The following is a 114,473-nucleotide window of genomic DNA, read 5'->3' as shown; positions in this document are numbered from 1 at the left end:
TATCATTAAGAAACAGAAACAAAGGCGATTAGAAAAACTCGCCTTTGAATTAAATAGGGAACTTGTACCTGCTTAAATTATTATGTCATGGGTAGCTTGTCGAAGGACGCGCACAGAGGCCCTACCCACCATGCTTCGACAAGCTACCCATGACCCAAGTTTTCTTATCTCTCTTCAAAAAAATCAAAAATAATTTGCGTATTAAAAACACATATTTATATTTGCGTATAATTAACGCAAAATAGGAATGAAAACAGGAGTAATTATAGCACGCTTTCAAACGCCATACCTGCATGAGGGTCACAGGGAATTGATAGCACAGGTTAAGCAAAACCATGCCAAACTGATTATACTACTGGGCGTTAGCCCTATAAAAGGCAGCCGCAAAAACCCGTACGACTATTACACGCGTGAAAAAATGATCAAAAAGGATTATCCCGAAATTGTAGTACTGCCGATCAGCGATAACCCGAGCGATAAAATATGGTCGGATAACCTGGACAACCTGCTGAAAAGTGTTTTCAATGCCGAGCAGTTTTGTCTGTACGGCAGCCGCGACAGCTTCATTCCCTACTATAGCGGTAAATTTGAAACCATCGAACTGCCCGAACACGGTGATTATAACGCAACCGAATTGCGCAAACAATATGCCGATAAAGTTTTCGACTCAAATGATTTCCGTGCGGGGATCCTGTATGCTTACTATAACCAATATCCAAAGGTGTACCCTACCGTGGATATAGCCCTCTTCAGAAATAACCGCAGCGAGATCCTGTTAGGCAAAAAAGCCATCAACAATAAATGGCGCTTTGTGGGTGGTTTTTCTGACCCTGAAGATGCCTGTTACGAAGATGCTGCCAAACGCGAGCTTGCCGAAGAATGCGGCGAAATGCAAACCACCGCCATGCAGTACGAAACATCGGCCAAAATAAACGACTGGCGCTACCGCAGCGAGGTTGATAAGATCATTACCCTGCTGTTTAGCTGCGATTTTATTGAAGGAGAACCAAAAGCCCAGGATGATATTGCCGACTTGGCCTGGTTTAAACTTACCGACCTGCCATTGATGATAAAAGATGGCTCCATAAGCGAAGAACACATTGAATTGTTTAATTTCATCACCGGCAAATACCTTAAAAATTAAAGCCATGAAAAAGGAAAATCTGATCCTCTTAGCCGACGCATATAAATACGCCCACCATAAATTTTACTACCCCGGCACCACCAATATTTATAGTTACCTGGAAAGCCGCGGGGGCATGTTCAACGAAACCGTTTTTTTCGGTCTGCAATATTTTTTGAAGGAATACCTGCAGGGCCCGGCCTTTAACCAGGTTGACCTGGATGAAGCCGACGAATTTCTGAAACAGGTTTTTGGCCGCGATGATGTGTTTGATTGCAGCAAGTTTCAGTACATACTCGATAAATACAACGGTCACCTGCCGGTGCGCATCAAAGCGGTTGCCGAAGGCAGCAGCATACCCACCGGCAACGTGCTCATGACCATCGAAAATACCGACCCTGAATGTTACTGGCTCACCAACTTCCTCGAAACCCTGTTGATGCAGGTTTGGTACCCCTGTACTGTAGCTACGCTTAGCCACGAGGTTAAAAAAGTAGTTACCCAATACTACGAGGAAACCGCCACACCCGAAGCCTTCGGCGGGATTGGTTTTGTGCTGAATGACTTCGGTTTCCGCGGGGTGAGCAGCGTGGAAAGTGCCAAAATTGGTGGCGCGGCCCACCTGCTCAGCTTTGCAGGCAGCGATAACCTGGCTGGATCAGGCATGGCTATTAAATATTACCATGCAGAGAAGGTATATGGCCTCAGCATCCCGGCTACGGAGCACAGCATTTGTACCCTGCTTGGGCAGCAAGGCGAACTGGAAGTGTTTAAGCATGTGCTGCGCAGCTTTCCCACTGGCGTCATTGCCTGTGTAAGCGATAGCTATAATATTTTCCGTGCCTGCAGCGAGTACTGGGGCGAGAACCTGAAACAGGAGATCCTGAAACGCGACGGCACCCTGGTGATCCGCCCGGACAGCGGCGACCCGGTCGTGACCTTACTGGAGATCTTTAACATCCTGTTCGATAAGTTCGGCTTTACCACCAATGCCAAAGGCTATAAAGTACTGCCTCCGCAGGTTAGGGTGATCCAGGGCGATGGGGTTAATTATACCGAGATCGGCGTGATTTACAAAGCCCTGAAAGAAAACGGTATCAGCGCCGAAAACCTGGTGCTGGGCATGGGCGGTGCATTACTGCAAAAAGTCGACCGTGATACCCAAAAGTTCGCCCTGAAATGCAGCAGCGCTGTTATTGACGGTAAAGAGGTAGATGTTGAGAAAAGTCCGGCCGAAATGGACGCCCGTGGCAACATCACCACCAGCTTTAAAAAGAGCAAAGGCGGAAGGCTTAAACTGGTTAAAACTGCCGAAGGTTACAAAACCATTCAGCAGGATGAGCAACCCGAACTGGCCGACCAGCTGCAAACCGTTTTCGAGAACGGCCATATCATGAAAGATTTTACCTTTGAGCAGGTGATCGATACCTTACAGAACCAATAAATCACATTCACAAAAAAGCTTTATGCTTTAGGCCTTCTGCTTTAAGCTCTTATATAATGAAGAAACTACTTTTTGCCATAACCGGATATGAATACCTTGCCGAAAAAGTGCTTGCCCTTGGCCATTGCGAACGCGGCGAAATTGAAGTAAGCCACTTTACCGATGGCGAGCGCTACCAGCGTATCCTATCCAATGTGGAAGGTCGCGAAGTGCTGCTGATTGGTGGTACCGTGAACGACAGCGCCACACTTGAATTATATGACCTTGCTTCGTCGCTGGTGAGTTATGGTGCCGATTCGCTTACGCTGGTGATCCCCTACTTTGGTTACAGCACCATGGAGCGTGCCGTTAAACCCGGCGAAATTGTGACCGCCAAAACCCGCGCCCGCCTGCTTTCGGCCATACCCAAATCAAACCGGGGCAATAAGGTGATGCTGTTCGATCTGCATAGCGAAGGTATCCAGTACTACTTTGAGCAGGACCTGTATCCCGTACACGTGTATTGCAAAGATATTGTGATTGAAGCGGCCACCCAATATGGAGGCGACAATTTTGTAATGGCCAGCACGGATGCCGGCCGCGCCAAATGGGTTGAATCATTAGCTAATGATATGGGTGTAAATGCCGCCTTCATCCTCAAACGCCGCCTCAAAGGCGACCATACCGAAGTAAACGCCATCAACGCCAATGTAGCCGGAAAAACAGTAATTATCTATGACGACATGATCCGCTCTGGCGGCAGCATCGTAAACGCCGCGCTAACTTACAAAAATGCCGGTGCCGGAGACATTTATGTAATCACCACGCACGGTTTATTTGTGAACGATGGCATTGGTAAGTTAAAAGCCTGCGGGGCTATTAAAAAACTGATTTGTACCGATACGCATGTAAACTGTAAGGATTTGGAGGGGGATGATTTTGTAGAGATTAGGACTGTGGCGGGGTTGATTTGTGGGTGAGGTGGATATTCCGAGAAAAATTAATCATATTAACATTTTTTAGTCAGAAATTTCAATAGTATATTTAATTAGTCAAACCTAAATCTTAATTTATGAAGACAATAAGTTCACATACATTTAAACATACCTTACGGGATATTCATAAAAACACAGAAAATCGTAAATTTTGCTTCATACTGGGAGCTGGAACAAGTCGCAAAAGTGGAATTCCAACAGGTGGTGAATTAGCTATTAAATGGTTTTCAGAGATTAAAGAACGGCTCAATGCTGAAGAACTAAAATCCTGGAGAAAGGAGCAAAAAATCACCGAAACAGACTTAGCATCTTCATATGGAAGCATTTATAGAAAACGTTTTGAAAATGATAAGACCTCTGGTTATGAATTTTTAGTGCAAACAATGAAAAGCGCTACGCCAAGTTTTGGCCATATTGTCATGGCTCAAATATTAACTCGCACTCCAGGTCATTGTGTTCTTACAACTAATTTTGATAGCCTGGTTGAATCATCAGTATATCAATTTACTAACAAGAGTCCCTTAGTTTGTGGCCATGAATCATTAAGTGGTTATGCTCGCCCTTCTCAAACGCATCCGCTTATAATAAAAATACATCGAGATCTTTTGCTTGCGCCTAAAAATGACCCTGATGAAATTAATCAACTCGATGCAGGATGGAAGCAACCACTTGATCATATTTTTAGCACTCATATTCCGATAGTGATTGGCTATGGAGGCAATGACGGTAGTTTAATGAGTTATTTTGAAAATATGAATAAACCAAGCAACTTCTTTTGGTGTTTTCGAAATGAAAGTGACATAACTCCCAGAATAAACAAGTTAATAACAAAACATGAAGGGAGCTTTGTTAAGGTTACAGGTTTTGATGAATTAATGTATGAACTGCTTTGGGTATTTGATGAAATAAAACCGGTTAAGGATGAACTCAATGAAATAACAAATCAGCGGATTCAAATAGCAACCGGACAATTAAATGAACTAACACCGTCCAAAACAAAAGAAAAGGGGGAAGAATTTGTAGCTATACATGAAATCAAAGAATTATCTGCATTAGAATACAGTACTCTTGCTGAAAATGAATCTAATTTTGAAAAGCGTAAGAAAATCTATTTACAGGCCTTGGAAAAATACCCAACAACAAATTGGCTCTGGTGGAAGTTTACTTATTTTTTGCAATTCGAGAAAGAAGATTATTCAAATCTTGAAGAATACTATGAGAAAGCATTAAAACTAAACAACGATGGAGATTTTATCGGAAATTATGCCCTATTTCTTAGTGATATAAAAAAAGATTATAAAAATGCAGAGAAACAGTATTTGAAAGCCATCTCAATGGGGTCAAATAGCGAGTACCTGTATGTTAATTACGCGAATTTTTTATTTGAAATAAAAAAAGAAAATGAAGAAGCTGAAAAAATCTATTTAAAAGTTATTAATTCCAATCCCGAAAACGCTTACTCTTACTTTAAATATGCTTTATTTTTAAAGGAATCTAAGAAAGATTCAGTCAATGCCGAGAAATATTACTTGAAAGCCTTGGCGCTTGATCCTGAGTATTGCGACGCCAATATCAATTATGCACAAATATTGTTGGAAAAAGGTGAATTTGAAGAAGCTGATAAATATATATCAAAGGCACTTAGTCATAGCAACATCGCTACAAAAGATGCCTTAATTGAATCATGGTTTTATCGGTACGCCCACTATCCTAAATTTCTATTGGAAGCAGAAACTAAAATCGAAGAGCTACTTTCTAAAAATGCTCGAAGTATTGATTGGAATTTCGAAGAAAACATAAGCGTAGCAATAAAGAATGGGCATCCCAATCCGGAAAAGTTAAAAGAATTCGCCAAGCGAATTTCATCCCAATAATTTACCCCCCGCTGCCGCAAGCGTCCTCGCTTGTGGCCCGCGTTAGGTCTACAATCCCCTCTGCCGCAAGCGTCTTCCCCTTCGCTGGTGCACGCGTGCCGCGTGTTCCTCTCGCCTGATTACGAATGTCTAATTAGGTGAAGTTACAAATTCGTCAAGTACCATTTCAAAACAAAACGGACAAAGTACACGTGACACGCGGCATGGGTGCACCCGCAAAGGGATATATAAGTTTTACTAAATCGCTTTTAAACAGCTTATCAGAAGTTACAAATTACTTTAATACTTTATGCTGGTGCGCGCGTGTCGCGCGTTCTCAACACTAACTGTCTTATAGTTCATGGGTTTAATTTTGTTGGGAAATAATACTATCAACTACAAGCCTTATTAGTTATATTTGGTAAACACTTATAAATCATGCCTAATCCTGACCTTACCAACATCGAAGCTCTGTTAAAAGAAGAATACTTCCATCTTCAAAATACAATAGAATCTTTTGACAGTAAAAGTATAACCATAAAAGCCTGGAGTGTATCAGGCAGCCTTGTAATTATGGGGGCCGGGTTTACCGGTAAAGGCAGCATAGCATTATTTCTAATTGCGTCGGTAGCCTCGTTACTATTTTGGTATATTGAGGGGATTTGGAAAACATTTCAGCAATCTTTTTATGATCGTGTATATACAATTGAAGACCATTTTAACGCCGAAGTAAAAAAAGCAGTACAACCGCTGCAATTGACTCATTTTTGGAGCAAACAATGGCATGGGAGATATAAAAATAGCATTTTCAAGATCCTTTTTTGGCCTCACGTTATGTTGCCGCATGTATTTGTGTTTATAGGAGGTATAGTGCTTTTTATCCTTTCTTTTTTCAACATTATAAATGTCCATCCTCCACAGGCGTTCTCGATTACAGCCCATATTTAAGTAAAAAAATGATCGGCAAGTAGCACACTATCGAATGCTATTGAGGGGATGTAATCATGTCCCCAACAAGTCGAAGTTTAGCAGTTGCATAACTCCAACCAAGGCAAAGAAAACATTGTTAGTTTACCACTTCTTAAACGACAGGAACTTGCCCTCCATAATCACCTTAACGCGGTCGCCGGCAGGGTTTTCAACCTTGCTGATATCCATGGTGAAATCAATGGCGCTCATGATGCCGTCGCCAAACTGTTCGTTGATGATGGCTTTAAGGGTTGTGCCGTAAACCAACAGCAATTCATAAAAACGGTATTGGGTAGGATCTTTAGGCGGCATTTCATCTAAGGAACCTCTATCGGGGACCTCCTGCAGGGAAGTTACAAGTTCTGCATCCAGATCAAGCAGTTCGCCGATCTTTTCGGCTTCGTGTTTTTCCATTACAGCCTGCCCGTGCAACGCAAGGGTTGTCCAAACTAAGCTTCTGCTGATGGCATTGGCCAATTCCTCCCCACTGGTCGAAGTTTAGCGATAGCGTAACTGCGTCCTAAAATGATTTAAGCTTTCAGCTTAACTTTATGACAGTTGTATCGTTTATTGCTATTTAAGCCACGCAAGCAAAATACTTGCATAGTTTTAGGTCTAAGTTACGCTACCGCTAAACCAGAATAAGATAAATATTTATTGGTAGATCTTTATCAATTTTTGATAGTCAAGCGTGTCAATTTTTCCATCGCTTCTGACCACATGAACTACATAATCACCTGAATCCTTTGCAAGAGAATCACCCTTTTGCACACGAAACTGCCAATGTTCATATAGAGGATACCTGAATCCATCAGTCAAGATCAAATAAATTGCATTATGATTTTGTCTATCAAAACAGATCGAATCTATTCTTCCATGAAAAGACATCTTTTGTGCTTCATTTAATATGCGTTCTGCAGGAGAAGGCGTTTTACGCATTTGCCAAATAACAAAAGGAGTAAAGATTAAAAAACAAACAAAAAATATACGTATAACAATCCTTGTGGGATCAGATTTTTTATACTCTTTCATCATCACATAATTTTAATTATAAAGATCCCCTCTGCCGCAAGCGTCTTCCCCTTCGCTGGTGCACGCGTGCCGCGTGTTCCTCTCAACTGATTACGAATGTCTAATTAGGTGAAGTTACAAATTCGTCAAATACCATTTCAAAACAAAACGGACAAGGTACACGCGACACGTGTGCACCAGCAAAGGGATATATAAGTTTTACTGAATCGCTTTTAAACAGCTTATCAGAAGCTACAAATTACTTTAATACCCGGAATATATTTGAAACCGGCATCCTGTGCATATACCTGTTGATTTATAGCTTGGGGAGTTACCCTGAATGACAGATTATTATCAACTGAATAAGAATGCAGGAACTTCGCATCAATGTACGCATCAATTGCCTGGATGCCCCAAACTGCCAGAAAACCCATTATACTCAAATCCCTGTTTCTTCTCGAATTTTCCCGAATATCGCTTAACCGGGCATCCGAAACCTGATAATCCCTGAAAAGAATATATTGTTTGTAATAGGGGGCGCCGGGGCTTGGCGGATCACCCTGACGATATCGCGATATGGTGAGATACTCATTGTATTGGTGCTGGTTATAGATTATTGCCGAGGCCAGGAGGCCCAGGCCGCCATAAATCAACGGTACTTTCCACCATCTGTGGTTATAAATCTGTCCATAACCAGGAATCATTAAGGAACGCATAACTGCCTTATGCGGAATATGGGAACTATCCGGATGATATAGTTTCTCTCGTGACTGATCAATTTTGGGTGCAAAAGAAGCAGATAGGGATCGAACAGGCGAATGTTTTTTTGATGTATCGGTTATGCTGGTTTCTATCCTATCTAAAGTTTGAGCGTTGATGATAGATGATAAAAAGCTCATCAAGAAAAGAATTAGCAAAAATTTTAGCATGGATGATTTGTGACTTGAAATAAGGTTCAGATTTGTAACTAAGCTTATTAACGATTTAATTATAACTTATGATATTACTTTTTATTATTTCTTTTAAAATGGTAAAAAGCATCTGAAACATGCCTGTCGCAGTGGTTGGTCAAACTCCCCTTGGCTGGTGCTCATGTGTCGCACATTCTCAACACTAACTGTCTTATAATTCATGGTGTTTACACACACAATTTCTACCTTTATAAATACCATGCTAATCCACAAAGAAGTCAAAGATCGCGAACTCTACGTATACATGAATGGCAAACTCATCTACAAAAGATGGCTTGATACAGGGGCATCAAAAGTATTTGATGTTATGGCTTATGATAAAAATACGCTTGTAAGTATCAAGGATCTGCAGCAGCAGCGGGAAAAACTCGAACTGATAGCAGTTAGTGCCCTATTAAAATTAAAAGCAACAGCAGATGGAGGAAGGCGAACAGGAATATTAAGCGGGTACAGGCCCGATCATGTTTTTGAATACCCCGAAAACGATGGCAGACTTGAAGCATTCATGGGTGATATTACCTGGTATGATGGGCTTGCCATTGAGCCGGGGGAAGAAAAAGTAGTAACTGTTAGATTTTTGTTCTGTCCGCAAATAGAACAATATCTAAGCATTGGCCGGAAATGGCAAATACACGAGGGCCCGGTTTGCATTGGAGAAGCTGAAATAATCGATTTTATTTGAAGCCTCCTAAAATGTGTTAAGCTTTCAGGCACTTGCCTTATAAAAATGCCTGATACTCGTGCGATCAACCTTTTGTTCAGCGTGCCACAATTCATAATTATTTTGAAGATTTACCCAAAATTGCGATGTATTGCCGAATGCCTCAGATAGTTTGATAGCAAGTTCCGGGCTGATCCCCGTATGGCCATTAACTATAGCCGATAGGTTGGCACGAGCCATACCCAGGCCTTTCGCTACTTCAGTAATGGTCAGTTCCTGTTCATCAATAAACATTTCTTTTAAAATGAAGCCCGGATGATTGGGCGGTAATTTGCGTTTCAACATAATATTTTCCTTTTTAATGATAGTCGATATAATCAACATCATGAATATTTCCATCCTCAAACCGGAAGATGATACGGTAATTTGCTGTCACTTTGATCGACCAAAACTCTTTCAGGTTTCCACTTAGTTTATGGATTCCTGATCCTAATTGTTTAATATCATCTTCAGATGATATAGCATCCAATGCGTCAAGGATACGTGATATTTTAGCCAGCTGATTGACCGGCAATTTCGCTCCGTTTCCTTCTGTATAATATAATAACAATCCCCTTAGATAGATGCTTTAAATCATATACAAATATGATGCGTTATATAACACATGACAATTTTATTTACCCGTGCTACCGCACCATTGCAAGGCTTAAATAATCTACATCAGCAACACTTTCCAGGCATCCATTACCCGGCCGTTATCTAACAATTGTTTGGCTTTTAAATGCAGGTGCAGGGTGCGGGTGTCACTGGTGGCAGCATCCGCCAGTTCTTTCATTTCATCGGTTTGGCTAAAAACGCTTACCTCTTCATGGGATGGCAGCGTTTCAACAAGCCCCAATAGCCCCAGATCATTCCCGGTTAATACTTTGGAGTATTTAACCTCTATTGGAAAAGCATCTACACCGATACCTATGCCGGCGCTGCCTGTTGGTTTGGAAATTTTAAATAAATTATTGCCGGTTACCCTGCAATACCAATCGCCGCCTAAACGGGCCACCAGATCTATTTTATGCGGGTCTATTTTATCATTAGCATCCAAAATAGCTTCGCTGATATGGATCCGTTTCACCTCGGCAATAACCAAATTACCCGCGCCCCCGTTTTTTCCTAACGATATCACATCATTCACTGCACATTCCAATTGAACGGTCGACTCCGCTACCCTCGGTGGCTTTACCGTATCCGAAGCCAGTTCAGTAAAGCCCGCTTTCGCAAATTCGTTTACTCCTTTTTTGTAATCCATACTGGTTAAATAGGTCTGTTGCACCATATCGTAGCTCACAATATTGATCACACATTCAGGCACTTCCAAAACGTTTTCGAGTGTGTGCTTAGTGGTATTATCCCGCGCCCTGCTTGTGGGCGAAAAAACACATATTGGCGGGTTGATACTAAAAACATTAAAAAAACTAAACGGACTTAAGTTAACCTCGCCGCTTTTGTTGATAGTGGATACAAAGCATATTGGCCGGGGTGCAATGGCATGGTGCAGATAAACCTGCATTTCGGCCGATGTTAACGATGCTGCATCAATAGTTCTTAACTTCATTCAAGTTTTATTTAAAGCTTAATCAGCCAACCAGCTATTTCCTTTAATCCGGTACCAACCCTTTACGAGAAGCCAGGCGCCCCGGTTTACTTAACACCGGCCTGGCCATCCGGCGAACGCCTCCATCTGAAATAAGCATCCAACACTTTAAGCGACGCAAGGTCCGGAACAGGGCCGGTATGCGCCGTTTGGGAAAAGTACATTACTACCGGACGGGCGGGGCTGTAAACCGGCCATTCGGGCTTTCCGGCACCATTGGGGTCGCCATACTTTGCAAAGTTTGTCCAGTAAGTACTCATTGCATCCGAAATATCCAGGTCTGCTTTAGCCTGCGCACCTGATGCATTAAGCAGGCCGAATACATAAGCCACTTCCTGCGCATGCGGTGATCCATAACCCGCCTGCGAGGAACCTGCCGGATACTCGGGGTGTTGATCAAAATAATAATAAAAAACCTTGGATTTGCCCCTCTTCGCCTGTAATGTAGCCCAGCTCCAGGTATGCCAGCCAAACGCTGCATCACGTGTTAAGTCGCGCGCGGTTTTTGCTACCGTACCGGTGCCGGGCGGATAAGCCTTAATAAGTTCATCGGCGAATTTTCCATAACGGTTTTTTACTGCGGCGATATAGTCATTCGTAGTTTTGGGCGGCGAAAAACTGGCGCCTTCATCAGAGTTGTAACCAACCAATATTGGTATGTCGTTATACTTACCGGATTCGTAGAGCTTATACTGATCATCGGGAATCACCCAGCCATCAACAATGGGCCATGCAAGCCCGCGTACGGCAGGGAGCTTATCTGCGTCAACTTTTCGCAAACTGTCAATTGAGGGATACCCGGCACCTTTAGCATATGCTTCGCCGGCAGCCTCGGCATCATGCAGCTTTTTCATATTTTCGCCCGGAAAGGTTGTGGTACGCGTTGGACCGAATGAGCCCCCGCTTTCGGAAATGGCCCCGCGAAACAGTCCTTTAGCCAGTGGGCTTGCACATAACATACTAATCGCGATGCCTCCTGCCGATTCGCCAAAAATAGTAACCTTGCCAGGATCGCCCCCAAAGGCCGCGATATTTTGTTTAATCCATTTAAGTGCTGCTATCATGTCAAGAAGGCCGTAGTTACCGGATACTCGTTTGGGGCTTTCAGCACTTAATTCAGGATGCGCCAAAAATCCAAGCTGGCCCACGCGATAGGCGATGCTTACCAGCACCACATTTTTTTTTGCCAGATTGGCGCCGTTATAAGCCCATTCGGCAGTGCCGCCGGCATTGAAAGCACCGCCGTAAATCCATACAAGGACCGGAATTTTGCTATCGGGCGATTTAGCAGGTGTCCAAACGTTCAGGTACAAGCAATCTTCACTTTTTCCCGACACAGGATTACCCCCCTGCATGGGTTCCGGGGCAAATTTGTCGGCCAGGCGCACACCATCCCATTTCGCGGCGGGCTGCGGAGGGCACCAGCGCAATTTGCCAGTCGGAGGAGCGGCAAATGGAATGCCTTTATAAACTGTGAGGTTGTTTTCAAAGGTACCCTGCAGCAGCCCTTCATTTACCTTAACAGGAGCCGGCTGTGCATTGGCAGCTACCACAGTAAGCACTGAAGCAAGCATAAAAATTAAACGTCTCATAAAATTGCGATTGGTTGTTCAAAACTACCATTAAACCGCTAAATCGCAACCGTTAAAACAAGTATTTTACCGTGCTGGTGCGCGTTTCGCGGATATCTCTAAAACTAATATCAGATAAAGCACATGCGGCACATGAGCACGGCAATAAAAGTGGCTCAAGCCTCGGGGCCGACGAAGCGAAGCTTCGTCATATACACAGATAAGCGCAAAGCTAATCTTCCCGAATTTAAGCAATGGTGGCAGTACTTTGTCACCATCAAGACTCCGTCAACCAGCCTCATCTAAAAAACATCAAAAAACGGATAAAAATATGCTAAAAAATCAGCCCCTGTTTGGATTAAGAGTGAAACACTAAACAAATACTCCAAAAAGTTTTAAATAATGATTATCAATAATTTAACTATGTTCCACATAAAAACACAAACCACTGATTATCAACGAATAACATTCTTAACCTGTTCCGTTATTTTACACTTAAAAAATGGAACACATGGATTTTAAAAAAAAGAAGCACCGGCCTTTTTTCATTTTTTTTTCGGGAATCAAAAAATTGAGACAGCCCATTTGTTACAATGGTTTCTGGCCATAAATGCGCTTGCGCATTATTTGAGAAACGAAAACGGGGCAGCAACCTGCACCAGGCGCTGCCCCGTTTTTGTATAAGCAAACCATTTAATACCGACGATTAATCTGCCCGGCTCTGCCCGCTCCCGAATATCATCCTTAGTGCCTGGTCGCGTGTTAAAAAGGCTACCGCCCAGTTATACAAAGTTTTAATTTTATTATTATAATTCACTAACGACATCAGGTGGATAAATAGCCATACAAATAAAGCCGCAATACCACTAAGGTGTACCTTGTGCTTAAACAGGTCGACCACGGCATTATGCCGGCCAACAATGGCCATATCTCCCCTGTCGAAATATTTAAATGGTTTTATGGCTTTGCCTTTTGCCATAGCTATAAAGCTCTTGGCGGTATTGCGTCCCATTTGTATAGCAACCTGTGCCAGTTGCGGGTGCCCTTTTGGATAAACCGGGTCGGTTATTTGCACGCTGATATCGCCTATGGCGTATATATCTTCAAGATCTTTAACCCGGTTATATTCATCAGTGATCATGCGGCGGCCTATGCCTAAACTACTTGCAGGGATCCCCTCAAAAGTATTGGCAATGATACCGGCAGCCCAAATCAGGGTTTTGGCTTCAAGCGTTTCACCATCGGCAAAGGTTATCACACCATTATTAAAATCGTTTACATGGGCATTTAATTTAACTTCAACACCTAACTCAATCAGTGCCTGGCGGGTTTCCTTGTGAGTTTTATCACTCATGGGGGCAAGCAAATCAGGACCGCCATCAACTATGTAAATTTTACCTTTTGCATTCATTAGCTCGGGGTAATCCTTTTTCAGGATATAGTTTTTCATCTCGGCAAGCATACCAGCTACTTCAACACCAGTTGGACCGCCCCCGGCAACTACTATGATTAAAAGCTTTTGACGCTCTATCGGATCGGTAGTAATGGCTGCCTTTTCCATTGTTTTAATAAGGCTGTTACGCATTCGGAGCGCGTCGTCAATTTCTTTAAGGGAAATGGCATTTTGTTTGATACTCTCAATCCCGTAAAAATTTGTACTTGCACCAGCCGCGAAAACGAGGTAGTCATAAGATAGCTCGCCATTGCTTAAATAAACAATCTTTGCCGCAGGATCAACCTTAACCACGCCTGCCATACGGAAGCTCAATCTTTTATCCCTGAAAAGCTTACGGAACGGATAGCTAATACTTGATGGTTCGAGAAAACTGGTTGCCACCTGGTAAAGCAGCGGCGTAAAATAATTGTAGTTATTTTTATCAACCAGGGTAACATCATAATACTTGTTTTTATATAGCTGCTGTGCAATGTTGAGTCCGGCAAAACCACCGCCAACAATTACTATCTTTTTTTGCTGCTTTGGGGTGTTATACTTGTCATGATACTTAATATTTTATAGGCAGGTAAAGCAGGATCAGGGTCCGATATGAAAATATTCCGGCTTCATTTGCCTCGTTTTTCTACCATAAATTTACTAAAGTTTATGGCAACCGGCCTCATCTTAGTGTAATTATTACACACCTAAAAATCCATTCGGTTTGGCTGCTTTACCTCGCCTATGCAATACAAAATTGCGCAGTAATACCTGATTAAAAATGGCTGAAGCTCTGATGTTTTGGTCTATTTTACGGTTCGGGACAATTAATGATTCCGGTATGACAAATTGCAATCAAAACTGTTAACTCGGGAGGTATTGAAAAATTATCAGAAGTATATAATAAAAAAGAACAGATACCCGACGGCTACTTAACCAGGTATTGAAGATTAGAAATATGAATAGGCGCGGGTTTATATTTTAATGAATAACCCTGGCGTGCTGATAACACCGCTTTAATTTCAGACATAATCGATAAAGCTATCTCTTCGGCCCCCTCTGCGCCTATATCCAAGCCTACCGGGCCATAGATGTTGTTCATTTGTGCTTCGCTGATAGATATGCCTGCATGTTCAACTTCTGCCAGCATACGTTCCAGTTTCTTTTTAGGGCCGAGGATGCCGATATAAGGCAACGATGTAGGTAATAGTTCTTTAAGTAGCGCTATCTCATAGTTATAATTGTGGGTCATCATAACAATAGCCGTACGATCATTGATCTTTATATGTGATAACACCTCAGCCGGTTTGGCAGTTACAACATTTTGAGCAACCGGGAAGCGCTGCTTAATGGCATAATTAGGCCGGCCATCTATCACGGTAATATTCCAGCCCAAAACCGCAGCTATTCGTGTTAAAGAAATTGCGTCGTTACCTGCCCCCACAATCACGAGCGAAATCACAGGTTTAATATGTTCTACAAAAGCAGTATATTCAGTATCAGCCTGGTAAAACCGTATTTCTGATCGCTGTTCTTCCAGTACCCTTTCAGCATCACTTACCAAAGTAACCTGGTATTGCAGGTGCCCGGAATGGCTTATCGCAAGTTTATCTTCGGTAAGGCAAAGGCAAGTGCCAGGCTGTGAGGCTTTTCTGTCTTTAATAGAAAACACGGTTGCAAGTACGGCATGTTGACCATTGCTGACGATATTTTTCAACAGACTAATTGGGTTATTGATATCGCCGGTTATGGGTTCAATAAGGATATGGATAATGCCGTTGCAGCCTAATCCTACGCCCAATTTGGCATCGTCATCGTCGGTAGTATCATAGGTTACCAGTAAAGGTTGTTGCTGCAGGATCACCAGTCGGGCTTTGCGCAGGGCATCGCCTTCCAAACACCCGCCGCTGATGGCGCCGGTAAGCTGCCCGTCCTCAGTAATCAGCATGCGTGCACCGGCCCGGCGATAGGCAGAACCTTCCACCAATACAACAGTAGCCAGGGCAGTTTTTTTACCCAGCGCATGTGCCTCATCATAGGCGGCAACAATATCAATGATCTCTTTCATCAGCAGCTTTACAGCTATATCAGTTTGTCGGGTGTTATAGGCAGTTCCCTTACCCTTCTACCCGTAGCATTATAAATGGCGTTTGCCAAAGCGGGAGCTACCCCTATCAACGAAATTTCGCCAATACCTTTGGTGCCTACCGGATTTAAAACCGGATCGGGCTTATCAATAAATATAGCTTCTATCTGTTGGATATCTGCGTTTACCGGCACGTGGTAATCGGCAAAGTTACCGTTAATGTAGCACCCGTAGCGATCATCAAAAACAGCTTCTTCGGTCATGGCCATGCCAACGCCGCCAACCGCACCGCCAATCATCTGGCTGCTGGCGGTTTTGTGGTTAACTATTTTTCCGGCATCAACACAGGCTACAATCTTTTTGATCTTTACCTGCCCTGTAAGCGGGTGTACATGCACTTTGGCAAAATGTGCCGAAAACGAGTACATGGAATATTTTTGCGCTTCGGGATTGCCTTTTGATTCTTGTGTAAGCTCAACCGACGGCATATTGTTTTGCTTTAACACGGCAACGTAATCAATAGGCTCCATACTATCGGCAGGTTTGCCGGCCATGGTGTACAGCTTCTGTTTCAAAGCCACACACACATCATGCACAGCCGAACCAACAGATGATACCGTTGCCGACCCACCCTGCGTTGGCGCATTAGGAAAAGCCGAATTGCCCAGCTCAAACGTGATCTTATCCGCAGGGATTCCCAAAGTATCAGCAGCTATCAACACCATTGATGTGCCGGTGCCCGGGCCGATATCGCTCGTGGCACTCTGAATGTTCACACTGCCATCGGCCATTAACTTTATTTTGGCCTGTGCATTACCACGATATGCGCCAAACGCACCGCAGCCTATTCCATAGCCCACCAGCCAGTCGCCCTCTTTATTGGCGCCGGGTTGGGCTTTACGATCGGCCCAGCCTATGGCCTCGGCCCCTTTCTGGTAACATTCCTTTAGGTATTTGCTCGACCATGGCCTGTTCCGTTCAGGATCGGTATCGGTATAGTTTCTTAGTCTTAACTCTATGGGATCGAGATTAAGCTTGTAAGATAACTCATCCAGCGCCGATTCAAGTGCGAAAGAACCTGTAGCCTCCCCCGGACCGCGCATAGGCGCAGGTACGCCTACATTTAAAGGCACTACCTTGTAAAGCGTATTTACATTAGGGCTGTTGTATAAAAACTGCGATACATTTACCGCCCCTTCAGTAAATTCTTCATAAACGGCTGTTTGTGAATGTGATTCATGGCTAATACCAATCAGCTTACCATCGGCAGTTGCACCCAGTCCTATTTTTTGGACGGTTAAAGGGCGATAGCCTACCTGCGTAAACATCTGTTCGCGGGTAAGTGTAAGTTTAACCGGACGTTTTACCAGTTTGGCTGCCTGTGCGGCTGCAATTTCATGCGGCCAGGTACGTAACGAAGAGCCGAAAGCTCCACCAACAAACCTCGAATTGATCTGCACATTATCGGGGTTAAGCCCGAACGCCGCAGCAATGGATCGCTGGGAACCTTTTACCCCCTGCGATTTGGTATACAGAGTAACCTTATCATCCCCATCCCAAAAAGCGGTGGTGACGTGCAACTCCATAGGGTTATGTACTTCGGTAGGAAGCAGATATTCCTCCTCAACCATTACCGGGGCATTTTTATAGGCATTTGCCTCACCGCGCACATAATCTTTATAATTACCTTTTTGCGGGGTTACCCCTTTATCTATGTTTTTATGAAAATCAGTTTCAAAAGGCTCCGTATTGTAAGTTGCTTTAACCAGGCTTGCCGCATAGGTAGCACGTTCAAAGGTATCAGCAACTACCAGCGCGATGGGTTGCGCGTTAAAGTAGATCTTATTATCATTAAATAACTTAAGCCCGCGTACCGGCCTTTCGGCTCCGGCCTGATAACCCGGTACTTTTGGCGCATTAAATGGCGTAATGACAGCAAGCACCCCCGGCGCACGCTCGGCAGCCCTGGTATCAAGTGCAGTTACCGTACCAGAAGCAATGGTTGCCGATACCAGCACCCCATAGGTGAGGTTGGGAACTTTATATTCACCGCTGTATTTAGCTCCGCCGGTTACTTTTAACCGGCCATCTACACGGCTTAAGGAATCGCCAATTGCGTCTTTTTTCATGAAGATCAGTATTAAATCTATTAGCTAAATAGTTGTTAATTTATGATGCAAGGCCGGTGGCCAATTTTAAGGATTGTACAATAGCATTAGGTGCAAGCTTTAACTTAAACTTGTTGTACTCATAAGCTTTAGCTCCCTGCATGGCAATTTGCGCTGCATGCTTAAAATTATCTTCATTAACAGCTTTACCTTTTAAAAATGTTTCGGCAGTGGATAAACGCCATGGCTTATGTGCTACCCCACCCATTGCCAACCTTGCGCCTGTAATGGTATTATTTTCGATATGCAAGGCAGCAGCCACCGAAACCAGGGCAAAGGCATATGATGTACGGTCGCGGATTTTTAAATAGTAAACGTGTTTGTTATAAGCAGATGATGCTGTGGGCAGATCAACTGAAGTGATCAGCTCACCTTTTTGCAGGGTATTATCAAGTTCGGGATGGTCGCCTGGCAAGCGGTGAAAATCACCAATCTGAATGGCTCTCGGGCCTTTTACACCCGTTACGTGGATGGTGGCATCCAATGCGGCCAGCGCCACATTCATATCACTGGGGTTAACGGCAATACATTTATCGCTGGCGCCAAAAAGGGCATGCATGCGATTAATCCCCTCCAACGCTCCACAACCGCTTCCGGGTGTACGTTTATTGCAAGGCATGGCAGTATCAAAAAAATAAGGACAGCGGGTGCGCTGCATAAGATTGCCCCCAACGGTAGCCATATTGCGCAGCTGCGGCGAAGCACCGGCATTGATAGCCAGCGCCAGCAACGGGTATTGCGCCTTTATATAAGCGTGCTCAGCAACCTCACTATTGGAGGCTAAAGCGCCGATGTGCATACCTGTGGCCGTTTTTTCTATCTTTTTAAGCGGGAGGCGGTTAATATCAATCAACTTATCCGGTACTACCAATCCCATCTTCATCATATCAACCAAATTGGTTCCGCCTGCCAAAAAGTAACCGTTTGGTTCTTTTGCCAATGATTTAACGGCGACAGCCGTTTCGGCTGGTCGTGTGTATTGAAACTGGTTCATACCATACCTCCTTTAACTTCCTGAATAGCCTTAACAATATTGGGATAAGCGCCGCAACGGCAAATATTACCGCTCATAAACTCCCTGATCTCTGTTTCGGAACCGGCATGGCCTTCTTTAAGCAAAGCCACAGCCGACATGATCTGTCCCGATGTGCAATATCCGCATTGAAAACCATCATGCTTAATAAAAGCCTCCTGCATAGGGTGCAGCTCTTCCTCTTTGGCAAGGCCTTCAATAGTGGTTATCTTTTTACCATCATTTGTTAATGCAAGACTTAGGCATGAGTTAACGCGTACGCTATTTACATGCACCGTACAAGCGCCGCACTGGCCGCGGTCGCAACCCTTTTTGGTACCCGTAAGGTCGAGGTATTCGCGCAGCACTTCCAGCAAGGTCACACGCGGTTCAACCATCAATTCATGTTTTACACCGTTCACCTCCAGGTGCAGGGCTTGCTTTTCAAAAACGCCGGCAAGTTTCTCATCCCATTGGTTTTCGGCCGCTTTAACTACAGTACCCGGTGTTAAGGCAATGGCCGTTAACAGCGATGTTTGCTTAAGAAAATCACGGCGCGTTCCGTTTGAATTGTCTTCGCCGTCGGTTGGAGTGCAGGGCTTTGTTGTAGACATAGGTACAGCGATTTATAATTACACCAAGATAGCACTTTTAATATCAATAACTCCGTAACAAATTTGTTTTGAACAATGAAAAATCCAATTATTCAATCGCTGCGCTTTTAATATTTCTTCTAACAAAAGTTTAGGGCTAACTTTAAGCAAATACTTCACAATGAAAATGATCCCACTTTTTAAATGCCGGGACTTACACCAGGCCGTTGGTTTTTACACTAACGTGCTTGATTTCAGGCTCAAATACCCAGAAGCCACCGCTGACGACGGCGTTATTGACCTAATAAGCGAATTTGGAGAGCTGCAGTTAACAGTATATGAAAGCGACCACTTATTTGGTTCGGTGGTAAATGTTTGGGTTAATGATATGGATAGCCGGTTTACATATTACCTATCCCGCGGGTTGGATACCTCAGTTAAAAAAGAATCACCCGTTCACCAGGGACCAACCGACCAAACCTGGGGAACGCGCGAGTTTTATGTTACGGATACTGACGGCAATACTTTACGGTTTTGCCAGCGGCAACGGTAGATATTTATTGAATTACCCTAATCCCGGCTGGGGCATTAATCACCGATTTCACTTTCCCATCAGCCTGCTTAACATGTTTAATTTTCACAATACCATATGGCGTTGGATAAGTACCTTCGACAAAGCTCAGATCGCCCAAATGGGGTTCAATCTTAATTACCTTACAACCCGGCGCTATTACCTTTACACCCAATACATACTCGGTTAACCACGGTGTTGGCCCTGATGCCCAGCCATGCGAAAGGCTATGCCTGAAACCTTTATAACAATAAGCGCCATAATCACCATGGATATCTTTTTTACCATCGGGCACCAACTCATCTATCCGCGAAGCGTTGGGCAGCCAGTCGATATTAAAATCTTCCCAAAAAGTAGTAGCGCCAAGGTTCAGCATCGGTCCCCAAAAGTTACGGATAGCGTCAATGCCACCCTGGTAGTCGCCGGCTTTGGCTTTGGTCAACAGCATATAATAACCAAAAAACGTTGAGTAATTGTGTACTCCATCTTTAGAAAGAATATCGTTTGCTTTTTCGGCAGGGAGTAAACCCGATAAGCCCAATAAGGCTGCTGCCTGTTTTGAACCGCTGGCATCCGGCACATTATTTTTTAGTTTAGCAACCGCGGCTTCGCATTTTTTGGCGGTGGCCGGATCTTTCAATATTTTGCAGAGCTCGGCACCGGCATTCAGGGTCATCACCAGCATGGCCTGTAAGCCGGCATGAATAGCAGGTTTATTTTCGCTCGATGGCCAGTCTAAAAACCGACCGGCACCGTCCAGCTTTTCGCTGCCGTTTGCATCAACCTGTACAGCGTACTGATCCAGCAACTTTACCAGGTAAGCTTTCTGCTGCTGCAGATATTTCAAATTACCGGTATGCATATACCAATCGCGTTGGATCAGGATCCACCACATGGAATAGGATACCATCCCGTTCATGTAGCCCGGCAAAGGGGTAGTGTTCCGTGCCAGATCAAGGCTCTTTGACACCACCGGATTATCGCCAAATACAGCGGCAATGGTTGATGTTTCGGGATGCATATCACCTACCCAAACCAGCCTATCGCGCTTGATTCCGTCCCAAAGATAATCCTGCATGTTAAGATGGACGGTGTACGCACCGGTAAGCCAGATTTTGTTAAGCAACGTATCACTGCATTTAAATGAGCCGAGGTAAGGGATATCGCGGTAAACAAAAATGGCCCTTGCTTCTTTCAGCTTAAGTTGACTGTTATCATCCACCAAATCTATCCGGACAAAGCGAAAACCGGTGTTACCGATTTCCAGCTTACCCAACCATGGCAGGGATATGATCATATCGCGCATGGCGTGGTCGTTCGTAGCGCCTTTTATGGTGTCGATATTTGACATAGCTTCGCTTGCCGATTCGCCAAAACGAATACGCACCCTCACTGGCTTGCCACTTTTTGATTGATCGGTTACCAATTGCAAACCGCCATGGAGTTCCCTACCAAAATCAAGCAGTAAACCAGGTTTGCCTTTTTCATTACTTTGGAGAATGCACAAGTCATTACCTGAAAGATCGGCCTGTCCATCACCTTGCTTCAGCAGTTTTTCGGCATTGATAATATTGGTAGCCGCATTGGGCGATTTCCAAAGAATGCGGACGGGTGAAAGATATTTCCTCACCGTTTCTGTCGATTGTGCTTCGGCAGATTGCTTAGCATCAAAAACCGGAGGAAGCTTTTGGGCCTGACAGATAAAACAGATGATGGTTAATGTGAGTATGCCGATGATTTTCTTCATGTGAAAATATCTTTTTGTCTGTTTTTAAAATTCGGTTCTTGAGAGGGGGCACAATGAAAAGTGCTGTAGCAAAGGTCTGTTTCGTTTACTTTATTAGTTGCTTGGTTAAGCATCCTCTTTTTCATCGATTCAAGATCTTTACCCCCCTTGTAGATTTACCGGAGACCCAGTACCAAATTATACGGATTTATGGTGAAAGCCAGTAAGTTTATAATTTAAACAATACTAACGCTTTCATCATGATCTGGCATCCTGCACTATCTTTTTTAAAAATATATGATGTCATCGGTGGCATTTAACGCTCTCCGCCGGAGGTCTTACTTCAGGAACAAGTAAAAAATGCACCGAAGGTGTAAAAGATTTGCATGGCAATAGGATTATCATCAACAACTAACTTACCATGAGCAGGCTGAATAATATTGCAGAGATAATTATTTTACTTTTCGCTCATGATCTTCCGTTTGCATCCGGAAGATCATTTGAGCCGAAAAGTGTTATTTAAACGGGGATTTTATCTGAAATGCGACCTCAGCATCCAGGCCATGCCTTCGTGTGTTTCCATCAGGCCGGTAATAAAATCGCTGGTACCTGCATCACTGTACTTGCTAACAAAAGGATCGATATTACCGCGGATAAACTCGATGATGCTTTCATGGTCTTCAAGCAATTCTTTCAAAAAACCAAGGCTATCATTTTTATGATCAAGTTTTTCGGTTAAATGGGTAAGTTGTAATAATTGGGTTAAAGTAGCCGGTGCGTAGTGGCCAATTTTACGGATGCGTTCGGCAACGCTGTCCATTATTTCATCAAGCTCATTGTATTGCTGTTCAAAAAATACATGCATAGAGTGAAAATCAGGACCTTCAATGTTCCAATGTGCATTACGGGTTTTGGTGTACAGTACAAATTCGTCGGCTAATAATTTGGCTAACTGATCTGAAACGGCCTGGCGGTCTGCTTCATTAATTCCGATGTTTGTTTTCATGATATATGTAATTTGTGATTGCTATTTCTTATTATAACTTATTCATATTGGAGCGAATGATTACACATGCTGAACTGTGTTTTTACTGGGCCAATATAACGTAAATGCGGTTACCCCAAAGTAAAAAATAAACGGTGCATGATGATCATGGTATGTGTATGACAAATCCCAACCAATAGATGACAGTACAAGCGTGATAAACACCATCGCCCCGCAGATTATGACTTTCATGATATGTAGTTTTTTTGGAAGTGTCATCATACAATTTAATCAGTAACACATTTACAACTGCATCAAATTAGTAAAGCGGGCAACAACAATCATCAGTGCTCTTTTCAGGTAGAGATCTGTCAGGACAGGATCATTTCAATATGGTCGATACCATCTTCATCATAAATTTCACCATCAATTTTAAAGCCCGACTGTTCATAAAACTTGATAGCGTAGTACTGTGCCCCTATCCGGATAGGCACATCTCCATAGATCTTTTTAGTTTGATCGATAGCGGCCTGGGTTAGTATTTTACCTACACCTGTACCGCGTACTTTTTTGCTGCTAACTATACGCCCAATTGATGCTTCGGCATATGATTTACCCGCGGGTACAATACGGGCATAAGCCACCAGGTCCTGATCATCATCAAACAATAACAGATGGTGGCAAGCGTAGTCTTTATCATCGGTGTCTAAAAACACACAATTTTGTTCAACTACAAATACCTCGCTCCTGAGCTTTAGTAATTGGTACAGTTCGGTAACGGTTAAATCATTAAAAGCTTTGCAAATTTGAGTGTAGTTCATGGTGTTCGATTTTTCTCTCGCAAAGCGCAAAGTCTTTTTGCCGATTTGCTTGTGTGGCTAAAGTAAATATTTCTGAGAAAAGCAGAAAGCATCGCCAGTTACTTAAAAAAAGTCATACCGAACTTGTTTTGGGAATGCGCAGAACAAGCCATCTGTTAAACATCCATCAACTTAGCATGTGGGCGCCTAAATAAAAGTGATGCCCAGTTGCTATGTAAATTATCACTTGTAATAAAGAGGCATTACCTTGTCCCGTGGAAATCACATTTTTTTCAACAATCCCTTATTCCAACCTGGTAAAAAATTATTTTCGCAGCCTGATAAATTAATCATTCTATTACCCAACATGTCTGCATCTCATTCCCTGTCGCCGGTACAGGCCGATCTTGTACGAATTGTTTCAAAATATGTATTGCTTGAAGAAAGCCGGAGAAATTTAAAAGGCCGCTGCCCATTTCATAAAGACCAGGCTACATCATTGATGGTATCGCCTGAAAAAAATATATTTCAATGCTTTGGCTGCGGTAAAGGCGGCGGCCCTGTTGAATTTGTAATGGCCATTGAACACAAAACCCGCGAAGAGGCAATTCAAATGATTGCGGGAAGTAATTAAGTTTTACAAAAGCGGATCAGGCTTACCCGATTTGCTTTTTTCGTACTAAAGCTTTTTCTTTAAAATCAAAAACAAAGCCGGTGATAAAGTTTATTTGTGCTACGAACTAACCGACCAATAGCCTGTTTGATATTTTTTTAGAGCTTTTATTTACAATTCTATTATTACCTTAACCAATAAATGCGTGAAGACAGTTTTTTGGTTAGCTCTTGGCAACGAAATGTACAATAAACCAATGAAAACGACTCTTTTGTTTCCTTTAACCATTTTACTGCTATTCTCCTGCTCCGGGCAATCTCATAAACGATCTAATATAGATGAATTTTACACAGCAAAAGGAGAATGGGATTCAGCCAGGTTACCATTCATTAAACCTTATGAAGCAATAATTGTAACTAAAGAATCAGGATGGGGAATGAACCTGGAAGGCATAGATGGGGATACAGGCTTTTCTCACATTAAAAAAGCAAATGTTATAGATGGAGTAATTCTGGTTTATTACACTAATTCAATTCTTCATGGAAATTATGTTAAAGAAGGGTGGTATGTTGTGGTTCCAGCAAAGAAAATAGAGCGGGGCTTTTCAACCCATAAGAAATATCTAAAATATTTAGAAAGCATTCACATTTCAGCAGAACCAATTCTTTATGATATTGAATCTATTGCTGATTACTACGAATATCATGATATCATAGATTGGAAAAAGATTCATTAATTTCTACGCCGTTGTTAGTGTTCGGAAGAAGAGATTTGGGTTGGAGATACTGGTTAAAAAGTCATGTAAAGAAAAGGCGAGACAATCTCGTAGCTGTACAAATTGGACATGCATTGGCTATGGGATTGCCACGCTATACTCACAACGAGTTTTTGTATCGTAAAACGGCAAACATCAATACAGCTTTTTAACCGCCTTCATCCATTCCCGGGCAATGAGCTCATGCCCGGCGGGCATGGGATGAACACCATCCCAGATCCAATGTTCAGCTTTGGCCTTTTGTAAAGCTTTATTAAAAACTTCCTGCAAAGGCACAAAAATGGCGTTAAATTTTGACGCAAGTGATTTAACTATAACCTGTCGCTTTTGAACTTCAGTTGTCCATAGCTCCGGGTTCTTGCCTACCATACCAACGGGTAAAATAAAAGGCTCTAACATAATCAGCTTAACATTGGGTAACGCAGCTTTAGTTTGTGTTAATAGCCTATCATAAGCATTACTGAAATCTTCGGCGGTTGCTTTATCGCCCTGCATTATTGCCCTATGCACATCGTTAATGCCTATCAATACGCTTAGTATATCTGGCTTAATATCCAATGTATCTTTTTGCCAGCGGGCAGCGAGGTCATTTACGGTGTTACCGCTTATTCCCCGGTTAAAAAACTGGTAATCACGGCCGGGATAATCAAAATTAATCCGGGCAGTTATCAAATAAGCATAGCCCTGACCGTAAACATGGTTCCAGTCTTTATCATAACTGCGGCCGCCGTCGGTTATCGAATCGCCCTGGAAAAGAAAAGTTTTTCCAATGTCATCATCTGGCAAATAATCATCATTCTTTGCTGATGCTGACACCAATCCCGGTGCTGCCATTGCTGATGCGCCCGCCAGCGATGCTTTCTTTAAAAAATCTCTCCTACTGTTGCTCATATGCTCCTTACTAATTGATATGATTTGCCTTTTTTTGTATTGATCACCAACTCATACCCCTCTTTTACTTTAATAGGAGTAGCACTTAAACCTTTAACTGTCAGTTTAGATTTAGATATAATATGGCAGGTGCCGCCTGTTTTTGATAACACTTGGGCGGTCACAACCTTGCCCGCTGCCCATTTCATGTCAACTACAAATGCGCCTCTTGCTACCAAACCTTTAATTTCACCATTGGCCCAGGCATCGGGCAATGCAGGTAGCAGGTGTACATTACCATCCTGGCTTTGCAGCAGCATTTCGGCCAAACCAGAGGTGCCACCAAAATTTCCATCAATCTGGAACGGAGGGTGGGCATCAAACATATTGGGATAGAGGCCCCCACCCTCGCTGTAGTTGTATCCACTTTCGCCGGTTAAGCGCAGCAGATCGCGGTAAAGTTTGTAGGCATGGTTGCCATCTCTCAACCGGGCCCAAAGGTTTACTTTCCAGGCCAGGCTCCATCCGGTACTTTCATCGCCGCGTAACTCTAACGAACGTTTTGCCGCCGCTGCCAGCTCCAGGTTTGCAGCTACAGAAATTTCATTAGCCGGATAAACGGAATATAAATGCGACACGTGACGGTGATGCGGATCTGGCGATTCCTGGTCTTTGTACCACTCCTGCAACTGGCCTTTGCTGCCAATCTGATATGGGATCAGTTTAGCTTTTTTGGCGATAAGTGAATCCCTGAAAGTGGCATCAACGCCCAGTACTTTGGTTGCAGCTATCAGGTTATCAAACAGATCACGAATGATGCCCATATCCATTGTAGTAGAAACAGAAACATCCGATACCTTACCATCTGCATAAATAAAATCATTCTCGGGCGACATCGACGGTGCAGTTACCAAATGTCCCTGACCATCGGGTACCAGCCAATCAAAAGTAAATTCGGCCGCGCCTTTCATTAAAGGGTAAGCTGTATTTTTCAAAAACGCTTTATCGCCGGTATATAAATAGTGCTCCCAAAGGTGACGGGTTAGCCAGTCGCCACCCATTGCCCAGTTTGCCCATTTAGGATCGCCATGACCAAGGTCGCCTACGGGGTTAGCCAACGCCCAGATATCTGTATTATGGTGGGTTACCCAGCCTTTAGCATGGTAGAAATCTTTAGCAACACCAGCGCCCGTTTCCGATAATCCTTTGATCAACTCGAATAAAGGCTGGTGCATTTCAGACAGGTTACAGTCCTCGGCCATCCAATAGTTCATTTGCACGTTGATGTTGCTGGTATAGTTTGAGCTCCATGGTGCACGTAATTCTTTATTCCAGATGCCCTGAAGGTTAGCAGGAACGCCCGGTGTTCTTGAGCTGCTTATTAACAGATAACGGCCGTATTGAAAATATAAAGCTTCAATACCTGGGTCAGCACCCTGATTTTTGTTGTAAAGTGCAAGCCTTTCATCGGTCGGCAATCCGGCATGACTGCCTTTATTATCATTAAGCTTGAGGTTTACCCTGTTAAAAAAACGGTGATAGTCGGCAAGGTGGGCGGTAAGTAACTGTGCGTAAGGCTTGGCAGCAGCTTTATCAAGATTTTTGGCCGCAACCTTTTCGTCGCCATCAGGGCACTGATTATAGGCTTTAAAACTGGTAGCTGCGGTAACATACAATGTTAAACTTGATGCCCCTTTTACAGTGATCCCGCTTGTATCAGCAGTTATTTTACCATCACTGCTTACTGCCTTTGCCAGCACCTCGTACCGCATGCCCCTACACTTATCATCATCGGCATAAACTATTGGATTTTTTGAATCAACATAACTGGGCTCAACATGTGCCGGAGCTTTGCCGCTTAGCTGTAATACATTTTTACTCAGCACCTCTTTTTGGAAATGAAGCTGGCTACTTGTATTTATTTTAAGATTTAACTGTTTAGCCTTATCGGCCGTAAACCGGATAACAATTACCTTATCAGGTGCCGAAGCAAAAATTTCGCGCTTATAGTTTACGCCGCCAACAGTATATTTTGTTGTGGCAACGGCGTTACCGATATTCAGATCGCGGTAATAGCTGGTGCTGTTACCACCGTTATATGATTGGTTGATATGCAGATTGGCCATGGGCAGAAAGCTTTCGGAGTATAATCCCTGCATCTTTTGCGTTAGCTCATGCGCCTTTTGATATTCCCCTTTAAACAACGCTTCCCTTACCTGGGCCAGGTATTGAAATGCCCCTGGATTTACATTTTGCTTCACCGGCCCGCCCGACCATAATGTTGATTCATTGAGTTGCAGCAATTCATCATCAACACCACCAAAAATCATGGCTCCTAACCTGCCGTTGCCGATAGGTAAAGCTTCTGTCCACGCTTTTGCGGGTTTTTTATACCATAAAGTATTGTTCTGCGCGTTTGCGTTGGGCGCAATTAATTGCATGCATAGCGGTAAAACTACAAACAGGAGTGTTGTTTTCAGGCCTTGGTTCATAAAATTGGTTAAAATTGTTTTTACAAGTATAACAATGCAACAGCCATAAAAAATAATGCTTATTGGCATTTTAATATACAAAAACGGGTTACGGCATACAAAAAAACCCGCCTTGCGGGCGGGTCTTCCTTAGTAAGTAGTCAGTCAATCAGTTATAGTGTATTATCTTCTTTCGTTATAAACCTGGAACTCGGCTATTGATACCTGGTGTTCGGCTTTATCTATCGAGATCCGAACCTTGCCGGCCCATACCCTGTCAAAACGGTGAACTTTAATCTTGTTAGCGTTTTCGCCCTCAAACAAGGGTTTCCAGCTTCCGTTCAGGTAATATTCCAGTCGGTAATGTGAAATATTAGGTTTTTCTTCAGCAATAACAATGGTGTTCAGTGCCTGGTCTTTCTTAAAATCTATCTCGTACCATGGATTTTTAACTGTTGGGTTTGACACCCATGAGCTATGAAAATCATCATCGTTAGCAAAATCCATAATAGCCGAATCATCGCTCCAGCTTGCGCTTGCCGGCTGATTTTTTGCAATGTTTGACGAAATAATCGGCGCATCCAACGTAGAAAGCTTAGCTACCGGGCCTTCGTTTTTCCAAAGCTTACCGATCTCTTTAAGTGCGGCAAGGGCGTTATCGTCAAATAAACCATCGCGGTTTGGTGCTACGTTCAGGATAAAATTACAGTCGACATTGTTCAATGGTTTCAGGATATCGTTAACCAGTTTAGCAGGCTGCTTAACCGGTGTTGTTGGGTGGCTTGTTTCCCAAAACCAGTTGGCCTGCAACGGTAAACAGGCAATAGCCGGCATCCGGTTATCTTTGGTAGATACACGCTGACCTGCACCCATTTCATAAGTTTTGATATCGGTATAATACATGCCCTCGGCGGGGTATTTGGCTCCGTTAAGGTCCATTACGAGGCAGTTTGGCTGTAATGATTTTACCAGTGTGTAGATCTCTTCAAACGGAACATCATCATACGAGATCCTGGACCATGGGGCATCCCATCCGTCAATGATCAATGCAGAAACCTCGCCGTATTTGGTCATCAGTTCTGTGATCTGTGCTTTTACCATTTCAATATGCTTTGGCGTGATCATGTTTGGCCTTAACCTGTGATGGGTATCCAGAATAGAATAATACAGGAACACTTTTAAACCGTTAGCCCTGAACGCATCGGCATATTCTTTAACCACATCCTTTTTCAGCGGACTGTTCATTACGTTATAATCGGTTGTTTTGGTATCCCAGATACAAAAACCGCTGTGATGTTTGGTAGTGATACAACCGTAAGTCATGTTGGCCGATTTTGCCGCCTTTGCCCATTGATCGCAATTGAGTTTTTTTGGATTGAAGATGGTTGGCAATGCTTCCGGATCGGCCCAGTCCTGATCCATATAGGTTGGGATGTTAAAGTGGATAAACATGCCAAAACGCAGGTCGACAAATTCCTGCTGAAGCTGGGCAAGCGGTTTTACAGGCTGCTGCGCTGTTTGTGCTTTTAGTGAGAGTGAAGCCGCACAAAAGGCTGCTAAGCATATAGCTCTTAATTTAAACATGATTGGGTTGTTGGTTAAATTGATAAAACGTTTTAACAATCGCAATATCACATTTAAATTTAATGTTTAGATTATCGAAAATTGACATTACATTCAGCTTATTTGGCGTGGCGAGGATAAAAACATATGCCGCCGCTCGGCTCCAGCCGAGTGGCAACTATTTTGCGGCCTCTGGCCGCCGTGTTTAAACTTACGTTTGTTTGCAACGAGCGCTTAAAATGATTTGGCGATTGTATCGCCCGGTTGCGTTACAAACGCAAGACCATATTAAGCACTCATTATAAATGAGCGCAGGAGTGAGCAAGAAATAAACGCTTGTATTATTTGCGGCGGCCGGAGGCCGCGTGATAGTTGCCACTCGGCTGGAGCCGAGCGGCGGCAGGTTGTTTCACTAAAACAAATCCGGATAATCCGTAATCACACCATCAACACCTAAACTTTTGAGTTGTTCTATTTCCTTTTTGGTATTTACAGTCCATGGTAGTACTTTAATCTTTGCATCATGGCATTTCTTTACCAGGTTGGCATCAACCAGTTTATAGTCCGGGCTGTAGATGAATGGGGTAAAGCCCAAATCGGCCATATTATCTTCAAACGTTTTTTTGTTTTCGATAAGATAGGAAGTACGTACATCAGGATATTTTTTGTGGATGATCTGTAGCGTACGTTTATCAAACGACTGGATCACCACGTAGGGCAGTATTTTCTTTTCGATCAGGACGGCCATTAATTTTTCCACAAACTCATCAGGACCAGGGTTATAAATACCGTCGCCGGCCGGGGAGCATTTAGTTTCGATGTTGTAGAATGCCGATTTTTTATGATTAACCTTAATATAATCCTGCACCGAATCAATCAATTCGGATAACAGGGGCATATAGGTTTTTAACTTCTGCTGGCGCGGAAATTTGCTGTAGGGTTTTGAGCCTACATCATACTTTTTCAGGTCCTCATATTTCATTTTATAGAGGATCAGGTTTTTCGCATCTTCCTTGCTGATCTCCTTACCATCAGGAGTAAGCGAAAACAGCGGGTTGACATATTCGTCATGCGATAAAACCACCTGCCCATCAGCCGTAATGTGCGTATCCATCTCCAGCGTGGTAACAACACCAAGATCGATGGCGTTTTTCATAGCAGGAATGGTATTTTCGGGCCTCAGTCCCCTGCCGCCGCGATGCGCTTCGGCACTGAATGAGGGGAAATCTGCATTTTTTAATTCCATGTTTTTAACAACAGTAAAGCCTGATAACAAGATAAGGCTTATTCCGCCAACAATGTTTATTTTATTTCGCATCTAATTCGCTTGAATATTTATTCCCAAATCGATCTGTAGCTTCAACCCTAACCTTTTTAACCGACGGCTCAAAATACGCCACAAACAAATGCCCTGTCTCATGAGGCTCAACAAAATGGCGGCCTGCCGGCAACTGATCACCTTTATACAAACTTACCGATAAGGGATCATATCCCTGCTCTTTTGATAAAACTCCCATTGGTTTGTCGTCTAAATAATACACAACTCTCCACTGCGGATCATAATTCCAAACGTTGGCAATGAGGCGCATCTGGTTGGTCAGTTTTTCGGCATAAACACTGATCTGATTTTCGGCCGGTAAACCTGTGGATTTATAGTACCATTTTAATTCGGTGCCGTTTACTGAGTACACGCCATAACCGCGCGGGGTACCATCAACGCAGATTGGCCCTGTCCACCAGCCGCCGCATACGGTGCCGTGGTTATGCTCAAAGATGCCATTGGTGATATTGTTGTCATGGTAATGCGTATGGCCCGACATGATATGTACATTGGTAAAGCCTTCCAGCACTTTATAAAAATCCTGATTGTTTTTCACCTGGTTATAAACCGGGATATGCAGGTTGATGATCAGCAATTGATCTTTCTTAACGTATTGCAGATCTTTCGCCAGCCAGTTTAGCTGATCTTCCGTGATATAGCCATCGTACTCGCGTTCAACGCCCAGGTACCGAACGTTATCCAATACTGCATAATGTGCTTTACCACGGTTAAAGGAATAATAAGTTGGCCCATAGATCTGCTTAAAAGTAACATCCGAGGTTTCATCCCCTCCCATGCGGTAATCCATGTCGTGATTACCTATCGCCTGGAAAAACGGGATGCCCATTTGAGCAACAGCTTCATTATAGGCCGGGAAAAGCTCATGGTTATCCCAAACAATATCACCTACGCAAATGCCATGCACCAACGCGTTTTTCCCCAATGATTTTATGGTAGCAATAGTGTCGGGAACCGAGGTATCCATCATTTGTTTCACATCCTTTTTGTTTTTCACCTGCGGATCGGCCCAGATAATGAAATGGTGATTATAATCATCAACTTTTAACGGCTCCAGCTTAAAATCAAAATGCGAACTGCCGCCTATGTTTTCGTAATGTTTGGCTACGTTATAGTCTGTTTTAAACTCGTACCCCGATGGCGTGCTCATGAAAATGCTTTTGGCTTTTTCATTGGGAGTAAGCTCGTAATAGCCTTTATCATCGGTAATCACTACCGAAAAACCGTCGGATATTACTGCTCCTTTAATTCCTTTTTTGCCTGCGGTAACACGACCTTTAACGATATCCCCTTTTAATATTTGAGTAAGTGCATTGGCACGCAGCGAGATGAACGCGCCGCCGGTTATAAGGCCTACGCCCTGTAAAAATGATCTTCTGTTCATTTGATGATATTTTGACCTCACCTAAATCCTCTCCAAAGGAGAGGACTTTAACAGATGAAATTGTAAAGCCCCTCTCTTTTGGAGAGGGGTTGGGGTGAGGTTTTAGTTCTGAACCGTTGTAACGCCTGTAGCTGTTTCAATGGTGCTGATTGGCGACGTCAATGTTAACGGAATGCTGGTCACTGTCCTGCCGGTTACCCACCTGCCGGTAAGTGCATCGTAAACGCCACCCAACTGGCTAAATAGGCCATCAGTTGGCAAGGTGAGCTTTGAGGTATTGGTACCACCGCCATAAAAGCCCTGGCCTGTACGGGTTACCGGGTTAATGGTACTATAGTAATCAGTATTGGTAATACGGTAACCAATTTCCGGCGGGCCAGCAGAGTACACGGTACCACCGCCACCATACATGATCACGTCCAGAGGGACACTTGAAGCCGTAACAGTTGTGCCGCTGAATACCGCTATACCCGCAACGTTACCACTGTTAGCTAACAGGTTAGTAGTTACGTTACCAAAATCAGCACCCGGTATTTCGGCATACATCGTGCTGTTGATCCAGTTTGATGAACTGATATCGGTTGAGCCTTTGCCCCAGATATTTTTGTTACCACCTACATAAAAGAACTGGCCTTTTTTAACTGTGCCCGATGTAAGGTTAAACTTGTAAGTTTTTGCCAAACCTTGCGCCCAGCCATTGGCAGGTGCCGGGTTGGTACCCGCGTTATTACAGGTTACCACGGCATAATTTGTTACCGAAAAATCGATATCCTTAGTTGCCTTGAACTGAATATATTCATAATTACCATCGCTGCCCGAAGGATTTGTAAGGTATCCGGTTATAATAATCGGCGATGGCTTGGTTGCCGCAAGTGTAAACACATCATCAATAGTACGCGGCCAAAGCTGCAACCTGGTATCCGTACCAGATGTTACCGCAAACGGGATACCTGTAAAATTAGCGCTGAACGGCAATTCGGTACTTGCGAAAGCAGCGTTTGCCTCTGTATGCATGGTTATTTTGCCAAAACCATCATTAAGTGTTTTATCACCCGCGTAGGTTTCGCCCTGCTGCGGCTCCGGATCAGTAACCGCTTTGGCTATAGTAACCAGCGTGCCTTCATAAACGTCCGGCGAAGCCAGTAAAGTAGCTGACGGAACAGATTGTACTTTGATAGGTCTGTTATCGGCAACTTTACTTACTGATGTTTCAGTAAGACCTTTAACACGCATACTGCCATTTACTTTGGTAAGTGTAGCGCCATCAACTTGCACTATTACCGAATCGCCCGGAACATAATTTGTAGCTGCGCTGCCTATTTCAAGAGAAATACCTCGTACAGCATTGCGGCGGTTATTTTGTACCACCAATACGCCGGCCGGACTGTTACCTGCCGCCGCATTTGATATTACTACACCCACTATTTCCTTAGCCCCACCCATGTTGTTGCTGTTCAGCACAACATCCGAGCCTTTGTAAATAGCGCGAAGGTCAACAACTGCTATGATGGGGCTTAATGTACCTTCGGCATAGTTATTCTTTTTACATGAACTTATACCGGCGGCCATTGCAAGCACCAGTAATAAATATACTTTTTTCATTTTATGGATCTCTTAGTTTAAAACCGGGTTATTATTGTTTTTGCCACCACACCTGTGTGCTTATCTCATCGGCACCCTGTGCAGCTACCGCAGCCTTGTAACTATCAGGATTGGCCGATTGTACATAAACCGGGTATTGCAGCCTGGCCGGCATAATACCGTTGTTCTTTAAACCATTACCTTTCGGCAATACCGGGTGGCCGGTACGGCGATATTCAAACCATTGCTCAAAATCAGTGTAAAACATGGAGTAGTATTTCTGAACATGGATCATCTCCATTTTTTCATCAAGCGGAGCAGCATTATCCCACGTAATATCAGCGCCTGCTAAATAGGTATCAATAGGTACTGTATATGTCGGGATCCAGAAAGTGATGCCAGCCTGAACACCGTTTTTATAATAAGTAGCAGCATCGCCGGCTATCCAGCCCTTGGCAGCGGCTTCGGCAAGGATAAATTGCAACTCCGAATAGTTCATGATGTTACCCATCAACGGATCGTTCATTAAGGTAGTTGTTGATGTGGTAGATTGGAAATATGATTTGATACCAACATTTTCACCTGGGGCATAACCACTTGGAATCCCCTGTATGCCACCCTGGTAACTTGATATCGACCAGCGGTTGTTAACCAGCCTCGGATCGGCCCATTTAGCCAGGTTGTTTACAAAAAACTCGCAAATACCGGGTTGCCGCCAGTCCTGTTCGCGTACTCCCCCAATAAATGGAGATGTCAAGGCACCGGAGCCTGTCCACCGCAAAACTGCCGAATCATCATTGCTGCCCATAATGGGGTAAGCATCCGGATTGGTATCAACAATTTGTTTGATCTTGGCGATCACATCAGCCGAAACATCAGCCTTACCAGATACCCTTAACAACAGCCTTAAATAAAGCGAGTTACCAAACTTGCGCCATTTTAAAGCATTGCCGTTAAATACCGGATCACTGCCGGCAACTACGTTTGCTGAAGCATTAAGCAGGGTATCTGCTGCTTCCAGGTTTTTAAAAATATCCAGGTAAATATCTTTCTGCTTATCAAACTTAGGCGTAAAATTTCCGTCCTTTCCTTTATTTGAATCAAAGTAAGGTACATCGCCATAAGTATCAGTAAGTAATGAATACAACCATGACTGGCATATCAACGAGATCCCCATATAAGTTTTGTTGTAGGTAACCTCCTTGCTGGCAATAGTATAAATATCTTTAAAGTTAGTTAACTGGGTATACCATGCATTCCAGGTGACATCAGCCCAGGTACGTTTAATGTCATACCTGAACACCCTACCCTCCGAGTCGCCTGCATCAACTGTAACCTGCATCAGCTCGTTATTAAAATTACGGGCACGAAGCATATTAGTACCCAATGTATTCACCAATGCCGGGGCCAGCAATTGCTGCGGCAAGGCATTAGGCGTACCGTTGGGATCGGTATTAAGTGCAATAAAATCCTTTTTACATGACGACATTATGCTAACGAACAACATCATCATTGATATAAGTATATATCCGTTCCTTTTCATATTGTTAATTATTAAATGCCAATAACTATGTTAAAACCAAATGTGCGGGTTGATGGAAACTGCGCCACTTCAAATCCCTGCACAATGTCGGTACCCGAAAGCGTACCAAATTCAGGATCGAAGATTGGCCATTTAGTCCAGATGTATAGGTCACGACCATATACACCTACCGTAGCACGCGTTAATCCAAGGCGTTTAACTAAACGAGGGCTCAATGAATAATCAAACCTTGCTTCGCGGAATTTCAGGAAGTTGGTTGAAAACGTATTACCTTCGGCATTATCAATACCATAGTGTGAGCGGTAGTAACCGTCAACATCTGTTGCAATAACATCGTTCGGTCTGTAACTGCCGTCCGGGTTTTGGATAACGCCTTTGCCTATGATACCGTTGTACCTGCCCGGTAAGGTAAGTGTTGTTTTACCCTGCTCGGCCAGTTTATAGTTTGACAGCGAGTATGATACACCGCCAACCTGGGCATCAAATAACAGGTGCAGGTTAAATTGCTTGTACCTGAAATCGTGCCCCATACTTGCTTTCCATTTAGGGATAGTATTGCCCAAATAAACCAGGTTATCAGCTAATTTGGCAAAACCTGTTGAAGCATCATAAACGATCTGCCCATCAGGCGAGCGCAAATAACCGCGACCGTACATATCGCCCATACTGCCGCCTACACGGGCAACAATCTGGCCACCGCCGGTAGGGCCATTCCGCAACACAACCGCGCTATCGGCAAGCTGTTCAATGGTGTTTTTATTGGCGCTGAAGGTTGCAGTAACATTCCAGCTAAACACGTTGGCTTTGCGTATAGGCGTTCCGTTCAATGTAATTTCGATGCCTTTGTTGTTTACCTTACCTACGTTGATAACTGCCTGGCTGTAGCCGGATGATTGATCTACAGTACGGCTAAGGATCTGGTTTTTAGTGTTACCCGTATATAAAGCTATATCAAAACCTAAGCGATTGCTGAACATCCTGGTTTCGGCACCAACTTCAAGCGTTGTGGTACGCAAAGGTTTCAAATCGGGGTTGGATAGCGTACGCGGATTTTGTAAACCGCCTGCATAAGTACTACCTGCCGATACATAGTTAAATGAAGTTTGATAAGGATTTGTTGTACCGCTACCAACACCTGCAAGCGATGCCCTCACTTTTGCATAGTCAATAAATTTAGGCAACTTGAATGCTTCAGATGGCAAAAAGCTCAGGCTTGCCGATGGATAGAAGAAACCAACCTGATCGGTACGGTTCGCAGTAGCCAGCGTGCTGATCCAGTCCTGGCGGGCTGTTAAATCTACATACAAGTAATCTTTAAAAGATGTAGACAACAAGCCATAAAAGCTATTGATAGCATATTTTGACTTGTATGGCAACGTAACCAGCGGACCAGCATTGTTAGCCATCGAATACACGCCCGGATATACCAGCGAGTCGGCACGTACCTCATCGCGGTTATAATTGTTGCGGAGCATGCTACCACCTGCCGTAGCGGTGATGTTAACATCGTGTGTTATTTTCTTGTTGTATTTCAACAGGAAATCGGCACCCTGCTCTTCCGAATAGATGTTTTGTGTACGGTACGAGCCTTTCGGGTATTTACTTCCGGCATCATATGGACGCTGCTGTGCGCGCTGCTCATAGCCCATGTCTAAAGTAGCACGAACCTGTACGCTAAACTCTTTTGTGACATTATAAAGTGCCTCTACGTTTCCTGTAACCGAGTTACGGTTTGACTTGTTGATAAACTCATTTGATACTGCGTAGGGGTTTTCAGGGAACGAACTGAAAGGATAAAATATGGCTTTACCATCCTGTCCGTTTTTCCAGTAGTTCTTCAACCAGTTTAAATTGGCGTTGGGCTGCCAGAAAATAAACCAGTACATCAGTGACTGGTTACCATAGCCCGCCCCCGGTAAGTTATCACTGTTTCTGTTGTTGTAGTTTACTTTTGCGTTGATGGTCAACTTATCATTGATCTTTGAATTTACCGATAAAGCGACGCTGTTACGGGTATATCCTGTGTTAGGTGTTATCCAGTGATTGGTAACGTTGGTTGCCGAGAAACGGGCGGTTGTTTTATCGCTGCCGCCGTCAACACTTACCGAGTTGGTGAAAGTTTGGCCAACATCAAAAAAATCACGGATCTGGTTTTTGTATGGCACCCATGGCGTACGTGTTGTGCTTTGTTTTTGAGTAACCGGGTCAAGCTGATAAAATAATTGCCCATCAAATTTAGGGCCGTAAGCCGAACTTGTCGAGCTGGTACTTGCACCATCAGGACCGGCACCGTACGAATAATAACGAGAACCCGCCGTACCTTGTCCGTATTCATATTGCAGATCGGGCCAGCGGTTTACACTTTCAAGACTTGCATTTGAATTAAAGGTGATACCCAAACCACTATGCTTTTTACCCGATTTTGTGGTAATGATAATAGCACCATTAGCACCACGCTGGCCGTAAAGTGCTGCAGCACCCGGGCCTTTCAATACCGTTACAGTTTCAATATCTTCAGGGTTGATATCGTTCAGGTTGCTGCCATAGTCGGCTGGCATATTGTCGCTGCTGGTACCATAGGCCGATTCGCCGGAGTTGCTTGTGCGCCTGCCGCTGCCCTGGTTAATTACCACGCCGTCAACCACTATCAGGGCCTCGTTATCACCAGTAAGGTTGTTTTCGCCGCGGAGGATAATTTTGTTTGATCCCGCAGGGCCGCTGTTTGAACGGATGAGGTTTAAACCCGCTACTTTACCTGATAACGCATCAGTCCAGTTACCAGAAAGGGCACTCGTTAACTGATCACCTTTAATAACCGGTGCCGAATAACCCAAACTTTTATCTTCCCTTTTTATACCAAGTGCCGTTACCACAACCTCGTTAAGTTTATTATCGGACGGGCTAAGCGTGATATTTAAAACAGTGTTTGCATTTGAGCTAACACTTACATTCTGAATCCTTTTTGTTTCGTACGAGATAAAGCTTGCCTCAACCGTGTAAGTACCCGGCACAATATTTAATGTATATGAACCATCAACGCCACTGATAGCAGTGGCCCCTGTTCCCGGAACTTTCACTGTAGCACCTGGAAGTGGTTCTGATTTTTCATCAACCACTTTCCCTTTAATGCTACCCCTATCCTGTGTTTTTGCAATGATGAGGATATTACGTTCGCCTGCTGCTCTGTAAGTGCAGGTAGTTCCTTTTAAAAGCAGGTCAAGTGTTTCGCCTAAAGAGCGTTCTGCTTTTGTTACGTGTACTTTGCGTTTATCATCCAGCAAGCTGTTATTATAGCTGATAGAGATATCGCTTGATTTTTCAATTTGCTGAAAGGCATCCTTGAGCATGGTACCCTCGACACCAAACGTGATCCTTTTGTTTATTACTGTTTGAGCCTTAGCGTTTATGCCGCCAAAAGGCCATTGTAAAAAGAGCAGCATGGTTAATAACCATAACTTTTTCATATATTTACTTTAATTTATACTTGTCTAACCGTGAGTTTAAATTGTCAAAATTCTGAAGCCTGGGGTTGTTACCAGCAACGTCCAGGCTTTTTCCAATAGCCGGGTAAATACTATTTCATTATACTTCCTCCTTTTTGATTATTGTTTGAAATAAATAGCTGATCGCCTTTTTGCGTATAGCCTAATCCGGATAGTGCGCTAAGGGTTTCCATGGCATCTGTCAATGTCATCCCTCTTAATTTGGCTGTAAGCCTTACATTGCCCAAATCCTGTTCTGTAAACCGGATCTTAACGCCGTAATGATGCTCAAGCGAGGCGGCTATTTCACTGTAAGTTGTATTGTAGAAAACAAATTCGTTATTGATCCATGAACTTACTGATGATGCATCAGTGTTGTTAAAAGTGTAGATACCATTTTGGGTATTGATGCTGATCTCTTCGTTCTTTACCAGGTATTTAATCATTTGAGGTTTTCCCTGCACATTGGCCATTACCCCTACTTTACCGCTTTGCACGGTTACAGCTACTTTATGATCGGCCAGGTAGGCTTTAATATTAAATGAAGTACCCAATACCACTGTTGTGATATCGCCGCTTTTAACTACAAAAGGCTTAGCCTGATGGACCACATCAAAAAAAGCTTCGCCATTAAGCGTTACATCACGTTTTTCGCGGCTAAAGTTTTTGGCGTATCTGAGTTTGCTACCACCACCCAGATAAACTGTCGAGCTATCTGGCAGTATTATTTTTGAATGCTTGCCATCGGCATTGCTGATTTCTTCATAAACCAAAGCTTGTGATTGTTTAAAGTATCGGTATCCAAACCAACCTGTAGTACAAATAAGCAGGCAGGCAGCAGCATAAGTTATCCAGTTGAATTTAAGATTGCGTTTAATTACAGGTGTTTGAGGTTGGGTTATATGCGCATTGATTTTTGCCCAGGTGCTTTCGGCATTTTCCGGCTGTTTAAAATGAACTTTGGATGCTTCCAGGATCTGGATGGTTTCACTGAACTGGGCGAGATTTTCGGGGCTTTCCTCAATCCATTCCTGCAACTGTGTTAAGCCATCATCACTGATGGTTTTCTCAAAATATTCAACTATTAAGCGATAACTATTATCTTCCATTAAATCTGTCTCTGCAATAAAGACTGATTTTGCGTAGCCGATACGTAGCGAAAAAAGTTAAGTTTATATTAAGAAATCATTAACCCTCGGAAGTGAAATTATGCTGCCCTTTTAACAGCTGGCGGAGTTTTTTTATAGACTGGTAAAGGGTGGTTTCAACCGTACGAACGGAAATACCCAAAACCCGGGCTATTTCGTTTTTGTCGAGATTATCGATACGGCTCATGAGCAGTACCTGCCTTTGGCTGGCAGGCAAAGTATCAATAAGGTTTAGTATTTTATTGTACGATTCGCGGCCAGAAAGAATTTTAAATGGATTATCCCTATCTTTTAACATATGGCTCTGAAGGTCGATATCTTCGATAGAATGTACCGGGTCTTTCTTTTTTTGGATATGATTTAAAGAGAGATTTTTGGCAGCAACAAACAGGTAACTTTTTACATTAAGGATGGCCGTATCGCGGTTGTCCCATAGTTTAATGAAAAGATTGGCGGTGATCTCTTCGGCAACGGTATAATCTTTAGTGTACACCGTGCACAGCTGACATAAGGTTTTGTAGTAACGGTTAAAAAGAGTTTCAAGGGCAACGGGGTTGCTTTGCTGGATAAGCCCCATCAACGCTTCATCAGTAAGTGCAGGATACATGCCAAAGAGTTGTTTTGGCTCAAATGTAAGACTGCTATGTTAGCATAATGTTAAGAGAGAACAAAACATCAGAAATGGCTTTTAATATAATATAAAGCATCATTGTGAGGAACGAAACAATCCCAAACTATACAGCGCGGATCTGCTCATCGGGGATTGCTTCGTTCCTCGCAATGGCGAGCGGGATATAGCAGTTTTATTTAACCGTTTTTAAACAGCTTCCAAGAGGCTTTGGGGTAAGCAAAGGAGCTCGAACCCACGCCCCCAAGAACTACAACCCTTACAACTTTCGATACAAAGAAAGGTTCAAATGTTTTGGTTGAGGAAAAGAAGGCGGCCCGTCAGAATTCCAGCAATGGATTGAAAGCAAAAGTAACTGAACTTGTAAGGCAGTCCCGTTCAATTTTGTCATACACCCGGTTCCAGTTCATTTTTAGCTTAGCGCGCCCATTTGTATTCAATGTCCTTTATACCCAAGCAACAGGCCTTTATAAAGCTGCAATTCTCTTTTTATAGCCGCCTGCTGTTTAGCGGTAACCTTTACCACCTGGTAATACTTATCGCCCGAATATCTCAGGCTTACCTTTTTCGCGCCGGCAATTTTAACCAGCATCGGAATATTCTCATCCGGAACGCTCATATCGCACCATTCCCAGATCGAACCATCCCCGCTGTCCCTTTTAAATTCCGGGGTCAACGTGGAGTTCTCCCCGTCTGCGTTGATGATCATTTCGTTGATAAATAACCAATCATTGGAGACATACTGCGTAGCAAAGCGAAGCGTCGGGCCTGAGCTATCGTTCATAATATAAATATAAAAACCATTGATATTGACGTACCGTGGCGAACTTTGATCAGCTATTTCTATATTGCCTGTAAACTTATCCGCTTTCCTGTATGCCTTCCGGTAAAGTTTTTTAAATGTCTGGGAGTCGATTTGGATGCCACTCAATGCATCCAGGATAGGTTTATAGGGGTTTTCGTCTTTCTTCGGACTTTCGGCAACGGTGGTATCATTCCTGGTCGTATCCGTTACTAAAGAATCAGCATACTTCACATCCCCCGGAGCATTATTATTGGCTATAAGCGCGCCTCCTATGATCACCATGCCCACTACCAACAGGGCAACGAAATAACCACCGTTATTGTTTTGAGGTTCGGCCTGGCTTACCGGAATGTCCTGCCTCCGGGCAGGGGCTGTTATTTCCTGTTCAGCGGACGGCGTAAGATAATCACTGCCGCAGTAGGGACATTTTAATTTCTTTGCTGCATCCTGCACCAACGGAGCGCCACAATTCGTACACTTGGATAAGTTTTCAGGTTCCATAAATAATTTACGAGACCAATGTAATAATTCAGGCTGAAATTCCGCTTGTACAGGCAGTATTTTACAAAATCAGCGCATGCAAAAAATCTGCATCTTCAGTGCAATAACCTCTCAAAGCGATATACTATTTTCATGTTAGGATAATGCTAAGAGAAGACAAAACAACAGAAATGGCTTTAAGCGTCATTGAGAGGAACGAAGCAATCCCAAACTATACAGAGCGGATCTGCCAGCCGGGGATTGCGTCGCTCCCCGCAATGACGCCTTTTTTTGTTCTCGGACAGCTTGTGTCTCCTCAGGGTCTCTCGTAGAGGCCCTGAGGGGACGTTAACTGGCATAAGGTTTTGTAGTAACGATTAAAAAGAGTTTCAAGGGCAACGGGGTTGCTTTGCTGGATAAGCCCCATCAACGCTTCATCAGTAAGTGCAGGATACATGCCAAAGAGTTGTTTTGGCTCAAATGTAAGGCTGCTATGTTAGCATAATGTTAACAGACGACAAAACCTTTATTACCGAAAAACCTGACAATGGCTATTAAGCTATTCTATGATCAGGTTTTTTGATTGAGATGTAAGTTTTCTATAAGGATTTTCAAAAAAAAGTTTCACATAATCAGTCCCATCTACACTAAAACCCGGAGCATGCCCCCTGTTATGAATGATCAATAATTGGCTATTAGGCATATACCGTTTTATCAACCTGTTATAAAACGGCCTGCAATCGGGGTCGACGTCACCTGCCGAAATTAATGCCGGTACTGTAGAATAAACAGGCTGCTTTGCTATAGCAGGTTCAGCCTTCACCTTCCAACAATTGCATATGACATGATTTACATCATTAAACGGATACCCGGCCAACCACGGTAGTACTAAATGTTGTTGTGCTTCCAATGTAGGATCATCGTATGAAATTTGTTCTGAGCAATAAACAGAATACCGCATACCCAGTGATACACTTAAGTTGCCCGCGAAATAGCCATCAAATACCTCCTGTATATATTTATCATGACGGCCTTCAATTAAATCGATTGCTACTGCAGGTATAGTACTAACCTGCCGGGAGTTCATCCGGCCTATTATCGCATCGAGCAGTTCGTTTTTTGAATAAGTGAGGTTGGCAGTTTTATCACTCCCTTTTTCCTGATAAGCTATAGTAAACTTTCTTCCGGTGATAGAGCTGAAGTATTGATGGAATTTCATTCTTAAATCTTTATATTTTGTGTCAGAGGAATCTGTTTCGCAATTATGAAATACCTGCTCAAGCGCTTCATTGATATTAAACAAAGCGTGTTCCTCAAAATTAACATAACCCGGCAGTGGTGAATTTAAAAGCAAAGCACGAACGCCTTCAGGGTGATTCCGCACCATGGTAAGCATCAGACCGCCGCTATAGGATATGCCAACCAGGTTAAGCGAATCAACATTTAAGGCTAATCTTAAATCATTTATATCTTCAGCACTTTCAATGGTGTTAAAGGCCGATAAATCGACGCCTTGTTTTGCAAACCGGTTCCGGCAATCAGTAACGGCCTGAGATACGAGGCTATCTTTATTTTTCCCTTCCCTGTAACTGCATTTAATGGCTGCTGCTACTTCCGTACAATCAAGGCATGGTTGCGCCCGCTTTGTTCCGCGTTGATCAAAAGCAATAAAGCCACCGTAGGCCAACCAGCGGGAGTCATAACCTATGCTATCGATGTTACGTGTAGTGCTATAACCCGGTCCCCCTGTAGTGTAAAGTGAGATGTTTTTGCGTGCATCCTGATCCGGCCTGCGTACAAATAAAAACGGGATCTTCACTTTGCGCCCTGCCGGTTTACTTCTATTTTCCGGTACAACAAGGTAACCTGTTTTTAAAACAAGCCTTGGGTCTGCCTTAACCAACCCAGGGTAAGGCTCTAATACCGGTTTGTATTTCTGGCTATAAGCTTTTTGATTAAAAATCGTAGCGCAAAGTAAGATGATAAGGATTTTTTTCATGACCGTTGTTTAACTTACAAAGAAAGGGATTGGCATTACCCACAAAAAGTAAAAAACGGACAAATTAAAATTGATGCTTCGTTATCCTTTGGCCGGTAAGGTTTATGACGTCCTTATGAAAATGGCTCAAATCATAATATCCATAATCTATCGGAACAAAGTTTTCTCTGTTATTTACAAATGCTGTTAATGCATTTCTGCCCCGCACAATTGAGAAATAATTTTTAGGCGGAGTGCCAATCACCCTGTTGAAATACCGATTGATAGTTTTAGAAGTAATAAACAGCCTCTCAGCAACTTTTGATGTATTCAACTGCATGCCAGTAGCCTGATATTCGCCAATGCTATCGTTAACAATTTTAACATAATGATCCTGGCTTACCTGTTTAATGAGCTTTTCTAACAAATATGATTCAACAATGATCACACGCTCTTCAAAGCTTATTGGCTGTTTTACTTTTTGAAGCAATTCCCAGCACAAAATTTGATTAAGGTTAATGAGCTTATCAATAACCGGAACTTGATTTAAACTTAAAACGGCTTCTAAACCGCCCGGATTAAATTTAACCGTGAATATATTATCGGCAGGTAGTTTATGCCTGGTAACATCCTCATTTCTCAATATTAAAACATCCTGCTGCTTCCCTACATAATACCTCGTATTCTTCAAATCAATATAATAAGGCGAACCAAGGTTGATATAAAAAGTAGGTGTCCAACTGGGGAACATTTTCACCGTTGAAAATTCATTTTTTACGTACTGTGCAGATAAATCTAAAACTGATTGTGAATAAAATTCGATATAGTTAGCCAACTCTTCGCAAGGTGCGCTAACCTGTATATTTTACGGATATTCTGAAATATCTCAACCATACCTATTGAGGTTAACTATATCTGTAAAAATAATTTTTTTAATTAAGATACAACGTATACAGCAAGGTGAAAGCCAGGCATATGCTATCCATAAAAAACAAAAATGGCCGTCACAAAGGCGCCTGCTGCAGCACGCTCTTTATGACAACCAGTTTAATAATAGCAATATTCGTATCTATGGCAAAAAGAACACCTCTTTCAAAGGCACACTCACTGGCGAATGATCGGCATTAGTATCCATGATATCGGCCATGTATAACCACCATTTTTTCATAATAGGGCTATCAGGCAAATGATCAAGGGCTTCCTGATCTTCAACTTCCATCACACCAAAAAGCCAATGCGTATCCTCATCTAAAAAAATAGAATAATTACTGATCCCCACATCTTTAAGCAAACTGCTCAATTCGGGCCAAATGGCATCATGCCGCGCCTTGTATTCGGCGGTTTGCCCTTCATGAAGCTTCATTTTAAACGCTACTCTTGCCATTGTAAATAGTATTAATATATGTCTGTTATCAAAAGAGCTTAAAGCAAAACGCCTAAAGCCCAAAGCCTCTTTTTTTGCCAATACGTGTAAAATAAGCTTTGAGCCTTTAGCTTTTGGCTTTAAGCTTATTTAAGGTTTTACTACGTCCAATATCGGTTTATCAATTCCGGATAACTGATCTTGCTCAGGTTTTAACAGCTCAAGCACCTCAACATCATTATATCCTTTTTTCAACCACTCAACCGGCAGGTATAAGGTTTGCTGCGGACCAATGCCCCAGTACCGGCCAAGGTTGTGGCCATTTACCCATACCACACCTTTTCCCCAGTTGCTCATATCAAGGTAAGTGTCACCCACTTTATCCAGCGTAAATCCACCTTTCCTTATAACCGGCGATTCTCCATTTTGCTTCGCAGCAGAGAATTTCACGGTGCTTAGATCATGAAACGGCAGCGAATACATTTTCCAATGCTGCACTTCTGTTCCGTTTAAAAGCACCTGTTGAGTGATCCCTTTTTTATTTTGCAAAAGATACTTACCAAAGTTGATGCGGCCAAGGTTTTCCACCAAAATATCAAGCGTTACTTTACCTGCCGGAAGTTTTAAATACAGGCTGTCCTGGTTAAGCCTGCGATCAAGCGTGCCCACTTTTTCACCATTGATCATGATCACTGCATAATCTCTCAGTTCTTTAAGTTTAAGCTGCCCGCCTTTGCTTCCGCTTAAAACTGTGCGGTATAACACAAAACCATAGTCCTGGTGCAGGTCTTCAAAAGTGAGCGGGGTAATATTTTCTTTAGCCGCCGGTAAGGTATTTAATAAACTTACCGATTGCGTTAGCTTAACAGCAGGAATAGTAATTACCGGCTTAGCTGCCGGTACGTCGGGCAATTGCATACCGGCAGGCAAATGCTTCCGGATCACTTGCCTGAACTGCATAAATTTCGGGGTAGCATTACCCGCCTCATCTAAGGGTGCATCATAATCATAGCTGCTCGTTTGCGGTTCATAAGGCGAGGTATCTTTAAAATTTGCGCCATTCATAAACGCACGGGTAGTACCACCATGAAACATGTACATGTTGATAGAGATACCCGCTGCCAGTACAGAATCAAGCCTACCGGCATAGCGTTCGGCAGGGATAGTGTGATGGGCAGTTCCCCACCAATCAAACCAGGCCGGATACCACTCGGCAATATAATACGGGCCCTTACCATCGTGATTTTCATTAATGATCTTTTTAACCTTTGCAGGATTATCAAGGCCGTTAACAGCAGGAAGTAATCCCGGCAAATGACCAGCTACCAAATCGGGGGCAGGATCGCAGGTGTATAGCAATCCGTCAAAACCGGCTTCTTTAAATAGTTTTTGGTTAATGCCCAAATACTCTTTATCGCTGCCGTACGATCCGTACTCATTTTCAATTTGTACCATCAGGATATTGCCACCATGATTTATCTGCAGCGGAGCTAATTGCTTGCCCACCTCTTTGATGTAGCTCTCATACTCCTTAAGATATTGAGCCTCTTTACTGCGTACTTCAAGACCTTTTTCATTCTGTAGCCAGTAAGGATATCCTCCAAACTCCCACTCGGCACAAACGTAAGGGCTTGGACGAAGGATCACCCACAGGCCTTCCTGCTGTGCTATACGTACAAACTCGGCCACATCGTTATTACCGGTAAAATCAAACTTGCCTTTTTGTGGCTCGTGAAGATTCCAGAACACATAAGTACCAATGGTATTTAAGCCCATTGCCTTCGCCATTTTAATGCGGGCGCGCCAGGCTTCGCGCGGTACTCGGGGATAATGCATTTCGCCTGAAATCATCTGGAAAGGTTTCCCATCCAGCAGGAAAGCTTCATCGCCCAGGGCAAACGTATGTTTGGGAGTTTGGCAAAAGCCTGCTATGCTGATGCCTAAAAATAATGTTAAAAAGGATATTGTAATTTTTTTCATCGTGATGCGCTATCGTTTCAGCGCTTCCGCGCTTTTTTGTTTGTAATAGTTTTGAAGAATATAAAACGCTTTCTTTTTGTTGCCTTTATCATCATAAATCCCCTTGCGGTTCCAGCCTTCCTGGTACAGCGGATTATTCCGTTTCGGCGACCGGAAATCGGCCATTACCCATGGTGACAGGCCGACGAAATTTGCAGGCATCCGCTTAAACATGGCTACCTGCTCTTTAAAATACCATTCCTGGTATTCTTCGCCGAAGCGGGTCAATGAGTCGGCATGAAAACCGGTTTTAGCTTCGGCCCCGGTTTCGCTGATAAATAAAGGTTTATTGTATGGCGTGCTCCAGTTTGTAGTACGGCATTTATCGGGCATGCCGCCATACCAGCCAAGGTATTCGTTAAAGGCAACAAGGTCAACAAACTCTCCCAACGGATCGTCTACTACATTCAAATCCTTACCCGAGCCATAGTTTACCTCCAGCGCAGCTGAAACCAAACGCGTATCATCCAACTGTTTAGCCTTGATAATGAGGTTATGCATAAAATCAGTACGGGTTGGGCTTACCGGCGTTTCGTTCCCAACCGACCAGATTATGATACTGGCACGGTTATGGTCGCGGGTAATCATTTCATTAAGCTGTGCTTTTGCCTTTTCAAGTACTGCTGCGTTGCCAAAGTCAATCGTCCAGTAAACCGGGATCTCCGACCAAACCATAATACCCAGCGAGTCGGCCAGGCGGGTTATCTTTTCATCATGGGGATAATGTGCCAGCCTTACCATATTGCAGCCCAGTTCATGCGCCTGATTTAACAATTGTTCCGCATCCTGCTGGCTGTAAGCCCTCCGTACATCCTGTGGTATTTCGCCATGGATACAGATCCCCCGTAAAAATACGGGCTTGCCGTTTAACAACAACTGCGGGCCATGAGCTTCAATCGTACGAAACCCGATCTTATCTTCTGTTTTATCAGCTCCGGTGCTGATAATAACTTTATACAGCTTAGGTATTTCCGGCGACCATAGCTGCACCTTTGGCAATTTAAAGCTCACCTGTGTAAGTACGCCTGTGGCAACAAACTGCTTACTAAACTTAAGTTCGGGTATTTGCACGGTGATATTTTGACCAGTTGGCGGAGTATCGCTCAATTTAACCCATCCGCTTACCTCCGGTTGTTTAGCGGGGACTGCACCATTAACAGGCTTTTTAAGCTGGATCACAAAATCGCGGATGTAAGTAGACGGTACTTCAACCAGTTTTACATCGCGGGTTATACCACCGTAGTTCCACCAGTCGGTATTAAGGGTAGGCACTTCATCGGCGTAGCGTTTATTATCAACCTTAACCACCAACAGGTTATCCTTTTCCTTAAGCAGCCCTGCAGGAATTTCAAAATTAAACGGCGTAAAGCCACCTTTGTGCATGCCCAGCTTTTTACCGTTCAGGTATACATCGGCCCTATAATTTACCGCACCAAAATAAAGGTACTGCCTGCCGCCATTGGCCGGTTTAACGTAGTCGAACGATTTTTTATACCAGATAGTTCCTTCGTAATAAGTAAACTCCGGCTTTTGATGGTTCCAGTCGCCGGGTACATCAATGCTATATTTATCGATATAGCCGTGCTCCTTTTTCTCAGTTTTATTAGCCGGGATGCCGCTGTTCCAATAGGCATCGCCATTTTTTTCGTTGATCTCCTTATACCGATAATCATAAAACCCGGTTTCGTACGGATCAACAATGTATTGCCATTTGCCGTTCAGATCAAGTGCTTTACGGCTTTGAATATTGGTAATGAGACTGTCCTGAGCAGTCGCCGTAACGGCAATGAACAGCAGACAGCACAAGCTTATAAAATTTCGCATATTATTTCTTAAATACGTCAAGGTTCCAATTATCTACCCAGTTTATTTCGATGTCATCACCTTTAAAGCTGATGGGCAGCCAGAGGTAACGGCCGTCAATGGCGTCTTTTGGAGCCCATTTATCGGCTATAAATATGAAGGCATCTTTTTTACCGGCAATAGGCAATACATGAGTACTTTGGCCACCATAAGTAATTTGACTATCCGGTCCCTGGCAGGGGTTGCCGTGGTAGGTCCATGGCCCCCAGATTGATTTTGCACTGAACCAACGGGCGGCGTTGGGTGCCCAACCTGTACAGCCCGAGCCTATCATGTAATAAATTCCGTTACGTTTAAATAATGCAGGAGCTTCAGTTTGGTGGCCTATATAGATACGGATAAACTTACCTGTATGCCCTGTATAATCGGGAGTTAGTTCGGCCAGGTCAAGGGTGTAGTTTTCTTCGGATGAAAAAACGTGGTAAGCCTTGCCATCGTCATCAACAAAAACGGTCATGTCGCGGGCCATCTGACCGCCGGGCAAATCGCGGCAAAAAAACTTATCGGTTTCGTGAGCCGGATTAATACAGTTTATTTTATCACCTTCGTGTGTAAGTGCCGGATAAAACGGCATCTGCCCCGGGTTGGGGCGATAGCTTTTAATAAACTTGTAGGGGCCGGTCACCTTATCGCTTACAGCAACCCCGGCGCGGGCAGCGCTGTAGCCTTTGCCTAATAGTTCCAGGTGAAACCACATTACATATTTCTTTGTCTTTTTGTTATAAACAACTTTGGGCCTTTCCAGGATGCAGCCTTTTGCTATATCATTTGTAGTATCGGGCGAAACGCTCAGAGAAATCCCCTCATCCTTCCAGTTGTATAAATCTTTTGACGAATAGCAATGAACCCCAACCATTGCCCGGTTGCCTGCATCGCCGGCAATTTTGTGTTCGCCAAACCAATAATAAACCCCATTATTATACAGAATGCCTCCCCCGTGGGCATTAATGTGCACCCCTTTATCATCTGGCCAGATTGCGCCCGGACTAAAACTGGTTAATTTGGTTTGCGCACGACCGAGGATACTTAGCAGCAAAAAGGCCGGCAATAAAAAACGATAGTATTTCATATAAAGATGTTGTATTATTTTCTGATATCGAGTGCATGATCTGCAGGTGCATCCTGGCCGCTCCAAATTTTAACAGCCGTCCATGGTTCGTCCGCATCGGCCCAAAACGGATCGGTTTCGGGTAAGCCTAAGGGTACAAAAACGGTAGCGCAGAAATACAGGCTGCCTGTTGTAATATAAAAATCGGCCAGGCCGGGCTGCTTGCCATATAAACCCATATTAAGCCAGCCATCGGCAGTAAAAGTTTGCGGTGCGCCAAGCGTTTTTTTGATCATAGCTGTTAGCGCGCATCTTACCTGTGCCGGTTTCAGGCTTGCAGGCAGTTGTTTTTTGTAGGCGATATTTGCCAGATGATGAAATGCGCCGCCGCGATAAACTATCGACCGTCCGATAGCCGGAAAGCTTCCATCAGCATTAATAAGGCGCTCAAGCACTTCGGCATAACGTTGGCCAACAGCCAGCTCACGCTGCTCCTCACGTAAATAAGTTTTCTTTTTAGCATTAACCTCTTCCAATATGGTGCTCAGATTGGGATGGATCACGATGCTATTATAATAATCGAGATGAAAACTCATTCCGTCCGAATACATACCATCGCCAACGTACCAGTGTTCGGTAAATTCGCGGATGCCAAATTCAACCCTTACCGGATCATAGCCCAAATCATATTTGCAAAAAAATGCCTCTATCATCCCCGAAAACAAAATCCAGTTGGAGTAAACAGGAACCGTTGCACGGGTAGTTTTCATTACTGCAACCACCTGCTTTTTGGTAGTTTCGTCAAGGTGCTCCCATAACCATGGGCTCCGTACCAACGCAAAAGCTACAAACGAAGCATCAACCAAGGGCTGGCCGCCATTCCACTGCAGGTAATCTTTAGCTTGTGGATTAACCGCGTTTGCAATAGCCTTTAAAGACCAGGCTCTGTATTGTTCGCGAAGTTTTACTTCAGCAGGATTACCTCCTTCCAGTTGTATCCAGGGCGCTATGCCGCACAGCGTGCGGCCAAATGCTTCCAGATAGCCCACTTTGGCACGGCTTTCCTTATTATCTACCCTGTCAGACAATTCCATCGGCATTTTTTCTTTAAGCTGATCGGTTGCAAGGTTGCTGATCACAGGCCGGGCTACCTTATCCATGTAGCTTAACCACAATTTCCTGTCGGACACCTGGGCGATATTCTTTTTGTTTTGGGCGGATACCAAAAACGGGGCACTTATCAATATGAAGTAAAATATGAGTTTTTTCATCCGGGCTATTTATTTTGTTTTATTATGCTCTTATTTAAGTTCTGAGTTGAAAGTCTTAAGTCGAAAGTTCTAAGTCTTGAGTCGTATTTTCCTTAAGACTTAGAACTTTCGACTTGAGACTTCTGACTTAAAACTTAAGACTTACAACTTCAAGGCTTCCATTCCAATACCTGTACTTTTGTAGGCGGTATACTGGCCTTACCTTCACCATCAACCTGCGTTACCTGTTGTATAAACAGGTTAAGGATCTTTTTATCTTTCCATAGCTCGGTATCATAAGTCGGTTCCCATTCCCCTACAGGTGCGGTTGCTAAATCGCTAACCTGCCAGTTTGAAGTTTTCAGGTCGGCATTCATCGCTACCGAAACTTTATCACCGCGTTCGGCATCCCTGAAAATTAGTGCTGCTGATTGTTTCCCGCCATTACTCCAGGCAATGATCTGCGGGCGCGAAATCGGAATCCGTTTGGTTCCTGTCCCGCCAAGACTAAATGCTGTTTTCCTGAAACCAAGATCAACCGAACTCCAATTATTTCCGGTTTTATAAACAATATGATATTGTGGGATGGTTGTACTGCTATCGCGCCAATAAGTGGCGATAAATGGATTACCCTTATCATCGGCAAACATGGATGTTTGATTGATGAGTGCGCTGTGCTGCGGTATTTTGCAGGCATATTCGGCATTTGCCGCATTAATTGGCAGCGTATATTTTTCGCCTGTTGATTTTTCCCAGCTCAGGCCACTATCATTTGAGCGGGCATAACCCATATCGTGGTTACTTGCTACATCAGGACTTTCGCGCCAAACCCATGAAATATGGATTGTCCCTTTTTTATCGATGCACATTTGCCAGTAGGCATTGCGTTTGCCCTCACCGTCAATAAGATTTTGCTGTATGTTGACCCATTTTTGAGTAGCTATGCTATACCTGTTCATGACCAGGTTTCCGTTACCCGAACCACCGTCCCGATAAACAAATAACAGATCGCCGCCCCGTAAACGATAAAATTCGGGATAGCTGACCTTGTTTTCGCCACCCCCCGTCATGCTTTGCGGATCTGATAAAATAAGGCTGCCGGGCTTAATGCTTTTAGCATAGTTTAAAGCCTGATTATGGTGCCCCCAGGCAACATGCAAATAACCGGCACCATCAACCATAATACTGATATCCTTATGGGCATCAGCAGCGTCGGCTTTGTATTGCGTTGTGGCAACCTTCCAGTTGGTTGAATTGCTTTTTCTTTTAGCCAACACCAGTACCTGTTCGTTATTATAATAGGCTGCATATTGTTCGCCCTTAAAGGTAACGAGCGAATTTTTACGGAATATAACCGTATTAACCGAGTTATTTGCCCATCCTAAGCCTATGGTACTGGCAGTTATCTTACCAGTTTGGGCCACTGCGCACACAGCGCCGTAAAGCAGGATACATAGTAAAAGTTGGTATTTTAAACAGTATAGCTTCATAAAAAGTAAAAGTAAGGGCAATTAATATCGCCCTTACTTTTTATTTGTGTTTTAATTAATAACCCGGGTTTTGCTCCAGCACCGCATCTTTATTCAACTGAATTTCAGACAGTGGGATAGGTAGCAGCAGATTCTTAGCTGCGAGCCCGGTTGTTGGGTGAACAGCATCGTTACTATTAAGCCGTGTGGCACGATCAACCAGTGTACCTGTTCGCATCAAGGTTTGGCGGCGGTTTTCCTCGCCTATCAATTCCCTGGCACGTTCATCAAGTATAAAATCAAGTGTCATTTGCGCGGCCGTTACCTGTGGTGCATTAGCCCGCGTCCTTAACACGTTAATAGAAGTGGCTGCATCAGCAGTTTTACCTTGTTTAAACTGTGCTTCGGCGAGCAGCAGGTAGGTTTCGCCCAAACGCATCATCATAAAATCTTTGATCATGGCATATCCAAAGGTATCGTTAGGGTCAAAGGCTCCCCATTTGGTTGTGCTTGGGCAAATCCTGAATAAAGTATCCGCACCGGCAAATGGTACGGGTTTTCCTAATAAAGCTGGGAACTTAGGATCATTGTAATAGTATTGTCTTTTAATGCTGTATTGTGAATTACGAAGATCGCCTTGAGGGTACAAGCCGTAAAGTACCCAGTTGCTTAACCTTAACCTGGCAATACTACGCCCCCCTAATGAGTCACAAGGTAACATTCCGGGAACTGCATAATAAGCAGCGCCCCATACCCGGCGTTGCTGGGCATTATCTACATTACCACCAACTACAACAGATGGATTTTCCTGCTCAAGTACCCAGATGGCTTCAGTGTTTCCCTGTGCTCTACGCTCATTGCCATATACAAACATATCTGAATAGTAATCGCCTGCGCCGGTTGCTCTTACACCATAACGGGCTTTGATAAGGCTAAATTTACCACTGCTGATAACCGCTTGTGCCTGTTGTTCGGCAAGGTCATTTTTACCCATACGCAGGTACGCTTCAGCTAATAGCTGCATGGCCATGTATTTATTAGCCCTGCCAACCGGTTTTCCCTGAGCATTTGTTTTCGAGTTACCTGCATTTAAATCAGACAAGTTAGTGCTTGCATAAGTAAGATCACTTACGATAAGCGCATTTAGCTCATCAAGTGATGCACGGGTAAAATTTGTTTTAGGAACAGTTAAAGCATGATCAGTAAGTGGCACTTTACCAAATAAGGTAACCAGGTTATTATAGGCATAGGCCCTGAAAAACTTAGCCTCTGCTTCTACCTGCTTTTTACCAATAGACCCCAATTTTGTATTTGATGGATTTTCGGCATTATCAATTATAATATTGGCATTATTGATCATTGCATAATATTTGCCCCAGATATAATTAGCGGCGCCATCCTGTGATGTTAACAGGCTGTAATTATAATAAGGCACCTCAATACCCTGCTGTTGGGCTGTAGCATTCGCCACATCGGTACCTACCTGCCATACACTTGGCCAGCCTTGCGCACCTGAATAGGTTAGGATACCGGTTTCAAGGTTGTATAACCCTATTGCCGATGCCTCCATACCCAATGAATCGGTAACAGTAAGGGGAGTATATGACGAGTATGGTTTTTCGTCGAGATATGATTTTTTGCAGGATGCAAACACTGTTAACACCCCTGCAAAGAGTAATATTGCTGAATAATTTTTCATGTCTTTTACGGGTTTGTTATTTTAAAGAAATATTAGCACCTAAAATAATTGTACGGGTTTGTGGATAATTATTTGTCCAATCGCCCGATCCGCGGGTCGAGTAATTGGCCTCAGGATCCCATCCTATCCAGTTTGTAAAAGTTTTCAGGTTTCTACCGCTTAAATAAAAGGTTAAACCGCTTATGCCCGCTTTATCAAGCAACCTTTGAGGAACCACATAACTAAAGGTCACATCTTTAATACGGGTGTAACTGGCATTACGCGGATAACCATAACCACGCGTGTTGGTATAAGTTAATGACTGAAAGTCGTTGCTATTATTAGTTGGTGTCCAGTAACCAACCGCGGCAGGCGTATTTCTTCTGCCCGATTCGTCGGCATAATTTAAATCGGCGTTATTTTTTAACATGCCCTGTGCAGTTTGTACGAAAATGCTTAGGTTGAAATTCTTATAATGAAACGTGTTGGTTAAACCGCCCGTCCATTTAGGGTCCTGCTGTCCCAATATTACCCTGTCACCATCGGCAGTAATTTTACCATCGCCGTTAATATCGGCAAATTTCAAATCGCCCGGCTTAGCAACGGGATCCTGCTTGGAAGGATCTTCGCCTGTTTGCCAAACACCGGTCATTTTATAATCATATATTACATTGATAGGTTTGCCAATAAACCATTTGTTGCCAATATCATCTTTGCCATCGCCATAAAGGGCAACAACTCTATTTTTATTAGCTGCAAACACAATAGTGCTTTCCCATCTAAAATCTTTGCCATCAATATTGCGGGTATTTAGCGTTACCTCGATACCTTTATTTGCTACCTTACCTATGTTATCAACAACCTGGTTGTAACCGGTAATGGTTGGTAGTGCACGGTTTAACAATAGCCCGGTTGTTCTTGAATCATAATATTCCACGGTACCGCTGATTCTGCTATTCAACACAGAAAAGTCGGCCGCGATATTAGCCTGATTAGTGCTCTCCCAGTGCAGGTTGCCATTACCAAGGTTGCTCGCTTGTATGCCTACGGTGCTTACTCCATTAAAAGGAAACCTTACAGTACCATCCGATGTAATGGTTCTGTAAACGCTTACAGCCTCGTTACCTGTTTTACCATATGATGCCCTAAGCTTTAAGCTATTGATCAGTTTGGAGTTTTTGAGAAAATCTTCATTACTTACATTCCAACCAATGGCTGCAACCGGGAACCAGCCATATTTGGAAGTATTGGCACCAAATACTGATGAACCGTCGCGCCTTACGGTCAGGGTTACCAGATATCTGCTGTCATATGAATAATTCAACCTGGCCATTTGCGAATTAAGCGCATATCTGTCTGAATAGCTCCCTGAAAAGCCATTTACACTTGCACCTGATACTGTTGCGCCAATACCAATCTGGTTAAATGACAGTTCGTCGTTTATATAACCAGTACCGGCTATTCCCGAAATGAAATATTTACGTTGTTGAGCACTGTATAAGCCGGTGAAATCGATCCGGTGCTTACCAAAATCGCGGGTATAAAGCAACAGGTTATCCAGCGTGTAGCTATTTGTTTCGGAACTTACCGCGGTTGCGGAACCTAAAGGCGTATTAGCTAAACGGCCGCTATAGCCGTCTACACGGGTAGGCAGGTAAGTATACCCAGCATTTAAGCGGTATTTTAAACCTTTGAGTACACCGCCAAATTTTACTTCGGCATAGCCGTTGCCGCTTATATTCACGCTTCGGTTTATCTGGTCGGTAGTTAAACCAAGCAGAGGATTAACATATAGCTGTTCGGGGGCCATTGGGTAAATGGCATAAGTGCCATCAGCATTATATATGTTACCATAGGGGCTCATGGCTGTAGCGTTGAGTAAGTTTGCCCTGCCGCCATCATAATTATTATTGGCGAAATACAAATTGGCGCCTACACTCAGATAGCTGGTTACGTTTACATCCAAGTTTGAACGTACGCTTGCACGGTTATACTGATAGCCTTTTATCACACCTTTTTGTTTTAGGTAATCGCCTGATAAAAAGTATTTAACATCAGGGGTACCGCCTGTTACACTCAGGTTGTGATCCTGCATAAAGCCTTGCTGGGTAACTTCTTTTACCCAATCAATAGTGCGGCCGGCAGCGTAGTTAGCCCTTTCAGAGTTATTATACACCGGCTCGGGAAATTGCTGGGTTAAGTGGTTTTGCGACTCATAATCAAGGAACTTCTGGGTAAATGAGGCCGGATCACGTGGTTCAAGTATATGCCCCAGATTTTCATAGCCGGCATATCCATTGTAACGAATTACAGGTTTACCAGTAGTACCACGTTTTGTAGTGATCAGGATAACGCCCTGCGAGCCGTTAGCACCATAAATAGCAACGGCGGAAGCATCTTTAAGGATCTCCATTGATGCAATATCGTTGGGGTTAATATCATTAAGTGATCCTCCACTTTTGGTAAGCGGGATACCATCAACTACCACGAAAGGGCCAGAAGCAGCCGAGATTGAGTTTTGCCCCCTAACTGTAACTGAAGGCTGGCGACCAGGAATTGATGATGATGTGGTTACAGTTACCCCGGCAACGGCACCCTCTACGGCCTGCAAAACGTTTGTAACAGGCAACTGCGACAAGCGAGACTTAGGTACCGTTGTAACCGAGCCCGTAACATCCGAACGTTTTTGCGTACCGTAACCAACCACCACTACTTCGTTAAGCTGCTTGTTACTATCATCAAGCACTACGTTTAGTGTGGTAGTATTTTTAGTAACCACAATGCTTTTAGTAACCATGCTTACGAAAGAAATCCTTAATGTGGAGCCTTCTGTTACCTCAATTTTAAAAGCGCCGTTGACATCTGTTGTGGTTGACTGGGTTGTGCCCTGAACGTTTACCGTTGCACCCGGCAACGCGTTACCTGTGGCATCTTTTACAACGCCTTTTACATTAATTTTTGTTTGCGCGCTTGCCAGCTGAGCAATGCCTGTGAGCATCATCATTAAAAGCAATACGGAAAAACTTTTTAAGAGAGTAAATCTATATTTCATAATTTAATTTGGTTTATAGGGTTCATTTAATTTGGAATTTCGGGTGGTAACTGAGCCTATCCGGGCCGGTTTAACACCATGGCAAAAGCTGCCCGGTTGCACATTTTTGAAACTTTCATAGCATTAATTTTTAGTTTATGAATTGCCGGCAATAAAATATTGGTACTGCTTATTGCCTGTCGGTTGAAACGAAATAAGCGTAATTTGGCATTACGAGAGAGGGGTAAAACTATAAATTACCGGGGTCAAAACATACAAAAACACGCCTTTTTGATGATTTCTGTAGAATACACGAGAAAATAAGTGTCAAATTAACTTTTATTTTATTTCAGCAAGCTTTCGGAGTGATGGAATATCATCCTAATAAAGGCGGCCTATTTGGAAGAGCTTTTTTCAAACTCGTTCAGTCGATACGAAATTTGAAAATTGGCGCGGTGTTTTTTAATAAAATCAGAGGGGTTGATGCCGTACTGTTTGAAGAATTGTTCGCGAAAATATTTCACATCACTAAAGCCAACCTGGAAAGCGGCTTCGTTGACATTACAATTGGTTTGGATCAATAATTCGGCAGCTTTGCGCAGGCGCACAAACCGGATAAAGTTATTGACCGATTGCCCCGTGATGTTTTTAAGACGTTTAAATAACGTTGCATAGCTGATACCAATCTCTTTGGCCAACACATATACATCAAACTGATCGTCGGTAAAGTAATGCTCAATTACCGAAATACAGTTATTCAGAAAGTCCTTATTTTCCTGTGAGATACTTCGACCTGTACTTTTCTTGGTAACCTCCTTATAAAAATAGTTTTGGAGCTCTGTTTTATTACGCAATACACTTTTAACCCGTGCTATAAGCAATTCTTTATCAAATGGTTTTCGTAAAAAATCAATAGCGCCCTCCTCTATACTTTTTAGCATAATATCCGGTGTAGTGTCCCCGGTTAATAGGATAACAGGGATATGGTTTATAGCCTGATCTTCCTTAACAATCCGGCACAGGTCAAGTCCGCTAATGCCGTCCATTACAATATCGCTTATAATTACGTCGGGAATATGCTTCTTGATAAGTTCGAGGCCAGTAGTACCGTCCTGTGCCTCGATTACGTTATAGCCCGGCGTAAAAATTTTTTTGATGTATGAACGGATCTGATCATTATCATCAATCACGATAAGCGTATGCCGCGCCGAACTGAATAACTCTAATGCAGCCAGATCACCTTCTTCGGGTATAACATCCTTGTTATCTTCGCTAATAAGCTCATTTACGTAAGTATAATCTGGCACAACATCGTCAGCAATAACGTCCCCCGAAAAATGTGATTTGCCCTTTGGCAACGCAAGCACGAAAGTTGTCCCCCCATCGGGATTATTAGAGTAGCTGATATTACCTTTATGGCTTTCAATAAAAACCTTAACCAGGTATAAGCCTATGCCAAAACCCTTGCGGAAATAGTTTTTATCCTTTGCCTGGTAAAATTTATCAAACAGCCTGTCGCCCGCTTCGGTATTTATGCCTATACCATTATCAATTACTTTAAAATATACATAAATATCGTCCTGTTCAATTACAACATGGATAGTACCCCTATCCGGAGTAAATTTTATGGCGTTTGAGATGAGGTTAAACAGCGCTATTTCTATCTTTTCCAGGTCGCAGTACACCTCAATGGTATCTGCTCCGCCCTCGAGGGTATAACGAAGATGTTTAATTTTAGCCTGTTGAATAAAGCATGAGTATACTTCGTTACATAAAGTAACAAAATTTAACCTGCTTACTTTCAGCGAAGCATTTTCGCTTTCGGTTTTTCTGAAGAGGAGCAAATGATCAACCAAACCAAGCAGTCGGCGCGCATTGCGGTATATCGTGCTCAACTCTTCGGTATTGCCTTTACTTTGATTAAGGAGATCCTTGATGGGGTTAATAATAAGCGTTAACGGGGTCCTGAACTCATGCGATACATTGGTAAAGAAAGTCAGCTTCTTTTCGTTGAGCTCCTTTTCTTTCTCCACCTGCAGGTTGGCCAGCTTTACCTTAAACCTGAGCCTGGCTTGGTTTAATCTGTACCTGTAAAACGAGTAGCCTATAGCAACTATTAATGACAGGTAAATTACATAGGCCCACCAGGTGCGGTACCATGGTGGCAAAACAATAATTTTAATGGTAATGGGTGGCGCTGTCCACTGCCCTTCCGTATTGGTAGCCCTGATTTTCAGTGTATAGGAGCCTTCATTGAGACGCGAAAAATAGGCCGACTTTAGTTTGCCTACATAGTTCCAGCCATGGTCCCAGCCCTCAAGGTAATAGGCGTAGGAGATCTTTTCGGGAAATGAATATTCAAGCGCTGTGTAACTGATGTTCAGCGTAGCCTGGCTAAACGGGATAGTTACTTTCTTTAATTCATTTAACGGCAGTTTTGGGCCATAGGCACTATCGAGTTCTATTGATACATTATTTATTTTAAAATCAGAAAGCATGAGCCGGGGCTGGTGCGCGTAAGGAGCAATACTATCAGGCGAGAACAAATTAAACCCTTTTATACCGCCGAACAACATTTTGCCTGATGCCAGTTTTAGGGCCGCGTTGTAATTAAACTGGTTACTTTGTAATCCATCAGATGCGTTGTAATTGGTGATCTTTTCCGTTGTTACATTAAAGTTAGAAAGGCCGTTATAAGTACTGCACCATAAATTCCCGCTGTTATCAACCAATATATTCAGCACAGTATTACTGGGTAATCCTGCCGATTCCGTGTATCTTTTATACTGATGGGTGTTGGTATTATATTGAAGCAGCCCTCCGCCTTCGGTACCAATCCATAAATTGCGTTTATTATCTTCGGTAATAGCCCTGATGGCCTGGCCGATAAAATAAACCTGGTGTTTTTTATGCTGAACATCAATTTTGATGAGGCGACTATAATTTCCCGCCCACAAATTACCTCTATGATCTTCAAAAAGCGCGTGGAGGTTTACCAGGCTGTTATCAAAAAGTTCAAACTGATCTTTGGCCCGGTTGTACAAAAACAATGCCCCTCCCCAGGTACTGCCTGCCCACAAACGGTGCTGCGAATCTTCATAAAGCTTCCAAAAATTCCGTTCCTCTTTTTTATCTACGGGGTTATAGCAGTTATAATGTTTGAACCGGCCGGTGGTATTATCAAACGCATCAATGCCACCGTTAAAGGTTGCCACCCAAATCTTATTGGTATAGTCGTTTAAAATACTTACAACAAAATTACTGCTTATAGATCCCGGGATATTTTGGTGTACATAGGCAGCAAACGTATTTGTTTTAGTGTTCCAGTAATTTAACCCGCCGCCGTCAGTGCCTATCCATATATTATGCTGTCTATCTTCGCAAAACGACAGGATAAAATTATTGATAACGCTATTTTTATTAAAAGCATCATGCGCGAATACATGAAATGAAGCCGGCTTACGGTCAATAATGTTCACGCCACCCCGTAAGGTTGCTATCCAGATCCGGGATTCATCATCCTCATAAACAGCATCAACAGCATCGCTGCGTAAGCTATTAGGTGTTTCGCCTGCATTGATATAGGTGAGCGTATTGGTCGCCGGATTCCAAACTTTGATACCTCCCCCATTTGTTGCAATCCATATATCGCCGTTTCTTGTTGTGGTGAGGCTAAAAATATTGTTGTTGGTCACTTTGTTAAGCCCGTTCTCAAGCCTGGTAGTTTTCAGGGTGACGGGATCATACATCAATAATTCATTACCTGCGCCTGCAATAATTTTACCTTTTCCATCAATAGTCATACAACCTGCATATGCCAGTTGTGGTGATACAATTTTTATCTTTTCAGCCGCTGCATCATACCTGCCAAGCCCAACCCCGTTTACCAGGATCCAGATAGTGCCCTGCTTATCCATTTGGGCGGCAATGGTATTAAACTGTTGCTTTTTGACATCATACAGGATCTCTTTGCCAATGGTATCTGTTTTCCCAAATTTCAGGAAGCCGTATGTGCCATTGGTAGCGAAAACATTACCCGATCGGTCGACGACAATTTCATTAATGTTAAACCCGATCTTAACGGGCTGATGTTTTTCATTATAACAGTAAAGTGCATGAAAGCGGGAATCGGCATAATCAAAATACATGAGCCCTTTTTCAGTTCCTGCATATATTCGCCCGCCGCAGGCCTTGATGGATTTGATGTGGTTATTGACAAGTGAATTTTTATCATCCCAAATATTCCGGAAAACCTTAAAGGTATAGCCGTCATAACGGTTAAGGCCGTCATAAGTCCCCATCCACATAAAGCCATATTTATCCTGCGTAATACAGGTTACCGCATTGTTTGAAAGGCCATCTTCAATGCCTAAATATCTAACCGGAAAACCCGGGCCTTTTGCCGACGCTGTTAATGAATAACATAAAAAAGAAATAAGCAAAAAAACCTTTAATCGCTGAAACATTAGCCGGGCAAACAATAACTGGTTATCTCCAAAGATATTAAAATGTAACAGCCTTTCATTCGCAGATTTTATCCTGTTTAAATACGGCAGGAATACCAACACAACAAAAGCTTATCAAAATATACAGGGAAAATTGCTCACATACCAAAGACAAAATAATTAACAATTAATTATATTTGGGAGATTATAAACCTGTTCTTAATAAACATTATTATGTATGACCGTTATCCCAAAAATGGGAGAATGCAGTAATTGTGCATTTAAAATGATTGCAGGCCATACTACTTATTAAAAACTTTTGATTAAACATTTACCTGCATTGACTAAGTATTTATTTATTTTTTATGTATGCCTGTGGGCACTTACTTCCCGTGCTCAAAATATACTCCGGGTTGATAAAAGTGTTCAGCAACATAAGTTTACCCTTAACGAGGTAAAATACCTGCAGGATAGCACCGGCAAGCTAACTTTCCGGGAGATACAGGAAATGAGCTCCTCTTTTACCGAAAACAGCTCATACTACCCCAGCAATCACCATAAAAACTCCACCTATTGGTTCCGCGTGCGGATGTACTTTAGCGAACCTGTAAACAACAACAGCATTATTGAGCTGTTTGATCAAACAACTGATGAGGTAACGGCTTATATGCCTGATGCGACAGGTAACTATATCAAAAGTGAATCGGGCGCTAACCTTAATTTCAACAGCAGGCTTTTTCATCATAAAAACTTTGAGTTTCTGATCGGGGATACCAAACCTGGTTATCATACTTATTATTTCAGAATCAAATCGCACAATGCGGTAAATGTTATTATAGTTTACCGTACCATTAATTACTTTATTCATTATGCCCTTAACGAATACTTAACCTACGGCCTGTTTTATGGCATGATCCTTATTTTTTGTTTCCATAACCTGCTTATGTTCCTTGCGGTTAAAAAGAAACAATACCTGTACTACGTATTTTACATTTTAAGCGTAGGCCTTTACGAAATGAGTGCCGATGGCATCGCGTTCCAATATTTATGGCCGGGAGCACCAGCTTTGAATAATTACGGGAACGGCGCTGCCCTATATTTTACCAGTATTTGTGCCCTAATATTCAGCAAGGAGTTATTGCAGGTTAAAACAAAAGCTCCGCAGTTTAACAGGTTAATAAATTATGTGTTATTGCTGCGCACTATCTATTTTCTTTACTGTCTTATCTTCAACAATTCGCTGTTTGTATATAAGTTTGTTGAAGTAATCCCGCTATCGCTGGCTTTTGCTACCGGTGTTTATATCTATAAAAACGGCTACAAGCCGGCCCGCTTTTTTGTGCTGGCCTACTCGATTTTGTTTGTGGGCTTTATAGTGAAAGCTCTTACCGCCCTTGGTTATACTTACTTTTTACCGGCCCCTATAAGCTACTATAGCCTCAGCTTTTGTTTTATTATTGAGATGGTACTGTTGTCATTTGCCATTGGCGACCAGGTAAGGATCCTGCGGAAAGAGAAGGATGCAGCCCATGAAGAAACCATACGGCAAATGCAATTGAACAGCCAGTTGAAGGATTCGATAAATGAGGAATTGGAGCGCCAGGTTGAAATCCGTACGCACGAACTGGTTGAAAAATCAAACGAGGTGAGGCAACAAAGCCAGATCATCGAAAACCAAAACAAAGAATTGTTACGGGCCAACGAGCAGTTGGAAAAGCAGGCTGGGGAAATATTAAGAATGAATGTTTTACTTGAAAAAGATAATGTTCAACTCAAAACAAATATTGAAAAGGTTACCGAATCACGCGCGTTATCTACAGAGTTGGGCTATGAAGAATTCAGCGCTAAATATCCCGATCAGGAAACCTGTTTTAAATTCCTGTCGGCTTTAAAATGGAAAGATGGCTTTATTTGCACCCGCTGCTCGAATACAACGTATTGTGCCGGTAGGCTGCCGCACAGCCGCCGGTGTACCAAATGCAGTTATGAAGAATCGGCCCTGCATAATACCATATTTCAAAACAGCCGCATTCCTATCAACAAGGCTTTTTATCTCACCTATCTTATTTACAGCACCAACGGTACCATATCATCGCACCAATTATCTGAAAAGCTCGATATCAGGCAAAGCACCTGCTGGACCTATGCCATCCGCATAAAAAAAGTGTTGCATGAAAAGAAAAAATCACGAAAGAAGAATGATCAGCAAGGCTGGACGGTGTTGGTGATGTGAGATAAACTTTCTGAATATTGATAAGAGGCACCTATGCGCTAAACATACTCCATTATTTGCTATAAACACGACGCCCGTTGTGGCCGACAATGATTTATTCAGCAAAGCTCCTTGTTTTGCCCCTCTGGGGCAAAGGAATACCGCTGGAACTATAAGCTACAAACCTTTTGCACCTCTGGTGCACCACCTATCATTACATTTCAATTAATGTTTGTTTATTAGTTCCCAAAGAGAGGGAAAAGGTTTGTAGAAATATCCTTCCCCCCTTGTACGAAACCTGGAGGGGATTCAACCTACGCTGATCAATCAATTGGCAATAGCCATTTGCTATTAGTTTTGTGCGTTAACCCAAGCTCGCAGAGGATCCTCATAGCGTGAAAACCTCATTTTTATCATCATAAAACAGGTTTAACCATCTCCCCAATCTCCTCTTTTGTCATTTTTTAAATTATTTTCACTTTTTTTTCTTGTTCACAAAGCGTATCAGCTGCAAAAATAAACCGGGTGTAACCTGCTGTAAATACGCCACTTCAACGTTTGAGTTCCTCGTTATCAAAACGTATCAAAATTGATTTAAATATCTTAAAATCAATAACTTACATACAATTCACCTATTGTATTATTGGTTTATTCCACGTTAAATTTACCCCCACCAAATACCAATTAGTAATACGCTTAACCAACAAATCGCTTATATGAAGTAAAGATTGCACAGCAGTTATTACCTGCATCGCTATGGTGTAAACCAGGTTTGCCTATAGCCCATTCCGGCAGCCATGGGCTGCTTAACCAACTAAACAGCAATTAATTATGAAGAAAAAAATTACGCTAATTTTTGTTTTACTTATTACCATGCTAACACGGTCCTTCGCACAGGAAGTTACCGTGAAAGGTATTGTTAAAGACAGCCAGGGTCTGCCAATACCTGGCGCTACTGTAAAAAACAAGTCAACAGGTGCGGTAACCATTACGGATTTAAAAGGCAGCTATTCTATCACGGCTAACAGCAACGCTATACTTGTTTTCAGCTTTGTGGGTTCGGCCACACAAGAGCAGCCGGTTAATGGCCGCACAACAATTGATGTAACACTGGCCGATGCCAACAAACAACTGGAAGAGGTTGTGGTAATAGGTTACGGCACACGTGCTGTTAAAGATGTTACCGGTGCCATCAGCAGTGTTAAGGCCGAGAAATTAGAAAATGAACACCCGGCCAGTGCTACAGACATTATCAGGGGTAATATCCCGGGTATTTCGGTTGCCTTGAACACCTCGGCCAAAGGCGGCGGTACCGGCGATTTGCAGATCAGGGGTAAAGCCTCCCTTTCGGGCAACGTTCAGCCGGTTATCGTATTGGATGGTGTTATTTATCCCGGCCAGCTGGCTGATATCAACCCTAACGATATCGACCGTGTTGATGTGCTGCGCGACCCAAGCGCCCTTGCCGTATACGGTGCACAATCAGCTGGCGGCGTTGTAGCTATAACTACCAAAAAAGGTAAAAAAGGAGGTACTCAAATCACCTTAAATGCCAACTTTGGTATAGCCCAATTATTGCAAAATCAAAAATATTACACCGGCGACGGCTTTCTTAACTGGCGTGCCGACGGAGCCCGCAGTTCCAATACTTCAAATCCTTATTATTATTACAGCAACCCCAACAAACTGCCTGATGGTGTAACGCTTGACCAGTTCCTTAACGGTGCCAAAGGTGATCCGACTACCATCTGGCTGCAGCGTTTAGGTTTATTCCCTAACGAGATTGCCAACTACCAGGCCGGTAAAATGACCGACTGGTCAAAACTGATTTTCCGCAATGGCTTCCGCCAGGATTATACCGGCAGCTTTTCGGGAAGTTCAGAAACCGTTAAATATTATGTATCAGGCAACTATACCAAAAACCAGAACCTGATTCAAGGCGGTCAGTATACCGATGGCCGTTTCCGTGTAAACCTGGAAGGTAAAGCTGCTAAATTTTTAACCCTTGGTGTAAATGCGCAATTTGCAAGCCGCGATGAAGGTGCAGCCAGCACCCCGCTGAGCGGCCAGGGTATTGACGCTACCGAAGCCGACTGGACGCAGATCATCAACTCATCTCCTTACGGTGATATGTATAATGCCGATGGTTCATTACGCCGTATCGATACCGATGACAGCGGTTTGAACCAGCGTAACCCATTCCTCGGGAACCGCTATAATCAAAACGTAGCGGTTCAAAACACGCTGTTCTCGGTACTTTTTGCCCGTTTGGATCTTCCTTTCGGTATTAAGTATACGGTGAATTATGCGCCAACCATCGAATCGTACCGGAACTTTTTCTTCCGCCCCGTAGCTAACCCTAACGAACTTTCGGGTGGTACCGCTATCCGTACACAGGAAAACCGTTACAGGTACAACCTTGATAACATTTTAAGCTGGAACAAAACTTTTGGCATCCATAGCTTTGATGCAACCTTCCTGCTTAACAAAGAAAAGTATCAAACGTGGTATACCAATGCTTCAAACACACAGTTAACCCCAACCGATATTTTGGGTTACCACAACATAGGCGCCGGTAATTTACCTGTTGAAAGCAGCGATGACCGGATTTATAACGCCGATGCCATCATGGGCAGGATCAACTACACCTTGTTGGGCAGGTACATTGTTACCGCCACTGTACGCCGCGACGGTTTCTCTGCATTTGGCTTGCAGCACCCACGCGAGGTATACCCTTCTGGAGCAATTGCCTGGGTATTCAGCGATGAAAGCTTCATGAAAGGCGACGCTTTTAAATGGCTTGACTATGGTAAATTACGTTTCAGCTACGGCGCCAACGGTAACCGTACCAATACAACCACTGCCGATCCATCCATCTCATTAGCTGTATTGGGCGGTATCAAATACCCAACAGCAAACAACTCTGGTACAGTTACCAATAACAGCGGTATTTATGTAAGTACTTTACAAAATGCGGCTTTAAAATGGGAACGTACCGTAGGGCCTAACATCGGTCTGGATTTCACCATATTACACAACAGGTTAAGCGGCTCGATAGATGTTTACGACCGTAAAACTACCGACCTGCTGGTTAAACGTAGTATTCTTGATGTTCAGGGCTACAACTCATCGGGCGATTTAGTTGGTGGGGCTAACAATTCCAACCCATACACCAACATCGGCCAGGTTAATAACAAGGGGTTTGAAATTTCATTGGATGGTAAGATCATCAAAAGCGAAAACTTTAACTGGAATGCCAGCGGAACGTTTTTCTTAAACCGCAACAAAATTGTTCACCTGTACGGTGCATTCCCGATTACTGATGCCAACGGCGTTACCACCAATGTTGAAAAAGACGATATCGGCAACGGCTGGTTCATTGGTCACGATATCAACGCTGTTTGGGATTACAGGATCCTGGGTGTTTGGAAAACCGCAGATGCTACTGAAGCAGCTAAATACGGCGCTAAACCCGGTGATTTTAAACTGCAGGATGTAAACGGCGATTTTAAATTCACCAACGACGATAAGCAATTTCTGGGTTCAACCAATCCACGATTCAGCTGGTCGTTACGCAATGATTTTAATTTCCTCAAACATTTCGATGTATCGTTCCTGCTGGTATCAAGCATTGGTCAGTTAAGGCAATACAACCAGGCTTTAAACAACCCGGGCAGCGTAGGCTTTGCACGTATGAACTCATACGTATTACCTTACTGGACACCTGATAATGAGATTGACGATTACGCCCGCTTAAACTCAGGTTCATCAGGCACAACCATTAACGTTTGGCGTAAAGCTTCGTTTGTAAGGCTGCAAACCGCTTCAATCGGCTATACTTTCAGTCCGCAGCTTATCAAACGCCTGGGCATATCAAGCGCCAAATTATTTGTGAATGCAAGCAATGCAGCTGTGTTTTCAAGCTGGCCGCTTTGGGATCCGCAAAACGGCGGTCCTACTCCAAGATATTTATCAGCCGGGTTTAACGTAGTTTTTTAAAGGAGGGATTTAATACATGAACAAGATAAACAAAAACATCATGGCTGCGGCTTTAACAGCGGCAACCATATTTATAACCGGGGGTTGTACCAAGCGGGCCGATCTGTATCCGCAGGCACCTTCAAAATTTACACCCGACGTAACTTATACCTCACCTGCTGCATTTAAAGCAGCTTTGGCTACATTAAATGTAAGCGTCAGATTTGAATACTTTGGCGACTCGGCCCCGTTGCTTACCGAATCGATATTTACCGATGCCGCGGTTGAGGGTACTACCGATAAAACCACACCTGCACAGGATCTGAACGCGCGGATCACCCCTACCGCCAACCTAAACAGCGACGACTATAACAAGATAGGTCGCTACTGGAGCGCATGGTACCAGGGCATCCATGACTGTAACGTTATTTTATCGAGGCTGGATAACATTAAATGGCCGTCAGACGCCGATAAAAACCTGGTAAAAGCGACAGCTTTATTTCATCGTGCTTACCGCTACTATCGTTTAGTGCATGAGTTTGGCGATGTGCCATTGCTGCTAAAAGAAGAAACTGCGGTAAACACCGGCTACTTCAGTACGCAGCGTATCGTTATCCTGAAGCAAATGAAAACAGACCTGGAGTTCGCCGTAGCTAACCTTACCGATGCGAACGCTAAAGGCGATATCTCCAAAGGCGGTGCTGCTCACCTTCTAGCTAAAGTTGATTTGGCACTTGGTTTATTTGATGATGCCATTGCGGCCGCCAACGTTGCCATCAACGGCCCGTATCACCTCATGACCAATCGTTTTGGTATAGTTGCGGGCGATGCTTCAAAAAACATCATCTGGGACCTTCACCGACCCGAAAACAAGGCTTTGGGAACAAATGCCGAGGCTTTATATGTAGTGCTTGACCGCGAAACACTTGACGGCGCTACGCCAAACGGATCACAGGTGATGAGGAACTGTGTGCCGATGTGGCATAACGGTACTATACTTACCCCCGGAGCGCTGAAACCGGGCATTTCAGATAAAGTAACCGAAGAATTCCCGCTTACTTTATGGTATGGCCGTGGTATTGGTCGTTTACGCGGTACACCTTACGCTACCAAATACATCTGGACAGATAATACCGACTTAAGGCACGCTCCCGGAAACTGGATGAACATGACTGATCTGGTTTACAATAGCCCGGCCATTAAAACCTCCGATCCTGCGTGGTATGGCAAGCATCTTGAGCAATATACCGATGCTAACGTTAAGCAACGCTTCCTGAATGGAGCAAAAGATACCATCCGCGCCTGGTTTGGCTGGCCGCATTACAAAGTGTTTATTGGCTCGGGCCCTATCGCGCTTGATAAATGGTGGAGCCCGCCGCGTGGTACCAACACCGACTGGTATGTTTTCCGCTTAGCCGAAACCTACCTGTTGCGTGCCGAAGCCTATGTATGGAAAGGCCAAACCGCACTTGCTATGGATGATATCAACAAAGTAAGGGCACGTGCAAACGCACAGTTGTTAACAGATCCGGGCAAAGTTAATATCGGCACCATACTTGACGAACGCCAGAGAGAACTGTATTGGGAGGAGCCACGTAAAACTGAGCTTACCCGTATCGCTTTCATCTTTGCGCAAACAGGAATTGCCGCTTACAATGGAAAAAGCTACAACGTAGCTAATTTTTCAACAAGCAACTTCTTTTACGACAGGATCATGGAGAAGAACGACTTCTATAAAAACCCTAATGTTGTAACCAATTCGGGTAATCACTATACTATTTCGCCATACCATGTTTTATGGCCTATCCCGCAAAGCGAGATCGACCTGAATGTAAATGGTCATATTAACCAGAGCAAAGGATACGCAGGTTCAGAAACCAATATCCCGCCTCTTGATAAAGTAGTACCATAATTTAGTTGATTTGTAACATTTGAGCCGGGCATTAGTCAATTGATTAGTGTCCGGTTTTTTGTTTTATATAGATTTAAAAGCATAAATAATTAGCCGGGAGCACATTCATTTATTTGTTTTTTTACATATTTAATCATTATTTAAACTGACATCGAAAATATGGGCCTGTTCAATATCCTTCGTAACGAATTTATAGATGTAATAGAGTGGGTTGATACCACCCAAAATACGCTTGTATGGAAATTTTCGCGCCATGATAATGCCATAAAGATGGGTGCAAAACTTATTGTTCGCGAATCGCAGGCCGCTGTTTTCATGAACGAGGGGCGCATCGCCGATGTATTTACTCCCGGTACTTATGAGCTCCAAACTCAGAATATGCCCCTTTTAACCACCTTAATGAGCTGGAAATATGGCTTTGAAAGCCCGTTTAAGGTTGATATATTCTTCGTAAGCCTGCGTCAGTTCACCAATCAAAAATGGGGAACAAAAAACCCGGTAATGATTCGCGATGCTGAATTTGGGCCGGTACGGCTGAGAGCATTTGGTTCGTTTAACTTTAAGGTTCTGGACCCCAAAGTATTTATTAAGGAAATCGCTGCCACTAACCCCGATTTCATCATTGAAGATATCAATGAGCAGTTGCGAAACACCGTTGTTTCGCGAGGGATGGATGCCGTAGCCGAATCAAAGATAAACGTGCTTGACCTGGCAGCTAACTACAACGAAATGGGCAAATTCATAACAGAATCTATCCAACCCGATTTCGCTGAGCTTGGTTTAAACCTAACCAAACTATTAGTCGAAAATATCTCCCTGCCACCCGAAGTTGAGCAGGTGCTTGATAAACGCAGCGAAATGGGCATCTTGGGTAATCTCGGCGCTTATGCACAATTCCAGGCTGCCAATGCTATTGAAAAATCTGCCGAAAATACAATTGGTGGTAACTTAGGAGCTGCCGGTATGGGTTTGGGTGTTGGCGCTGCGATGATGGGCCAGGTTGGCAATATCTTTCAGCAAAATCAGGTTACTCCTAATAATACCGGTAGTGATGTACCACCTCCTCCACCCCTGCCGGGCATCCAATATCATATTGTAAAGGATGGAAAATCAGACGGGCCGCACTCTATAGATAGCATTAATACTATGATCGCCAGCGGAACCTTAGGCAGGGAAAGCATGATTTGGAAAAAAGGAATGGCTGCATGGGCGGTTGCATCATCTGTTGAAGAGATAGCAGAATTATTCAACAATGTACCTCCACCGATAGCCTGATCTGCAACTATTCCTAAATCTATATTTTCGAGATGAACAACCAGGTTAATCCGTCAGCAATAAACAATTCTTTAAATTGTTCGGGCTGCGGAGCATTACTGCACTTTAATCCCGGCACTCATAATTTGTTGTGTGATTACTGCGGCGTGAGCAACGCCATTGAAAGTGCCCCCGACAGCCGCGATATTCTACCTTATGATTATGAGGAATTTGTCGCCGGTATTGACAACAATAAACAAAGTGCCGATCTTAAGGTAGTGAATTGTAAAAGCTGCGGCTCGCAAACCATCCTCGATCAGTTTGTAACCTCGGATAAATGCCCGTTTTGCACAGCTCCCCTTGTATTGGACCTGGAAAGCGGACAGCAATATGTGCCGCCTCATTATATTTTGCCATTTGTCATTACCCAACAACAGGGTGTTGGTTTCTTCAAAAAATGGCTTGAAAGCCTTTGGTGGGCGCCAAATGACCTGGCTAAAAAGGTAAGCGATGCATCATCAGCACTAAAAGGTGTTTACCTGCCACACTGGACATACGACACCTATACCATAACCGATTATAGCGGTGAGCGCGGCGATTATTACTATACCACCGAAACTTATACCGAAACCGTCGACGGAAAAACGCAAACCAAAACAAGGCAGGTACGCCATACTGACTGGTCGTATGCTTCGGGAAGAGTAGAGTGCGATTTTGGTGACTTGTTGGTACCCGCCAGCAACTCACTGCCTGAAAAAACGCTTGCCAAACTCGGGCCCTGGAATTTTAATATGCTAGTTAAGTTTGATGAACGTTATATGAGCGGCTTCCGTTCCGAAACTTACCAGTTAGGCCCGGAACAAGGTTTTACTAAAGCGGCCGAACAAACTGTTGGTGCTATAAATTCGGCCATACGAGACGACATAGGTGGAGACGAGCAAAGAATTAACAGCACCGATACCCAATATCTTGATAAAGCTATAAAATACCTGATGTTACCGGTTTGGATAAGCGCCTATAACTACAATAACAAGATTTATCAATTTACAGTTAATGCCAGTACCGGTGAAGTTATCGGCCAGCGCCCGGTAAGCGCCATTAAAATTATCCTGGCCGTGCTGTTTGTAATAGCCTTGATAATAATTGGAGTGATCTTATACCAAAATGCTCATCCTGCATAGAAAAGCTCCCCTAAGACACAAAGTCTCCAATCATTTTACGTAGAGACGCATAATTGCGTCTCCCATAGGGCAAGCTTCCTTTAAACGGCGCTTGCTTACCGTAATTTGTGTGCGGGAGACGCATGTGATGCGTCTCTATATTTAAAAAACCCAACCTTAACAAGGTTCTTAGCCATCCCAAATAAAAATAAAAATAAATTTGCGTAACTTAAAAGTTACCTATACATTTGAGTAACTTAAAAGTTACCTATAATGGCAAAAATTATTCAGCACCAATTATTTTACCCGCACCCACCCACAGTGGTTTGGGAATTTTTAACCGATCAGGAACTGATATCGCAATGGCTCATGCCCGGCAATCTGAAACCTGTACTGGGTCACGAATTTCAGCTTAAGGCCAAACCTATGCCCGAGATGGATTTCGACGGGATTTTTTATTGCAAGATCCTGGAGGTTATCCCCTTCAAAAAACTCTCTTATTCATGGAAATTCGGCTCAGGCAATGGTGAACTAAGCAATTCGACAGTGAACTGGATGCTAACAGAAAAAGATAACGGCACCGAACTTTTGCTGGTACACCGTGATTTTGCAGACTCTGTAAACCCGTTGATGTTTAGCTCGATGGAAAAAGGCTGGTTGGTGCTTATCAACAAAATGCTGCAGATCATAAACGCAGAAAAAGATGGAACAGCACAGGCTTGATGTATTCCAGGTAATTGCCGACCCAAGCAGGAGGCAGATCCTGCACCTGCTTTCAAAAGATAGCCGTACAATCAACTCATTGGCTGAGAACTTTGATATGAGTCGACCGGCCGTTTCAAAGCATATCAAAGTGCTTTACAACGCCGGGTTTATCTCTATACAAGACATCGGCAGGGAAAGACATTGTGTGTTGAAGCAAGACGGCTTTAAAGAGCTACAGGCCTGGTTAGCCTACTATGATAAATTCTGGGGCGATAAACTAGACAAACTGGGAGCTTTAATGAACGATAAAATGAACAAAAAATGACAGATCACGATTTAACTATAACCATTTCGGTAGATAAAACCTCTAAAGAGGCTTATGATGCTATCAATAATGTTCGGGGATGGTGGTCGGAAGAAGTTAAAGGCGGCACAGAAAAACTCAATGACGAGTTTACCTACAAAGCCAGGGCCCTTCACCGCTGTACCTTGAAATTAACAGAAGTTGTTCCCAACCAAAAAGTGGTTTGGCTTGTACTGGACAACTATTTTAGTTTCACCAAAGATCAAACCGAATGGAAAGGCACCAAAGTGATTTTTGAAATTTCCGAACAGGACGACAAAACACAAATCCGCTTCACCCACCAGGGTCTGGTTCCACCTCATGAATGTTATGAGGTTTGCTCAAACGCCTGGGCCGGTTATATTACGGGAAGTTTGTACAACCTCATTACCACAGGTAAAGGAGAGCCTAATCCTAAAGAAAGTTAGTTAACGAAATTAAAGCTAACCAAATAAAACATAATATTCTATTAGTCAATATATTGAACCTAAAACCTGAAAGTTTCGAACAACTTTTAGGCAAGAAAGCGCCTTTCATTTTTCATGAAAGGCGCTTGAGGGTTTAATCAATTATCAATTAGGGTTTTATCTCAAACTTTATACTGCTAAAAATCAGGGTTGCTTAACCAATTAGCTTAATTAAATATTAACCTGTTACATTTCAAACCAGGACATTAAAGGAAATCTGATTTACAAAAAACAGTATTATTGTTACATTAACAGTTAAAAACGCTATTGCTTTTCAATTCTATTCTTCGATATTTGATTTAGTCGCGCATAAGCACCGGCTTTAACCAGTTTACCTTTTAATCAGCAAAAAATGAAGGTGTCCGCCCCCTGACGGCACCCGTATTTTGAAGAAAAACAACCTGCAAATAAAACTATTTACTACATGGAAAAATCACGCCGTACCTTTATCAGGCAGGCCTCGTTAGCCGGGGCCGGAATTATGCTTGCCCCCAAAAGTTGGAGCGCACAAAGTTATAAACGTATCATTGGCGCCAATGACCGGGTCAGGGTTGGGGTGGTAGGCTTTTCAGACAGGCACAAAAGTTCGCACGTGCCCAGTTTCATGAACCATTATAAAGAACTCAACTTTGATGTGGTAGCCGTATCCGATATCTGGAACAAACGGCGCGAGGAAGGCTCTGCCCTCTGGAAAGAAAAAATGCAGCATGACGTAAAAGCTTACCGCAATAATGAAGAATTATATGATAGTAAAAGTGTGGACGCCGTATTCATCAGCACTGCCGATTTTCAGCATGCACGCCATGCTATTGAAGCTGTGAAGGCCGGCTGCGATGCTTATGTAGAAAAACCATTTGCCGAAACCATGGAAGATAACCGGGCTGCCTTAAAGGCAGTAAAGGAATCGGGCAAAATTGTGCAAATTGGATCGCAGCGCAGAAGCGGCGCTAATTATCATGCGGCCAATGAATTTATTAGTTCGGGCAAGTTTGGCCCTATCACCATGGTTGAGCTTACCTGGAATGTGAATCAACCAGGCCGCTGGCGCCGGCCGGAGTTATTAGGACAGCTGAAGGAACAGGATACCGACTGGAAACGCTTTATCATGAACCGGCCTTATGAAGGTTTTGACCCGCGTAAATACCTGGAATACCGCCTGTTCTGGCCATATTCGTCAGGACTGCCCGGACAGTGGATGAGCCATCAGATTGATACTGTACACTGGTTTACCGGCTTAAAACACCCGCGTAGTGTAGTTGCCAACGGCGGCATCTATATGTGGAAAGATGGGCGCCGCAACTGGGATACCATACTGGCCGCTTTTGATTACGGTCCGCTTAATGATCCTTCAACCGGCTTCCAGGTTACGTTTGGCTCACGCATGCACAATGGTGATGAGCATCCGGCCGAAATTTACTATTCAAACGGCGGCGAGCTTAACCTCATCACCAATACAGTATCGCCAAAAGGAGGTCTTACTCAAAAAATGGCCGATGCCATGCATATGAAGGCAAACCTGCTGCCTGAGATTAGCCTGGCTAATACCGAAAAGGTGGTAGCATCAGCCAATACCGGAGGTGATATACTTACTTCAAACCACGTACGCAACTGGATGGAATGCGTGCGCAGCCGTAAGCAGCCAAACGCCCCGGTTGAAGCCGGTTACAGCCATTCGATAGCCAATATCATGACCAATGCAGCTGTTCATACCGGCTACAAGGCCACTTTTGATGAAGCTACCCAGGAGGTAATGGCTAATGGAAAAGTTTTTAAATATTAATAGCTGGATAGGTCACAAACATTATTGACATCGGCTGTGCCTTGCCATTAGCGCACAGCCTTTTTAACCTTACATCAAGCAATGAAGATCATAAAAAAACTGGGACTTGCCGTTGCCGCAAATATGCTATTGTTTCCTGTAGTACACGCTCAAAAAGCCGAACCGGTAAGGCTGGTAAAAGCAACAAATAATAAAATAGATATCCTGATAGGTGGAAAACCCTTTACCAGTTTCCTGTATCCGGATACTTTAGAAAAACCCGTTCTTTACCCTTTGCGGTCGGCAAACGGCACATTGGTAACCCGCGGCTTTCCGTTGGCCCCACGGCCCGGCGATCCTACAGATCATCCGCATCACATAGGATTATGGTTTAACTTTGAAAACCTGAACGGTCTGGATTTCTGGAATAACTCCTATGCCATACCTGCGGCTAAAAAGAGCAGTTATGGCTGGATCCGCACCGACAAAATTTTGGAAACAAAAGATGGGACAAAAGGCATATTAGCCTATCATGCAAACTGGACAGATCAGCAAAAACAAGTAATACTGGAAGAGCAAACCCGCTTTGAATTTAGCGGAAATGCCCGGGAACGGATCATTGACCGTGTAACTACGCTTACTGCGGATAAGGACGCTCTTTTTAAAGATGCCAAAGATGGCATGCTTGGCCTGCGTCTGGCCCATGAGCTGCAAATCCCTGACCCTGCCGACCAGAAATTTACTGACGATAAGGGTAATGTTACCATAGTAAAAGGTGGTACCGATAAAGTTGCCAACGGTACTTACCTCACCAGCGAAGGCAAAACAGGTAACGACGCATGGAGCACCCGCGGCGTATGGTGCAAGGTATATGGTAAAATTGGAACCGATTCGGTAAGCGTTACCATTATCGATCATCCTCAAAACCCTAATTATCCTACTTTTTGGCATGCCCGTGGCTACGGCCTGTTTGCAGCCAATCCGCTGGGCGAAAAGGTGTTTACCAACGGCAAATCTGAAAAGAACCTGACTTTAAAGAAAGGCGAATCGGTAACATTCAGGTATCGGATTATCATACACAATGGGCCGCAAACTAACAGCGCAGCGCAATTAAACCAGGCTGCGGAGGCTTTTAAGTCATTTAAATAGCATCACCATATCAAACAAACCGGTCCGGGATATTTATCAGAATTACTTTTTATCATTTTTAAATATCCCGGCAGGTATGTCACGGCCCGCTGATCCCGGCGCAAGGTTCAGGTAATTACGGGGTTGTTACTTTTCGTTTCAGTCGGGCTGTGTGTCGTTACCGGCATCAGTTCGTTGGATATAGCCCATATAGCCATCATTTTACCGTGATAAGGGTATTACTCAAAAAACTCTCCCTCAATATTGTCTATCAATTTTGCGCCCCTTGCCCATTGCTGTCACCCTGTTTTAAATCATCATTGTTAACGCCGCGTTTCTTCTTAGGCATCTGCGGACCAAAATTCATTTTACCGAAATTGTAGGCAAAGCTAACGCCAAAAGATCTGAACGGCACTGAGAACCTGCTGCTTTGACTAAGCGGGCCGCTATTGATATTGGAAGTAAAGTCTTTATAATCCTTAAATGGCTGGGTAATGTTCAAACCAATAGTTCCGCGTTTTTTCCAAACATCCTGCTTCAAACCTATCACCCATAAATTGAAAGAGGGGTTTGTTCCCTGGAAAGTTCTCCTTGCCGAGTTCTGGATCAAAAAAGTTTCGGCAGACAAAGCCTTGTTTATTTTTACTGTTCCGCTAATGAAGGCATTGTACTGAACATAGGTAGACTGGCTTGCTTGCTGTAGGCTACTGATCACCTGCGGTTTATAGGTAAATGCATTAACGTTGCCCCGTATGGTTAGGACCTTGAACAATTCTGTTGAGCCAAAGAAGGTTACACCAACGGAATTATTGTTACCCACGTTAAGGTAATTGGTGAGGGAAACATCCCTGGTAACCGGGTTCCCGTTATTATCCACCGTGGTGTAAGGCACTGTACGCACGTAGCTTTCAATAATATCATCGGTCTTCCTATAATAGACGGAGGCATTGATCACACTGCTTTTGATGAAGGTAGAATAAGTCATTTCCACGGTCTGCGTAATTTCTGGCGACAATTCCGGGTTACCCTGCGTTTGGTTGAGAGGGTTGCTGGTATTCAGAAACGGGTTTAAATATTGCAGGCTCGGCCGCTGGATACGCTTACTATAGCTTAGTTTCAGCGTTTGGGTAGGCGTTAAAGCCTTTGAAATCACAAAGCTTGGAATAAAATTGGTATAGGTATTATCAAAAGGTGCCAGGCCCGCACTGACATTACCCGAATTTCCATTAATTTTTGTATTCTCTAACCGGGCACCTGCCTGTACAGTAAAACCATCTTTCAAATTTGCAGTAAGCAAGCCGTAGCCCGAGTACACGTCCTGGTCGTAACTATAGGTGTTGGATGTGGCCGTATTAAATACGTACGCGCCTGAAGCATCTGGATTGAAAAAATCGTATTCGCTGGATATCCTCCTTAAAATACTTTTCGCACCTGTTTCCAGCTTAAATACCCTGCTGATTGGTAGTACGTAATCCAGCTGGTAAGTATACTCGTTATTGGTACCGTTATTAACCGCATGCTGGTTTTGGGTAAAAGCAGAATATTCTGACAGATAGTTTACATCTGATGTGCCATGTGTCCATTGAAAAGCAAAGCTTAATTCTTCACCTTCCTTTTTAAACTTATGGGTAAAATCGTTATTCCAGTCAAAGTTGGAGACTTTGAATTCGTTGCTTGTTAAGGCTGTATAATCGATATTTCCCTCTGATGCAGAATTATTGCTATTGACCGAGTTACCTTTATTTTTAAATGCCCCTCCCCTTAGGCTAAAAGTAGAGTTAAACGTGTTTTGATCATTAAAATCATATCCCAAAGATGCCGAGCCATTGGTAAAATGACGATTTGATGTACTTTGCCCGTTTGACGAGGATGATGTAACCAGTTCGGTATTTCGACTGCTGAAAGATTGATAGGTGGTTTGCGGCCATCCCACGTTATAACCCAGGTTAGCTGTGATGCTTAATTTATTTTTGTTGAAATTGATATTTCCGCTCTCATTGTTTTGACGAGTGCCTACACCCATATTGACGGAGCCGCTTACACCGGCAACTTCCTTCTTCTTAGTAATAATATTGATAATGCCAGCCGAACCTTCCGCATCGTATTTAGCCGAGGGCGCCGTTATCACTTCAATATTCTTGATCTGATCAGAAGGCATGGATTTCAAAACGTCGCCCGCATTGGTTACCAACGCTCCTGAAGGCTTGCCATTGATCAGTATCCGCACGTTTTGATTTCCGCGCAGGGAAACATTGCCGTCCATGTCAACCGAAACCATGGGCACTTTGCGCAGGATATCAGAAGCATTGCCGCCGGCACTGGTCACATCTTTTTCTGCATTAAAAACTAATTTGTCAATGTGGTTTTCCACCAGGGCTCTTTGCCCGGTAACCTGAACATCAGCCAGCATCTTAGCGCTTGGCGAAACGATAACCTGCCCAAGGTTTCTGTCGGTTTTGGCTCCCGTTAAAACAACGCCGTCAATTGTTTTGGTGGAGTAACCTATAAAAGCGATTTGGATGCGATAAGTTCCCGGCGCCACACTGGTGATTTTGAAACTACCTTTCTGATCTGTCAGGCTACCGTTCACTGGAGCAGTTGTACCTGCTTTAAATAAGCTTACTGTCGAATAGTCCAGCGGCTTTTTAGTCAGGGAGTCTATTACGGTTCCGAAGATAGTTCCATTACCCATAGGGGCACCTGATGGCGGGCCTGCGGGCTGTTGGGCTTGCACGGTCCCTGCTGCCAATAAAAACCAGGTTATCAGTTTCAATGCCCGCAGGCTCGTTGTATTTTTTAAGTTGAACTTGTAATTTTCAGTTCCCATATTCGAGATTTTGAAACAAAACAAAGTAAATACATTGATCAAAATCTGCAGAATAGACGGATCGGCCTTAATAATAGACCAAACGAACGTTAGAGTCTATGGCTTTGTGATTGAGGAATTTTCAATATAAGCTATAGATCAAAGTTGTCATTCTGTCTATTAGTTCCTGTAAACCATCTATTACTTAAAAAAAATAAAAAAACATTTTGTCATTTGCAGCATCCCGGTGAGATGGGATTTAGTTGATTACTGTATTTGATACAGTATGGTGCGTTTTGCCTGAGAAACAAAACGCACTTTTTTTCCGCTATTTTTATGGTAAAATTCGCGATATGGCTTTTTCAGGCTTAAAGAAGATCTTTTTCTCAGTTCACTTTTATATAGTGGCCTGTTTATTAGCGTTAATGTTATTCCCATTATCCTGGCCCTTAAAACTCCCCGGTGAATTTTGGATCAAACAGGTATTGATACATTTGGTATGGGCAACGTTATTCTATGCCAACCTGCTGTACTTTACTCCCCAACTGATTTACAAAAACAAGGCTGTATTATTTGTTCTTTTGATGATAGCTATTCTCGTCTCCGTTGTGTACTTAAACAATTGGTTAGATGAAATAACCGGCTGGAAGGCTGTATTTACCAAAGTTTACAAAAACCCGGCAAAAAAATCATCTGACGATAACCATGTTTATAACTATTGGACCATTATAACTGCGCTTGTTTTACTCGGAGTGAGCACAATCATCGCGGTCTCCAGGAAAATTAAGGCCGACCAGGAAGCCTTCCGTGCTACTGAACAGGAAAAAATCAGCTCAGAGCTTTCTTTTTTAAAAGCGCAGATCAATCCGCACTTCTTTTTTAATATCCTGCATACCATTTATGCACTCGCCGATAGCAACCCTGTGGCGTCTAAAGATGCGGTTTACACGCTTTCGCATATGATGCGTTATGTTATTTATGAAACCAAGAACGATCTGACCGACTTGGAAAAGGAGATCAAATTTATTGAGGACTATATCAAGCTGATGAAGCTGAGACTGAGCGATGATGTACAGATCATTTTTGAAAAACAGGTCAACCTAAAAAATCATGAAATAGCACCCATGCTTTTCCTGCCATTTGTTGAAAATGCCTTTAAGCATGGCATCAGCGGTGTACACCCAAGTTACATTTATATAGAGGTCAGCCAATCTGCCAAAGAGTTGAAGCTGGAGATCAGGAATTCCCTTTTTGACGAACAGACAGCTCAGTTGGAAGATAGTAATGGCATCGGTATTGTAAATACGAAAAGAAGGCTCGACCTGCTATATCCCGGGCGCTACACATTATCGGTTGACCGCGACTCCAATATCAGGGAATTCATTGTAAATTTAACTTTCCGATTCAAATGAAAATTGACTGCATAGCTGTAGATGACGAACCGATAGCTTTAAAGCTAATTACTTCGTACATTGAACAAACCCCGTTTTTAAATTTACAGGGTACGTTCGGCAACGCTATCGAAGCGCTGAAAGCTATTCATCAACAACCCGGTCTTCAATTGATATTTTTAGACATCAGGATGGCTGACCTAAGCGGTGTTGAACTGGCCCGGATCATTGAGCAAACCGGAAAGAAAAAAGATCCGCGCGTTATATTTACAACAGCTTATGATCAGTATGCTTTAGAGGGTTTTAAGGTAAACGCGTTAGATTACTTACTGAAACCGTTTAGTTTTGTTGATTTTTCAAAAGCGGCTGCCAAAGCATATGATTATTTTGAGATTTTGGAAAGCGCTCAAAATAATATAACTCCCGGAACGCCTGTTGAAAAGAACTATATTTATCTTAAGGTTGATTATCAGCTGGTAAAGGTTAATATAGCAGACATCCTTTATATCGAAGGACTTAAAGATTATGTAAAGATTTTCCTGGCGAACCAGGATAAACCGTTATTAACCCTCACGAGCCTGAAAAACCTTGAAGAGAAACTCCCGGCCAGTATTTTCCTGCGAATTCACCGCTCATTTATCGTATCCAAAGAAGCAGTCAAATCCGTTACCAAAAATTCTGTCCAAATTACAAATACTACGATACCTGTAACAGAACAATATAAAGAAGTTTTTGCCTCATTCCTTAAGGATTGGTCTTGATCATCATTTGTTGTTCATCAGGGGTTAAATATTCATGAGCTGGCATAACCCTCGTTTCTCTAAAACGGCTCTACATGTTCCAATACAAATTTTACAGATCCTGCCATAAAGGAATGGAGGTTTGCATGGGTCGTAGACGCCCATCCTACTTTGTAAAATACTTTAAGAAGCACACGCAGCAATCAGCTACTGATTTCCTCAGGAACGGTTTCCCGAATATATCTTTTCTTTTGGGACCGTAGGCTTTGGGAATAAATAAAAAAGTTAAGAACGCTAATTTTTATAAAATGAAATTTTATCAATTACTACGCCAGGGTCAATAGCCCTGATAGATAATTTATGTGTCCCGGTGGTTAATGCTGGTAAATCTATTAATGCACTAACGTAATTATTTCTAATACCCTGGTTACGGTTGGGTCCATTCTCAACTTCCTTGCCATTTGACCCCGGCACTTCTGTTGTTGAAATAAATTTATTATCAACTAAAATGGCTACCCTTAATTGCATACCCGGATAAATTCTAAAAGTTGGCATAAAATCAATCCTCACCTTTGCTGAATTACCATCAGTTTTAAAATTGTAATTCAATGTTGGAGCTTTTACATCACCAGGTTTCCATGATAAATTAAGGTTAACCGGTGTCAATGCCATAGCCCGGCCGCTATTGCCCAATCCTGGTATAACCGACCATTTTGCGGTTCCAGCTGTGGTTTGTTCATCGGCAGATGAAGCGTTTCTTGTTATATCCGCCTGAATTGCTTTTTTGGTGGTATCCGGTTTCCTGGTTTCAGCCCATGGCCATGCTACCTGGCTATTCCATGATAGAAGATTTTGACCGGTTACTGTTCCCGGCATCATATATTGCCATCTTCCCCCTGCTATTTTATTGTTGTAATTATCAACTTCGGATTCTAAAGCTGCTTTAAGGCGATCTATCTCGACCTGATGGACAGCTTGATTTGCGCCATAAATAATTGCCCTGTCATGCATAAATATAAGTCCGGTTTCTGCCATGATACGGGCCGGAAAACCAATCATTTCTGTATAAGGATCCTGCTTATTTAAGGGTACGGACTTTGCTACAGAAGTTTCAAGATTTAATAATTTCTGATAATCAGCTTGTAATTGCATAGCTTCTTTATCTGACAAAGAAATAGCCCAATCACGATTCATTAATTCGGGTTTTCGTACTGTGCCTAAACGATAAAATTCTGTGAGCAAATTGTTAAGCGTAGTTACATTTTCATTAAAATGCTCTGTGAGAAATGTTTTTAAAAATTGGGGTTGTGCATCCGCCTGTTGACTTTCCGGGTTCCATGATAAGCGTGAAAAATAGTCGATCCCCAATTCCATCGGTTTAACATCACCTACGTTAATCACCCACATCGTCCGGGCCTGATTTTCCCAGGCCTTATGAAACTCTTCCCACATCAATGCCGGGGCGGTAGAATTGATCCAGGTATACGAATGAGGACCTCCGTAGTAAGATAAATGCCAGTATAATCCGCTACCGCCAGACCGCTTCCTTTCGGTTGGATTCGATAAGCGGCGAATGTATCCAAAATTGTCATCTACCCAAATCAGAGTTACATCACCAGGTACTTTCAAGCCGGCATCATACACAGGCAATACCTCTTTATAAGGAACAAAACATTGAGCAACAGCCCCCCATTGTTTATTGACGTATTGATTAATAAGATCTCGCTGGTCTTTAAATACCTTTTCTAAAAGGGTTATCCTTTCAGGTATACCTGACGGTGGCGATTCCATACCACGATCATGTATACCACGTATACCCATTGTCCAAACTGCTTCTTTGTCTTTTCTGTGCTTAGCAGTTTCTTTCCAGTATTTATAAATACTATCAGGATTAGTGCTATAATTCCATACACCTTTAAGTCTCTCGTTCCAATGCACGTTATTATACAGCATCGGTTCGCAATGTGATGAACCTGCAACAATACCATAATGATCGGCCAAAGCTACATTCTCGGGAGTGTCGCCAAATTCTTTAGACACTTCATGCATAGCAGGCCAAATATAGTTGAGCCGCAAACGCAACATCAATTCAAATAATTTTTCATATGTTTTGGGGCCAATGCCATGTGCAAAATCCTTTTCAAAGTTTTTCCTCGCCCATTGATTTATTCCCCAGTCTTCATCATTAATAAAAATACCGCGATATTTAACTGCCGGTTCATCCCAAGTTGGTTTAGGTACGGAGATCGTAACTGTTTTTCTTTTAGCAGTAGGAACATCTGCCCACCAATGCCACGGCGATACACCTATTTTCCTTGAAATTTGTAAGAGTCCATAAACTGTCCCTCGTCTATCGCTTCCAACTATAATGAGCGCTTTTTTTACGCCAGGTGCGGGGTTGTTAACTATTTGCCATAATGAAGCCTCCCAACGGCCTTTAATTTTATTAATATCTTTGATCTTGTGTGCAGCTATCAACCTATCAATAGCTGGGCTTTTACCAATAGTGCCGGCAATAATCATTTCACCGGCGGGGTGTTGCAAAGTAGTAATAGCCGGCGAAGTTCCGGTAACCTGTTTTATATCGTCAGCAAAAAAGCCAGCCGCAAGTTTCACCGCCTGGTAATCAGAATTATCAATAGCTAAACTTATACTTTTTTGAGCAGTGGCCACTGTAATATCTGTTGATTTTGAGGCTAAAGCAGTTTTTACACTCAAATTTTGAGCACTAACGCTTATTGTTGTTAAGGTTACCAGTAACAGTAGCGGTGTTGCTTTTAATATACTGCGGTTATAATATTTATAATAACTTATGCGGGTATTCAAGAGTGATTTTAACATTTATAATATTGTATCATGTGATCATATTAAAAATCAACCGAACTCGTGAGTTAAACCACCAGTTTGGTTAGGTTATTAATATCCGTAATTCTGCTCTAATTTAGCGCCTTTATTCTATTTTTCAGCGGCCTTTATGCTGTAGCTATCGGCACTGTAATATCGGCTAATTTTTCACTCCGTCATAAAATAACCCAACCTGTTAATTTCAATCGGGGTTTACCGGCAGGATTAGCATATCGGCCGCTCTATATTTTGATAAAAACAGTGAAAGGCTTCGGGGCATAGAGTTATGCATAATCTTTCCATTAAATTTTTGTTAGTTTCGGACATATAGAGGTTGTGCCACAAGTCAAGGTGAAATTTCCAGTGCTCCGGTGCCGGCAAAGTATGGGTTAAGCACTCGTATAGCGTAATGTAAAATTAAAGGGGCCTATTTTCCCCTTCAATTACCTTCACATTCTCCCTGTAAAGGCCTTCAACAGCGGTAACCGGTACACTTACACTTAACCAAGCTGGCCGGGTTGTATTTTTACCTGCCGGAAGTATTTTTACAGGGTTAATAACGCCCTCAACAAGGATGGAATCATGGTTCGGCAATATACCGCAGCCACCGCCTTCATTGTTTAGCCCATCGCCCATCACATAACGTACAAAACTCGCGCTTATATTTTTGGTGTACAATGGTCGTTCGTTACTCATCAATTGTGACAGGTTTGCTTATTCTTTCCGCAGTTTTAGTCTTAATCAGTTTGTTAGTAACAAGGTTTGGGAACGTACCGATTAACAGTTAATTATAACCTGGCCGCTCAATCACCTCCTTGCCAACTGGCTTGTTTACTAAATAATTGGAACAAGCACAATATGATCCGGTCATTAGCTGCAATCGGATGTTTCTTTGCTATAATTGTCGCTGTGCTTTATAATATTGAACAGCGCAACAAATCAAGTGTACTGATTAAAAACACCGGGCAAGAAGCATTAACTTTAAAATATTCAGAAAAATAGTTGTCCGGTTTTCGGTTGCTGCAAGGATTGGACAAGGGTAATTTTGACAAAAAATACGATGATGACCCGTGAAACAATGTACCAGGCGATTATAGATAAGGATGTAAAGTTCGAAGGGGTTTTCTTTACCGCGGTAAAAAGTACCGGCATTTTTTGCCGGCCAAGCTGCACAGCAAGAAAACCTAAAATAGAGAACGTAGAATTCCTTGAAACAGCAAACGAAGCACTCAAAAAAGGTTATAGGCCATGCAAGGTATGTAATCCGCTCGAAAAGCTGGGTGAGACGCCCACGTTTATTAAAAGGATAATTGAGGAACTGAACGAAAATCCTTCTTTAAGATTTCGTGAGAGTGACCTTATCTCCAGAGGAATTCAGCCTGTAACCATTCGCAGGTGGTTTTTAAAAAATCATGGAATTACTTTTAATGCTTATCAGCGAATGTTTCGGATAAATTCGGCTTTCAAAAAGATCCAAAAAGGTGAGGCTGTGACAATAGCCGCGTTTGAAGCAGGTTACGAATCATTAAGTGGTTTTAACGATCTATTCAAGAATGTTTTTGGGGCACCACCAAGTCAAAGCCGCGATAAAAATGTGATTGATCTTACCCGGATAGAAACCCAACTGGGAACCATGATTGCCTGCGCAGTGGATCAAGGAATTTGCCTACTGGAATTTACCGGCCGCAAAATGCTGGAAACAGAGTTAAAATCACTGGCTAAAATACTGAAGGCAAAAATCATTCCTGGTAATAACCGGCATTTTAGCATGTTGACCCAACAGCTGAATGAATATTTTGAAGGAAGCAGAAGACAATTTACCATTCCACTATTTATGCCAGGAACCAAATTTCAGCAAAAAGTATGGCATGCGCTTCAGCAGCTTCCCTTTGGTGAAATCCGGTCTTATAAGCAACAAGCCATTGATATTGGCAGCCCAGACGCGATACGTGCTGTGGCAAATGCTAACGGTATGAATAGGATTGCCATACTGATACCTTGTCACCGGGTGATCGGCGAAAATGGAGCAATGACAGGTTATGGCGGTGGAATCTGGCGTAAGCAATGGCTGCTTCAGCACGAAAAAAAATCCTGATCTCTTCTAAAGTTTAATTCACTTACTTACTATGAAAACAAAGAATATGAACCAAAAATGGTTCGTACTGGCAGTTGTTTTGACTGCTCCATTGCTCTACGTAATTGATATTTTTATTATTAATATGGCCATTCCGGGCATTAAAAATGGCGTACATGCCAGCAATGGCGACGTCCAGTTAATGATTGCAGGTTATCTGTTGGGAAGTGCTTCATTTCTGATCACGGGTGGCCGGGCGGGTGACTATTTCGGCCGGAAAAAGGTCTTCTTTTGGGGAATGTTTTACTTTACACTTACCTCATGTCTGTGCGGCTTATCACAAACGCCATTTCAGCTCAATATTACGCGTTTTTTTCAGGGAGTAAGCTCGGCTTTTATGGCGCCGCAATCCCTCGCTTTTATCCAAATTCTATTTAGCAATGAAAAAGAAAGAGCGACCGCCGTTGGCTGGTACGGTATTACGCTGAGCATTGCGGCAATAATTGGCCAGATATTGGGCGGTTACCTTGTTGATACTCACTTTTGGATCGCGGGGTGGCGACTTGTTTTTTTAATCAATCTGCCAATTGGTACCATTTCTCTTTTAGCCATTTGGAAGTTTTTAGAAGAAACAGAAAAAGATAGTAAAGCTGCATTTGATTATCAGGGTTCGATCATACTTACGATAGCGCTGGCTACAACAATCTATCCACTAACGCAAGGCCGCGATTTAGGCTGGCCACTATCGAGTTTGGTAATGTTGACATTATCAATATTTGTATGGGTGTATTTTGTTCTTAATCAGCGTCAAAAATTACAGCGTAACAAAGTACCATTAATAGATCTGACTTTGTTTCAAATCAAAGACTTTAACATTGGAATGTTGGCGGTTTTATTTCATTTCATGCTGCATACTTCGTATTTGTTAATTTCGGCGGTTTACCTTCAATCAGGGTTGGGGTACTCCGCATTAAATTGCGGGCTGTTTTTCATATTGCACGCGCTGCTATTTATGGCCTCGTCATTTTTTGCCTCATTACTAATCGTAAGATTCGGTAAATGGGTACTTCAGGTCGGGTTAGTTTTGATCTTAATTTCATTTTTGCTTCAGCTTCGATTTTTTGAACCTCATGTTAGTTGGATTACGATTAATCTTTTAATAGGATTATATGGTCTTGGAAACGGTTTGGTTTTACCTTCCCTGCTTACTATAGGTTTGAAAAGTATTCCAACGAAATTTTCAGGCGTTGCGGCAGGCGTTTTTTCCACTTTTCAACAAACTGCATCAGCGTTGGGCATTAGTCTATTGGCGGGTATTTTTTATCAGGTTCTTGCTTTTAATAAGGCGCATCCAGATTATAAAAAAGCATTTGACTATAGTCTGTCTGGCAGTATTGCCTTCTTATTCATCGTTTCACTTATGCTGTTTCTGTTGCCGAAAATTACAAGTAAACCTTATTGACCAGCGTGTTAAATATATATTTATCCAACATGATGTGTCAATCATATTTTATGGTCCCTTGGCAGGATCATAATCTTCGGAATTCTGACATTGGCAGGCTGGTCCATTATAAACTTGACAATACAAACAATATCGCCCGTATTTAATGGTTCGTGAATGCCCATACTCTCTTTAGGATGAACTGCCCAGTTTTTATGCAGCTCTGTCATCACCAGTCCCGGTTCAATACATGAAACTTGTACGGCACTTCCCGCAAGTTCAAGTCTTAAGGCTTCAGATAAAGCTTCCATCGCAAATTTGGTCGCAGAATAGGCTCCGGCTGTCGGCCGGACTTTGGTTCCCAGGACACTTGAAATATTTATAACATGACCAAAACCCTGTTTTTTAAATCTCTTAAGCAATGCATAGGTAAGGCGGAACGTCGATTCAACATTCACACGCATCATTGCGCACATCCTCTCAATATCTATATCATCAATAGTCCCTGTTTCAAGCGTACCCGCACAATTAAACAGGTAATCACATCGGTCATATTGATTATAAATATACTCTATCAGTTTATCCTGATATTCTACGGAATTGATATCTCCGGGAAATACGTCGGTAAAGTCATTTTTTAAGCCATTCAGTTTTTCTTCTCGCCTCGCCGATAAAATCAGCTGATATCCATCAGCGCTTAAAGCCTTAGCGATTGAATAACCAATACCACTGCTGGCACCTGTAATTAAACATACCTTCTTATTATCTTTCATATTGTTTAATCGTAATTGTGACCTAAAAGTTTTTAAGCAACTTTATTCATAAAGGCACTATTTATTATGAAGGCTTTCTCCCTGTAGTTATCCCGACACGATTCCAGGCATTCATCGCAATAACTCCCATCATTACTTCTGTAAAATATTTCTGTCCCAGTAGTTTAACTGCATGGTCATAAACTTCATCAGAAATACCGTGAGAGGAAAGATGTGTCATTTCTTCCGCCAAAGCTAAAATTGCCCGTTCTTGTTCGGAGAAGAACGGTGTGTCACGCCATACACTTAATAAATGAATACGACGATGGCTTTCACCGGCCGCTATTGCGTCTGTAATATGTTTATCAATGCAATAAGAGCAACCATTAATTTGCGATACCCTGATCTTTATCAGTTCTGCATGAGTTTTCGTTAAAGAACTCTGTGAAAGATATCGCTCGAATCCCATCATAACTTTAAATGCTTCCGGATCAGCATCTCTGAGAATTGTTCTGTTTGACATAGTAGTAATTTTGCCTTTAATTATTCGAAACTCACTGTTCTTGGTAAGAAATAAACGTCCTTTTTAATACGGCTCATACCGGTTCAGGATAACACATTTGTGCACCTGTTGCAATAAGCAGCAGGAGCATGCCTGAACTATCTGTTACCTAATTGAGATGATAAGATCGTTTCTAAAGTGATTTCGTGTTTCTTCGCCAAAATTAAAATCAAATAGGACTATCTTTGTGATCCAGTTTTTAAAATTCAGGTAGTCCATGCTTCCATTCGAAACACTTATTTCTATCAACAGGTCGGATAATCTGGCAGTGTTTAGACAAATTGCCAACCAGTTGATCGAGCATATCAGAAACGGCGTGATTAATAAAGGCGATCTTTTGCCAGGCACACGAGCAATGGCTTCCTTATTAAAAGTGCACCGTAAGACAGTTATCGCCGCTTTTAATGAAATGGAGGCCCAGGGCTGGATATATCCGATTGCCCGAAAAGGATTTGCAGTTGCGTTGGAACTACCGGAATTCAGGCCCCGAAAATGGGATAAACAAACTGCTGGTTATGGGTATGAAACCACTGTTCAGATCCCTCTAACCAACCAGGCTTCAACAGCCCTGATAAAACCGGAGGTGTTTCAATTGATCATCGATGACGGGCATCCTGATCACCGGTTGGCTCCCTTGCACCTGCTTAACCGGGAGTATAATAGCCGTATGAGAAATTCATACGCTTTCAGGCATATACCTGCGACACTGCCCCCGGGGTCAATTAAGCTACGAACTGCATTGGTGAACCATCTTGGAGCTACCCGCGGAATTCAATTACAGGAACAACACGTCATCATCACTCATGGTGCGCAGATGAGCATTTACATAGCGGCGAGTTTGCTATTGTCTCCAGGAAAGTATGTAGTGGTTGGCGAGCCAGGCTTTTATGTTGCCAATGATGTTTTCAATCATATGGGAGCACATATTATAAGGGTGCCTGTAGACGAGAACGGAATTGATGTTGCAGCGGTAGCAGAAGTTTGTAAAAAACACCCGATTAGTATGCTTTATCTGATACCGCATCATCATCATCCTACAACCGTGACCTTAAGCCCTTTAAGGCGAATTCGATTACTGGAACTGGCTGAACAATTCAATTTTATTATTGTCGAGGACGATTACGATTATGACTTTCATTACAGCTCGTCTCCGTACCTTCCCCTTGCAGCAGGTAATCATCATAACCGGGTGGTGTATATCGGATCATTTTCAAAATCTTTGACAACCAGTATTCGCATAGGCTTTATGATAGGTCCAACAGACTTTATCAGAAAAGCTGTCCGGTTACGGAGATTGATAGATATGAAAGGGGATCATATTTTGGAAGATGCGCTTGCAACTTTGCTGATAAACGGAGACATCAGCAAGCATCTGAAAAAGGCAAATAAAATATATCTCGAAAGGCGGGATCATCTATGCGCCGAATTAGAAGCACACCTGAAAGGGGTAGCAGCATTCCAAAAACCTTCCGGTGGCTTGGCCATATGGCTCAAATTTGATAAAAATTATCCGCTGAACAATATTGCAGCCAGAGCAGCGAAGCGGGGGTTGTATGTTAATGATGGTAATTTATTCGATACCCCTGAGATTAAGTACAACGCAATCCGTTTTGGATTTGCCTCGATGAATTTAAACGAATTAAGCGAAACAATAAACATCTTAGCTATGTCCTTGTAAATAACGGCCGCGGGGGTAATTGCGCCCTTAGCAGGTCCACATACCTGCTTTAGAGCCGCGCATACCAACAAAAGGTGTTTACTGTTGTCATCAACGGAGATGACCGCAAGAAATTCCGCCAGACTTCGGAATACTTTTTCAAAGCCAAAGCAGATGCTTGGTCAAAGCATCTGATCAATAATATTTAAAACCGCTTGTTGTGTTCATTGCTCTGAAGGCAAATTTTTGCCAATAGCAAATTTCAGGTTTCAGAAGTTCCAGATATCCCTTGAGGCTATTGTTTTGTCGACCTCCTTAATACCAGATCAGGCTTGACAATGACCTTACTTACATCATTCAGCGTATTTTTGTTTTGCAACCGGTCCAACAGCATATGGAACAGTTGCGTAGCGATTTCCGCTATAGGTTGGGCAATTGCGCTGATGGGCGGGTTTAAAATATTGAATACTTCGTGATCGTCGAAAGCTATTACAGAAATATCAGCCGGAATATTTAATTCCAGTTCGTTAACTGCTTTTATACCGCTTAATGCGAGATAATTAGTTGCAAATAAAATCGCATCGACATCAGCATTGTTCCTTAAGAATTGGACAATCAGGTTTATCGTAGCTTCCATGTCATCTTCAAATGACGCTTTAAGTACCAGGGGTTTTAATTTATGTAACGCTAAAGCTGCCTCATAACCGGCGAGCCTTTCGAGCATTTGAGTTTGATCCGAACTTATGGTAACTAATGCAACCCTTTTTGCTCCCGCTATAATCAAATGCTCAACTGCTTCTCTGGTGCCGTTATAGTTGTCTAATCCAACGTAGTCTGTTAGCGTATCGGGCAGGTATCTGTCAAACAATACAACCGGCAGGTTATCTCTTAATAACCCCCTGATTTCGGCATCTATATTAGCAGGCGGGGTGATGATATACCCATCGACCTGACGCGCCCGAAATACGCTTAACAGCTCCCTGGCCTTTTCAGTATCATTTTCCGTACTGCAGTAAATGATCTTGTAACCGTTTTTATAAGCCAGAGCTTCCAGGTGATAGGCAATTCGAGAAAAGAAATGATCGGAAATCTTTTCAACCATAAGGCAGATCATCTGCGTTTTGCCTGTGCTCAGGCTCTTGGCCAGCTGACTGGGCCTATACCCCATTTGTTCGGCAAATGCTAAAACTTTTATGGATAGCTCTTCGCTTATTCTTTTTTCCCCCGCCTTTCCGTTCAAAATAAAAGAGACCGTAGACTTGGCTACATTCAACTGACGAGCAATATCGTTAATCGATAATTTTTTCATTTTAAACTGGAAACAAAACTAAGAATTAAAGCCGGTCTGTTAACCATTATTCCGAATTTCAAAAGGGCTGGCGCTGTTAAGTTAAAATCCAGCTTCAAATATTGCCTTTTTAGCTTGCAAAACCGGTTTTATTAACTATAATTGTAATCAAAAAAACACAGTTCATGAACCGGCTGACCGATTAAAACGCCATATACATATAGGCTGATCATACGCAATAATAAACCACGCTGAAAAGTATAGCGACTATTTCGCAGCAATAACAATCAGGCTAAACCATTTTACGATTAAATAACCATGCAAAAAGTTCCTTTTATCGAGAAGAAATACATAGTTAACTTCATTTTCGTGACCTCATTATTTTTAATGTGGGGTGTACTACATGCCATGAGCGATGTATTGAACAAATACTTCCAGGAGGCATTGAACGTTTCCAAATCACAATCCGGCCTCATTCAACTTTCTGTTTTCGGCGCCTATTTTATAATGAGCATTCCGGCAGGCTTCTTTCTAAAAAAATTCGGTTATAAGCCAGGTGTTTTACTTGGCCTGGGATTGTTTGCTACAGGTATATTTATGTTTGTACCTGCAGCGGATGCTGCCTCATTTAATTTTTTCAGGATCGCCTTATTTGTCATGGGCTGTGGCATGGCGACACTCGAAACGGTAGCACATCCTTTCTCGGCGGCTTTAGGCGACCAGCGCACAAGCGATATCCGTATCAATTTTTCACAAATGTTTAATGCCATTGGTGCCATCTGCGGGCCGCTTATCGCCTCTTGGTTCCTGCTTAGGGCAACCGGCGCCCATACTAATGACCTTTCGGCTGTTAAATCCCTTTACATCGGTATCGGCGCGGTTATCCTTTTCCTGATAATCGCTTTTCTTTTTCTTCGCGTACCTTCGCTTACTGACCCTCATGCGGTTACAGCCGCAGATGATGCTGAAGCCTTGAATATTGATCTGGCGCCTTCAAAAAAGCTATACCAGCATAAGCATTTTGTATGGGCTGTTGCTGCACAGTTTTTTAACGTTGCCGCCCAGGGCGGCACTTGGGCTTTTTTTATCAACTACGGCCATGAAGTCATGGGCTTTAGCAACCTTACGGCAGGCAACTACATGAGCGTTTTTATGCTAATGATGGCTTTAGGTCGCGTTATAGGAACATTCCTGATGAAGTTCATTGCACCTAATAAATTACTGGCTTTATTTGCGATAGCAAATATTACGATGTGCGTTATCGTCGCTCAAGGATGGGGATGGACATCCTATATCGCGCTGATGATGATCAACTTTTTCTTCAGCATTATGTTTCCTACTATCTTCAGCCTGGGGTTAAAAAACCTGGGACGGCACACGCAGCAAGCTTCATCATTTATATCTATGGGCGTTGTAGGCGGTGCGATTTTCCCACTACTGATGGGGCAAATAGCTAATCATAATGTTGCGCATGCCTACTACCTGCCTATCATATGCTACCTGATCATCTTTTTGTTTGCCTTCAAATTCTATAGGGTTAAGCACTAAGTATATCATACGCATTATTATTCCGGCCATCTCGTTTACGAGGAACGCCTTATTTTTTGGAGGGTAATCAGTTAGTTGGCCGAGTCAAAAAAAACGATGAATGCGAGCTACATCCCGTTAAAAAATCACGGCCCCAAATTCATGGGGCCGTGAAACCAATTAATAGACCAGGTTATGAATAGATTATCCCGGGGATCTTTCGTGCCTGAAACGCCGGTATTTTTCCGGGAAACAAACACAGCGTTGCGTTCCTCACGGCAACCTTCATATTTTTTAATAATTATATTTCAAGCAAGCACAGGGTGTAATTAAGCACGGAAGCCGGAGCTCTCTGACCATAGGCAAAGAACCTGTTTAAAACCGTTTAAAGGTTGACCTTAAATACATTTTTATTGACAATATATCCATTTGCACCAAACCCTGCGCTACTATTCCCTATTTCAGCTTGATAGTGAGATTGGACTATCATTGACGAGAATTTCCCCTCATAGTTCTCAGAATAAGTAGAATTTACAACCAGATTGACGGCAATCCCCCTTTCATTGATATCAAGCGCCAAAAGGTTGATTACGTAACCAGCATTTATAGAATTTTATCACTCATCTTGACTCGTTTTCCAGATCAAAACCTTTAAATGATCCATACTCATGAGGTAGCCCTTTAAAAAATAATCCAACACGGGGAGCCCTGTCCCACTGGGGTAAAAAGCTGGTCATGATAGTCCCGCCTGCAAACATTTTAGTCCACGTGCTTCCCCCGTAGCGGTAGTAAACCCCGCAAGTTTTATCTGGCGACATACGAATCTTAAATTGAATGGATTTACTGCCAATTACTGTTGCTGAATCAGTAACCATAAAAACACCTTCTTTAACCATACAGGAAATTACCTGATTACCTCTAATACCTATGCCTAACGCGGATTTAACCGATCCGTAAAAGGCAAGCCCTTTTAATGCATTGTTGTGGTTGGTTACGGTGGTGGTGATGGTAAAGTTATCAGATACTGGGCGCAGGCCGTAGATGATGCCCATTGTGTTGCCATTGAGCATTCTACCAGTTAAGCTCAATTTGCCATTTAATTGTTTTACAAATGGTTGGGCATAGTGGAAATCATATTGCCAATACATAGCCGGCGTTTTATCCATAAATTTATCATGAATATTAGGCAATGCAATTGCATTGGCAAACGCACGCATTTTTGGCCATCCATCACGACCTGACCAGTCAACGGATGAGAGTATGCCATGCCTGCCCGTAAAAACATTACTTCCCTCCGTATAGGCGTGGCACAGATATACATATTTTCCTGAATACGTTTGTACGAGAGTACCATGACCGCTACACTTCCAGCCAGCGGCAGCCTGTAGTATTTCACTGTCCTCATACTTTTCATACGGGCCCGTAAAATTATTGGCGCGGGCAACTTTTACATGATAACTGCAACCTACTCCGCAACAATCTCCGGCTGAATAAAACAGGTAGTAATATTTGCCTTTTTTGACAATACTTTGCCCTTCCATGCCTTTTTTGTCATTGTCTTTCAACAAGGATATAGGCTCTCCTTCGGCTTTAACGCCGTTAGCCGATAGCTTCCGGGAAAGGATCTCGATGGGACGCTGATCCAATCCGTAAGCCTTAAAGGTGATGTAAAGTTGGCCTCTGTCGTCAAACACAAATGGGTCAATCGCTTCTCTGCCGCAGGAAATGACCACACCGTGATCTTTAAATCCATGATCCGGATATTTCGAGCTTGCTACACCAATGCAGGAAATGCTGTCGGCTTTACGCCGCGCTGTATAATAAATGTAATACGTGTTGTTGATGTAAAAATATTCGGGTGCCCAAAATGAGCCGATTGTCCACGTGGGTGCCTTATCAAATACATAACCAACCTGCCGCCAATGCATCAGATCTGCAGAGTGATAGATAGGAAAATGTGGTGCCCATTCAGACGACGTGCCTGCGGCATAATAGCCTTTAGTCGTTCGAATGATCGTCGGATCGGCAAAATCCCCGGGAATAACAGCGGTTGTGGTTTGAGCATAGCCTGTGCCCGACATCGATAGCCAAAGCCGGCTAACGATCAAAAATATGCTTGATAGTTTCATTTTACGAATGCGAATAATTTGAACAATCGGCGCAAACTGCAATCATGCGTTGTTTTCAATTCGATCGACAGCCGCGCCCAATTACCTGATTTTCAAATAAACCGCATTAAATTGACCCGAGGTAGTTTTTAAAAATCAATTTTTCTACATTTCGTATCAAAGCTGATGCTTTCGGATCATTGTACGATATTTTACACCTGCAATATCAATTCTGGTTCACTACCATATTGGTTACGTTCCGGTGTTCCATTCCATACTTACTGTCTGATGTTACGCCATCGCCATTGGCCAACAAAATCCGGTAAGCATTTTTGTTATGAGGAGCCCCTTTTCCATCGAAATCAAAAATCTTTAATCTTTTGAAATTATTCACTTCAATACCGTTTGTAAAGTAAGCCTGGTTAATAGTACTGTCCCATTTGATCTTGAAATGGGCGATTGTTAAACCATTAACATAATTAGCCATCAGGCCCGGTATTTCGCTTGCGAACAGCTGATCTTTTTCGTAAAGCGCCCCACGCACGTCAATATTGCCACCTGCCACGTCATTTAACTTACTATTTATCAACTCAAAAGATACGTTATCGAATCGCACATCCTGAATTACACTCTCGTTACTACCGTAAACAAGCATGCCGTTCTCGCCTTTGCAGTTAATATTCTCAAAACTGAGATTTTTGATAATACCCAGTTTCACGTTCTCTTTTCCCCGAACGGCTGAAACATGTATCGGTTCGCCATTCCCCCACCAATCACCGGTACGCAGGCGGGTTTCAATCGTCATATCACTAAACGAAATGTTTTCCAATGAGCCCTCATCGCGTAAAAATATCCCTATACCGCGTGTAGAATTAGTGATGTTAACATGACTAACGTGAACGTTACGCACCGTATTCTGATCTAAAAAGCCTATCCGTATAGCGCTGGATGAGGACTGTAAATTGCAGTCGGTCACGATGATGTTTTCTGATACATGCTTTATATTCTTAAAACCGGCCAGTTCAAAATGATGATCATACCCCGTTATAGCTATGGCGTCGTCGCCTGTCCTGATATTGCATCCGCTAATCACAACATTGCTACAACTTGTTACATCGATCCCATCGGCATTGGGAACCAATAACCCGTTCCATAGACGGATGCCGTCGACCCTAACCATGTCGCAGTCGGCAAAATGAAGCGTCCAAAAAAAGGAGTTAACCAACGAGATATTCCTTACCTGAACATTTTTGCAACGACTGAAGATTACCATTTGCCGTGGCCTGTCTTTCGGTACAACTGGCCCGTCCCCTATTCCATTTTTTTCTTGTCTAAATTTTTCTTTTTGCCGGGTAAGCCTGGGAATGAACGGTATCGAACTATGTAAGGCGATCAAAGATCAGTTCGAAACCAGCCATATTCCCTTCATCATCTTATCAGCAAAAGATGCCTTAGACACTAAAATTGAAGGAATGGAATCCGGAGCTGATTTTTATTTCGCCAAACCATTAAGTATAGAGCTATTAATATTAACCGTTAGCAATATATTTGACCGGGCGGAAAAGCTGAAGAAACGTTATACAAATGATTATTTGTCTGAAGCTACCGAGCTTGTACATTCTGAGAAAGACAAGGAATTCTTTCAAAGGCTTGTCGGAATAATCGAAGATAATATCCAGGACCTCAACTTGGATGTAGACTTCCTATGCAGACATTTGTATATCAGCCGGACAAAACTATATCAAAAAATTAAAGGTATTACCGATCAGTCGGTCGCGGAGTTTATACGCACAATCAGACTCAAGCGAGCTATACAGATTATGACGCATGAAGACGTATCTATGAGTGAAGTTGCCGACAGGATCGGTTTGCAAAGCAATTCAAATTTTTCAAGGGCTTTTAAGAAAGAGTTCGGTAAATCGCCGTTACAATTTATGCAATCCTTAAAAAAAACATAAACTGTCGTTTTAAGAATTGAGCACACATAAAAGGAATATAGACCGGAAAGATCATGTAAATTGCAACAAATTTTCAGGCATACTCTTAGCCGGCGTCGTGCTGGTTAACGGCGCTGCAGGTTTGATATATTGATGCAGTATGCGAAAAGATTTTATAATCATTGACTAAGAGAATAGCGAGATTTGGCCAGGGAGGCCCAATACGCATTATCGTTAGGTTTCCGCATCCTGGAATCTTCCGTCATGCTACCTTATCTTCGACATATTTAAATTTATCCACCGCCCGCCTATGGCCTATTCAAGGATACAAAAAACGCTCCGGATCTCATCCCGGAGCGCTGTCTTTACTAAATCTTTACCATCATCGCTGCCCGGTCAATCTCGTTTAGGCAGTACCTTTATCCGAACTAGTTTTTCAGTTCATATTCAAAAACTTGCTTTTGAGGCGAAAGCTTTACGTTTATCTCAACAACCGGGGCCGCATCTTTTTTCCGGTTAACAACTCCTTGCGGATCGATGTTATCCACCGGTTCGATCATGGTGTAAGCCCCCTTTAAGCCATTTAAAACCTTATTGTTTAATGCTATCTTGTCCAGGTTCTTAAACCCGTGCATCACAAGCTTAAGGCGCGTAAATCTACTGTTAAAATTACCCGTGGATTCGCTGATAATTAACTTTCGCTGAGTTGGATCAAAGTTTATAACTCGTTTATTAAAGTCATTATTTTCATAGTTATATGACTTACCGTCGTCCTGATAAAGTATAAATGTATTATTCAGCCTGCCATTATATATGTGCAGTGTAAGCGTGTCGGTTGGTGCTTCTGAAGTAGTTTGTACCAGCGACTGCATTGGGATAATGCTGCTCTCTTTTACAAAAACCGGCAGGTGGCTCATGTTAAGCGGCTCAACCGCTTCCTGCTGTCCTTGTATCTGCTCATCATTGTATAAATTATACCATGTTCCCTCTGGAAAATATATCCTGCCATATTCTTTAGTACTTTCAAACGGGGCTATCATAAACGCTCCGCCAAACATATACTGATTTTGAAAAGCGGGGTCATAAACTTTTGGATCAAAGGTATAATTGATAGCCAACGAACGCATTACAGGCATCCCGGTCTGTGTCGACTCATAAAAATTGGAGTACATATAAGGAATGAGTCTATACCTGAAATTGATGTAGTTACGACTGATCTCCAGCGCATCCTCGCCGTAAGCCCATGGCTCTGATGCTTTGGTATTTAATGCGGTGTGGTTGCGATAGTAAGGAATAAATGCACCTATCTGCATCCAGCGCGTAAATAAAGAAGTACTTGCTCCGCCTGTGAAGCCGCCGATGTCCATCGCCGTGAATGATACTCCACTTAAACCGAGGCTATTCATCAGACGTACGCCAAGTAACATATGGTTTTCTTCTGCGCGGTTATCACCGGTCCAGATAGCGGAATATCGTTGTAAACCGGCATAACCCGAGCGGGTTAAAATGAACGGGCGCTCTTTGAAATGTTCCCTTGCACCTTCATAACTTGAGCGGATCATTTCTAAAGCATAAACGTTATGTGCCTGCAGATGTGTGGTTTTTGCACCGTCAAAGTCAAACAATACGTTCGATGGCATTTTTTGTCCCCAGGTTGAGATCTCGTTCATGTCATTCCAGATACCGCTTACACCATTATCAGCAAAGAACTTAACTTGTTTACGCCACCAGGCCCTGCCCTTCTCGCTGGTAAAATCAGTGAAATTACACCATCCCGGCCAAACCTGACCAGTATAAAAAGTTTTATCGGGGTATTGAATAAACACACTGTCTTTAGCGCCGCTTTCATACGCCGGTGCGCCTTTTTCAACCTTGATGCCTGGGTCAACAATAACTGTAAGCTTAAAACCAAGCTTATTGAGCTTTGAAGTTAGTTCCGCCGGATCTGGGAAACGATTTTTATCCCAGGTAAACAGCTGGTAACGGTCCATATAATGGATGTCGAGTGTGATACCATCGCTTGGGATCTTTTTTTCGCGCAGGGTTTGAGCTATACGCAACACCTCAGTGTCCGGATAATAGCTGTACCTGTTTTGCTGATATCCTAAACTCCAAAGCGGCGGCATCTTCATACGACCGGTCAATGCTGTATACGACTGGATAATACCCGCTATGTTTTGGTTGTAGATAAAATAATAATTCACCTCCCCGCCATGGGCGCCAAATGATGAAAAACGGTTATTACTCGCGCCAAAATTAAAATCGCTTTGATAGGTATTATCCATAAAGACACCATAGTTGAGTTTATGGTGGATACCTATATAAAACGGGATAGTGGAGTAAATCGGATCCTGATCAACCTGGTAGCCGTAGGTATCAGAGTTCCAGTTAGTATAGGCATTGCCTTTACGATCAAGGTTACCCGTTTTTTCGCCAAGTCCAATGAAACGTTCGCCGGGCATCATGGTTTTATAGGTGGTTACCTCCTCGCCAACCCACCCTGTTGTCAGGCCGGGCTCATCCTGGTTTATAAGTTGCCCATCGGTGGTATAATATGCTATCGCAAAAGGTTTTTTTTGGATAACTGCCTTTAACGAGTCGGTGAATATAGTTACGCTTTCTTCATTTTGTGTAATTATTGTTTTGACTTTTTGAGGCTGCGCGACGACGGCATAAGAAAAATCTCTACCTAAAGGTTTCTTATCTAATCGAACACGGATAACCGAAGGCGAATAAACTGCAACTTTACCAAATACGCCTCCCGCTTCAAAAACTATCTCCTGACCGTTAACAATAACTTTCCCCAAATTACCCGGCATAAGCACAGGCGATTGTGCCATGAGCCTGGATATGCCCATGACACAAATTAATATTAAAGTGATCTTTTTAAATTTCATGTATCTGCTTAAAAAATTATTGCGTTAAAACCATGTGCTGGTAAGGTTGCAATGCTAACGTACCATTTAATGAAACCGAAGCCCCGGTAAAGGCGTTCTTCCACGAAGTAGTGTTCAATCCCGCAGGCACGGTATAAGCCACAGTGTTGTTTTTCAAATTAGATATCACCAATACTTTTTCTTTACTGGTTGATTTGGTGAATACCGCAACATCGTCGCTGCTGAAAGTAGCAAGGTCGCCATTTCTTACCGCATCGCTATTTTTACGAAAAGCAATGATCTTTTTGTATTCGGCAGTCATATCCGGATTAGTGCCCCAATCTATGGGTGTATGATAAAAGAAATTAATACCGCGGGTACAGCCTACCTCCTGCCCGTTGTAGATCATAGGCACACCTTTCATATAAGCACTTACCAAAAATGCAGCCATTGAGCCGATCTTGCCACCGTAAAGCGCTATTGGGCTGCCGTCGCTATTGTACACATCATGGTTGGTAATATACCTAACAACTTGTGAACCGTTGAAAGCGCCCGAGTATTCGCTCATATTTAATGCCGAAAGCTGTGTAACAGAGCCGTTGCCCGCGTAAACCTTGCTTTCAATTGTTGAATACCAGGCCATGCCATAGGTCATCTGAAAACCTGCCTTAAAATGATCATCACGGGTACCTTCTGCCAGCATCAGCAGTTTATGGGTGCTGATTGTTTTAAGGGCATCATTAGCTTGCTTCCAAAAATCAAACGGAACAAAATCAGCAGCATCACAACGGAAACCATCGATATTGGCATTGTACACCCAGTATTCCATGGCGTCGATCATGGCTTTGCGCATGTCCTGATTATCAAAGTTCAGAGCGGCAACGTCTGTCCAGTTAGTACCAGTTGGCGGGATGATGTTACCGCTTGCATCCTGCTTATACCAACTTTTGTTGCTGATCCATGCGTTATCCCATGAGGTATGATCGGCAACCCAATCCAGCATTACAGCCATGTTTTTGCTGTGCGCAGCGTCAACCAAAGCTTTCAGGTCGTCCATATTGCCAAATTCGGAGTTAACCGATTTGTAATCTTTAACTGCATAAGGCGAGCCTAAGCCACCTGCAGACTTTAGTACACCTACGGGGTAAACCGGCATTAGGTACACCACATTAGCACCCAACGCCTTGATCGAGTCCAGGCGGGCGGTAACACCTTTTAATGATGCATCATTGCTAAAAGCACGGATATTTACCTGGTAAATAATAGCGTCCTGTGTGTTGGGTACGCCGGCAAAAGGAGTGCCGTATTGGGTGTACGGCGTGTTATTTGCCAGCGTGTTGTTGCTATCTTTTTTACAATAGCTAAACAACGAAACAAGGCAAATCAACAGAATATTGATCATCATATTACGGGTAGTTTTAAATTTCATCGTCATCATCAATTAAAACAGGGCGGCACCTGTTAGCACCGCCCTGCCATGATTAGTTTTTATGTAAAGTGTATTTGTAGTTGTTGGCATCGTGCAGGTCGAGCGTAATAGTATAGTTGCCGCTCGATGGTACGCTCAGGTTATCCAATGTTCCATTATAGCCATACACAGGGCTATCAGCATAGGTGAGCCTACCATCTTTGGTGATACCAAAATCGATATTCCAGGCATTATTAGCCCTAAACTTGAACGACCCCGACGCCGACATATCGCAAGTCAATGTCCAAACCTGTTTGGCAACATCGTAAGTCATCTGGGTATCGGTACTCCAGCCGCCCGGCGAGGCATCACCTAAAATACTCCAGGTAGTTTTGGTATACGTCCAGGTAAGGTTATTGGTATTGGCTGATAATTCGTAATAACCAGGCCCTGGCACAACAAGACCACCGGCTAAACCATCGGTTGATAGCTTGCCTTCGCTGGCGTAGCCGTAATTGATATGGTTCCAATCCCTATCACTTGTAAATTTAAAATTGAAAGTTCCGCCAGCCGGGAAGTATACATAACCCTCGTAAATTTTATTGGATTGCAAGGCCACAATTGATGTTGCCGTACCCGGCGACCAGCCCTGATAATCGCCCGGAACATACAATGCCGGAAAACCGGTAAACACCTGGTACGGACTGATAGTTATAGCAAGCCCCCTGGTATAAGTGTTCCTATCCATCGTAGCCTGTGTTCTGAAAACCAATTTACCGGCAGTGTTAGGTTCAATACCCATTGAAATAGCAAGTGTGTTCAGGTCCGAGCCTTTGTATGCTTTAGAAAGTACATCATCGCCCACTACAATGTTTTTAGCGTTTGCCCAAGCGGTAGTACCAACTGTATCTGCCGGTACATCAACCTGCAACGTGTAAGTTACTGCTGCCTTAATAGGAAATTTAACTGCCGGCCACGAAAACGTGATAACCGAAGCATCATCAGTGGCGGCTGAAAGTGCCACCGTACCCGTGGAAGCTTTGATAGATGAGTCAAAACCTATAGGCTCAAGTACTGTTAGTTTGGCATCCTTTTTACAGCCCAGGGCTAAGCAGGACACCAGCATTATGCTGAAATTGATTAATTTTTTCATCATGTGATTTGTATTTAGTAGCCAGGATTTTGTTTTAAACCGGGGTTAGCATTAAGCGCGCTGGTAGGGATCGGAAACAGTTTTCTGAAATCGCCTACGGCAGGTACAAAGCCATGTGCAAGGGTAAACTTGTTAAACCTGATCATATCCTGCCTGCGATGGCCTTCCCAATTTAGCTCGAAGCCACGCTCATCATAAATATTATCCAAAGTCGGGTTGCCTGATAACGCGCTCAGGCCCGCACGTGCCCTTACCTGATCAATAAATGGTTTAGCTGCAGCGGCGTTACCTAAACGTACATTGCATTCAGCTTGCATCAACAGGATATCGGCATAGCGATAAATAGGAAAATCATTTGATTCGCCGCTGCCGTCTGCAGGTTTGGCCGGAAAAAATTTGATGTTACGGATACCTTCATTCGGGCCGGCGCCAGGATTATCCAGCGAAGAAACATTGGCAGTGTAAGTAACACCACCCGCCTGCGAGCCTACTAAAAATTGTTTTCTGCGAATATCATTGGCATCATACTTATCATAGTATTCTTTAGGTACGATAGTACCGTTCCACCCGCTGAAACCGATAAGCGCTAAACCGTTCGCACCATTCAAGCTACGTATGGTGTAAATATTGCGCGATACAATATTCTCGGTAACATAAATAGCCAGAATCGTTTCATCATCGGGCAGTTTATCGCCAAAAAGCTCGTAATATTTACTACCAACCGGATTGGTGGCATCAACATCGCCAGGGTGCAAAGAATAACCGCCCGAAGCGACCTTGTTACAAGCGGCCAAACACTCGGCCCATTTAGCGGTACCAGTATACACTTCGGCATTTAAATAAAGCTTAGCCAGTAAAGTATAGCCAGCCCATTTATTAAAACGACCATAGTAAACACCACCTTTGGTTTCGGATAATTTATCTACATTTTCGGTAAGTTCTTTCACTATAAAATCGTAAACATCTTTGCGTTTGGTTTGCGGAATTTTATCAACTGTAACACTATTGCTGGTATAAAAAGGCACATCGCCAAAATCATCTATCAGCAAATAGTAAAACCAGGCCCGCAATACTTTAGCTTCGGCAATTTTTGATTCATCAGCCTTGGCCTGGGTCAATTGATCGATAGCCAGATTGGCCGTATAAACTGATTTATAAAGCCAGTTCCAGGTATTACCAATAATAGATGCGCTTGGCAGCCATTGCCGCTGGTAAAGTTGGGCAAAATCAAGTTGCCAATCGCCTGTGTTACGGTGTGGGATCACCTGCTCATCAGACGAAAAGCAGTTCAGATCGTACCAACCATTATCAGCACCGGCATACCCAACCCCGCCCCAGTTACCACCCACCTGCGAGTAAACGCCAGCCAAAGCAACATCCGCGCCTTTAGCCGAGCCGTAAAACTGATCGGCAGGGTATTTATCGTATACATTTTCACTAACCTTAGTACAGCTTACAGCTCCCAGGCCAATAATTAAAATGCTTGTTAATATCTTTTTCATGTGTTCTCTGTCTCCAATAATTATTTCAACACTACATTTAAACCAATGGAAAAGGTGCGTGTACGTGGGTAAATACCATAATCGCCACCAGAGCCATTACCGCCACTTACATTTAGTTCAGGGTCGATACCGCTGTATTTGGTAATAACCAACAGGTTAGTACCGGTAAGCGATACGCGTAACGAACTGATGTATTTAATATTAGCTGTATTGAAGCGATACCCGAATGATAGGTTTTCCCAGCGCAGAAACGAACCGCTTTCCAACCAAAGATCTGAACCATATTGTGAAGTATATAAACCCATTGGAACAGCACTTTGCAGTACATTTGCTTTACCCAAATTTTCGAAATAGCTTAATTGCGAACGGATCTGGTGATAAATTTTGTTACCACCAGAGCCACGCCATACCATCGAAGCATCGAAGTTTTTATAGCTGAATGATGGGGTGAATGCATAAGTATATTTGGGAGTAGCCTGGCCTTCATAAACCCTGTCGGCACTTTGATTGCCCTGATCAATAACACCGTCTTTGTTTTGGTCCACTACGGTTTCGGCGTTGGCAGCATCTTTACCTGCATGTTTCAGGATATAGAACGTTCCGATAGGTTTCCCTTTAATGAGGAATGAGTTTGAGCCCCAGCCCACAAAATCGGTATTCAAGGGAACGCCGCCTATAGATCCACTCAGGTTAAGTACTTTATTTTTAAGCAATGAACCGTTACCGGCAAGTATCAATGAAGTGTTTTTGGTTTTGATTAGCTGGTAACTTAAGGTTAACTCCAAACCACGATTAAGCAAACTGCCTACGTTAGCAGCTATACTTGGGTACGGATAAGGAGGCTGTGGCACGGTGTAATTAAACAGCAGGTTATCTGTTGTGGCTGTGTACGCGTCGATTGATCCGTTTAAACGGTCATTAAGCGTCGTAAAATCCAAACCGATATTGGTTTGCTTGCGGGTTTCCCATTTTAAGTCAGGGTTCGCGTTCTGACTAATCACAAAATTGGTGATCTGCTGCCCGCCGAAGTAGGTAACGCCTGCATACCCCACTAACTGTAGTGAGTTTTGCGGTGCCAGGCCTTGTTGGTTACCTGTAATACCCCAGCCACCACGCAGTTTAAGGTTGCTAAACACGTGCTGATCTTTCAGGAAAGATTCTTCAGTTAATCTCCAGGCAACCGATGCCGAAGGGAAATTACCCCATTTATTATTCACCCCAAAAACAGATGAACCATCGCGTCTGTAGCTTGCAGTTAACAGGTATTTATTTTGGTAGGAGTAATTTACCCTGCCTAAATAAGATACCAGCTTCCTGTCATTTTTATATGATGACATATCCCCTGGAGTAACTTTACTTAGGTCGCCCAATTGAAGCGCATTATAAGTAGCAATATCATTGATGAAACCCTTGGCCTGAGCGAAGTTGCCGTTGTAAGTTTGTCCCTGCCACTCGTACACGGCTATCGCATCTAAATGATGTATACCAAAATCTTTTTTATAGTTCAGGCTGATATCCATCAGGCGTTCATCCTGGTGATAGTTGCTAATGTTGGCAATACCCTGGTTATCGATGGCTGATGCCACGGTAGATTCCGCAGGCAAGTAATAGCCTGTATTGCCGTCAACCTTACGCCAACTACCAAACCAGCCTGCCGTTAATCCTTTTGTAAGTTCAATATCGGCCCTTAAGCTGCCAAACAGGTTGTTATTTTTTACATTGTTAACAACCGTTTGGGCAACTGCATAGGGGTTAATATATTGGAACACGTTAGGGTCGGTATAGTAAGTACCATCGATATTGTAAACAGGATCTGTTGGGCGGGTTACATAAATATTACTGAACAGATTTGATGTAAATGCTGCACGCCCAATACTCGGCGGACTGTAATTAGCATTATCAATACCATTATTGAGGTTCATGGTAAGCGTAAGCTTATCATCAAGCGCTTTTTGGGTAGCCTGGATCCTGCCGATGTAGTTTTTGTAATTAGACTTGATAACGATGCCATTTTGCAAAATAGCGCTGATGGAAGCCCGGTAGTTAAAGCCATTGGCACCACCACCAAACGACAGCGTATGGTTTTGTGTTACACCGTTGCGGGTAAGCAGGTTGTACCAATCGGTATTTGAACCATGATTGGCAGATGCAGGTACGCCATAAATCTGGGCCTGCTGCCACCATTGGTCGGCATTAAGGGTTGGCAACCTTTTGGAGATCACATCGAGTGATGAATTTTCGTTGTACTCTACCGTGCTGGTGCCATTCTTGTTCTTTTTGGTAGTAATGATGATAACACCCGGCGCACCGCGCGAGCCGTAGATGGCCGTGGCAGAAGCATCTTTTAAAACATCTACCGATTCAATTTCGGAAGGAGGAACTTGCTTTAACAAATCCATATTTCCCTGCACTCCATCAACTACAACCAATGGATCATTACCCCCGATAAGCGATGTTATACCACGGATACGTACACTTGGCGCAGTGCCTGGTTCGCTACCGGTTTGGGTAACGCTTACCCCCGCTGCTTTACCGGTTAGCTGCTGTAGCGGGTTGGTTATTGGGCCGGGGTTCAAATCTTTAGCACCCAGATTGGTAACCGCCCCTGTTAAATCTGTTTTACGGACAGAACCATAACCGATAACTACCACATCGGCCAGCGATTTGGAATTGGGTATCAGTTTTATCGTTAAAGGCTGATTAGCATTAATCACTCTTTCGGCTGTTACATAGCCAACAAAAGCGATGGTTACTGTTAGCGATTTCGCACCGGTTTGTTGTAAAGAAAACAAACCGTCATTGTCGGTAACGGTAGATGTGTTTGCTCCCTTAATGCGAATAGTAGCACCGGGCAGCGGACCGTTCAGTTCATCAACAACCTTACCGATAAAAGCGCTTTTTTGCGCGAAGGCTGTAATTACGAAAGTTAAAAACAGCATGGTTAAACCATACTTAAATAAGTAAACTTTGTTCATATAATTGGGTTTAATTGGTTTATAAAAAACCACCGGCAGGTTGCCGATTGCTTTTATCAAAGTAAAAGCGCATTAAAACCAAAAACAACGGATATGGATGGCTATATTAAAAATACAACAAGCTATATAGATACAACTATCTAATTTTTAGATAATTACAACAAACCCAAAGACATCAGTATATAGATTTTTATAAGATAAAATATGGATAGATATGACTGCCTTCATCCACACAGTTAACCCTGCGCCACGTCTGCCACTTCTTTAACAGCTTTGATGAGCATAATATGGTCCTCAAACTCATCGTTGGGAATAAATGATTTGTTTTTGACCTTTGTTTTGTAGGTATAAATTGTATTGACCGAATAGTTCAGGATTTTACCGATGCTTTCGTTATCGTGGATCCCTAAACGGATGAGTGCAAAAATACGAAGTTCGCTATTCAGCAATTGTCCTTCGCTAAGGCGTACGCGGTGGGCCCCGTCAAACAACGCATTAAAATCCTGTACAAAATTGGGAAAGATGTTCAGGAATACCTTATCAAAACTATGCGACAAATTTTCCCTTTCCGAACCGGGATTAAGGCGGTTCAACGCCATCAGCACTTCTTCATAACGCTTCTCTTTTACCTTTTTTTCAATTGAACGCTTGAGCCTGTCAAGCTTTTCAATATAATCGGAGTGAATATTGAAGAAATAGCCGATATACTCGTCCTTGATCATATTGGCCTCGTCAAGCTTGGCGTTAAAATGAGAAAGTTTGCGGTTGGCGCTATCGAGGTGATTGTTGGCCTTTATCAGTGATGTGTTAGCTTCGTGAAGATCATTATTCTTATTAACAATGACCTGATCGGCAATACGGAGTTTTTTTAACTGCTTGGAAACAATGAATGCAAAAATGATAACAATAACCACCAATACGGTAATAATAGAAGCATAGATCATCAGCGAGCGTTTTTGCTTTTCTATCCCGTTGATCTGCTCGCTTTCAATAATCGGCATAATGATACTGATCTGCGCTTCTCGGTGTCTCGCACCATAAAAAACCGCATCGTCAATAGCTTTATTAATGTAATTATAAGCCGTTTCTATATCCGTGTTTTTGATCCTGTCGGCAAGGTTTGTCAGTGCCACCGATTCCTTGGTTGAATGGCTATTATCAATGATGGCTGACTTGATCAATAACGGCAAGCTCAGATCGTCGCGGCCAAGGGCATGGTAAACAAAACTCAGGCAGCTATAATTGATAGCGCTATCCTGGTAAGTTTGCTCAAAACGCAAAAGCTTTTGGTAAGGCACAACCGCAACCTTATAATCATGAGTACGGAGCGACTTTAATCCGAATGCCGAAAGATACTCATATGACTCGGGTTTATTTTGACGCATGATCGAATCACAATATAACAGGCCTGCTTTACTATATTGGTCATAATAGTCGCCTATGCGATCAAAATCAGCCAGATCAAAATTGCTGCGGGCCTGCAGAAACAGGTACTCATATCGTTGTTTATCCGTCAAAAATTTGATATTCACTTTGCTTAGCGTATCCAAACCTTCTTTAAACATACCGGCCGATACCAATACAAAACCCATATTTACGCGCGAATAATTTATCTTGTTCTGATCATTAAGTTCATACGCGCAGGCATTGAGTTTTTTACAATAGACAAAAGCCGAATCATGGACAAAGGATTTATAAGCGTTAAAAAGCCGCTGATAGCAATTATACCGGCCTGTTAATGACGAATAGTTCTGCCGAAGTAAATCTTTAAAAACTTTAATCTCCTGTTGCTTTTGCTGATCGTATCTTTTTCGGTTATTCAGTACATTATTAAGCGCCCTTTGAAGGCTATCCGGATTGTCCGATGTGATAGACCTTGCTGCTGAGGATAGCAGGCAAAACATGATTATGCATATAATAAAGTCTCGGTTGCTCAAATTTTAATAATTGATGGTCTATAGAGTCTCAAAGTTATACAATTACATTTTAGTAATTAAAATGCCACCATTACTAAATTGATTTTTTCCAGCTAAATCCCACCCGCGCTGCAAAGATGTTGTTGTTTAAATACTTTCGAACTCAACATTCAGCGGAATCGGAAAATTGTTAAGAAATCAATTTAACAACAGCGGCCTGAACTTCATCTAATATTTTCCAATCCGGTATGATGTAAATATCTGTGGTCTTCCTATTTTGATCGATATGATTTAACGCAAAAGCCACATCATTTTTAGAAAATCTAAAAGTATAGTGCCTTATAGCGATCACACCGCGATCTTCGTCATTATATTTATCACGAGCAGCATTGAACAAAACCCTTAAATCCCGCATATGATTATGTAATCCGGAATCAGATAGGCCCTTATGCATTACAATAACTTCCTTGTTTGAATTGGTTCAATCTGGTTATTTCCTTTCTCCACGCAAAAAGGCTTCATATTTAGGGAGCATGAGTGAATTAATGTTTTCAATTGGGATAACGGACCTTCCAAAGTAATCACACAAACTATTGACAACAGTCTGCAGGTTCGCGGCCGAACCCTTTCGGTTATCTTTTTTTAGTTCAGCAATGTAGGCCTTGCTGAATTGTACAAATTCCACCGATGGGGTTTCGCCTTTATTTTTCAATAATTTGGCCAACTCTTCGGCCGTATACAGGTCAACCATCGAACCAACCTCACTTAATTTCTTGCGATATGATGCGAGATCTAACGACACTTCGGTCAATATAAAATTGTCTTTGATTGTTAAATCTTTTTTTAATTGTTTTTCGGTAATGTAATGAGGCCTACTTATGTAAACTTGCTTACCCCTATGGGTTAGTCGGTATTTGATATTGAAAGTCCCATCGCTTTTTTTATGGTGTTTAAAACCACATTCTCTAATTGTTGCCATATGACGATTCGTTGTAAAACATTTGTAAAACATTTTCGTCAAGCTGAGCAGTTTTTCATGTTTAATTGAGCAAGCCGATCAACCTGACTAAATCAAATTTTCCATGTAAAACTGCCCTATGGGGCATAAAAAAGGCCCATTTACTTACGTAAATGAGCCTTATAAAGCGGGTAAGCAATGGGGCTCGAACCCACGACCCCCAGAACCACAATCTGGTGCTCTAACCAACTGAGCTATGCCTACCGTTTTGTTTCGGGTGTGCAAAAATAGGAATCTCCCGGTTAATTGCAAACTCTTTTTTAAAATTACATTAGGCTTACCCGTTTAATTTAGAATGATTATGCTTAATAAGTATTTTTGTAAAATGGCTGAGCAATTGATAGAACTTAATGTGACCGGCATGCATTGTAATAATTGCGCGATGTCTGTCCATAAATTCCTCGAAAAAAAGGGCTTACACAATATACTCGTTGACTTCGCAGGCGAAGAGGTTAAATTTTCAACAAGCGATGAAGCCAGCCTCCCTGATATAAAAAAAGGAATAGAAAATTTAGGATTTAAAGTTGTTGATGACATTAATACCTATTCGGTACCGTTTTATGAACGGGTAGAGAACAAATTTATCTTCTGCGCCATCTTTACCGCGCCGCTTTTACTGCACATGATATTGCCCTGGCATTTTCTGCATCAGCCCATTATTCAATTATTATTATGCCTGCCGGTTTTTATTGTGGGATGTTTGCATTTTGGTAAAAGTGCCATCAGTTCGCTTAAAGGAGGGGTCCCTAATATGGATGTACTCATTTTTGTGGGCTCGACATCGGCATTTATATACAGCCTTATTGGCACTATACAAAACCTGGGAGCCCAATATCAGTTTTACGAAACCTGTGCCACTATTATTACGCTGGTGCTGCTGGGTAATGTATTCGAAAAACGTTCGGTAAGCCAAACTACTTCGGCAGTAAAAGACCTGATCAAATTTCAGGAAGTAAATGCCAATCGCATAATAAATGGAAGTATTGAAGTAATCAGTGCCAAAGATGTACGCCCCGGCGATACGTTGCTGGTTAACCAGGGCGATAAAATACCGGTTGACGGCGAAGTCCTTTCGGGTCAGGGCGCGGTTGATGAGGCCATGCTCACCGGCGAAAGCATTCCTGTTGAAAAACAAAAATATGATAAGGTTATTGGCGGCACGATACTAATTAACGGCAATTTCCACATGCTGGCAACCCGTGTTGGGTCAAATACCATCCTCGCCCAAATTATCGACCTGATGAAGAAAGCGCAGGCGGCTAAACCACCGGTCCAAAAACTTGGTGATAAGGTTGCGGCTGTATTCGTCCCCGCGGTAATATTGATAGCATTGATCACCTTTATGCTTACTTATTTTGTCGGCAACGCCGGTTTTCAACATGCTATGATGAACGCCATCGCGGTACTGGTAATATCCTGCCCTTGTGCTATGGGCCTGGCTACTCCCACCGCTGTAATGGTTGGACTGGGTAGGGCGGCCAGGAACGGCATATTGGTAAAAGGCGGGGATACTATTGAAACGGTTACCAATACCAAATACGTAGTGTTTGATAAAACAGGCACTCTTACAACCGGCAAGTTTGCTGTTAATGAGATCAGGCCTGAAGATGGCGCCGATTTGGAGCAGATAAGAGGAATAATCACAGCTATTGAAGAACGCTCCAGTCATCCAATAGCAAAATCGCTTGTAAGTGGCTTAAAAGGCCTGCCTCAGCAAAAGCACATTTTAAAATCGGTTAAGGAAGAAAAAGGCCTTGGGATGCGGGCTGAAGATATCCATGGCAACAATTACTTTTTGGGTACAGCCAAAGCAGGTAATGACGGGCATTTTAACCTGGCACTTTATAAAAATCAGGTCCTGATGGCGCAAATTGCTGTTGACGACCAGATAAAGCCTGAAGCGGCGGCGCTTATAACCCAACTTAAACAAATGGGTATTGTCCCCGTACTGCTAAGCGGCGATAAAAAAGACCGTTGCCTTAATGTAGCTAATCAATTGGGCATAACCGAAGTGCATGCAGAAAGTCTTCCTGAAGAGAAACTCAAAACAATTGATATCTACAAACAAAAAGGCAAAACAATTATGATAGGCGATGGTATTAACGATGCCCCCGCCCTAACCCATGCCGATGTCGGTGTATCCATGAACGACGCCAGCCAGGTAGCTATTCAGTCCGCCAGTGTAGTGTTATTAAATACAGACTTGCATTCGGTGATCAAATTTTTACAGATCAGCAGGCATACGCTGCTTACCATAAAACAAAACCTTTTTTGGGCCTTTGCCTATAATATCATAGCTATCCCTGTGGCAGCAATGGGTTTCCTTAATCCTATGGTTGGCGCACTCACCATGGCGTTTTCGGACGTGGTAGTGATTGGGAACTCATTGAGACTGAAGATTAAGAAAGTCGATAGACCATAGTCTATAGCTCATATTTTCTATTTGCTTTAGATCAATGCAACGTATGATTTAAAGTTTCTTACTTTTGCCATGGACTATTAACTATCGTCCATGGACTTAAGATATGATCGAGATTTTTACAGACGGGGCTTCAAGCGGTAATCCGGGACCAGGTGGATATGGTGTGATCTTGCGTTCAGGCCAGCATTATAAAGAGCTATCTGAAGGGTTTCGCAAAACTACCAATAACCGGATGGAACTGTTGGCGGTAATAAAAGGCTTGGAAGCGTTGAAAGCTCCCAACCAGGATGTAATGATCTTTTCCGACTCCAAATATGTTATTGATGCCATTGAAAAGCGCTGGGTTAACGGCTGGGTTGCCAAAGGCTTCGCCGGCAAAAAAAACAAAGACCTGTGGATGCGCTATTTAGAGATTAGCAAACTGCACAAAATTAAATTTACCTGGGTACGCGGCCATAACGGTCACCCTGAAAATGAACGCTGCGATCAACTGGCTGTAGCGGCAGGTAAGCGTCCTCCCCTGCTTATTGATTCGGTTTTTGAGGCGGAGAATGCCAGGGCGGGGATGGTGTAAATAATCACCTATTCACAATTTACCATTTCGACGAACCTGACATGGAAAGTGCGTGAGCGGTGAGGAGAAATCTCCTATGATGAAAATCTGCTACAGAAAGGCAAAAAGTCCTAAAAAGCGTGGTAATAGATTATATAAAGTTATAATATATAAATGACTA

General features: G+C 42.9%; 82 protein-coding genes and 1 tRNA gene. 28 read left to right on the top strand and 55 right to left on the bottom strand.

From position 1 onward, the window contains the following. Positions 1–247: 247 nt before the first annotated feature. The 5 genes from ABIC84_RS23400 (at position 248) to ABIC84_RS23380 (ending at position 6,342) form a co-directional block, all read left to right on the top strand. The gene (locus tag ABIC84_RS23400) at positions 248–1,144 is read left to right on the top strand and encodes an NUDIX domain-containing protein (RefSeq protein WP_429265123.1); all 897 of its coding nucleotides are present in this window, start codon (positions 248–250) and stop codon (positions 1,142–1,144) included. 4 nt (positions 1,145–1,148) lie between these two features. Continuing rightward, on the top strand, positions 1,149–2,567 hold the full coding sequence (locus ABIC84_RS23395) for a nicotinate phosphoribosyltransferase (RefSeq protein ID WP_429265122.1): 1,419 nt from the start codon (positions 1,149–1,151) through the stop codon (positions 2,565–2,567). 56 nt (positions 2,568–2,623) lie between these two features. After that, positions 2,624–3,526, top strand: a complete 903-nt coding sequence (locus ABIC84_RS23390) for a ribose-phosphate diphosphokinase (RefSeq protein WP_429265121.1) — start codon at positions 2,624–2,626, stop codon at positions 3,524–3,526. A 92-nt stretch (positions 3,527–3,618) separates the two neighbouring features. Next, positions 3,619–5,415 (top strand): tetratricopeptide repeat protein, encoded by a 1,797-nt coding sequence (locus ABIC84_RS23385; protein WP_429265120.1) that lies wholly within the window; start codon positions 3,619–3,621, stop codon positions 5,413–5,415. A 417-nt stretch (positions 5,416–5,832) separates the two neighbouring features. After that, entirely contained in the window at positions 5,833–6,342 is a 510-nt protein-coding gene (locus tag ABIC84_RS23380) for a hypothetical protein (protein ID WP_373613191.1), read from the top strand. A gap of 123 nt (positions 6,343–6,465) precedes the next feature. Here ABIC84_RS23380 and cynS read toward each other — a convergent pair whose 3' ends face one another. From cynS to ABIC84_RS23365, 3 genes are all read right to left on the bottom strand, one after another. Next, positions 6,466–6,840 (bottom strand): cyanase, encoded by a 375-nt coding sequence (cynS, locus tag ABIC84_RS23375; RefSeq protein WP_429265119.1) that lies wholly within the window; start codon positions 6,838–6,840, stop codon positions 6,466–6,468. A gap of 177 nt (positions 6,841–7,017) precedes the next feature. Continuing rightward, positions 7,018–7,395 carry a hypothetical protein gene (locus ABIC84_RS23370; protein WP_429265118.1) on the bottom strand — a complete coding sequence of 126 codons (378 nt, stop codon included), beginning with the start codon at positions 7,393–7,395 and terminating at the stop codon, positions 7,018–7,020. Positions 7,396–7,619: 224 nt separating this feature from the next. Then, positions 7,620–8,273 (bottom strand): DUF5683 domain-containing protein, encoded by a 654-nt coding sequence (locus ABIC84_RS23365; protein WP_429265117.1) that lies wholly within the window; start codon positions 8,271–8,273, stop codon positions 7,620–7,622. A gap of 271 nt (positions 8,274–8,544) precedes the next feature. Here ABIC84_RS23365 and ABIC84_RS23360 point away from each other — a divergent pair, with 271 nt between their 5' ends. Next, complete coding sequence (locus tag ABIC84_RS23360) at positions 8,545–9,027, top strand: hypothetical protein (protein WP_429265116.1); 483 nt, start codon at positions 8,545–8,547, stop codon at positions 9,025–9,027. A 24-nt stretch (positions 9,028–9,051) separates the two neighbouring features. On the opposite strand, the gene ABIC84_RS23355 is transcribed toward ABIC84_RS23360, so the two are convergent. The 9 genes from ABIC84_RS23355 to ABIC84_RS23315 form a co-directional block, all read right to left on the bottom strand. Further along, complete coding sequence (locus tag ABIC84_RS23355; protein WP_373613187.1) at positions 9,052–9,351, bottom strand: HigA family addiction module antitoxin; 300 nt, start codon at positions 9,349–9,351, stop codon at positions 9,052–9,054. A gap of 13 nt (positions 9,352–9,364) precedes the next feature. Continuing rightward, complete coding sequence (locus ABIC84_RS23350; protein WP_429265115.1) at positions 9,365–9,616, bottom strand: type II toxin-antitoxin system RelE/ParE family toxin; 252 nt, start codon at positions 9,614–9,616, stop codon at positions 9,365–9,367. Between the two features lie 105 nt (positions 9,617–9,721). Continuing rightward, positions 9,722–10,615: a flavin reductase family protein gene (locus ABIC84_RS23345; RefSeq protein ID WP_429265114.1), complete on the bottom strand. Its 894-nt coding sequence runs from the start codon at positions 10,613–10,615 to the stop codon at positions 9,722–9,724. 86 nt (positions 10,616–10,701) lie between these two features. Next, the gene (locus ABIC84_RS23340) at positions 10,702–12,246 is read right to left on the bottom strand and encodes a carboxylesterase/lipase family protein (protein ID WP_429265113.1); all 1,545 of its coding nucleotides are present in this window, start codon (positions 12,244–12,246) and stop codon (positions 10,702–10,704) included. A 685-nt stretch (positions 12,247–12,931) separates the two neighbouring features. After that, positions 12,932–14,182, bottom strand: a complete 1,251-nt coding sequence (locus tag ABIC84_RS23335) for an NAD(P)/FAD-dependent oxidoreductase (RefSeq protein WP_429265124.1) — start codon at positions 14,180–14,182, stop codon at positions 12,932–12,934. A gap of 403 nt (positions 14,183–14,585) precedes the next feature. Continuing rightward, the gene (locus ABIC84_RS23330; protein WP_426586183.1) at positions 14,586–15,725 is read right to left on the bottom strand and encodes an XdhC family protein; all 1,140 of its coding nucleotides are present in this window, start codon (positions 15,723–15,725) and stop codon (positions 14,586–14,588) included. Between the two features lie 14 nt (positions 15,726–15,739). Beyond that, positions 15,740–17,872, bottom strand: a complete 2,133-nt coding sequence (locus ABIC84_RS23325; protein WP_426586181.1) for a xanthine dehydrogenase family protein molybdopterin-binding subunit — start codon at positions 17,870–17,872, stop codon at positions 15,740–15,742. Between the two features lie 40 nt (positions 17,873–17,912). Continuing rightward, the gene (locus ABIC84_RS23320) at positions 17,913–18,905 is read right to left on the bottom strand and encodes an FAD binding domain-containing protein (protein ID WP_426586180.1); all 993 of its coding nucleotides are present in this window, start codon (positions 18,903–18,905) and stop codon (positions 17,913–17,915) included. Next, positions 18,902–19,537, bottom strand: a complete 636-nt coding sequence (locus ABIC84_RS23315) for a (2Fe-2S)-binding protein (RefSeq protein ID WP_429265112.1) — start codon at positions 19,535–19,537, stop codon at positions 18,902–18,904. Before ABIC84_RS23315 ends, ABIC84_RS23320 begins: the two co-directional genes overlap by 4 nt. Positions 19,538–19,697: 160 nt before the next feature. Here ABIC84_RS23315 and ABIC84_RS23310 point away from each other — a divergent pair, with 160 nt between their 5' ends. Next, complete coding sequence (locus ABIC84_RS23310) at positions 19,698–20,069, top strand: VOC family protein (RefSeq protein WP_426586176.1); 372 nt, start codon at positions 19,698–19,700, stop codon at positions 20,067–20,069. 4 nt (positions 20,070–20,073) lie between these two features. On the opposite strand, the gene ABIC84_RS23305 is transcribed toward ABIC84_RS23310, so the two are convergent. The 4 genes from ABIC84_RS23305 to ABIC84_RS23290 form a co-directional block, all read right to left on the bottom strand. After that, positions 20,074–21,834, bottom strand: coding sequence for an alpha-L-rhamnosidase (locus ABIC84_RS23305; protein WP_426586174.1), 1,761 nt, complete (start codon positions 21,832–21,834; stop codon positions 20,074–20,076). A 511-nt stretch (positions 21,835–22,345) separates the two neighbouring features. Further along, complete coding sequence (locus ABIC84_RS23300; RefSeq protein WP_426586172.1) at positions 22,346–22,819, bottom strand: Dps family protein; 474 nt, start codon at positions 22,817–22,819, stop codon at positions 22,346–22,348. Positions 22,820–22,879: 60 nt separating this feature from the next. Then, on the bottom strand, positions 22,880–23,050 hold the full coding sequence (locus ABIC84_RS23295; protein WP_426586170.1) for a hypothetical protein: 171 nt from the start codon (positions 23,048–23,050) through the stop codon (positions 22,880–22,882). 119 nt (positions 23,051–23,169) lie between these two features. Further along, positions 23,170–23,619, bottom strand: a complete 450-nt coding sequence (locus tag ABIC84_RS23290) for a GNAT family N-acetyltransferase (protein ID WP_426586168.1) — start codon at positions 23,617–23,619, stop codon at positions 23,170–23,172. A 346-nt stretch (positions 23,620–23,965) separates the two neighbouring features. Here ABIC84_RS23290 and ABIC84_RS23285 point away from each other — a divergent pair, with 346 nt between their 5' ends. Together ABIC84_RS23285 and ABIC84_RS23280 are read left to right on the top strand one after the other, a co-directional pair. Further along, a complete protein-coding gene (locus tag ABIC84_RS23285; protein ID WP_146750446.1) occupies positions 23,966–24,232 on the top strand; it encodes a CHC2 zinc finger domain-containing protein in 267 nt (88 codons plus the stop codon). A 235-nt stretch (positions 24,233–24,467) separates the two neighbouring features. Further along, complete coding sequence (locus ABIC84_RS23280; protein ID WP_091163405.1) at positions 24,468–24,947, top strand: hypothetical protein; 480 nt, start codon at positions 24,468–24,470, stop codon at positions 24,945–24,947. A gap of 174 nt (positions 24,948–25,121) precedes the next feature. Here ABIC84_RS23280 and ABIC84_RS23275 read toward each other — a convergent pair whose 3' ends face one another. The 22 genes from ABIC84_RS23275 to ABIC84_RS23170 all read right to left on the bottom strand — a co-directional run bounded on the left by ABIC84_RS23275 (position 25,122) and on the right by ABIC84_RS23170 (position 62,445). After that, positions 25,122–25,877: a GDSL-type esterase/lipase family protein gene (locus ABIC84_RS23275; RefSeq protein ID WP_426586164.1), complete on the bottom strand. Its 756-nt coding sequence runs from the start codon at positions 25,875–25,877 to the stop codon at positions 25,122–25,124. Beyond that, the gene (locus tag ABIC84_RS23270) at positions 25,874–28,348 is read right to left on the bottom strand and encodes a glycosyl hydrolase family 95 catalytic domain-containing protein (RefSeq protein ID WP_429265111.1); all 2,475 of its coding nucleotides are present in this window, start codon (positions 28,346–28,348) and stop codon (positions 25,874–25,876) included. Before ABIC84_RS23270 ends, ABIC84_RS23275 begins: the two co-directional genes overlap by 4 nt. 162 nt (positions 28,349–28,510) lie before the next feature. Beyond that, positions 28,511–29,911, bottom strand: a complete 1,401-nt coding sequence (locus ABIC84_RS23265; protein WP_429265110.1) for an alpha-L-fucosidase — start codon at positions 29,909–29,911, stop codon at positions 28,511–28,513. Between the two features lie 391 nt (positions 29,912–30,302). Then, positions 30,303–31,136, bottom strand: a complete 834-nt coding sequence (locus ABIC84_RS23260; RefSeq protein WP_429265109.1) for a glycerophosphodiester phosphodiesterase family protein — start codon at positions 31,134–31,136, stop codon at positions 30,303–30,305. 61 nt (positions 31,137–31,197) lie between these two features. Next, positions 31,198–32,613 (bottom strand): calcineurin-like phosphoesterase C-terminal domain-containing protein, encoded by a 1,416-nt coding sequence (locus ABIC84_RS23255; protein WP_429265108.1) that lies wholly within the window; start codon positions 32,611–32,613, stop codon positions 31,198–31,200. Positions 32,614–32,715: 102 nt separating this feature from the next. Continuing rightward, the gene (locus ABIC84_RS23250) at positions 32,716–34,215 is read right to left on the bottom strand and encodes a DUF5689 domain-containing protein (RefSeq protein ID WP_429265107.1); all 1,500 of its coding nucleotides are present in this window, start codon (positions 34,213–34,215) and stop codon (positions 32,716–32,718) included. Positions 34,216–34,246: 31 nt separating this feature from the next. After that, the gene (locus ABIC84_RS23245) at positions 34,247–35,737 is read right to left on the bottom strand and encodes a SusD/RagB family nutrient-binding outer membrane lipoprotein (RefSeq protein WP_429265106.1); all 1,491 of its coding nucleotides are present in this window, start codon (positions 35,735–35,737) and stop codon (positions 34,247–34,249) included. 11 nt (positions 35,738–35,748) lie between these two features. Continuing rightward, positions 35,749–39,201: a SusC/RagA family TonB-linked outer membrane protein gene (locus ABIC84_RS23240; RefSeq protein ID WP_429265105.1), complete on the bottom strand. Its 3,453-nt coding sequence runs from the start codon at positions 39,199–39,201 to the stop codon at positions 35,749–35,751. A 110-nt stretch (positions 39,202–39,311) separates the two neighbouring features. After that, positions 39,312–40,328, bottom strand: coding sequence for a FecR family protein (locus tag ABIC84_RS23235; protein WP_429265104.1), 1,017 nt, complete (start codon positions 40,326–40,328; stop codon positions 39,312–39,314). 79 nt (positions 40,329–40,407) lie between these two features. Continuing rightward, positions 40,408–40,974 carry an RNA polymerase sigma factor gene (locus ABIC84_RS23230; protein ID WP_426586147.1) on the bottom strand — a complete coding sequence of 189 codons (567 nt, stop codon included), beginning with the start codon at positions 40,972–40,974 and terminating at the stop codon, positions 40,408–40,410. Positions 40,975–41,431: 457 nt separating this feature from the next. Further along, entirely contained in the window at positions 41,432–42,301 is an 870-nt protein-coding gene (locus tag ABIC84_RS23225; RefSeq protein WP_429265103.1) for a hypothetical protein, read from the bottom strand. A gap of 538 nt (positions 42,302–42,839) precedes the next feature. After that, positions 42,840–44,279, bottom strand: a complete 1,440-nt coding sequence (locus ABIC84_RS23220; RefSeq protein WP_429265102.1) for an alpha/beta hydrolase — start codon at positions 44,277–44,279, stop codon at positions 42,840–42,842. Between the two features lie 64 nt (positions 44,280–44,343). Beyond that, complete coding sequence (locus ABIC84_RS23215) at positions 44,344–45,015, bottom strand: helix-turn-helix domain-containing protein (RefSeq protein WP_429265101.1); 672 nt, start codon at positions 45,013–45,015, stop codon at positions 44,344–44,346. Positions 45,016–45,327: 312 nt separating this feature from the next. Then, positions 45,328–45,642, bottom strand: coding sequence for an L-rhamnose mutarotase (rhaM, locus tag ABIC84_RS23210; RefSeq protein ID WP_413318232.1), 315 nt, complete (start codon positions 45,640–45,642; stop codon positions 45,328–45,330). Positions 45,643–45,771: 129 nt separating this feature from the next. After that, positions 45,772–47,601: a glycoside hydrolase family 35 protein gene (locus ABIC84_RS23205; protein ID WP_429265100.1), complete on the bottom strand. Its 1,830-nt coding sequence runs from the start codon at positions 47,599–47,601 to the stop codon at positions 45,772–45,774. A gap of 9 nt (positions 47,602–47,610) precedes the next feature. After that, positions 47,611–49,464 carry a glycoside hydrolase family 2 protein gene (locus tag ABIC84_RS23200; RefSeq protein ID WP_429265099.1) on the bottom strand — a complete coding sequence of 618 codons (1,854 nt, stop codon included), beginning with the start codon at positions 49,462–49,464 and terminating at the stop codon, positions 47,611–47,613. Position 49,465: 1 nt separating this feature from the next. Next, positions 49,466–50,572: a glycoside hydrolase family 43 protein gene (locus ABIC84_RS23195; RefSeq protein WP_429265098.1), complete on the bottom strand. Its 1,107-nt coding sequence runs from the start codon at positions 50,570–50,572 to the stop codon at positions 49,466–49,468. A 14-nt stretch (positions 50,573–50,586) separates the two neighbouring features. After that, positions 50,587–51,822, bottom strand: a complete 1,236-nt coding sequence (locus tag ABIC84_RS23190; protein WP_429265097.1) for a DUF2264 domain-containing protein — start codon at positions 51,820–51,822, stop codon at positions 50,587–50,589. Between the two features lie 149 nt (positions 51,823–51,971). Continuing rightward, positions 51,972–53,291, bottom strand: coding sequence for a BNR repeat-containing protein (locus tag ABIC84_RS23185; RefSeq protein WP_429265096.1), 1,320 nt, complete (start codon positions 53,289–53,291; stop codon positions 51,972–51,974). 55 nt (positions 53,292–53,346) lie between these two features. Beyond that, positions 53,347–54,969, bottom strand: coding sequence for a RagB/SusD family nutrient uptake outer membrane protein (locus tag ABIC84_RS23180; RefSeq protein ID WP_429265095.1), 1,623 nt, complete (start codon positions 54,967–54,969; stop codon positions 53,347–53,349). Between the two features lie 16 nt (positions 54,970–54,985). Continuing rightward, positions 54,986–58,000 carry a SusC/RagA family TonB-linked outer membrane protein gene (locus ABIC84_RS23175; protein ID WP_429265094.1) on the bottom strand — a complete coding sequence of 1,005 codons (3,015 nt, stop codon included), beginning with the start codon at positions 57,998–58,000 and terminating at the stop codon, positions 54,986–54,988. Between the two features lie 374 nt (positions 58,001–58,374). Continuing rightward, positions 58,375–62,445: a two-component regulator propeller domain-containing protein gene (locus tag ABIC84_RS23170; RefSeq protein ID WP_429265093.1), complete on the bottom strand. Its 4,071-nt coding sequence runs from the start codon at positions 62,443–62,445 to the stop codon at positions 58,375–58,377. A gap of 319 nt (positions 62,446–62,764) precedes the next feature. Between ABIC84_RS23170 and ABIC84_RS23165 the strand changes: the two genes are divergently transcribed. The 10 genes from ABIC84_RS23165 (at position 62,765) to ABIC84_RS23120 (ending at position 77,363) form a co-directional block, all read left to right on the top strand. Continuing rightward, positions 62,765–64,657: a 7TM diverse intracellular signaling domain-containing protein gene (locus tag ABIC84_RS23165; RefSeq protein ID WP_426586121.1), complete on the top strand. Its 1,893-nt coding sequence runs from the start codon at positions 62,765–62,767 to the stop codon at positions 64,655–64,657. Between the two features lie 810 nt (positions 64,658–65,467). Beyond that, complete coding sequence (locus tag ABIC84_RS23160; RefSeq protein ID WP_426586119.1) at positions 65,468–68,635, top strand: SusC/RagA family TonB-linked outer membrane protein; 3,168 nt, start codon at positions 65,468–65,470, stop codon at positions 68,633–68,635. A gap of 16 nt (positions 68,636–68,651) precedes the next feature. Further along, a complete protein-coding gene (locus ABIC84_RS23155; protein ID WP_429265092.1) occupies positions 68,652–70,526 on the top strand; it encodes a RagB/SusD family nutrient uptake outer membrane protein in 1,875 nt (624 codons plus the stop codon). Between the two features lie 159 nt (positions 70,527–70,685). Continuing rightward, positions 70,686–71,801, top strand: coding sequence for an SPFH domain-containing protein (locus ABIC84_RS23150; RefSeq protein WP_429265091.1), 1,116 nt, complete (start codon positions 70,686–70,688; stop codon positions 71,799–71,801). Positions 71,802–71,833: 32 nt separating this feature from the next. Then, positions 71,834–72,961, top strand: coding sequence for a zinc finger domain-containing protein (locus tag ABIC84_RS23145; protein WP_429265090.1), 1,128 nt, complete (start codon positions 71,834–71,836; stop codon positions 72,959–72,961). Between the two features lie 252 nt (positions 72,962–73,213). Beyond that, positions 73,214–73,663: an SRPBCC family protein gene (locus ABIC84_RS23140; RefSeq protein ID WP_188832796.1), complete on the top strand. Its 450-nt coding sequence runs from the start codon at positions 73,214–73,216 to the stop codon at positions 73,661–73,663. Beyond that, positions 73,644–73,970, top strand: coding sequence for an ArsR/SmtB family transcription factor (locus ABIC84_RS23135; RefSeq protein WP_176627743.1), 327 nt, complete (start codon positions 73,644–73,646; stop codon positions 73,968–73,970). Before ABIC84_RS23140 ends, ABIC84_RS23135 begins: the two co-directional genes overlap by 20 nt. Then, on the top strand, positions 73,967–74,416 hold the full coding sequence (locus ABIC84_RS23130; RefSeq protein ID WP_429265089.1) for an SRPBCC family protein: 450 nt from the start codon (positions 73,967–73,969) through the stop codon (positions 74,414–74,416). Before ABIC84_RS23135 ends, ABIC84_RS23130 begins: the two co-directional genes overlap by 4 nt. A 463-nt stretch (positions 74,417–74,879) precedes the next feature. Continuing rightward, complete coding sequence (locus ABIC84_RS23125) at positions 74,880–76,235, top strand: Gfo/Idh/MocA family protein (protein ID WP_429265088.1); 1,356 nt, start codon at positions 74,880–74,882, stop codon at positions 76,233–76,235. An 81-nt stretch (positions 76,236–76,316) separates the two neighbouring features. Next, entirely contained in the window at positions 76,317–77,363 is a 1,047-nt protein-coding gene (locus tag ABIC84_RS23120; protein ID WP_429265087.1) for a PmoA family protein, read from the top strand. A 250-nt stretch (positions 77,364–77,613) separates the two neighbouring features. Here the strand turns inward: ABIC84_RS23120 and ABIC84_RS23115 are convergent, their stop codons facing one another. After that, entirely contained in the window at positions 77,614–80,169 is a 2,556-nt protein-coding gene (locus ABIC84_RS23115; RefSeq protein WP_429265086.1) for a TonB-dependent receptor domain-containing protein, read from the bottom strand. A 404-nt stretch (positions 80,170–80,573) separates the two neighbouring features. Between ABIC84_RS23115 and ABIC84_RS23110 the strand changes: the two genes are divergently transcribed. Together ABIC84_RS23110 and ABIC84_RS23105 are read left to right on the top strand one after the other, a co-directional pair. Next, positions 80,574–81,560 carry a sensor histidine kinase gene (locus tag ABIC84_RS23110; protein ID WP_429265085.1) on the top strand — a complete coding sequence of 329 codons (987 nt, stop codon included), beginning with the start codon at positions 80,574–80,576 and terminating at the stop codon, positions 81,558–81,560. Then, a complete protein-coding gene (locus ABIC84_RS23105; protein WP_429265084.1) occupies positions 81,557–82,300 on the top strand; it encodes a LytR/AlgR family response regulator transcription factor in 744 nt (247 codons plus the stop codon). The genes ABIC84_RS23110 and ABIC84_RS23105 overlap by 4 nt, the downstream gene beginning before the upstream one ends. Before the next feature lie 273 nt (positions 82,301–82,573). On the opposite strand, the gene ABIC84_RS23100 is transcribed toward ABIC84_RS23105, so the two are convergent. Then, positions 82,574–85,120, bottom strand: a complete 2,547-nt coding sequence (locus ABIC84_RS23100) for a glycosyl hydrolase 115 family protein (RefSeq protein WP_429265083.1) — start codon at positions 85,118–85,120, stop codon at positions 82,574–82,576. A 420-nt stretch (positions 85,121–85,540) separates the two neighbouring features. Next, positions 85,541–85,819 carry a hypothetical protein gene (locus ABIC84_RS23095; protein WP_426586096.1) on the bottom strand — a complete coding sequence of 93 codons (279 nt, stop codon included), beginning with the start codon at positions 85,817–85,819 and terminating at the stop codon, positions 85,541–85,543. A gap of 364 nt (positions 85,820–86,183) precedes the next feature. Between ABIC84_RS23095 and ABIC84_RS23090 the strand changes: the two genes are divergently transcribed. Together ABIC84_RS23090 and ABIC84_RS23085 are read left to right on the top strand one after the other, a co-directional pair. Then, the gene (locus ABIC84_RS23090) at positions 86,184–87,218 is read left to right on the top strand and encodes a bifunctional transcriptional activator/DNA repair enzyme AdaA (protein ID WP_429265082.1); all 1,035 of its coding nucleotides are present in this window, start codon (positions 86,184–86,186) and stop codon (positions 87,216–87,218) included. Between the two features lie 31 nt (positions 87,219–87,249). Continuing rightward, positions 87,250–88,659: an MFS transporter gene (locus ABIC84_RS23085; RefSeq protein ID WP_429265081.1), complete on the top strand. Its 1,410-nt coding sequence runs from the start codon at positions 87,250–87,252 to the stop codon at positions 88,657–88,659. Between the two features lie 41 nt (positions 88,660–88,700). Here ABIC84_RS23085 and ABIC84_RS23080 read toward each other — a convergent pair whose 3' ends face one another. Further along, positions 88,701–89,411 (bottom strand): SDR family oxidoreductase, encoded by a 711-nt coding sequence (locus tag ABIC84_RS23080; RefSeq protein WP_429265080.1) that lies wholly within the window; start codon positions 89,409–89,411, stop codon positions 88,701–88,703. A gap of 64 nt (positions 89,412–89,475) precedes the next feature. Further along, the gene (locus tag ABIC84_RS23075; protein ID WP_429265079.1) at positions 89,476–89,913 is read right to left on the bottom strand and encodes a carboxymuconolactone decarboxylase family protein; all 438 of its coding nucleotides are present in this window, start codon (positions 89,911–89,913) and stop codon (positions 89,476–89,478) included. A 256-nt stretch (positions 89,914–90,169) separates the two neighbouring features. Between ABIC84_RS23075 and ABIC84_RS23070 the strand changes: the two genes are divergently transcribed. Further along, on the top strand, positions 90,170–91,630 hold the full coding sequence (locus ABIC84_RS23070) for a PLP-dependent aminotransferase family protein (protein ID WP_429265078.1): 1,461 nt from the start codon (positions 90,170–90,172) through the stop codon (positions 91,628–91,630). A gap of 274 nt (positions 91,631–91,904) precedes the next feature. Here ABIC84_RS23070 and ABIC84_RS23065 read toward each other — a convergent pair whose 3' ends face one another. Next, complete coding sequence (locus ABIC84_RS23065; protein ID WP_429265077.1) at positions 91,905–92,918, bottom strand: LacI family DNA-binding transcriptional regulator; 1,014 nt, start codon at positions 92,916–92,918, stop codon at positions 91,905–91,907. Positions 92,919–93,215: 297 nt separating this feature from the next. Between ABIC84_RS23065 and fucP the strand changes: the two genes are divergently transcribed. Beyond that, a complete protein-coding gene (gene fucP / locus ABIC84_RS23060) occupies positions 93,216–94,445 on the top strand; it encodes an L-fucose:H+ symporter permease (RefSeq protein ID WP_429265076.1) in 1,230 nt (409 codons plus the stop codon). 599 nt (positions 94,446–95,044) lie between these two features. Here fucP and ABIC84_RS23055 read toward each other — a convergent pair. Both ABIC84_RS23055 and ABIC84_RS23050 read right to left on the bottom strand, forming a co-directional pair. Continuing rightward, positions 95,045–96,553 (bottom strand): glycoside hydrolase family 43 protein, encoded by a 1,509-nt coding sequence (locus tag ABIC84_RS23055; protein ID WP_429265075.1) that lies wholly within the window; start codon positions 96,551–96,553, stop codon positions 95,045–95,047. A 205-nt stretch (positions 96,554–96,758) separates the two neighbouring features. After that, entirely contained in the window at positions 96,759–97,928 is a 1,170-nt protein-coding gene (locus ABIC84_RS23050) for a glycoside hydrolase family 28 protein (protein ID WP_429265074.1), read from the bottom strand. On the opposite strand from ABIC84_RS23050, the gene ABIC84_RS23045 reads away from it, so the two are divergent. Next, entirely contained in the window at positions 97,897–98,490 is a 594-nt protein-coding gene (locus ABIC84_RS23045) for a helix-turn-helix domain-containing protein (protein WP_429265073.1), read from the top strand. The two genes, ABIC84_RS23050 and ABIC84_RS23045, sit on opposite strands and share 32 nt — an antisense overlap. A 407-nt stretch (positions 98,491–98,897) precedes the next feature. Here ABIC84_RS23045 and ABIC84_RS23040 read toward each other — a convergent pair whose 3' ends face one another. From ABIC84_RS23040 to ABIC84_RS23000, 9 genes are all read right to left on the bottom strand, one after another. Then, positions 98,898–101,366 carry a TIM-barrel domain-containing protein gene (locus tag ABIC84_RS23040; protein ID WP_429265072.1) on the bottom strand — a complete coding sequence of 823 codons (2,469 nt, stop codon included), beginning with the start codon at positions 101,364–101,366 and terminating at the stop codon, positions 98,898–98,900. A gap of 16 nt (positions 101,367–101,382) precedes the next feature. Beyond that, positions 101,383–102,774: an alpha-amylase family glycosyl hydrolase gene (locus ABIC84_RS23035; RefSeq protein ID WP_429265071.1), complete on the bottom strand. Its 1,392-nt coding sequence runs from the start codon at positions 102,772–102,774 to the stop codon at positions 101,383–101,385. A 52-nt stretch (positions 102,775–102,826) separates the two neighbouring features. After that, complete coding sequence (locus ABIC84_RS23030; protein ID WP_429265070.1) at positions 102,827–103,909, bottom strand: SusE domain-containing protein; 1,083 nt, start codon at positions 103,907–103,909, stop codon at positions 102,827–102,829. Between the two features lie 11 nt (positions 103,910–103,920). Next, the gene (locus ABIC84_RS23025; RefSeq protein ID WP_426586068.1) at positions 103,921–105,408 is read right to left on the bottom strand and encodes a RagB/SusD family nutrient uptake outer membrane protein; all 1,488 of its coding nucleotides are present in this window, start codon (positions 105,406–105,408) and stop codon (positions 103,921–103,923) included. Positions 105,409–105,428: 20 nt separating this feature from the next. Next, positions 105,429–108,383 (bottom strand): SusC/RagA family TonB-linked outer membrane protein, encoded by a 2,955-nt coding sequence (locus ABIC84_RS23020; RefSeq protein ID WP_429265069.1) that lies wholly within the window; start codon positions 108,381–108,383, stop codon positions 105,429–105,431. Positions 108,384–108,619: 236 nt separating this feature from the next. After that, on the bottom strand, positions 108,620–110,287 hold the full coding sequence (locus ABIC84_RS23015) for a DUF6377 domain-containing protein (RefSeq protein WP_429265068.1): 1,668 nt from the start codon (positions 110,285–110,287) through the stop codon (positions 108,620–108,622). Between the two features lie 202 nt (positions 110,288–110,489). Next, a complete protein-coding gene (locus ABIC84_RS23010) occupies positions 110,490–110,753 on the bottom strand; it encodes a hypothetical protein (protein WP_429265067.1) in 264 nt (87 codons plus the stop codon). Positions 110,754–110,789: 36 nt separating this feature from the next. After that, the gene (locus ABIC84_RS23005; RefSeq protein ID WP_429265066.1) at positions 110,790–111,278 is read right to left on the bottom strand and encodes a phage integrase SAM-like domain-containing protein; all 489 of its coding nucleotides are present in this window, start codon (positions 111,276–111,278) and stop codon (positions 110,790–110,792) included. 169 nt (positions 111,279–111,447) lie between these two features. Next, a tRNA-His gene (locus ABIC84_RS23000) sits at positions 111,448–111,521 on the bottom strand. 121 nt (positions 111,522–111,642) lie between these two features. On the opposite strand from ABIC84_RS23000, the gene ABIC84_RS22995 reads away from it, so the two are divergent. Together ABIC84_RS22995 and rnhA are read left to right on the top strand one after the other, a co-directional pair. Next, positions 111,643–113,739 (top strand): heavy metal translocating P-type ATPase, encoded by a 2,097-nt coding sequence (locus ABIC84_RS22995; protein WP_429265065.1) that lies wholly within the window; start codon positions 111,643–111,645, stop codon positions 113,737–113,739. 103 nt (positions 113,740–113,842) lie between these two features. Further along, on the top strand, positions 113,843–114,313 hold the full coding sequence (rnhA, locus tag ABIC84_RS22990) for a ribonuclease HI (protein WP_188832813.1): 471 nt from the start codon (positions 113,843–113,845) through the stop codon (positions 114,311–114,313). Positions 114,314–114,473: the final 160 nt, after the last annotated feature.

Origin of the sequence: Mucilaginibacter sp. 3215 (assembly GCF_050433785.1) — a bacterium.
Lineage (GTDB): Bacteria > Bacteroidota > Bacteroidia > Sphingobacteriales > Sphingobacteriaceae > Mucilaginibacter.
This window is presented reverse-complemented; position numbering and strand designations above follow the sequence as displayed.

Bases quoted from the DNA above. Each gene is read 5' to 3' on its own strand.
- ABIC84_RS23400 (WP_429265123.1), top strand. From the start codon at position 248: ATGAAAACAGGAGTAATTATAGCACGCTTTCAAACGCCATACCTGCAT.
- ABIC84_RS23395 (WP_429265122.1), top strand. From the start codon at position 1,149: ATGAAAAAGGAAAATCTGATCCTCTTAGCCGACGCATATAAATACGCC.
- ABIC84_RS23390 (WP_429265121.1), top strand. From the start codon at position 2,624: ATGAAGAAACTACTTTTTGCCATAACCGGATATGAATACCTTGCCGAA.
- ABIC84_RS23385 (WP_429265120.1), top strand. From the start codon at position 3,619: ATGAAGACAATAAGTTCACATACATTTAAACATACCTTACGGGATATT.
- ABIC84_RS23380 (WP_373613191.1), top strand. From the start codon at position 5,833: ATGCCTAATCCTGACCTTACCAACATCGAAGCTCTGTTAAAAGAAGAA.
- ABIC84_RS23370 (WP_429265118.1), bottom strand. From the start codon at position 7,395: ATGAAAGAGTATAAAAAATCTGATCCCACAAGGATTGTTATACGTATA.
- ABIC84_RS23365 (WP_429265117.1), bottom strand. From the start codon at position 8,273: ATGAGCTTTTTATCATCTATCATCAACGCTCAAACTTTAGATAGGATA.
- ABIC84_RS23360 (WP_429265116.1), top strand. From the start codon at position 8,545: ATGCTAATCCACAAAGAAGTCAAAGATCGCGAACTCTACGTATACATG.
- ABIC84_RS23355 (WP_373613187.1), bottom strand. From the start codon at position 9,351: ATGTTGAAACGCAAATTACCGCCCAATCATCCGGGCTTCATTTTAAAA.
- ABIC84_RS23345 (WP_429265114.1), bottom strand. From the start codon at position 10,615: ATGAAGTTAAGAACTATTGATGCAGCATCGTTAACATCGGCCGAAATG.
- ABIC84_RS23340 (WP_429265113.1), bottom strand. From the start codon at position 12,246: ATGAGACGTTTAATTTTTATGCTTGCTTCAGTGCTTACTGTGGTAGCT.
- ABIC84_RS23330 (WP_426586183.1), bottom strand. From the start codon at position 15,725: ATGAAAGAGATCATTGATATTGTTGCCGCCTATGATGAGGCACATGCG.
- ABIC84_RS23325 (WP_426586181.1), bottom strand. From the start codon at position 17,872: ATGAAAAAAGACGCAATTGGCGATTCCTTAAGCCGTGTAGATGGCCGG.
- ABIC84_RS23320 (WP_426586180.1), bottom strand. From the start codon at position 18,905: ATGAACCAGTTTCAATACACACGACCAGCCGAAACGGCTGTCGCCGTT.
- ABIC84_RS23315 (WP_429265112.1), bottom strand. From the start codon at position 19,537: ATGTCTACAACAAAGCCCTGCACTCCAACCGACGGCGAAGACAATTCA.
- ABIC84_RS23310 (WP_426586176.1), top strand. From the start codon at position 19,698: ATGAAAATGATCCCACTTTTTAAATGCCGGGACTTACACCAGGCCGTT.
- ABIC84_RS23305 (WP_426586174.1), bottom strand. From the start codon at position 21,834: ATGAAGAAAATCATCGGCATACTCACATTAACCATCATCTGTTTTATC.
- ABIC84_RS23300 (WP_426586172.1), bottom strand. From the start codon at position 22,819: ATGAAAACAAACATCGGAATTAATGAAGCAGACCGCCAGGCCGTTTCA.
- ABIC84_RS23295 (WP_426586170.1), bottom strand. From the start codon at position 23,050: ATGAAAGTCATAATCTGCGGGGCGATGGTGTTTATCACGCTTGTACTG.
- ABIC84_RS23290 (WP_426586168.1), bottom strand. From the start codon at position 23,619: ATGAACTACACTCAAATTTGCAAAGCTTTTAATGATTTAACCGTTACC.
- ABIC84_RS23285 (WP_146750446.1), top strand. From the start codon at position 23,966: ATGTCTGCATCTCATTCCCTGTCGCCGGTACAGGCCGATCTTGTACGA.
- ABIC84_RS23280 (WP_091163405.1), top strand. From the start codon at position 24,468: ATGAAAACGACTCTTTTGTTTCCTTTAACCATTTTACTGCTATTCTCC.
- ABIC84_RS23275 (WP_426586164.1), bottom strand. From the start codon at position 25,877: ATGAGCAACAGTAGGAGAGATTTTTTAAAGAAAGCATCGCTGGCGGGC.
- ABIC84_RS23270 (WP_429265111.1), bottom strand. From the start codon at position 28,348: ATGAACCAAGGCCTGAAAACAACACTCCTGTTTGTAGTTTTACCGCTA.
- ABIC84_RS23265 (WP_429265110.1), bottom strand. From the start codon at position 29,911: ATGTTTAAATTAAGAGCTATATGCTTAGCAGCCTTTTGTGCGGCTTCA.
- ABIC84_RS23260 (WP_429265109.1), bottom strand. From the start codon at position 31,136: ATGGAATTAAAAAATGCAGATTTCCCCTCATTCAGTGCCGAAGCGCAT.
- ABIC84_RS23255 (WP_429265108.1), bottom strand. From the start codon at position 32,613: ATGAACAGAAGATCATTTTTACAGGGCGTAGGCCTTATAACCGGCGGC.
- ABIC84_RS23250 (WP_429265107.1), bottom strand. From the start codon at position 34,215: ATGAAAAAAGTATATTTATTACTGGTGCTTGCAATGGCCGCCGGTATA.
- ABIC84_RS23245 (WP_429265106.1), bottom strand. From the start codon at position 35,737: ATGAAAAGGAACGGATATATACTTATATCAATGATGATGTTGTTCGTT.
- ABIC84_RS23240 (WP_429265105.1), bottom strand. From the start codon at position 39,201: ATGAAAAAGTTATGGTTATTAACCATGCTGCTCTTTTTACAATGGCCT.
- ABIC84_RS23235 (WP_429265104.1), bottom strand. From the start codon at position 40,328: ATGGAAGATAATAGTTATCGCTTAATAGTTGAATATTTTGAGAAAACC.
- ABIC84_RS23230 (WP_426586147.1), bottom strand. From the start codon at position 40,974: ATGTATCCTGCACTTACTGATGAAGCGTTGATGGGGCTTATCCAGCAA.
- ABIC84_RS23225 (WP_429265103.1), bottom strand. From the start codon at position 42,301: ATGGAACCTGAAAACTTATCCAAGTGTACGAATTGTGGCGCTCCGTTG.
- ABIC84_RS23220 (WP_429265102.1), bottom strand. From the start codon at position 44,279: ATGAAAAAAATCCTTATCATCTTACTTTGCGCTACGATTTTTAATCAA.
- rhaM (WP_413318232.1), bottom strand. From the start codon at position 45,642: ATGGCAAGAGTAGCGTTTAAAATGAAGCTTCATGAAGGGCAAACCGCC.
- ABIC84_RS23205 (WP_429265100.1), bottom strand. From the start codon at position 47,601: ATGAAAAAAATTACAATATCCTTTTTAACATTATTTTTAGGCATCAGC.
- ABIC84_RS23200 (WP_429265099.1), bottom strand. From the start codon at position 49,464: ATGCGAAATTTTATAAGCTTGTGCTGTCTGCTGTTCATTGCCGTTACG.
- ABIC84_RS23195 (WP_429265098.1), bottom strand. From the start codon at position 50,572: ATGAAATACTATCGTTTTTTATTGCCGGCCTTTTTGCTGCTAAGTATC.
- ABIC84_RS23190 (WP_429265097.1), bottom strand. From the start codon at position 51,822: ATGAAAAAACTCATATTTTACTTCATATTGATAAGTGCCCCGTTTTTG.
- ABIC84_RS23185 (WP_429265096.1), bottom strand. From the start codon at position 53,291: ATGAAGCTATACTGTTTAAAATACCAACTTTTACTATGTATCCTGCTT.
- ABIC84_RS23180 (WP_429265095.1), bottom strand. From the start codon at position 54,969: ATGAAAAATTATTCAGCAATATTACTCTTTGCAGGGGTGTTAACAGTG.
- ABIC84_RS23175 (WP_429265094.1), bottom strand. From the start codon at position 58,000: ATGAAATATAGATTTACTCTCTTAAAAAGTTTTTCCGTATTGCTTTTA.
- ABIC84_RS23170 (WP_429265093.1), bottom strand. From the start codon at position 62,445: ATGTTTCAGCGATTAAAGGTTTTTTTGCTTATTTCTTTTTTATGTTAT.
- ABIC84_RS23160 (WP_426586119.1), top strand. From the start codon at position 65,468: ATGAAGAAAAAAATTACGCTAATTTTTGTTTTACTTATTACCATGCTA.
- ABIC84_RS23155 (WP_429265092.1), top strand. From the start codon at position 68,652: ATGAACAAGATAAACAAAAACATCATGGCTGCGGCTTTAACAGCGGCA.
- ABIC84_RS23150 (WP_429265091.1), top strand. From the start codon at position 70,686: ATGGGCCTGTTCAATATCCTTCGTAACGAATTTATAGATGTAATAGAG.
- ABIC84_RS23145 (WP_429265090.1), top strand. From the start codon at position 71,834: ATGAACAACCAGGTTAATCCGTCAGCAATAAACAATTCTTTAAATTGT.
- ABIC84_RS23140 (WP_188832796.1), top strand. From the start codon at position 73,214: ATGGCAAAAATTATTCAGCACCAATTATTTTACCCGCACCCACCCACA.
- ABIC84_RS23135 (WP_176627743.1), top strand. From the start codon at position 73,644: ATGGAACAGCACAGGCTTGATGTATTCCAGGTAATTGCCGACCCAAGC.
- ABIC84_RS23130 (WP_429265089.1), top strand. From the start codon at position 73,967: ATGACAGATCACGATTTAACTATAACCATTTCGGTAGATAAAACCTCT.
- ABIC84_RS23125 (WP_429265088.1), top strand. From the start codon at position 74,880: ATGGAAAAATCACGCCGTACCTTTATCAGGCAGGCCTCGTTAGCCGGG.
- ABIC84_RS23120 (WP_429265087.1), top strand. From the start codon at position 76,317: ATGAAGATCATAAAAAAACTGGGACTTGCCGTTGCCGCAAATATGCTA.
- ABIC84_RS23115 (WP_429265086.1), bottom strand. From the start codon at position 80,169: ATGGGAACTGAAAATTACAAGTTCAACTTAAAAAATACAACGAGCCTG.
- ABIC84_RS23110 (WP_429265085.1), top strand. From the start codon at position 80,574: ATGTTATTCCCATTATCCTGGCCCTTAAAACTCCCCGGTGAATTTTGG.
- ABIC84_RS23105 (WP_429265084.1), top strand. From the start codon at position 81,557: ATGAAAATTGACTGCATAGCTGTAGATGACGAACCGATAGCTTTAAAG.
- ABIC84_RS23100 (WP_429265083.1), bottom strand. From the start codon at position 85,120: ATGTTAAAATCACTCTTGAATACCCGCATAAGTTATTATAAATATTAT.
- ABIC84_RS23095 (WP_426586096.1), bottom strand. From the start codon at position 85,819: ATGAGTAACGAACGACCATTGTACACCAAAAATATAAGCGCGAGTTTT.
- ABIC84_RS23090 (WP_429265082.1), top strand. From the start codon at position 86,184: ATGATGACCCGTGAAACAATGTACCAGGCGATTATAGATAAGGATGTA.
- ABIC84_RS23085 (WP_429265081.1), top strand. From the start codon at position 87,250: ATGAAAACAAAGAATATGAACCAAAAATGGTTCGTACTGGCAGTTGTT.
- ABIC84_RS23080 (WP_429265080.1), bottom strand. From the start codon at position 89,411: ATGAAAGATAATAAGAAGGTATGTTTAATTACAGGTGCCAGCAGTGGT.
- ABIC84_RS23075 (WP_429265079.1), bottom strand. From the start codon at position 89,913: ATGTCAAACAGAACAATTCTCAGAGATGCTGATCCGGAAGCATTTAAA.
- ABIC84_RS23070 (WP_429265078.1), top strand. From the start codon at position 90,170: ATGCTTCCATTCGAAACACTTATTTCTATCAACAGGTCGGATAATCTG.
- ABIC84_RS23065 (WP_429265077.1), bottom strand. From the start codon at position 92,918: ATGAAAAAATTATCGATTAACGATATTGCTCGTCAGTTGAATGTAGCC.
- fucP (WP_429265076.1), top strand. From the start codon at position 93,216: ATGCAAAAAGTTCCTTTTATCGAGAAGAAATACATAGTTAACTTCATT.
- ABIC84_RS23055 (WP_429265075.1), bottom strand. From the start codon at position 96,553: ATGAAACTATCAAGCATATTTTTGATCGTTAGCCGGCTTTGGCTATCG.
- ABIC84_RS23045 (WP_429265073.1), top strand. From the start codon at position 97,897: ATGAACGGTATCGAACTATGTAAGGCGATCAAAGATCAGTTCGAAACC.
- ABIC84_RS23040 (WP_429265072.1), bottom strand. From the start codon at position 101,366: ATGAAATTTAAAAAGATCACTTTAATATTAATTTGTGTCATGGGCATA.
- ABIC84_RS23035 (WP_429265071.1), bottom strand. From the start codon at position 102,774: ATGAAATTTAAAACTACCCGTAATATGATGATCAATATTCTGTTGATT.
- ABIC84_RS23030 (WP_429265070.1), bottom strand. From the start codon at position 103,909: ATGATGAAAAAATTAATCAATTTCAGCATAATGCTGGTGTCCTGCTTA.
- ABIC84_RS23025 (WP_426586068.1), bottom strand. From the start codon at position 105,408: ATGAAAAAGATATTAACAAGCATTTTAATTATTGGCCTGGGAGCTGTA.
- ABIC84_RS23020 (WP_429265069.1), bottom strand. From the start codon at position 108,383: ATGAACAAAGTTTACTTATTTAAGTATGGTTTAACCATGCTGTTTTTA.
- ABIC84_RS23015 (WP_429265068.1), bottom strand. From the start codon at position 110,287: ATGTTTTGCCTGCTATCCTCAGCAGCAAGGTCTATCACATCGGACAAT.
- ABIC84_RS23010 (WP_429265067.1), bottom strand. From the start codon at position 110,753: ATGCATAAGGGCCTATCTGATTCCGGATTACATAATCATATGCGGGAT.
- ABIC84_RS23005 (WP_429265066.1), bottom strand. From the start codon at position 111,278: ATGGCAACAATTAGAGAATGTGGTTTTAAACACCATAAAAAAAGCGAT.
- ABIC84_RS22995 (WP_429265065.1), top strand. From the start codon at position 111,643: ATGGCTGAGCAATTGATAGAACTTAATGTGACCGGCATGCATTGTAAT.
- rnhA (WP_188832813.1), top strand. From the start codon at position 113,843: ATGATCGAGATTTTTACAGACGGGGCTTCAAGCGGTAATCCGGGACCA.